Here is a 104,615-nt window from a genome sequence, read left to right as displayed (position 1 = left end):
CTTCCCATAAAAATTGCTCCCTCTATAGTAATGACAGTTTTATTATTTTAACTGTCTACTATAAAGGGAGCATATCAGTTTCACCTTTCTTGTTTTTTTATGATTTTTTATTAAATAAAATTTTATTTAAAGAACTCACCATATGGTTCTAATATGTCTAAAGCTTCTACATCATTAAAAATATTATCCACTCTATAATCATATATATTAAAATTTATTTGTGATGACATTAATTTAGATATAACTTCTTCTTTCTCTTCATCAAATACTAATTCTTCTTGAATTTTTTCAATTATATCTAAAGTATTGTATACTTTACATTCACCTTCACCTGCTCCGAGGTTTTGACAAATCGTATTAAAAAACTGATCACTACTATCTGTCAAATCATTTAATTCGAATATATATTTTGAATTATGAACTTTTTTATCATAATAAATATTTATATATCCTTTTGCTATTTCAACATCATCAAATCCCTTTACATCTCCATTAGGCATTACTAATAAATATTGAAAGCTCGGTATAATACTCATATCTTAGCCTCCTTTACTTTATCTTCAGTTTTATTTTCTCCTCTTTAATATAATGTTATACAAGCTTTCTCTTCCTTTACTATATTCCTTTTCCTTTATTATATAAATTTAAATGTATAAATAAATAATTTATATTATATTGCTTATACTTATTCTAATTTTCTTGTTGTTTACATAAATTTTTTTGTGTTTTAAGAAATATAGGCAGTCAAGCTTTCTTTCGCCTCTTCTTTAGTATCGAAACAATTTTTAAATTCTTTTATTCTCTTTAAATCCTCTTGATCTTGCAAAAAACTTATAGGTCTACTATTCTTATATATATCATCTTCACTTTCTATAGTTAATTTGCCTTCACTATCACTTTTATAAATTGCAAAATAACCATCTTTTTCACCAATATAGTATTTATTTGGTTCTACAACAACCATAGTATTTTCTTTTGAAAATACTAATTTTGAATCTAAAAGTTCTTCCAATTCATATCCTTCGGCTAAAAAGAAATTCACTATAAATTGTTCATTTATATCACTATCTATAGAATTTTCCGCTTTAAATTCTAATACGCTTTGCTCTTTTGTTACTATACCATCATCCATTAAAACTATTTGTATTTCATCACTTAAAGCTTGAGTATTATTATATACTGTCTTTTCTTCGCTTTCATATTCATTATTCATTAACTTATCTGTTACAAAATAAGTTCCAAAACCAACAATTAAGAAAATCACTAATATCAAGACTGAAAGTTTAGCTATTTTTTTATTATTATTTTTTAAATTATTGCTATTTTTATCGAAATAATTATTCATAAACATCACTCCTTACAAATAATCATTTCCACATTTAGCCTTTTTATTCAATTTTATAAAAAAAAGCTTAGATTTCTCTAAGCTTCACCATTCAATTGTTAATATACTATATTCTTCATTTTTTAAAGAAACTTTATACCCTTCCAATAACAGCCAATTAACAAGATTCATTATCATTTCACTCTCTTCTTCGTCAATAGCTAAAATTGCACTTATTTTACTTACCCCCATATCTTTTCCAATTTTAATATTTTCTAAAATTTTGTTTTTATTTTCTTCAAATCTATCTTTTATTTCATTATTTAAAAAATCCATTTCCTCCCCCTTTATTTAAAAATTATTTTCATAAAACTCTCTCATTAATATATATATAGTATAAATTTATGAAAATTATTATTTTTTTATAAAAAAACACCTATATAAGTGTTAGTTTTTAACTTTTCTTATATAGGTATAAATTTAAAATTTATGCAATATCTTCTTTTTTCTTAAACATTGTAACTCCAATACCAACCATTGCTAATGACATTACAACAACTTGTGCTGACGATATTGGTGCTCCAGTATTAGGAAGTGTATCCCCTTTACCTGCACTTACATTTTCATCTTTTGATGGTTGTTCTGGTTTAACTTCTGAATCGACTTCTGGCTTAGTTTCTGGTTTAACCTCTGGTTTTTCTTCCGGTTTTTCTTCTGGTTTAACTTCTTCTGATGGAGTATCTATTGTTGTATCTTCACCATCAATTAATAAGTTGTAATTTAACTCTTTAATACCATTTTCTTTCCAATTGTTTATTACTACGTCTCTCATTTCACCAATAATAACATCATCAATATATCCATCAAAATTATAACTATCTCCACCAGTCATTAAGAAGTCAATACTTGTTAATGTATAATATTCATCATCCTTAACTTTAGTTCCATCTGATAATCTCATAGAAGTTATTTCTTTTGTTGCTGAATCATACCATACTGTTAAACCTGAGTATTGTCCCCAACCAAATCCTTCTGGAGCTATTCCATGTTGAATTAACTCTTTTAACTTTGCCCCTGTTACCTTCATTGTAACTACATTATTGTCAAATGGTAGTATTGTATACATGTCACCTAAAGTAATTTCTCCTTTACTTAATGGTGCTCTAACTCCACCACCATTAACAATTGCAACTTGTGTTCCACCTGCTTCTCTTATAGCTTCTGCTATAGTTACTCCAAGTGGTGTAATTCCTTCATTTCTATCATGTGCTAAATCAAAATCTAAATCTACTATTTTTTCAGCTAAAATAGGTGATAATTTCTCATTATATTCATTTATTATAGTTTCTATATTAGCATCTACTGGAAGATTCTCTTCATTATATAATTCTCTTGTCTTAGCTTCTATATCTACTATATTTTTATCATCATCTAAAGTGAACTTTACAGAAGATAATCCTCTTCCATTATATCCAGCTTGAACAACTGGAACTTGTTTACCTGTTATATTATTTGTTACAAAACCATCAACAAATTTATGATTATGTGCTGCAATTACAGCATCAACATCTTTTGCATTTTCTCCAATTTCAGCTGCCTCTCCTGTAATTGTTCCATCTACATTTTCTGTAGCTGGTGAATGTGTTAATGCAACAACTATATCAGCACCTTCTGCTCTAACAATTTCAGAATATTTATCTAATGTTTCAACTATATCTAGGAATTTTAATCCAACAACATTTTCAGCTTTTGTACTTGTTAATGTTTCTGGAGTTGCTATACCTACAAGTGCTATTTTAACTCCATCAACTTCTGTCATTACATAGGCTTGTGCATAGTTTGGTAATTCTCCAGTAGCTTCATCTATTAAATTTGCTGCTACAAATTTAAATCCTGCATCATCAGCCCATGGTTTAATTTTATCTGCACCCCAGTCATATTCATGATTTCCAATAGCTGATGCAACTATACCAATTTCTTTAATCATTTCATTAACTGGCTCACCCATTAATATGTTTGAAATAGCCGTACCTTGATACATATCTCCACCTGATACTGTTACTACTCCATACTTATCATCTTCTACATCTTTAGCTTGATACTCTTTTATAACTCCTGTTAATGTTGCAGCTCCAACATTTTTCCCACTAGCTAAAACATTTCCGTGGAAATCATTAAAGCTTAAAACCTCTATTATTTGTGTAGTTAATTCATTTAACTCTTCTTGATTTTCTGTTGCATTTACTAATTTTGTAGGAGTTATTAACCCTACAGATAACGTAAGTGCTGTTAAAAGTGAAATTATACTTCTTTTGTTTTTTATCATTATTATCCCCCTCATTTTTAGATGAATATTTTTGCCATCTTTTTCTTGCTCTATTGCCATTTTATACTACACGAATATTTTTTGCAATACTTTTATAATAATTCGTATATTTTTTATTTCTTTTTGTCGTTTTTTATCAAATTTCACCCTAATAACACACTCACTAAAACTTTATCATTAAAGTGTTTTACTATCAATTTTATTGCCTTATCGTATATTTTAATGTATAATTTATCATTGAAATATAGACAGTTCGGGAACCTCCTGTCTCTAAACAAAACTAGGTAAAATATTTATGCCTTAGGTTCCTAATAATAATTATTAGGAGGTTTTTCAGATGAAAAACAATTTAACAAAAAGACTTACTAGAACTGCAATAATTGCAGCAATCTATGCAGTAGTTACTCTGGTAATTGCACCATTTGCTTATGGGAATATTCAATTTAGAGTTTCTGAAGTGTTAGTATTACTTGCATTATTTGATCCACTATATATAGGAGGATTAACACTTGGATGCTTAATTGCAAATCTCTTAGGCCCAAATGGTCCAATGGATGTAATTTTTGGTACATTAGCTACTTTTATAAGCGTTTATGCAATTTATTTAACAGGTAAAATCATAAAAAATTACAAAGTTAAATTATTAATAGCTTCTATTTGGCCAACAATATTTAATGGTATTATTATAGGACTAATGTTAAATAAATTATATGCATTACCACTTTGGCTTACTATAGGTGAAGTTGCAGTTGGAGAATTCGTAGTAATTACAATTATAGGAGTGCCATTATTCTTAGCAGCTGGTTCAAGATTTAAAAAGGCAATAACGATGAAATAAATTTAAGGACAATCCCTTTTAAAGGATTGTCCTTTCTTAAATTATATGTTCTATTCCTATTTTCTCTAAATTACTAATACAAAATTCATAATCAAACTATTTTTTCAAATACATTATAAAAAAAAATAAAACATCTATTAGTTATGTTCTTTTTGTAACATATTACAAAATTATGTTATAACTAATAGACATCTTATTTAATGATTTATATTAAAATTTTATTAAATATTATTCATCCCAACCTTCAGGGAATTCTGCATTGTGGTAGACTTCTTGAACATCACAGTTCTTTAAAGTTATAATCTATATTTTACTAGGTTTATGCCTACTTTTAATTTCAAAGCATATTAACAGTTACCTTAACTAAAAACATAAGTAAAAACATAATTATTATATTATAATATAGGCAATATTTAGAGACTTATTTCTTTTTTTATTATTTCAACTATTAAATTTGAAGTGCTTCTAATAATTGTTGGTCTGGTTGTTGATGCATTAGTCTTTTCAAAATCCCCTTTAGTAAATCCTGTTTTTATAGCATTGAATATTATATTTGAATATTTATCTATTCTATAATCAATTCCACTACTCTGAATATACTTATATACTATTGTTAAAATCATTAAAATACTTACTTGACACTTATAGTTCTTTTTATCAACATTTTTATATATTTCCTTGGATAATGGATATTGAATCCCCCTCTTACAGTAAACACAATCTAGCATATTTAAAAAATCTTCAAATGTTGTTTTAGCTAAGTTAATTGCTGATTGAGAAGTTGAATAATCTAACATAGATACTTCTTCCATAAATTTATCTGCATAATTAGATGAGGAATAAAAGTCATCATTAACTCCATATTCATATAAACCTAAAAACACATAGAACTCCTCATGTATTGTTTTATTTTGGAATCTACTATTAGAAATATTCATTACATTCTTTACTAAAGATTCATTTCTAATTTCCTCTAAATACTTTTGAACCCATGAATCAAATTCTGATGCAAATACTATTCCTCTCATTTCTTGTCCAGTTAATGGGTTTCCACCTCTATTATATCTTTTAAATATTTCCCATTCTAGCTCTGGATTATTTTGTACATGTATATTCTCAATAACTAATGTCTTCTGAAAATTAAGCTCATTTTTTATTTCTGTTGGTAAATCTTCAAACTTCATATTATTATATTCTTGTAAATGTTCTAATCCCTTAAGTCTATACTTACCACATAAGAATCTATAAACAGCTCTCAGTCTGTGTTGTCCATCAATTACATTAAAATAATGTATATTACTTCTAGAATTAGAAGCAGTATATATTGTTGGAATTGGAATTCCTAATAATATTGATTCCATTAATAAACTTTCATCTTCTTCATTGAATTTATAATCCCTTTGATAGAAAGGTTTTAATTTTATACCTCCAGCTTCCCCTTTTTCTCCCTTTTCTATTAATTCTTTTATTGATGATAAATTGTAAGTGGATGTATTAGATTTTACACTCCAATCTGCATTACTCATCTTTTTACTTTTAACTTGCTTAACAGCATCCTCTGGTATTATAAGTGCCATATTTCACCCTCCATTATTATGTAACTCAGTTATATTATAACACATTAATATATCACTACACTACAAATCTTTATATTGCAACATCTATATTTCAATACTCTTATTAAAATCTTATAATATCACAATTCACATATTATTTTGTTTTATATTATGTTTCATTATGTCTTATAAACTAATAAAAAAATATATACTTTGTTGCCATTAATGAAATTAATGCAAATACTTCTTCCTTAATTATTTCTTTATTTATGTTCTTTGTATTATAGTTCTTTATAGAGTACATGTAGTGACTATTTAAATTACACTAAATCTTAGTAATTATAATTTATACCATTCTTAATATACTTATATATCATTGTTCAATTTATTTAAATATCAACAAAACAACCAATTTCACCATTATTAGTATTTACTAATAGTGGCAATGATTTTCTATGTGAATATTTTTCTTCATCTTCATAGTAATAAATACTCCCTTTTCCTTTAATTAATAATTCATTAAATTCTTCCTCTGATAAATTCTTTTCTGCTTCACTTAATGAAATTTTCAAACCTTGTATATATGTTGGTTGTAAGTTCATAACTTTATAAGAATTTGCTTGTTTTATTAAGTTATTTCCTGTTCTTATTTTTTTGATATATCCATGTTCCTGTAATCTTTTTAATACTTTCTTTGCTTTTCCTAATGAAAAATTCCCCCTCTTTGCTAACTGCTCTGCTGATAAAAAGAAAATATCACCCATACCTTGACTATTATCTTTTTTATTAACACACCTAATAATATATATCAGTGCCATTCTTTCATAAACATCTAATTCAATATGTTCACCTTCATCAAATAACCAATTAGGAACCATAAAATACCCTTCTTGTCTATCACTATATTTTTCACCTTGTTCTAAATACAACACCTTTTCCATTTATAAACCCTCCACTATACTTATTGTTTAATACTTTTTAAAAATTCCTCAACACTATAATCAATTCTTATACCTGTTTGTTCATCAACAAAATAAACATCTAATATTATTTCATTTTCTATATCAATTACATGAACTAACTTCATATCTTTCATCCCCCTACATAGATTTAGGTTCAAAGACCTTAAATAACTGTGACTACCTTTTACATAAAGATAAGTTACTTGATGCTATAAATTTGTGACATAAAAAAGACAATGAAACTTAATTCATTGCCTAAATACTATTTTATTTAATTCTTAAATTCATTAATGGACTTGTTTTAACACTTATTTCAACAATATTTCTATCTTCTAATCCCTGTAAATATCTTTTTGTTATACTTATATTTTCATGTCCTAATAATCTGCTTAATGAATAAACATCTAATCCATTTCTTAATTGTGCTTGTGCAAAATAATGTCTGCAAGTATGTGGTGAACATCTTATTTCACTTCTTATTTTAGCTTCCTTGCCACAAATCTTTACTATTCTTTCAACTGCTTCACCTGTCATTCTTTTACCCCTATATGATAAGAAATAGGCATCATCCTTTATAATACTATCTTTAATGTATTCTTCTCTTGCTCTTTCATATCTTATCATTATCTTTTTAAGCATTGGACTTATTGGAACTACCCTTTCCTTTCTTCCTTTACCTTTAATATAAATAACAGTATCCTTTATATCTAACATACCTAATGTACAAAGTTCAAGGTTTCTAATTCCTGTATCAAATAAAACTGCCATTATACATTTATTCCTTGTTTCAAGATAATTCTTATAGGTGTACACCCCTAGCATCCCCTGTACTTCATCATCATTAAAAGTTTTAATTACTGTTCTTTTTTCCCTTTGCCATTCTACTTTTAAAGCTATATTTCTGTTTATATATTCTTCCTTATAGCAATACTTAAAAAATGCCCTTATATTCTTTAATATATTATTTACATAAACAGAACTTCTTCCTTTACTTAATAAATACTGAAAATACTTTTTAATATGGATATGGTTTATTTCCTCTAATTCAAAAATTTCAAATTCTTGTTTACAGTATTCCATAAACTTTAAAATATTGTTCTTATACCCCTTTATTGTTCTAGGTGTATAATTCTGCACCTGTAATTCAAAAATAAATTCTTTTACAATATCATCTACTAACATAAATAAAAAAGCCACCTTTCAAAAACAAATTATCTGTTAATCTGCTTTGAAAAGTAGCTTATAAATGAACATCATAGTGAAAACTATGCTTTTTGTTAACATTTATCATAATGAATAGGATTTTTACCTACTTCATATTACTTTTACCTTCTGTAAAACATATTGTAAAAACACTGCTAACACTGAATATTACTGCATTTAACAGGATTATTCATCCCATCCTTCTGGGAATTCAGCATTGTGGTAAACTTCCTGAACATCATCATCATCCTCAAGTAAATCTAACATTTTTTGGAATTTCTTTGCTGCATCTTCATCAATTTCAGTATATGTATCTGGAATCATTTTAACTGCTGCTTCTAAGAATTCTAATCCTTCTGCTTCTAAAGCTTCTCTTACTGTTCCAAAATCATCTGGTTCAGTTGTAATTATGAATACTTCTTCTTCATCACTATTGAAATCTTCAGCTCCTGCATCTAAAGCCATCATCATTAATTCTTCTTCATCAAGGTCTCCCTTTTCTATAACAATTTCACCTTTTTCTTGGAACATGAATCCTACACATCCTGTAGTTCCCATATTTCCACCGCCTTTAGTGAAAGCACTTCTTACATTACCTGCTGATCTATTTTTATTATCAGTTAAAGTATCAACTATAACAGCAACACCTGATGGTCCATATCCTTCATATACTATTCTTTCATAATCTACTGCACCAAGCTCTCCTGAAGCTTTCTTTATAGATCTTTGAACTGTATCATTTGGCATGTTAGCTGCTTTTGCTTTTGCTATTGCATCTCTTAATTTAGGGTTGTTATCAGGATCTGGTCCTCCATTTTTAACAGCTATCATTAACTCTCTACCTATTTTAGTAAAGATCTTCCCTCTTTTTGCATCAGCTTTACCTTTTTTGTTTTGTATATTATGCCATTTTGAATGTCCTGACATTATTTCATCCTCCTAAATTTATAAATTATATTAAATAAAATCGATTATATTATACCATAAGAATTATTATTTAACAATTTTCCTACTTTATTGTCATATATTATTCTATTATTTTATATAATCTATTTTCTTCCTTAAAGTATATTTCTGGTTTAGTTTTTTCTATAATTATTTTACCATTACTAGCTTCTGTTGCAACTTTTTCAATTTCTTCTGCAACATATTCCTCTGCTAATATCTTAACTACTACCTTATCTGTATATTCAGTATCTTCTATATGCCAATTATTTTGAGCACAGAAATATTGAACCTTACCTATCATATCATACTCTAAATAAAGTGATACACAAACGCCTTGCACCTTTTCTACCACACCTGCTGCCTTTAAAGCTATAGATGCTCCTTTTGTATATGCTCTTGTAAGTCCACCAGTTCCTAATAGTATTCCACCAAAATATCTAGTAACTACTACAGCACAATCTGTTATATCTGATTTTTTCATAACTTCTAAAATCGGAATACCTGCAGTTCCCTGTGGCTCACCATCATCACTATACCTTTGAATCCCCATATTTTCACCTATAACATATGCCCAACAATTGTGTCTTGCTTGTTTATGCTTAGATTTTATTTCTGCAACAAAGGCTTTTGCTTCTTCTTCATTTTCAACTCTTTTAGCATATCCTATAAATTCTGATTTTTTTTCTATAAAACTATCTTCCCCATATTCTCTTATTGTTATATATGCCACTTCTCTAGTTCCTCCTTAATTAACTGTATTCCTCTTTTTATTTCCTCTTCATTAACCTGTGAAAATCCTATTTTAAAATACTCTTCTCCAACAGTAGATCCTCTATAAAAAATAACACCTGGTGTAATATAAACATTTCTTTTCTTTAACTTATAAAACAATTCTTTAGATTTAATATTCTTATTCTTTAAATGTAAATAAAAACTTAATCCTCCTTTAGGTGGAGTGAAGGTTATATATTCATAAAGTTCTTCATTTATTATATTTTTCATAATATTGTATCTTTTTATATATTCACTTTTTAAATCTTCTATATAATTAATCCAATATCCCTCTTTAATATACATTTCTAATGCTCTTTGCATTAATGTAGATGTTGCTATATCTGTATTAATTTTAGAATTTTGAATACTCTCTCTAAACTTTTCTGGAGTAATTATATATCCAAGTCTGATTCCAGGCAAAAATATTTTAGAAAAACTTTTTATATATATTACTCTATCATCATTATCTAATGCTTTAAATGGTTGATGCTTTAAATCATCACTAAAAATTAATTCTGATAAATAATCATCTTCTATAATATAAAAATCATACTTTTTCGCAAGTTCTAAAATTTTAACTTTCTTTTCTAAACTATAGCTTATTCCTGTAGGATTTTGAAAATAACTCATTACATAAAAACATTTTATTTTGTTCTTTTTTAATATCTCTTCAAATTTCTTTATATTTATTCCATCCTCTTCTATTGGAATCTCAAAAACATTAGCTCTTCTAAACTTAAATACAGATAATGCACCTGCATAAGTTGGTCTTTCAACTGCCACATTATCATTAATATTTAAAATTGCTTTTGATGCTATATCTATCCCTTGTTGAGCGCCTGAAACTATAAGTAAATTATCAATATTTAATTGATTTTCCCAGAAAATCTTATTAATAGTATCTCTTAAATTTGTATATCCAAAAGGCTCTTCTTTGATTAATGCTTCTGCACCATCTCTATCTAAAACTGCGTTTATAACATTCTTAAATTTTTCTATTGGGAAATTAACTTCTTTACTTCCCTCTCCTGTAAAGTCAATTATCTCATTATTTACATTACTTTTTATAAATTTAATTTCTTTTGAGTATTCTTTTTTAAAGTTATCTACCAGCTCTCTCTTTTTTGCAAATGTGCCTGAACCCATTTTTTGATAGGCATATCCTTCGCTTTTCAACTTATTGTAACAGTTTACTATAGTGACGTTATTAACACTTAATTCTTTTGATAATTCCCTTATAGGAGGAAGTTTATCTCCATCCTTAATTACATTAGAATTAATAAGTTTTTTTATATTTTCTGCAATTTGAACATATTTTGGTTCATAATCATTAAATTCAATATGATATCTCTTCATAAATTTCTTTTTATCCCCACAAACAAATTTAAATTGTATTATTACAATTTATTATAAAAAATAATACTTCTTTGGTCAATTGAAAAAGAGTTAAGACACACATAAAAGCACATCTTAACTCTGATACTTAAGTATATTTTATACTAATCTACATGATTTCTTTTGAAGTGATACTTGAAATTAAATTTTGTATAAATACTCCTAATGATAATAATACACAAGCAAACAATACAACTCCACCAACATATGGTATAAACATAATAACTTTTATAAAAATAGTGCCTATTAATGCTGATAAATATAAATTCATGTTTTTAAAAATAATTTCACCTAAAACTATACCTGATACTACCGGTGCTAAATAAATTAAAACACCATAAATAATTAAAGCTATAAAAGCTATAGGTATTCCAATAATGGTTATACATACCAGCAATGCTAATATAGGTAATATAATCAAAGTAGCAAACCCAATTAAAAACGGTAACCATGGCCTATCTATTGTATATTCTTTAGCTTTAAATAAATATCTTTTACACATCAATACTAGTAACAGTGATAATATTAACGCTGTAATTAAACTTAAAATTTTTTCAATAAAAAATGCTCTATTATAAGTATCACTTTTATTCTCATATTCTTTACTTAAAGTAAATTCTATTTTATCACTGTCAAACTCACCTAATATAGTTGGCTCTGTACTTGCTTTAACTTTAATTTCGCCATCGACTTTTGTATTTTCACCTATTATCAACTCATTACATTCAATATTGACATTTCCATATATAATCCCATTTAAATTCACTTTATCAGCACTTATAAATACATCCTCTGCTTCACCTAAAAATTCTACTTCACCTGCTGATACATATACTCCATTAGCACTAGTACCTTCTTTAATATTTATAGTTGCACCTATAGCAGTAATATTTCTATTAATATTACCTCCTATATTCACAGTTGAACCTGCAAGCCTTACACTTCCTCCCACATTTTCTACATAAATATCTAATGTATTTCCTGCAACAATAACATCACCAGCAACATTACCACTTAATTTAATTCCATTTCCAGCAATATAGGCATCCCCTTCAATATCTAACCTTTTATCAACTTCTCCATCTGCCACAAATAAATTTTTCGCACTATTAGTAGATTCTGCAAATGCTTTGATTGAAAAACAGCTTACAAAAGTTAATATCAATACCCCCACTAAACACCTTTTTAACCTCATAACTTCCCCCCATTTTATTATTTTACATTATATGGTAATATTATATTATATTATTTTTCTTGGAGGTATTATTTAAAATGAAAGAAAAAATAAAAAATATTTTTACAGTTATACTCTATATTTTATTTATATTTTTAATTCAAATATTAACAGTTATTTTATATGAAATTATATATACACTGTATTTATTAATCTACAATAAATCTTCCATTTTAAATTTACCAAACATTCTCAATAATGTTGCTATAGAAAATATTCTTTATATAAATTTAATTGCATATGTTATATTTTTTATCACCATTGCTATTATTTATTATATTCATGGTAAAAAAATCACTGTAGATATTTCACTAATAAATACCAATAAAAACACTTTATTACTGACTGTTTTTTAGGAGTATCTATATTATGTATTAACATAGGCTTCTTAGGAATTTTGAATTCATCTACTTTCTTTTCTAATATTTTGGAAAATTTCAATAGTATAATCAATATTTTAACAATAAGAGGTTTACCTGAAACTATATTAATTATTGGTATAATAACACCTATTGCTGAAGAGCTTTTGTTTAGAGGTTTAGTATATAATACACTTCTAAAAAGTTTTCCTATATTACCCACAATTTTTATACAAGCATTTTTATTTGGCATATGTCATGGTAATATTATTCAATGTATTTATACTACATTTTTAGGAATTGTTTTTGGTTATTTAATTTATAAAACAAAATCACTTTATTCATCTATTATTGCTCATATCTCTAACAATTTAACAGCTATAATAGTATTCAATTTTTTACCTAAAAATATAAATTCAATATTAACTTATGTGCTTTTTATAATTTTAGGTATAAGTTTTACTCTACTATTTCTTATTATATTAAATAAAAATAATAAGAGCCGATTTAAAATGGATTCTATTCCATTTAGTAATTTATAAATAAAATTAATCTAAATATCTCACCACTAATTTATTTAACTGAAATTACCTCCAAACTAATGCAAGTACTAAATATAACTTAAATAAATTTTAAGTATAAACAAAAAGTGATGATATATTATTTTTGAAATATTATATCATCACACTTATTATAATTTAGTTATTATTTATATAAGTTATCTTCTATTATTTTATTTGCAATTAACCCTATATTAACTTCTCTAGTATCCATATATACATCAATTATTCTATCAACCAAAGTAACTTCTACATATTCTATAAACTTCCCATCTTCATCTGTATAAGTTATAATATCATAAGTTATAATATCATCTTTTAATTGTTTTTTACTAATCATTTCTTCCTCCTAGTACACTCTATATTAAAATTTTTAATCTCCTTATATCCTATCATATAAATAAAAATGACTCCATACAAATTGCATAGAGTCATTTACATCACACTTTAAGTTTTATTTCTAATTATTAATAACTATATTTTCTTTCATATATAGTTATTAATATAAATGCAATTATTCCAAATACTATAGGTCCAGCTAATTGGAAACCAGTTGAAATATAATCCTTACTTTCAATTGCTGGTTGTATTATTGTAAATATGTTTGCAAATCCAACTGTAACTATTACAACTACGGCCCAGAATGTAGCCATTGTCTTACTCTTAAAGAATATGAATGGTTTTTTAATATTATCATTTTTCTTAAAATATATAAATGCTATAGCTAAGAAAACTGTAGGTATAGTCATAGAAACATTACCCATAAGTATTAAATAATCTAAGAACATTGTAGATTTACCACTTGTTAACACTGCAATCATTATAATAGCAACAACTGTTATACATTGAACCCACATAGCTCTTACAGGCATGTTATTTTCATTTAATTCAGTCCATTTCTTTGGCCAAATTTCTTTTGGTGTTCCTTCAATTAATTGCTTAAGTGGTGAGTAAATTAATGTAAAGAATGCTCCAAGTAATGCTAAAAACATAGCTAAACCTATATATCTAGCAAACCAAGTTCCCATTATTTCTATTCCTGCTTGTGAAAGTCCAAATACTTTTCCAAGTTCAACTCCAAGATTTTTAATTACTACATAAGAAACGTTAGCCATTCTAACATCTGGTGATGAAAGTACTGCATCCCAATTTGTAAATAATCCTACCATTAATATCGCTAAAGAATATCCAACACCAATAACTATTGCTGATATTTTAATTCCTCTAGGGAATGTTACATTAGCATTTTCAGTTTGGTCAACAAGACCTCCAACTGCCTCTAATCCACCATATGCAAATATAGCAAAAACTAAAAATCCTAATACTGCTAAAACTGATCCATAAGCTGGATTTGGTGAATGTGTAAATTGTGCTAAGTTTAATGGTTGTGCTGCTTTAAATCCATTGGCAAAAAATACTATTAATGATCCTACTATTAATAATACATTGGCACTAGTTACAAAAATTCCACCAACAGATGCAACCTTTGATATACTACTCATTCCCTTTGATGATAAGAATGTTATTAATATAACAAAAATTGCACCTAAAATACCTAATGTTTGCGTAGAGCTCAATCCAAACATTTCCCATGTTGATGTTTTATCAACACCAAAAATTAAATTTGAAAGTGGAACCCATATTGATGAAGAAACACTTACCATCCATACAATATAAGATGTAAACCACATGAAAGTTCCTATGAATGCAAACTTTCTTCCAACTGAGTTCTCCATCCAAGAATAAATTCCACCTTTTTCTTCCTTATATGCAGCTCCAAATTCTGCCATCATAAATGCATATGGTATAAAGAATGCTATTGCACCAAATATATACCATGGAATAGCTGAATATCCCATAAGAAAGAATGCTCTTGGAATATTATTAAACCCAAATACAGACGTAAAAATCATAAGTATTAAGGCTATCAAAGTCATTTTTCCTTTGTTTTGTTTACTCATTTGTTTTTCTCCTTTGTTTTATTTATTTCGACAAATTACGTCATACTATATAATATCAGATTTATTTTATATAGTACAATATATTATTTTGTTATTTAAATAAAAATACAATTAAATTAACCTTAATATAAATCTATTTTTAATATTCGGATAAGATTATTTTTTTCAATTATAAATATTTTATCCTTTATTTTATAAAAATGTCCTATCTTTTTCTTCATGATATTCAATTGAAATTAAATATATAAAATTACTTTAATTAAATCTTATATATATTAATAAAAATACTCCTTAAAACAATTTATTTTAAGGAGTATTTTTATTATGCTATTATATTTACAATATAATCTTTAGTTTTATTATAACTTTCATCATCTACTTCAACAATCATAAAAGTTCCATTTTCCCTATAATCTTCTTCTAATACTCTTCCATTTCTATGCAAGAATGATGATATATCACTTTTATCATATGGTATTAAGAATTCACATTTTTTCATATTATAAGGTAAGTTTTCTTCAATTAAATTTAGAAGTTCATTTAAATTTATTCCTTCTCTAGCTGAAATTTCAATAGTATTATACTCAGCTGTTGCTTCTTTAACAGTTGCTATTTGTTCTTCTGTAGCTTTATCAATTTTATTTAATACTAAAATAGTATCCTTATCTTTTGCTCCTAATTCAAACAACACTTCCTCTACTGCTTTTATTTGTTCTAATGCAGTATCACTTGAAGTATCAACGACATGACATAAAAGATCAGAGTATATTACTTCCTCTAGTGTTGATTTAAATGCTTCAACTAAATCATGAGGTAATTTTCTAACAAATCCTACTGTATCTGTTAATGTTATTACACCTTTGTTTTTAAGCACTATAGCTCTAGTTGTTATATCTAAGGTAGCAAAAAGCATATCTGCTTCAAATACTTTTTCCTTACCTATAACTTCCTTTTGTGCAGCAACATCACAAAGGGCATTTCTTAAAGTAGATTTTCCCGCATTAGTATATCCAACTAATGATACTTTTGGAATACTTTCTTTATTTCTCTTTTCTCTTTGAGTTTCTCTTATCTTTTTAATTTTTTTAAGTTCATCATTTAAATCATAGATTTCTTCTTTTATATGTCTTCTATCTGTTTCTAACTTCTTTTCACCTGGGCCTCTAGTACCAATACCACCACCAGTTCTAGACATAATAGTTCCAAGCCCTTGAAGTCTACTCATTCTATATTTAAGTTGAGCAAGTTCTACTTGTATTTTAGCTTCTCTACTCTTCGCTCTTCTTGCAAATATTTCAAGTATAAGCGTTGTTCTATCAATTACTTTAGCTCCTATTGCTGCTTCAAGATTTCTAACTTGTGATCCCGAAAGTTCATCATCAAATATAATTACATTTGCTCTTAATTTTTGTCTAAGTTGAGCAATTTCAAGAACCTTTCCTCTTCCTATATAAAATGCTGCATCAATTTTACTTCTGCTTTGATAAACACTTTCAAGTACTGGTATATCACAAGCTTTAGTTAATTCCTTTAATTCTTCTAGGCTTTCTCTTGTATCTGAACCTACCAAAATAGCTTTTTCGCCCTCATCTTCAATTATATCTTTCTCCTTTATTAGAGAATCAATATAATTTATTTTATTTAATATATGAATCTTACTTAAATCTTCTAAAGCTATATTTTGTATTTCTTCATAATCTAACTTATCATCTAATACAGTTAAAAGACCTAATGAACAATCTAAAATTTTTCCTTCATAAATTCCAATTGCTACAATAGCATCTAATTTTAGCTTTAATAATGCACTTATATCAAGGGCAGATAGGTTACTCATTCCATTAGGATGAGTATGAATTATCCTAACACCTGCTAATTTTTTTTCTCTTATATCTAATGTTTCAATTTCAACTGATGTTGAGTCACCTATTGCAATACTTCTTATATTTCCTCTTCTATCTATAGCCACACTTACTTCTCTTTCAATAAATGCTGAAACTCTAGATATTGTTTCTATTATATTTAAAGAGCATACTTCATCTTTAGGACATTTTGCCTTATAAAGAGCTTCTAACTCTTCTAAAGCTGACTTTTTAACTCCATCTATATTTCCATATATCATCTTTTCACCTCATTTTAAGACTTTAAATATATTATTTAAATTTATTATAATTATATACAAATAACTATATATTAAGTAATTTTTCATTTTATTTTATCCTATTCCAAAGTAAATGTAAACATAAGTGAAACTCCAAATTTTAATTTGGTAAGTTGAACTTACTCATTCGACGATTAGGAGAAGGAGTTTCCTATTTGTATTTAATTTTATATTTGGTTACTGGAACTTACTCCTTTGACGTTTAGGAAAAGGAGTTTTCTATCTCTATTTAGTTTTAACTTTTAAATTTCATAGTTCAATATTAAAATTCACATATAATATATTTATTAGCGATAAAAACCTTCTTTAATTTATACTAAATTTTCAAGTTAACAATTTTCGCTAAATAAATGTAATATTTGACTATATCTTAAATTTTAAGTTGCAAATTTTGAAAATTATTGTTAATATTTAAAATAATATTATTAATAATTTTTCTTTCATATATTATAAAAATTGTATTGTATTAACGGAGGTTTTGACATGGAAGATAAGAAGCGTAATATTCTTTTTTCTCAAGAACAAATTCAAGAAAGAGTTAAAGAATTAGGTAAGCAAATAACTAATGATTATGAAGGTAAAGAAATTTATGTATTACCACTTTTAAGAGGAAGCTTTGTTTTTGGTGCTGATATATTTAAAGCTCTAGATTTAAAAGCAAAAGTAGGATTTATGACTACTTCAAGCTATGGTCATAGCGAAGTTAGTTCTGGTACTGTAACTGTTGTTAACGACATTCCTGACAACATAGAAGGCTTAGATGTTTTAATAGTTGACGATATAATCGATACTGGTTACACAATGGAATTTGTTATAGATCACGTTAAAAAACTTGGTGCAAAATCAGTTAAAACTTGTGTTTTATTAGATAAACCTTCTAGAAGAAAAGTTGATTTAAAACCTGATTATTGTTGCTTTGAAATTGACGATTTATTCGTAGTTGGATATGGATTAGACTACGAAGGTTTCTATAGAAATGTTCCTTACGTATTTAATTGGGAATCATAAAAAATAACAATACGTTAAAAGCTAGTTATATCAATAGTTTAACTAGCTTTTATTTTATATGTTTTTATGCCTTTGTGTACATTTTGTATCCAATGGAATTATTTTTATGCTGCTAATCAACCAACTCTCCAACTTCCCTTATGCTCTCATTTAAAACTTGATAATTTTCAATATCAGTTCTAAATATTCTATTATATCAGCAGAAAAATTTCTATATCATCAATACTTATTCCATCTTCATCAGTTGCTTCTAATGTTTCTTGTATCTCAATATCTCTGATTTCACCTTCTGTATTACCTTTGCTGTTACACCCATTAAATAAAACTACTCTTCCTATAAGAGAAGCAATTAAAATCCTCTTCATCATATTTCCCTTTTAATTAATAGATTATATGAACATAATCCCTTATTATTCAATCTTTCCTATATGCTCCCGACTAACAATATCTTTTTAATTAACGACGCCTCCTTTTAATTTATTTTAGTCGTCAAACTTAAAATACTTTTCCAAAGGAGGCCTTTTTTATTCACTCATAGCTAGAAACTTTCTGGAACTACAGGTCGAACCTGTGGTATTATAAACACAAAAGAACCTTTTAAAAAGAGTTCTTTCTATATTTTTTTAATAACCAACACTACTTAAACCATATTGAATTTGTTCATCTGTAAATCCTTCATATTGTAATTGTTGATATAATCCATCTCTACTAAATGCCATATAATCCATGTAGTTTTTAGCTGTTTTAGCGCATTGTTGATTCCAATCTACATCAATATTATCTACTGCGTAAGTCGCTGCTTCTGTAGAATATCCTTCATATTCCAATTGATGGATTAAACCTGACCTGCTAAATGATGTAAAGCTTAAATAGTTTTTAGCTGTTGCTATAGCATTAGTCTTTTCTATTAAATTAGCTTTTTCTTGTTTTTCTTTCTCCTCTTGTTCTTTCTTGGCTTGTTCTTCTTGTGCTTTTCTCTCTTCTTCTGCTTTCTTTTCAGCTGCAGCTTTTTCTTCAGCTTCCTTTTTAGCAATTTCTTCTTCTTCCTTCTTAGCTTTTTCAGCAGCTTCTTTTTCAGCTTTTTCTTTAGCTATACGTTCTTCTGTAGCTTTATTTACTTCAACTATTTTCTCATCTACTAATTTCTTTTCTTCCTGATCTAAATCTAAATAGTCTTTAGCTTTATCTACTTGTGATTGTAAATTCTTAATAGTCTTATCATCTTCTACATCTTGTTTTTTTAATTCCCCATATTCAGTTTCTAATTCCTCATATTCAGTTTCTAATTCACTATATTTAGATTCCAATTCTTGATATTCAACACTTTCAGTAACGGATTCACCGCATCCTACAAAACCAACTACGCTTAACACTAATAAACTAACAAATAATTTTTTCATAAACAATCCCCCATTCATTTATAAAATTTAATTTTTGCTAGCTTTTGTTTATTAGTTTATGTTCTTGTTGTTTAGGTTCTTTAAAATTTAATTTCCTAACATTTCATTATATGCTTCTTCCTAAACATTTGACGATACCTTTTTTAACAAAATAATGTTCATTTTCAATAATTGTAATCCTCAAATTCACATCTAATTAACATACATTATTATCTGCTCAAAAGATAAATCAAATATTCTACATCTGTAGCTTCTGTTAATAATTAAGGATTATTCAAAGTACGCAAATCTTTGCTTAATACCATCTTTAATCTATAGTGCTTTTGTATTTATGCTGACAGCATTTTAAATTATATTTCCATTTTTCAAAGTTATAATCTGTTAATTTACCAATTCCCAAAAATCCTTTTCCACTTTTAACACCTACTCGTGCAATACTGTTTTATTAATATCTTTGTCATACCTATTCCCCTTAAATTATTAAACTTGAATTTTATAATAACTCTTTAGCAGTTAGCCCAAATGCTTTTGCAATAGCTTATATTTTTTTAACTTGGACTGTTTCTATCTTATAAATAAAACTCTCATTGAACTATATTCAGTTTTCGAAGAACATCCATTTGTTAAATTAATTATCTCAACATTTAGAAGCTTTGCATATGAACTAAAGCTGACATGTTTTAATTAAATTGTAAGTTATTATTTTAATTTCACTAATAACTTTGTAACTTGCTTCTTAAGTTAATTATCATACTTTTTTATTGTTTGCTTGGAATAATTTACGAGTAGATAATATTACCAACAGACAGTTCAGATGAAAGCATTGAAAATACTAGCTTTGATCATTATGTTGCCCAGCAGAACATCCATCAGATGACCTACTCCAAATAAATGAAATGCTTATCCTAAATTCATAAAATGGCTCTATTGCTAGCTTTTTAACATATTAATGAAAACATCACATACGATAGAAAAAAAGTCCAAACTCTTAATTTGAATCTTATTTAAGTTCCAGCCTCTCCTTCAAAACTACTTATATCAATGTTTTTCAGACTTTTAATCTTTAGTACTTATATAAGTACTAAAGATTAAAAGAACTAATATAAGTACTTCAACTATGGTTGAAGGATATTGTTGTTTTTTATCTTTTATAAGAATTAAAAGAAGAATCTTCTCAAGTCTTAAATGATATTTTAGAGTGGTTTCTACTGCTCTATTTTTGTGTGCATTTTGTATCGAAACAAATAATTTGATACAAATTTATTCAATGATAAATAACATTAAATAATATGTTAAGTAACTTTACATAAAAGCTAATAACATTAGTTAATTTTTAACAACATTAAAATTCTCTAAGTATTTAATTGAGAATCATAAAAAAGTGGCAAAAGCCACTTTTTTATTTTAATTATTACTATTCATATTTATAGCTGTATCCGGAATCTTACCAACAATTATAGTATCTGAAACTGGAATTTGACATGTAACATCAATATCCTTACTTTTAAATGGTACTACAATTCTCATAGTAGTTTTTACATCTAAATATATCTTATGTCTAGTTTGATTTATTCCTGCACTTTCAAATACAGATTCATATGATGTATTTATGGCTCCAACCTGCTGAATCTTAACTGTTATTTTAGGTCCTAAGTTGTAAAAAAGAACGTTATTAGTTATATACCCCAATGGAATTTTCACACTTAAATCATCTGAACTTTTTAATCTTTCATTACATTTTAAAACAACTTGAGATGCTAAAGAATTTTGCTTTACTGTATCTGATCTAACCATTGTAATATTTCCTTCTAAGTCTTTATCAATATGTATAATATCATCATAATTAAAGTTTTCAGAATAGACCTTTACACTTTCTTCATTAATTATTTTTGAAACTTCTGCCTTCATTTCAATTTCTCCAACACTTAATACCATAGGTAATATTCTTTTATTGATTAAATATAGAATAAAATTCATTAATATTATTAACATTATTAGTAGAATTAACTTAAATGGAAATGGTCTCTTTTTAGGTTTAAACTTTGGAATACTTTTTTGTCTTTGAGTATAATATTTCATCTAACCACCTAGCATAGTTATTATTTTACTATTACAATTAATATGCTATAATATAAAAGAATATTATATTTTTTTATTTATTAAAAGGAGGAAGAGATGGCTAATAATTCAAATGAACAGCAAAAAAAATCAAGCACTTCTAAAAAGTTAAAGAAAAAACCATCTAGAGTTAAACGTTTTTTAAAATACTTTTTTTTAACGATTTTAATAATAGTATTATTAACAGGAGTAGTAGGTGTTGGATATATTTATGCAGTAATTAAAACTGCACCACCATTAGATATAAATGCTATTTATAATTTAGATGAAACTTCTATGCTATACGATGATAAAGGTGAATTTATAGACAATTTACCATCTATTCAAGAAAGATACGTAGTCGAAGATTATGACACACTTCCAAAAAATTTAGTTAATGCATATATCGCAATTGAGGATGAACGTTTTATGACTCATGGCGGTATAGATGTAAAAAGAATATTAGGTGCAGCTACAAGAGATGCTTTAATTATCTTAGGTTTAAAAGATGGTGGTATTCATGGTGCTTCAACTATAACTCAACAATTAGTTAAAAATTCTATATTATTAGAAGAATCATCTGCAGAATCAACACCACTTGATTCTATTAATAGAAAAATTAAAGAAATTGCTCTTTCAGTACAACTTGATAAAGAATTAAGTAAAGAAGAAATTATGAGAGCTTATTTAAATACTATTCCATTAGGTGGATATCTTTATGGAGTTGAAGCTGCTTCTAAATACTATTTCGGCAAATCAGTAGATGAGCTTAACTTACTTCAATGTGCTTATTTAGCAGGTATTACTCAAGCACCTTCATATTATAGTGCTTATAATACTGAAGAAGAAGATTATCCCAATACTTATATAAATAGAACTAAAACAGTTCTTGATAAAATGTTAGAACTTGGTTATATATCTCAAGAAGAACATGATAGCACTGTTGCTGAAGCAGATGCAAATAATTTTGCTTTTTCAACTACTGATACAGATTATAAATTAAATCAAGAATGGTTTGTATACCCTGCTCTTGATCAAGTTAGAACAGATTTAAAAGAAAAATATAAATATACAGATGATGAAGTTGATAAACTTTTTGTAACTGGTGGACTTAAAATATATACTACTATGAACACCGAGCTTCAAAATAAAGTTCAAGCTGTATTAGATGAAAGAAGTAATTTACATGTAGAACAATATAATGGTGAATATATTGAAGAATACTCTGAAGAAGGTGTTCCATTATTACAAGCTGCTGCAACTGTAATTGATTATAGAACTGGTCAAGTTAAGGTTTTAATTGGAGGTCGTGGAGATACTCCACCGGGTTCAATTAACAATGCTTACTTTGATCATAAATCAATAGCTTCTACTACTAAACCGCTTACTGTTTATGGTCCTGCTATAGATACTAAAGTTATGACAGCTGCAACTCCTATAGATGATACACCTATATCAACAGAATTAATTAACAAGTATGGATTTAATACCAATAATCCTCCACAAAATTATAATGGTGTTATGGATGGTTATATAACTCCTAGAGATGCTATAACTTATTCTAAAAACTTAACTTCTATAAAAACTGTTGATAAAATTGGTTTAAATACAGCTATAGAATATGGTGAAAGAGCTGGTCTTAAATATAGTGATGATTCTCATACTATGTCTGCTGCATCAATGGGGCAATTTGAGCAACCTATAGGTGATAGAGATGGTGGTAATACAACTATATTAGCATCTGCATTTGGTGCATTTGGAAATAATGGTGTTAGAATAGAGCCTATACTTTATACTAAAGTTGTAGATGCTAGTGGAAAAGTTATTTTAGAAAAAGAAGCTACACCAGTTGTATTATTCTCACCACAAACAGCTTATATAATGTATAACATATTAAAAGATCCGTTAGTTTATTTTGATGCCAATGGTGCTAAGTTTAGTGATATGCCTGTATCTGGTAAAACAGGAACAACTAATAATGTTGACTCTTTCTGGTTTGCAGGTTTAACTCCTTATTACTCTGGATCAGTTTGGATTGGATATCAAGATCAAACACCTATGGGTAATGGATATAGTTCATCTGCAGCTGATTTATTTGGTAGCGTTATGAGCGTTGTTCACGAAGGACTTGAGTACAAAGAAATTGATGAACCATCAGGAATAGTTAAAGCTGTAGTTTGTAAAGACTCTGGAAAACTTGCTACTAATCTTTGTAGTCAAGATCAAAGAGGTAATAGAGTTAAAACCGAATTATTTATCGAAGGAACTGAACCAAAATCTTATTGTGATGTGCATGTAGCAGTACAAGTTAATAAAGAAAATAATAAACTAGTATCTGATAATACTCCTAAGAGTTTAATAGAAACTAGAGTATTTATAAAGAAACCAAATGCATATTATGGTGCAAAGGATTATGCTTATGTTGTCCCTACAGAACTGGATGATACAAAAGCTCAAACAACTATAAATCTATCTCAAATTGGCTTAAAAGCTAATATGGATTTATATGATGCTATAGTTTTATTAAATGATAGAAAAATTAAATATACATTTAATGGCCAATCAGTATCTGGTAGCTTATCACCTGGACAATATATTTTAACAGGATTTACAAGCGAAATTCTTGAAGACGGCACTGTAACCCTTACTATTTCAAAATCTTCTTCAAATGATACTTCAATAGGAAATAATCCTTCTGAAGATAACAATAATTCTTATGAAAATAATAATGGTAATGATGATAGTAATGATAACAATGATTCAAACTCTTCAGATAATATTGATTAATATTTAAATATTATAAAAATCATATATTCTATTCAAAATAAAAAGCATCAAGTAAGAAATTAAATCTTACTTGATGCTTTTATTATATTTAATTGTATTATTTTAAATTTCCGAAATATAAAGTATATATTCTTTATAACTAGCTTTGTAAATATTTACCACAAAAAAACTATAACTTTTTTAATAAATTATCCTGTTAAATTTGATATTTGAATTGTTTTCTTTCACATTATTCATTTTTTTATCGTTTTCTTGCATATTTGATACTAAAAATATTTTTTATGAATTTTTTAATTATATTTCTTGCATTTTTTATTTTTTTCCTATATACTATAAAATATAGAATATTACTTAAGATAAAAAAGGGGGAACATTCCAATGGAAAAATTTAATACTTTTATTCTTTCAATCAATGATTTTCTATGGACATATATCCTAATAGCAATGTTAATTTCTATAGGCGTATACTTCACATGGAAAACAAAATTTGTGCAATTTACAAACATTAAATCTATGTTCAAATTACTGGGGGAAGGCACATCTTCAAAAGAAAAAGGTGAAATTTCATCATTCCAAGCATTTTGTATTGGTACAGCTTCTAGAGTTGGTACAGGAAACTTAGCTGGTGTAGCATCTGCAATTGCAATTGGTGGGCCTGGTGCTGTATTTTGGATGTGGCTTATTGCATTAATAGGTTCTGCTTCTGCTTTTATAGAATCAACTTTAGCTCAAATATATAAGGTTAAAGATGGAGATAGCTTTAGAGGTGGTCCTGCTTACTATATGGAAAAAGGCCTAAAGAAAAAATGGATGGGTGTTACTTTTTCAATATTAATAATAATTTGTTTTGGTTTTGCTTTTAACTCAGTTCAATCAAACACAATTACAGCTGCTTTCGATTCAGCTTTTGGTATAAATAGAGTTTTCCTTGGTGTTATAATCACTATTGCTTCAGCAATTATAATTTTTGGTGGCGTTAAAAGTATAGCTAAAATTTCAAGTATAATAGTTCCTATTATGGCTGTAGCATATATCTTAGTAGCTTTATTTATTATAATAACTAACATAACTCAAATTCCAGCAGTATTGAAAATGATTTTTGCTAATGCTTTTGGTGTAAAACAAATTATTGGTGGTGGAATTGGTGCTGCTTTATTAAATGGTATTAAAAGAGGATTATTCTCTAACGAAGCTGGTATGGGATCAGCTCCTAATGCTGCTGCTACTGCTACTGTTTCACACCCAGCAAAGCAAGGATTAATTCAAACTCTTGGAGTATTTACTGATACACTAATAATATGTACTTCTACAGCATTTATAATACTTTTATCATCTGATACATTAGTACAACATGCTTCTTCAAATAATATTCCATTAGGTGATATAGCTGGTATAGAGCTTACTCAAATAGCTGTAGGTTCTCAAGTTGGAGCATGGGGGCAATACTTTATTGCATTTTGTATTTTCTTCTTTGCTTTTAGTTCAATCATTGGAAACTATTATTACGGAGAAACAAATATTCAATTCATATCAAACAAAAAAATATATCTTTACATATACAGAATATTAGTTGTTGGTATGGTTTTATTTGGTTCTGTAGCTTCAATGAAATTAGTATGGAATATAGCTGATGTATTTATGGGTCTTATGGCAATCCTTAACTTAATAGCTATAGTATTACTTAGCAAAATTGCTATAAAAGCATTAAAAGATTATAACGAACAAAAGAAAGCTGGTAAAGATCCAGTATTCTACGCTTCTTCAATAGAAGAACTTGGACCTGAAGTTGAAGAATGGAGAGAAAATGAAAAAAGCTCTAATATAGCTTAAAGAAATACCACTATGCTTTTTAGCATAGTGGTATTTTAAATTTTTATATAATACTAATTATACATACTTATCTACAGTACTTAATGTTTTTAATACTATCTATTTTTTTATTATTTTAACCTTTTCTTTTTAATACACATTCCACTAATCATAATAATATTAGCTGATATAATGATATAAATCGAATTTACACCACCTGTAATAGGCAATTTTTCATTTATACCTTTTGACTCTTCTATACTTCCTTTTGAATAATACTTTTTTTCATCTTTATTTATATAATTATAGCACTGACTTTCCTCTACTACTAGCAAATTTTCAACCTCAAAATTAATACCTTCATTTTTCCATAATTCCATTATTGAATTCCTAATATTTATATTATTTTCCATAACCTCTTCATTATTTGCAACGCTATTCTCTGTTTTGCTAGATAGCATAAAATCGCTTATCAAAACTTTATAGCTTCTATTCATATCTAAGCTTGTTCCATTAGTTAGTTTTATAGACGTTACTCCTTTTCCTATTTCTCTACTTTCATCATAATATACATTTATTCCTGCAAATTGAACACACTCATTATCATTTAGTTTTATTTTATCTTCTATTATATTTTTAATTTCTTCACCCGTAAGATTTATAGTAACTAATTCATTATCATAAGGTACTATTGTATATAAATCCTCTACTGTAACCTCACCTTGCTCTAACCCACCTGTTATTTCTCTACCATCAATAAGAACTATATCTGTATTTGCTATTCTCCTTAGTGACTCTGCAATAACCATTCCAATGTAAGTTAATCCATTATCTTTGTCATAGTCTAAATCTCTATCTAAATAAGCTATTTTTTCTAATAATATATCACTTAATTCTTCTTCATAAGACTTTATTATCCTTTCCATATTGTCATTAGATATAATTTTTTCATCTGTTTTACATATTTTTTCACTAATACCTTCTACATTAAGCAATTTTCCTTCTACATTAAAAGTAAATTTGAGATTAGATAATCCTTCTCCATTACCTCCTGCTTCAACTATAGGTATATTATTAACACTCCCCGATATATACTTACCATTACTTCCTGTAATTATAGCATCAACATTATAAATACTCTTTGCCAGTTCAGTGACTTCTCCTTCTACCTTATCTGTTATTTTATTTTGTATTGCTTCTAAATATCCTAAAACAACAACAGCATTTACCTTTTCTTCTTCTTTTAACTTTTTAGCATATTTATTTATAACACTTTCCGGAGATATAAACTCTAAATTTTCAATATTTTCATCTTTTATTCTAGAAACTATTTCTGGAGTAGTTACTCCTATAACTCCTATTTTTAAACCATTGCTTTCAATAACTGAATATGGCTCTATCCAACTTATTGGATTTCTACTTTCTTTATCTACTATATTAGCTGCTAAAAAAGAAAATTCCCCTTCTCTCTGCCACGCCTTTATTTTATCAATTCCTAAATCAAACTCATGTATCCCAATTGAGGATACTGTCAAATCCATTTCTTTTAAAAATTCTGAAACTGCTTTGCCATATGTAAGTGTAGATATAGGTGCTCCTCCATAAACATCTCCAGTTGAAACAATAAATGAATCATAATCATCACTTTTTAAACTTTGCTTTTCTTTAATTAAAGTTAGAAGTTTTGCAGCTCCAATACTTTTATCACCTTCTTGTAAACTTCCATGAAAATCATTAAAGGCTATTATATCTATAGTTTTATCTGAAACCTCTATTACATCATCCCAAGTTATACTTTTAATAATTGGATTTTTCTCATCACTTGATTTCATAATCTTTAACTTTTCTTCATTAATTAATCGCATTGCTACTTCTCTTTTTTCGTTATCATATTTTACCCCAGTTAATTTCCAATTTTCATCTACATTTCTCTTTATTTCTCCATTATTTACATTAATAATATAGTCAAAAATCAAATCTCTTATAGCTGAAATTCTATAATTGCTAGTATCACATATTTTTTCATAGCTTTCTCCATGAAAAACACTATTTATTTCAGAATCAATTATAGATTTAGAGCTTAAATTATTTATTGCTAAATAAACTGTATCATCATCTTTAACTTCTTTTTTATCTTTTTCAAAAATTAAATTCTCAATTCTATCATTTATATCATTAGAAATATTTATTTCATAACTTATTCCATCAAACATATAATATTGATATATTTTTCTTTTTTCATTTAAGGATATTGTTAAATCCCCTTCTTGAAATTTATTGTAAATTGCAACTGACCATTCCATCAATTTTTTAAGCTGTTTTCCTGTAATTTTTATTGTAGAAAGATTATTATCATTTCCATATATATTATAAATATCTGCTTTAGTAATATTACCTTCCTCAATATTAGAAGTACTTTCAAATATATTTGCTGCAGATACATGATATATATTATCAACATCAATATCTAATTCTTCTAATTGTTTTCTACTATAATATAATTGTACTTCATTTATAAAATCAGTTAACCCTTGATCACTAACTATAGATTGCGGTATACCTTTTATATTATCCTTTTCTACTAAATCTTTATCTAATACTCCAATCTTTTTTGTAGCATCTATTACTAATCTCTCATGATAACTCTTAACTTCTTCTGTTAATTCTTCATCCTCTATAACACTTGCTGTTGGTATTATTTCACTTTCCTCATTAACTATTTTATATTCATTATCTATTTTTTCTAAGGTTATTTCTATTTTTCCAATACTTTCACCATTACTATTGGGTTTAATTACTATAGCATTATTAATTTTTTCTACTTCTTCTATTTCACACTCATCACCTATTACTATAGCAGATATATTATCATATCTCTCCGCAATTTTTCTTATCAAATTCTCATCTGAATTTTTCTCTTCTCTTACACTTATATTAGCCGATAAAATATATAAATCAGCTCCACCTTTTGACTTTATTTCATCAATTACTATTCCAACCTCATCAATAGGATTTTTTAACGTACATCCATTTAACTTATTATCATATTTCTTTTCAATCTCCGGCAAAACAATACCTATTATTGCAACTTTAATATTATTATCTAATTCCTTTATAGCATATCCATCAAAGACTCTCTCCCCATTTTTATATAAATTAGAACAAATTATATTTACTTTATTTTGTGATTGATTTTTAAAACTATTTACTTTATCTATACCTAAATTTAATTCACCTTCACCTAAATTTAATACATCATATCCAATTTTATTCATAGCTAAAATCATTGGATTTTCTTTATCTTCTGAGAATAAATTACTATAATTTCCTCGAATACTATCACCATTATCAATTATCACAGTATTTTTATTATTGTCCATTTCTTCTTTAATTAAAGTTGAAATCTGTGTAAGCCCACCATCTACATTCATATTTTTAGAATATTCATAAGCTGTAAATTTTCCATTTAAATTACTAGTTGCAATAATTTGAATCTTTAAGTTTTTATCTAATTTAACCAACGCATTTATTTCATTTAACGATAATATATAAATTATCATAGTTAATAACGTAGTTATGAAAATTTTCCTTTTACTCTTCCTCTTTATATTCATTTTATACCCCATCATATATACTAAAAGGTTATAATACATCAAATAAATTATGTAATTTAAAGTTATTACATACTTATTATACCATAAATATTATCTGTAATCATTTACAGCTATGTATAAAAGCAAGATTTTATATTAAATATAAACAAAAAAAAAAAAATTACGAAACAATTTTTGAAATCTAGAAATTAAATATTTATGCTTTCATAAAAGCAAATCTTAATTTCTAAACTAATTTTGTTTCGTAATTTAATTAAATTATTTTTATAATTATTTAATGTAATTTCTTAATTTATATTATTCCAACTATCTCATTAATATCTTTAATACCTTGTTCAATGCAAAATGCTTCCATTTGTTCAATAATTTCTTTTCCAGCCATTGGATTAAAGAAATTAACTGTTCCTATTTGAACTGCCGAAGCTCCAGCCATCATAAACTCTATCGCATCTATTCCTGTTGTAATTCCACCAAGCCCTATAACTGGTATTTCTACAGATTTAGCTACTTCATGAACCATTCTTAAAGCTACCGGTTTAACAGCAGGACCTGATAATCCTGCATATACATTATTAAATATTGGCTTTCTCTTATATGGATCTATTGCTAATCCTTTTAATGTATTTATAAGTGATATAGAGTCAGCTCCTGCTTCTTGACACTTTATAGCCATATCTACTATATCTTCAGCATTAGGTGATAATTTTACCATAAGAGGTTTATCTACTATTGATTTAGCTTTTTTAACAACCTCATAAGCTACTTCAGATTTAATTCCAAAAGCCATTCCCCCTGACTTTACGTTAGGACATGAAATGTTAAGCTCTATCATGTCTATCTCTGTTCCTCTAAGCTTTTCTAATGCAATTTCATAATCTTCCATGCATCCACCACCAACATTAGCAATTATGTTAGTACCAAGCTCTTTCATCTTTGGAAGTTCTTCTCTTATAAATCTATCTATTCCTGGATTTTGAAGACCAACTGAATTCATCATTCCAGATGGAGTTTCAAAGACTCTAATGCCATCATTTCCAGCCTTTTCATTTAAAGTTAATCCCTTTGATGATATACCCCCTAAAATTCCTACATTATAGAAATTATTATACTCCACTCCAAAACCAAAGGTTCCTGATGCTGCTATTACTGGATTTTTAAAGTCTACTCCATTTATATTAACTTTTAACATTTTATCTTCTCCTTTGGCTTATTATAATTCTACATAGTATCCATCAAATACTGGACCATCTTTACATGTTCTTTTATTTCCATCTTTAGTCTTACAAGTACACACAAGGCATGCTCCTACTCCGCAAGCCATATGCTTTTCCATTGAAACATATACTTTAACTTGCTTTTCTTTGCATATTTCAATTACTCTTTTCATCATAACTTCTGGACCACAACAAAGTACTGTATCATAATTTGTTACATCTAAAATTTCTGTTACAAAACCTTTATGACCATGCTTACCAGTATTTGTTGAAACAAATGCATCATCAACATATTCTTTTATTTCATCTATTAAATATATATCATCTCTAAATCCAGCATAAAGTTCCATCTTAATATCACTTTTCTTTTCTCTTAACTTTTTAGCAACTTCAAGCATTGGTGCTGTACCAATACCACCACTTACTAATGCTACTTTACCTAATTCTTCTTCTAAGTTAAATCCATTTCCAAGTGGGCCATTTAAACTTATTGAATCACCTTCTTTTAATTTAGCATATTCTTTTGTCCCATCTCCTACTACTGCATATACAAAAGTTAATGTATCTCCATTAGTTTCACAAACACTAATTGGTCTTGGAAGTAAAGTTGCTCCATTATGCTTTAACATATAGAATTGTCCAGCTTTAGCTTCATTTTTATCTTCTACTACCATTTTATATATTCCATTTTGAATTTCTTCATTTACTAATATTTTGCCTTGTGTATACTTCATAAATTCTTTTCCTCCTAAAGGTTATTAACTGCAGTTCTTATTTCATCTCTCATTCTAATTGCTTCTCTTCTTGCACATGCAGCAAACTCTTCTGGTTTATTTTCTTTCTTATATGCTAAAAGAATTGCTCTTGATGAATTTACAACTCCACCATTTCCATCTCTTAAATATAAAGCTACATCTTCAGCCTTCCCTCCTTGTGCTCCGTATCCTGGAATTAAGAAGAACATATCCTTATATCTTTCTCTTATTTCTTTTCCTTCTTCAACATGAGTACATCCAATTACTCCACCTATTGCTGAATATCCGCATTCACCCTTAACATTTTCTCCCATCTTAGTAAGCTTATCACCTACAACTTTATAGACCTTACTACCATCTTTAGTATCAATATTTTCTATATCTTCTGCTCCTGGATTTGAAGTTCTAACTAATACAAATACACCTTTATTTCCACTTTCCATATATGGCATATATGGTTCTATACTATCCATCCCCATATATGGACTTAATGTTATGAAATCTGCTTCAAAATCACCACTAAAATGACCCTTAGCATATTGAGTTGCAGTTGCCATTATATCCCCTCTTTTTATATCTGAAATTATAATAGCATCTTTTTCTCTTAAATATTCTAAAGTTCTCTTATATGCTAAAAGCCCTGCAAGTCCTAATGCTTCATAATATGCAATTTGAACCTTATAACATGATACAACATCTAAAGTTGCATCTATAATTTCTTTATTATATTGAAATATTGCTTCTTCAATTGATTTTCCCTCTAAAACATGTTCTGGTATATATTCAACAGCAGTATCAAGACCTAAACAAACTACTCCTCTTTCTTCAACTCTTTTATATAATTTATCTATTATTAAACTTTTCATAAAACTTACTCACCTTTCGCTTTTTATACTATACTAAACTTAAACATTTGTACTATATATTACTTTTCCTGCTTTTATAGTTGCTATAACTTCTCCATAATACTTTCTTCCGTGGAATGGAGTATTTTTCCCTTTTGATACAAAAGTCTCTCTATCTATAACTACTTCTTTATTTAAATCAACTAATACTAAATCTCCATCTTTTCCAACTGTTATTGTTCCTTTATTCATTCCAAGAATATTAGCTGGATTTTTTGACATTAATTCACTTAATTTATTTATGGAAATACCATATTTTTTTACAAGCTCTGTATAACAAATACTAAATGATGTCTCAAGCCCTACCATTCCTGGTGCACCATTTTGTTTATCTTCTTCAGTATGTGGTGCATGATCTGTTCCTATACAATCAACAGTTCCATCCTTAATACCAGCTATTATAGCATCAATATCCTCTTGTTTTCTTATAGGAGGATTTACTCTATAATTACTAATTTCTGTTGTTAGTCCAATATGATGTGGTGTTACTTCACAAGTAACATTCGCACCCTCACTTTTACTTCTTCTTATAGCATTAATAGATTCTACGGTACTAACATGAGCCATATGAAGTCTAGCACCAGTAACTTTTGCTAAGTATAAATCTCTTATTGTCATTAAATCTTCTGCTATTCTCATGTCTATTTTAGAAAATGTTTTATCTTCTGCATGAGACATAACTATCCAATTATTTTCTTTAGCCTTCTCCATAGCTTTCATCATTATGCTAGAATCCATTACTCCAACACCATCATCAGTTATTGCAACTAATTCCTTATCATTATCAAAAGCATTTAAGTGTTCTATAGACTTTCCGGCAAAATTTTCTGTTATTGAAACACATTGATGAACATCTATTAATCCAACCTCTTTGGATCTATTTCTTACATACTCAACAACTTCTTTGCTTGAGCATATTGGATTAGTATTGCCCATTAAGCAAACCCCCGTATATCCACCTTTAGCTGCAGCCTTAGAACCACTTTCTATATCTTCCTTATTTGTTAATCCCGGTTCTCTAAAATGTGCATGAGTATCTATAAAAGACGGCATTAATGTTAATCCATTTGCATCTATAATCTCTACATCCTTTTTATTTAACTCAATACCTATTTCAGCTATTTTCCCATCTATTATTAATACATCAGCACAAAATTCTTCATGTGCATCTACGATATTAGCATTTTTAATTAGTAAGTTCATAAATCTACACCTCACTTGGATTTATTATTTGTTCACAATATTCACATTTATAGCTTCCCTGTGTTCTATCCACTAATGTAAAACTATGAGGTATATATTTTTCATCTGAAGTTATGCAATTTGGATTTTTACACTCAATAATATTCTCTACTCTTTCTGGAAGCTCTGGTTTAATTTTATTAACTATAACTTCATTTCTAACTTCATTAATTGTTATTCCTGGTGAAAGCAAGCCCAATACTGTATAATTAATTTTTTCTATATTCTCTATCTTTATTATATCTTTTTTACCCATTTTTTTGCTATCTGCATTTATTATTAGCGCAACTTGATGACCTAATTTATCTAAATTAAGATACCTAAATATTTTAACTCCCATTCCAGCTTTTATATGATCAAGCATAAATCCATTTTTTATACTAGTTATTTGTAACATTACATTACCCCCAATAATTTAGCTATTAAAGCCATTCTTACATACATTCCATATTCAGCTTGTTTAAAATAGACAGCTCTTTTATCACTATCTACTTCCGTAGCTATTTCATTTACTCTTGGAAGTGGATGCATTACAATCATATCTTTTTTTGCTTTATTCATTTTTTCCATATCTAATATGTAACTATCCTTTAATCTTAAATATTCTTCTTCATTAAAGAAACGTTCTTTTTGAATTCTTGTCATATATAAAATATCTAATTCACTTATTACATCTTCTATTCTTTCAACTTCTTTAAATGTTATTTTATTTCTCTTTAAAATTTCTTCTCTTATATACTCTGGAATGACTAATTCCTTAGGTGATATTAAAATAAATTCTATTTCTTCATATCTTGACATTGCTGATATTAATGACTGAACAGTTCTTCCATTTTTCAAGTCACCACATATCCCTATCTTATGTCCATTTAATTTTCCTTTTTGAGATTTTATTGTTAATAGATCTGTTAGTGTTTGAGTTGGATGTTGATGTCCTCCATCACCAGCATTTATTACTGGTACATTTGAATACATACTTGCAACCTTTGCTGATCCTTCCTTTGGATGCCTCATTGCAATAATATCCGAATATATGGATACCATTTTTATAGTATCTGCTAGTGTTTCTCCCTTTGCACTTGAAGTAGAATTTGGTTCAGAAAAGCCTAGTACATTACCACCTAATTTCATCATTGCTGATTCAAAACTAAATCTTGTTCTTGTACTTGGTTCATAAAAAAGTGTAGCTAATATTTTGCCATCACAGATATGTGAAAATTCCTTTGGATTTGAAATAATTTTTTCTGCTAGTTCAAAGATTTCGTTTAATTCTTCTTTTGAAAAGTCCATAGGACTTATTAAGTTTCTATTATTCATTTTACGTCACTCCTTTTTAACATCACAGTGTTAAATTTAAAGAACAAAAAACCTTCCTTTAATTTAAAGGAAGGTATAGTAATCCTATAATATTGGTATCATTACAACTTCCTTATGAATCTCTCAGGATTCCTTTAAAGGTTCTTTTTTCATAGAATATCACTTCTAGAAATAGTTGTCAATACATTTTTATTTCCAATTATTCATAACTTCATCCCACATCATTTTACCACATTTAGCTAAAGATACTGTTCCATATACACTATTTGGTACATCTTGTGATAATACTGTAAAAGCAAATCTTCCCTTAGGTAATTCTAATAGTGCTGTATCATTTTCAACACCTTTTTTATCTCCAGTTTTACTTGATATTTCTACCTTTAAATCATCTGGTATATATAACGCAATTTTATTTTTTATTTGTTGTCTTCTTAATATATCTATTAGCATCTGTCCATTTTCCTTATTTAAAAATGTTCCATTAGCTAAATGTTTCCATATTCTTGATAAATCATATGCTGATGTAAAATTTTCTACCCCTTCAACGTTTATTCTTTCATCATTAGTCTTTCTATTTAATTTAGTATTTTTTAATCCAATAGCTAATATATCTTCATTTATTTGCTCCATACCAACAATATCAATAATCTTATTTGCAGCTGTATTGTCACTTTGTATTAACATTATTACTAAAAGTTCAAATACAGTATATTCTCTTTCATTAAACTCATGGATTATTCCAGTACCAAAAACTTTATCTGAACTTTGAATTTTGATCTTATCCATAAAATCAACTTTCTTATCTTCTACAGCTTTTATCAATGAAACAGCTATAGGCAATTTCATACATCCAGCAGCAACCATAGAAACGTTTTCATTGTACCCATACACATATCCACTCTTTAGATCCTCAAAAAAGAAACTATATTTTCCGATTCTTGATTCTAAATATTTCTTTATTTCTTTCATAATACCCTCCTAAATCCACTTATTCTAAAAATTTCTTTACTCTATATTTATTATAACATATTGTCAGAATATTTTGAAGTATTTCATTATTTTTTTACTATATTTTTTAATTGCCATATACACTTTTATTTTTTACTTTATATAAATAACTATACTATATATTCTTAAAACAACTGTTTTATTACTTAAATAAGACTGTACCAAAACAATCATTTTGGTACAGTCTTATTATTATTCTGCAAATGTTATTCCTATTTTCTTAGCAACTTGTACTAATTCTCCTTCTGGATTAACCTTCTTAGTATTTTGGCCTATTACATTTTCTAAAGTATCACTAGATATTTTATCTCCTTTTAAGCATACCATTTCCCCAAAATTACCATTCATCATTAATTCAACGGCAGCAACTCCATATCTAGTTGAAAGGATTCTATCATAAGTAGATGTATTACCACCTCTTTGTATATGTCCTAAAACTGTACATCTTACTTCATGATCTTTTATTAATTTTTCTAAGTCTTCTGCAAGCTTATTACCAATTCCTCCAAGTCTTATAGGATCTGGACTATCTGCTACTATTTTAGATACTACAACCTCGCCATCCTTTGGCTTAGCCCCTTCTGCAACTACAATTATTGTAAAATTCTTTCCTTGCTCTTCTCTTTCCTTTACTTTTAATGCAATTTTGTTTATATCATATGGCATTTCTGGTAAAAGAATTATATCAGCAGAACCTGCAATTCCTGATTCTAATGCTATCCATCCAGCATTTCTTCCCATAACTTCACAAAGCATAATTCTATGATGTGATTCAGCTGTAGTATGAAGTCTATCTAAAGCTTCTGTTACAACATCAATAGCTGTATTAAATCCAAAAGTTACATCTGTTGAGGATAAATCATTATCAATAGTCTTAGGAACACCTATAACCTTAACTCCTTTTCTAGCAAAATCTCTAGCTGAAGTTAATGTTCCATCTCCACCAATAACTATTAATACATCTACGCCTTCTTTTCTCATATTTTCAACAGCAACATCTGAAACGTCCTTTTTTACCATTACACCATTTTCTTCAACTGTATAATCAAATAAATTATCTTTATTAGAACTATACAATATAGTACCACCTCTATGTAGTATTCCTGATACACTATCTAGAGTTAAATTTACAAAATCATTATTGTATAAACCTCTATATCCAAATTTATATCCTATCACTTCTATTCCGTAGTTTAATATTGCTGTTCTTGTAACTGCTCTAATTACTGCGTTTAGCCCTGGACAATCTCCTCCACCTGTTAATAAAGCTATTTTTTTAATTCCTTGTTCCATATAAATATCCTCCCATTAAAATAATTCCCCATTTACTTTTCAACAAAATGTACTTTAAGATCCTTTTACTTTGCATACATTTACAAAATTTCAATCTTTTTCCTTATTTAATAATATCATAAATTTTTAAAAGTGAAAAGTATATTTTTTTATCATTTCAGAATTTTCTATAAATTTAATAGTTTTTTTATATTTTTAATATTAAACAATAAAAAAATAAAGAACACTAATAAAACTTTCTATTAGTGTTCTTTATTTAAAATATATTAATTTATGCTTTTAATATTCCTATCTTTTTTAACTTATTTAATATACTAATTCTAATGTTGGTACAGTAATTACTGCCCCAGAATCATTTGCTACAACATCATAAACCTTCTTTATTTTATTATAATTATCAATTATTGTAGCTTTAGTTTTTTCATCTAATTCTTTAGGCATATCATCATACGCAGATTCAATATTTGCATACGCTCTCCATACATCTTCCTCTACTATCATATAATAACAAGCTGCATTATTTAATGTTAAAACATCATTCTCATTAACCATAAATGCCTTTCTTATAAATTCTAATGCTTTTTCATTATCATTTTCATTAAAGTAAATAGTTCCTAATGCTCTATAATAGTTTTCATTTTCTGAGTTTACATTTATTGCTTCTTCTAAATCTACTATTGCATCTTCAAACTTTTCTTGATGTACATCTAACATAGCTAATTTATAATATATCTCATCTGTTTTAGATACAAATGGCTTTGCTAAATTGTAATACTCTTCTGCTTTAGTATAATTTGCAACAACATCAGCATAATAATCACCTGATTTTAACATGATATAATAATTAAAAGGTTCTTTCTCTAAAGCTGTTCTAATATATGCATCTACATTATCTAAAGTCCCCAATGCATTCATTATGTTAGGAATTAATATTCCATAACTATTTGGATAGTTTCTATTTTCAACTATACTTTCGTTAGCTTTTTCAAAAGCCTTATTATAATCACCATCATTATAGTAATCTATCGCTGTTAAATATGAAGCTATATATGAATCATCTTCTGTTTCACTTAATTCTTTAACTAACTTCTTTAACTTACTTTTATTATTCTCACTTATATCTATTGATATTTTTATCAAATCACAATTTATGTTGTTTACTTTGTTTAATGAATCATTTAATATTTCATTAGCGATTTCTTTTGTTTCTTCATCCATTGAATATATTTTAGCAATAAACATATTTAATGCTTCTTCTGGATTTTTTTCATTTAAAAATTCTAATTCTGATAATAAATCATTCTTATCAAAAATAACCGCTTGCTCTATTACATCAGATACTTTAATTTCATTTGCATCATTATAATAGGCTTCTTTTAAAGTGTTTATTCCCTCATTAACATTTCCTAAAATAAATTGCATTTCTGCTAATATGGATAAATCATATGCTGAATCTCTATCTACCGGATATGCTTCTACTATTTCTTTTGCATATGTATTTTTATTATTTGCCATATATACAGTAAACATAGTTTTTAATAGTGGTTTATAATCATTGTATACCTCTAAATAATATTCACCTAAACTTAAAGCCTGATCATTTTCACCATTCATAAAGAATGTAAATATAACTTCATTTACTAATTCCTTATCTTTCTCTAAATACTTTTCCTCATCTTCTGCTACTAATTTATCTTTTAATATCATGGCTTCTTTTAATAAATTGTTAGATTCATTAAACTTTCCATTTAATGAATATATCTCTGCAGCTTTTACTTTATAAATTGGCCAATCTTCTTTTTCCTGCATCTTAATATACTCTGCTATTGCATTATCATATTTACCAGCATAATAATATTGCTCCGCTGTATTTGTGGTGATACTAAATGTTTCTTTTCCCATAACACTCTGTATGCTCACCATAACAGCAAAAACAAAAAATAGTGATAATCCTATTATTACTATAGCTTGAATATAGTCTTTTTTATTATCTTTCTTTTTTAAAACACTTTCTTCATTACCAAATTCACTAGTAATTTTATTTTTATTATCCATAACTCCTCCATACTTATTTTCTCATTTCTACAATATTCTTTATTTTATCAGATAATTCACTTTTTTTCAAATATATTCTCTTATCTTGGAAATTCCACGTTAAATCTTACTATTTTCTCTATGACTTGTTCTTAAATTTACTCTTCCGTTTTAACTTTTATATTATATAATTTAAAATAATCATATAATCACATATAATAACAAACAAGAAATGCTATTATATAAATATTCATTTAAATTATTTATTTGTAAATATCTACTCATATTAAACGTAACACTAAAATTGTAAAGTAAAAGAATATGGAGCCTTATTAAAAGTTATATATTAATTAACTTAAATTTATTAAGTATATCAATATATATTTTTAATAACTCTCCTTTACTTTATCAAAATCTTAATTTATAAGCTAATCTTTTTTTATAAATTTATTTTCAAGTATGGCTACTGCTTCATACATTAAAAATGCAATTACTGATAAAATAACTATACTCATCATAACCATATCTAATTGAGCAATTTGTCCACCATATATTATTAAGAATCCTAATCCTTCTCTTGCAACTAGAAATTCTCCCATAATAACACCAACCCATGATAAACCAACATTTATCTTTAATGCTGATATTATAACTGGTATTGATGCTGGAAATACTAGATATCTCAATGTTTGAAGTTTATTCGCTTGAAATGTCCGCATTAATAATAACTTTCCTTTGTCAACTTCATTAAATCCAGATAATACACTTATTATAGTTGTTACTAAAGATATTAATAATGCTATAACAATTATAGCTGGCGTTCCATTTCCAACCCAAAAAATTATAATAGGAGCTAGCGCTACTTTTGGAAGAGCATTTAATACTACCAAATACGGTTCTAATACTTTAGATGCTGTTTTTGATGCCCATAATAATATTGCAATTATTACACCAATTACAGTTCCTAATGTAAAACCTAATATAGTTTCATAGCAAGTAACCAAAATATGTCTTCCTAATGTTCCTTCATTTATAAAATTCATTAAAGATTTAACTATTCTACTAGGGCTTGATGTTAAAAATGGATCTATCCAACCAACTCTCGCTGCAATTTCCCATAGTGCAATTAAAGCAATTAAAATAAATATTCTTGTTAAAGTAATTTTTATTTTTTCTTTTTTTACTCCTTTTAAATAAAGTTCATGTTCATTGTTTTTTTCCATCATCAAGTTCCCCCCATAACCTTCTAAAATAAACATTAAATTCAGGCTCTTTTCTCTTATCAAAAGGAGTTGCATCTTTATTTTTAAACTCAATTAAAACATCATCTTTTATAGTCGCTGGTCTACTAGTTAGTATTATAACCCTTTTCGACATTACAATAGCTTCTCCTAAATCATGTGTTACCATTATTGCTGTCTTTCTCTCTTTCTTTATAATTTCATAAACATCATCTGTAACATTTAATCTACTTTGATAATCTAAAGCTGAAAATGGCTCATCTAAAAGTAATACCTCTGGTTTTAAAACAAGGGTTCTAATAAGTGCTACTCTTTGTCTCATTCCTCCTGAAAGTTGAGTTGGCTTATGTGATTTAAATTTTAATAATCCATAGCACTCCAACATTTTATCCGCAAATTCTATATTTTCTTTTGTATATATATTCTTTATTTTTAGTCCAAGTAACACATTTTCTCTTACTGTAAGCCATGGAAATAAATAATCTTTTTGAAACATATATCCCATTTTATCTAGATTAGTTTTTATTTGAGGATCATTATATTTCACTTCACCTGATGATGGAGTTAAAATTCCACTAATTATATTTAATAATGTTGATTTTCCACATCCGGATGGTCCTATAATACTTATAAATTCACCTTCATCAACTGAAAAATTTATATTTCTTAAAGCCTCTGTTACTCCTTCAATAGTATGATAATTCATATTTATATCTTTTATTTCTAATAGACTCACTTTACCACCACCCCTTTACCTTAATTAAAAGTTAATACTAATTATTTAAAAATCTCACCACTACTTTAGTTGGTAGGGTCAAATTCAATTTTCCAAATTGTCTATACTCATTTTGAGTTAAATCTACAATTTCACTTATCTTAACATTTAGTAAAATAGAGGTTGTGCAAGCTATTTTGCTACAACCCCTTTAAAATTTACTTTATTGCTTCATTTGCAAAAGTGTTATTTACAATAATGTTAAAATCCGGTCTCTCTTTTATTAAACTGTCGTCATAACCTTGTATAATGTCCATAAGTCTATTTAAACCATCTTCAGAAACAACAGGGTTTTCAGCATAAGCCTCAATATCTTTATAGTTTTTTATAACTTGTACTATAACATCCTTATCAGTACCTGGGAAAAATGAAATAATTGAATCTGCAACTTCTTCATCTGTATGTTCTTTTACCCATTGTTGACCTTTATAAATAGCATTTGTAAACTTTTGTATTACTTCTGGATTTTCATCCATATATGACTTTGTTGTATAAAAACAGGTATATGCGATATTTCCCGCTGATTCTCCAATAGATGCTACTATTTTTCCACCACCATCTTTTTCAAGCATAGTTGCTGTAGGTTCAAATAATGCTACATATTCTCCTGTTCCTGACTTAAAAGCACCTGCTGTGGCTGTAAAATCTATATTTGTAACCATACTTACATCTTTTTTAGGGTCTAATCCATTTTGTTTCAAAACATATTCTAATGCCATCTCTGGAATTCCACCTGGTCTTCCACCTATAAGTTCTTTACCTTCTAATGACTTCCAATCAAAATCTTCCTCTTCACTTCTACCTACTAAGAATGAACCATCTCTTTGAGTAAGTTGTCCAAATACAACTGGATAGTCCTCCCTACCTTGATTATAAATATAAACAACTTGTTCTGGACCTGAAAATCCTATATCAACATTTCCACTTAACAATTGTTGCATTGTTTTATCTGCACCTTGTCCAGTTGATAAATCTATTTCTAGCCCTTCCTCTTCAAAAAAACCTTCATTTATAGCTACATACATAGGTGCATAAAAAACTGATCTTACAACTTCATTTAACCGTACTGTTTGTAATTCAGCCTTTTTTTCTTCATTTGAAGTATTAGTATTTTTATCAGTTTTTCCACACCCCATAAAAGCTACTCCAATAAATGCAACTACACCTACAATAGCTAAAAACTTTTTAAAAACTTTACTCATAAACCACCCTTCAGCAAAACTTCTATAAATTACTATGCTTTATAATATGACTTACAATTGTATTTTGTTAATTAATGGAGCATTTTATATTAATAATTGTCTAAGTATCTTATTTAGTAGATTTACTTAATTATTATTTAATGTTAAAATATTTTTATATCAATTTATGGAGGTATTTGCTGTGAAATTTTTTAGAGAGTCTATATTAATTTTATCTATTTATTTTGCTGGAGAAATAATTTCAAAATTATTTAATCTACCTATTCCCGGTAATATAGTAGGAATGATATTATTATTTTTACTTTTAATAAGCAATATAGTTAAATTAGAAAAAGTTGAAAACTTATCTAACTTTTTTTTAGATCACTTAGCTTTCTTCTTTATACCAGCAACAGTTGGACTTATGGTTTCATTTGAAGCATTAAAAGGTAGTCTATTAAAAATACTACTTTTATGTGTACTAACTACAGTTATAGTAATTGTCGTTACTAGTTTAACTGTTCAATTTATCTGCAATAAAAAATCTAGTAATAATGTACATAATAAAAAACCTAAAAATAGTACTAAGAAAGGAGCCTAATATAATGAGTATTTTTACTGACAATATGTTTTTTGGAATCTTTATTTCTCTAATTGCCTTTGAAATTGGATTATTAATATACAAAAAAACAAAATTTCCTCTTTTTAATCCACTTTTAATTGCTTCTCTATTAATAATTTGTTTTCTAAAAATATTTAATATTGATTTTGATACATATAATAAAGGCGGTCAATTTATAAATATATTTCTTGGGCCTGCAACAGTTATATTAGCTGTACCTTTATACAAACAATTTAATTTACTTAAAGAAAATTTTATTCCTATAATGAGTGGTATTTTAATAGGTAGTTTAGTTAGTATACTATCTGTAATCTCCATTGCATTATTTTTAAATTTAGATAACACTTTAATAGTTTCCTTATTGTCTAAAAGTGTTACTACTCCAATTGGAATCGAAATAACAAATAGCCTTGGTGGAATTTCTTCTATTACTGTACTGGCTATTGTTGTTTCAGGAATCGCTGGTTCTGTATTAGGACCTATAACATTAAAGCTTTTAAGAATAAAAAATCCAATTGCTATAGGTGTATCATTAGGTACCGCTTCACATGCTGTTGGTACAACTAAAGCGTTAGAAATCGGTGAAACTGAAGGTGCTATGAGTTCTTTATCTATTGGAATTGCAGGAATTATAACTGTCTTTTTAGCACCACTATTCTATACCTTATTAACTAAATTTATTTAAAATTAAAAAGCTATCTATATAAACTTAAATTAGTCTATATAGATAGCTTTCTTAATTAATAAATTCCATTTTCCAATTATAATATCCCGTATTCTCATCCTTTTCATATCTTAAATAAGCTGAAAATAACGTTCCCTTTTTACTTCTAAGATTTCTAAAACCTACTTTTCCATTTTTCAAAAGTAATTCAACCATTTCCTTAGTAACTTTTTTCCCCATAGATTCGATAAACTTATCATTTTTCCAAATAGTATATTTGCAACCATTTTTCCAATTTACACAACCAAATCCCTTTTCACCTTCAATAATTGAATTTCCACACACAGGACATTTTCCTACTTCTTCAGCTCCATTTGGTATTTCAACCTTAAATTTATGTAACATTGAGCTGTCGTTTTTTATTTTTTCAACGGAGTTCTTAGTAAATTCAAATATTAAATTTAGGAAATCTTCTTTTTTAAATTTTCCTTTTTCTATATCAGCTAAGGTTTTTTCAAGTCTCCCTGTATATTCTAAATCTAGAAGCTCTTTTGCTGGAAATATCTCAACTATTGTTCTTCCAAGTTCTGTTGTAGTTAAACTCTTTCCCTTAGTCTTAATATATCCTATATCTTTTAACTTCTTTATAGTTTCAGCTCTAGTTGCTGGTGTTCCTATACTAAATCCACTTAAAATAGCTTGCATCATTTCTTCTGAGTTTGTTTCATCATCAGAATTTTCTTCTTTAAAACCTTTACCACAAGTTTCCATAACTCTTAAAAGCGTTTTTTCTGTATGATATTTAGGTGGCTTTTTAGTAACTTTATTAACTTTACTATCTACTATATCTAAATTTTCACCTTTTTCTACTAAAGGTAAAATTGTATCCTTAGTTTCAATTTTTTCTACTATTCTCCACCCTTTAATAATTTCAACTTTCCCCTTAGAAATAAATTCACCTATACAAGCTTCTTCATTTACTTTAAATGTAATTTTAGTTTCTTCAAATTCAGCTACAGGCATAAACTGCATTATAAATCTATTTTTAATAGCATTATAAACATACTGTTCTTCAGTACTTAATCCCTTTGGAATAACATATGTTGGTGTTATTGCACTATGGCTTTCAACCTTTGATGTATCAAAAACCCTTTTTGATTTAACAAACTTAATTTCTTCCTCGTATGGTAATCCTTTTTTATGTGTTTCTAGTACTTTTTTGGCTTTGTCTACTAAACTTTCCTCAAGAACACTACTTGCTGTTCTTGGATATGTTATAAGCTTCTTTTCATAAAGTCCTTGTGCAACCTTTAAAACTTTATCTGACGTCCATCCTTTATATTTACTTGTAATATATCCTTGTAGATTTGACAAGTTAAATAGCGGCTGCGGATATTCTCGTTTCTTTTCAATTTCTTTATCTACAACTACTGCTTGTTTTTCCTTTAATATTTTACTTATACTATCTAGGTACTCTTTCTTTTCAAATTTTTCTGTTCCCTTTTCATAATAAAGGCTTTCAAATTCTATATTATCCTTAGATTTTAAATTTATTAATAACTTATAATATGACGATTCCTTAAAATTTTCTATTTCCTTATCTCTATCATAAATTATTTTTAATGTTGGTAATAATACACGTCCTATATTTATAGTTTTTCTTTCACTAGCACCATATCGTAGCGTTGCCACCGATGTTAAGTTAATACCTATAGTCCAGTCTGCTAACTGTCTCCCTATTCCCGCATCTTGAAGAGGCTTCATTTCACTATTAAGCTTTAAATTAGCCATTCCTTTTTTAACTTCATCTTCTGTCCATTCATTAAGAAGAAGTCTATATATAGGCTTTTTTATATCATAATGTATAAATAATTCATCTGATATAACTTGCCCTTCTCTATCAAAGTCAGTTGCAGATATTATTCCGTCCACATCTTCTCTATCTATTAATCCCTTAATTATATTAATTTGCTTTTCTGCACCTTTATCTACAACTTCCCTGTTGCTACTATCACATTTTATCTTATACTTAAAATTATTTGGTATAAAGGGGAACTTCTCCATTCTCCATCCCTTCATATTTTCATCATAATCTTTTGCATCATATAATTGAAGCAAATGTCCAAATGCCCAAGTAACTAAATAGTCTTCCCCCTCAAAGAAACCATCTCTTCTTGTCTTTATCTTAAATGCATCTGCTATATTTTTAGCGACAGATGGTTTTTCCGCTATAATTACTTTCTTCAAAATACTCTTCTCCTTAAATATAAAATATACATTTCTAAGTGTATATTTTATATCATTTAAATTTATAATTCAAATGATTATTAAAATAACAAAATAATTAAAAAGTTAAAAATGGCAAATAAAATTAATTTACCCCTTTTAACTTTTACCAAATTTGTTTAAATATATTCCTTAATTAAAATTACATTTCATTAAATATCCATATATATAAGCTTAAATATGATGCAAATGATACCCATAATATATATGGAATCATTAATATACCAGCTATTTTATCAACCTTAAAGAACTTTACTATAGTAATAACTATTAATATAAGTAGTAATATTATTAAAATAAAAGAAATTCCATATAGTCTTAAATTAAAGAATACTATAGACCAAAGAAAATTAATTAATAACTTAATAATATAATAAAAATATCCATCATAATCTTTTTTCCCAGCTTTATTATTCATATAAATTCTATAAGAAGCTATTCCCATCAAAGTATATAATATAGTCCAAACTATTGTAAAAACTATTGCTGGTGGAGTTACTATACTTTTCTTTAATGTATCATATGTATTCATTGAATTTTTAGTAAATAAAGTAATTATAATAGCTCCAGCTAATGGAAGTAATATATTTTTCATCAATGCCATAATATCAAATTTATTATTATAGCAAAATATATTTCTTAATATACCTTTTTGTTTTTTATTTTTTTTCTTTACCTTCTTCTTTTCTTTCAATACTAAACACCCCTCATTATTATTACTACAAATATATGTTTCATAACATTAAATAATGTTCAGTAAATTATAAATGATAAAATATTATATAATATTATTTATCCAATTTAATATATCCTCAATAACTTCATCCTTATTATTTTCATTTAACATTTCATGTCTGCCATTTTTATAAAGCTTATATTTTAAATCTTTTATCCCTAAAGCTTTATAACACTCATATAAATTAATTATTCCTTTTCCAAAATCTCCTACAGGATCTTTATCTCCAGCAAAAATATAAACTGGTAAGTCCTTAGGAATCTTATTTAAATTTTCTTTCTCATTTATTTTCCATAATCCTCTTATTAAATCATAATAATATGAGGTTGTACAAATAAATCCACAATATTCACTATCAATATATTTATCAACCTCTTCATCAACAGAACATAACCAATCATAATTTGTTCTAGTTGGTTTAAATTTATTATTAAAGCTTCCAAATGATAATTTATCCATAAGCTCACTCTTTGCTTCTCTTCCTCTTATCTTCATTTCAACCTTTGAAATTACTATTCCTAGTCTTGTTATGTAATCTGGCCTTCCATTTGTTCCTGATAAAATAACACCATCTAACTCATCTCCATATAATTCAATATATCTTTGACTTACAAAAGAACCCATACTGTGTCCAAATAATATTAAAGGCAAGCCATTATTTTCTTTCTTTATTATATCAGTTAGTTCTTTAACATTTTCAACAAGTATATCAAATCCTTCATTATCAGCTATATATCCTCTTTCTTCTTCACTTTTAGCTGTTTCTCCATGCCCTCTATGGTCATGTGCATATACAATAAATCCCTGTTCCGAAAGCTTATTGGCAAAATAATCATATCTACATGCATATTCTGTCATTCCATGGGATATTTGTATTATCCCTTTAGCTTCACTATTCGCATCCCATTTATAACATTTTATTTCTTTTCCTTCTTTATCAACAAACGAAAATTTTTTCAAAACTTCCATCTCCTCATTAGTTTTTCTTATTATTATCTTCCTATATATAAACATCGTCAATATTAACTAATGTAATGTTAAATAATTATTCATTTTTTTAAAATTTATTTTTATTTTTTTTAATTTAATTTAAATATCCTATCAAGATACATTTGTTAAACCGTAAGTTTGTGTTATACTATTTTAGTATTGATGTAACATTTAAAACAATATTATAATTTTGTTTATAATATTACTTTTATATGATTATAGTTCAATATTATTGTTAATAATGTAAATAAATTATTGTAGGTGGTGAAGGAAATTAGTATTAAGTCAATCGTAAGTATATTAGCAACAAAATTCACATTATTTCTAACTAAAACCATTTTAAAAGGTGGGACTACTTTTCCTGGGAGAGTAGCTCTAAAGCTAGATAATAACATTTTATCTAAAGTCTCTAAAGGCTATAAGGTTATTTTGGTAACAGGAACTAATGGTAAAACTACTACTACAAGCATGATTTATAACATCCTAAAAGAAAAAGGTCTAAACGTAATAACAAATAACACAGGTGCTAATCTTTTCCCTGGAATTGTTACTACTTTTGTAGGACACTATAAGTTCTTTAACAATAAAGGTGAAGATAAATATGCAGTAATTGAAGTAGATGAGGCCAATTTAAAGTATATAACAAAATATCTTACTCCTGAAATAATAACTGTAACAAATCTTTTTAGAGATCAGTTAGATAGATATGGTGAGGTATATACTACTTTAACTAAAATTTTAGAAGGAATAACTCTTGTTCCTGAAACAAAGCTAGTTTTAAATGGTGATGAATCTCTTTTAGGTAAACTAGATGTAAAAAACCCTTGTATTTTTTATGGATTCAAAACTGCAATTAATGAGAATAAAACAATAGATGTTAATGCAGATTCTAAATTCTGCAAATTCTGTAAAACGCCTTACAGTTACAACTTTGTTACATATAACCATTTAGGTGATTACTACTGTACAGGCTGTGGCTATACTCATCCACAGATAAAATATGGTGTTGATAAGATTATAGAACTAACAGCTGAAAGTTCTACTGTTAAATTTGGTGATACTGAAATATTCTTAGGACAATCTGGAGTTTATAATATTTACAATGCTCTTTGTGCCTATGCTATTACTAAAGAACTTAATGTAGATGATGCTACTATAAAAAAATCTTTAGAAAGTCAAAGTTCTAGCTTTGGTAGACAAGAAATTATAAACATTGATGATAAAGAAGTAAAAATAATCCTAGTAAAAAATCCAGCTGGATATAATCAAGCACTCGATACATTGTGCCTAAATAAAGATGCTTTTTCATGTGCATTCTTACTTAACGATAATTATGCAGATGGTAGAGATGTTTCTTGGATTTGGGATGTTAACTTTGAAAATTTAGCCAACGTAAAATTAGATGAAGTTTATGTTTCTGGTATGAGAAGCTTTGATATGGCTGTAAGACTTAAAACAGCTGGGCTATCCCCTTCAAGCTTTGTTATAGAAGAGGAATATGAAGGCTTAACTGAAAAAATCAAAAATGGTAAAAATAAAAAATTATATATCCTTGCAACTTATACTGCAATGATAAATTATAGAAAGTACTTACACTCTAAAGGTTATATAAAAAATCTTTGGTAGAATAGGAGGATATTATGGAATTAAATATATGTCATCTTTATCCTGATCTTTTAAATGTTTATGGTGATGTTGGTAATATATTAATATTAAAGCATAGAGCTGAAGAACGTGGTATTAAAGTTAATGTATCTAATATTTCATTAAATGATGAATTTAATGCAGATGATTATGATATTGTATTCTTTGGTGGTGGCCAAGACTATGAACAAACAATAGTATCTGATGACTTAATGGATAATAAAAAAGATGAATTATCTAGGTATATTAATAACGGTAAAGTTCTAATTGCAATTTGTGGTGGATATCAATTACTTGGTAAGTATTACACTGCTCCTAACGGAGAAAAAATCAAAGGATTAGGTATACTAGACATTTATACTGAAGCTGGTGACACTAGATTTATAGGTAATACTGTTATCTATAATGAAGAATTTGATGAAACTTATGTAGGTTTTGAAAATCACTCAGGAAGAACTTATCTAAATGGACTTAAGCCTCTTGGTAAATGTGTTCATGGGTATGGTAATAACGGTTCTGATGGATATGAAGGATGTATTTATAAAAATACTTATTGTACTTATTTCCATGGTGCACTTTTAGCTAAAAACCCTGAGCTTGCAGATAGATTTATAAAAACTGCACTTGAAATAAAATATTCTGAAGTAGCTCTTGAAAAATTAGATGATACTTTAGAATTAAAAGCTAAAGAAGTAATGATTACTAGATTAAATAAATAATTAAATATTATAAATACGGAGAGATTATAATGAGAAAGAATTTTTTCAAAACAATTGTTTTATTTATTTGCTTAACATTAATAGTACCATTTATATCTACTGTTAATGTATTTGCAGCTACAAATGATGCTCCTCAAATAATTGGAGAATCGGCAATTACTATGGATTTAGATACTGGTGAAATTATTTACTCAAAAAATGCTGATGTAAAACGCTCACCAGCAAGTACTACTAAACTTTTAACTTCTTTAATCTTTGCTGAAAATAAGAGTAAAAGCGATTTAATTCCTTATACAGATACTTCAGCTTCTCTTACTGAAACTACTTTAAGTGGTTATTTATCTGGCGGAGCAAAGCCTGGAGATACTATGACTGCTGATGATGTTATGAAAGCTGTTATGATTTTTTCTGCAAACGACGCTTCAATTATGATGGCTGAATCAGTAGCTGGTTCTGTAGATGCTTTTGCAGCTATGATGAATGAAAAAGCTAAAGAACTTGGTGCTGTAAATTCAAACTTCATTAATCCTAATGGGTTAGAAGTTAACAATACTACTCACAATGTAACTACAGCTTATGATTTAGCTCTTATAGGTAAAGCAGCCTATCAAAATGATTGGATAAGAGAAACTATGGAATTACCTTCAACTTCTGTATCAATTAACGATGCTAAAATAATAATAGATACAAGAAATAAAAATCTTGGTAAAGATGGTAATGTTGGTGGTAAAACAGGAACTGAAACTATGGCTGGTCATTGTTTCGTAGGTTACTACACTAGAGATGGCAGAAACTTAATTACTGTTGTTTTAGGTTCTGAATATGGCGCAGAAGGTATTAACGTATTTAATGATACTAAATCAATAGCAGATTATAGTTATAACGCCGAAAAAGTTCCTTTTAAAACTGCAGGAACTGAAATTGGTACTACAGAATTAGAATATAAATTATTTAGATTCTTCGGTCCAACAAAAACAATAACTGCACCAGTTGTACTGGATTCAGACATAATGTATTATGATAATGACTATAATTCAGCAAATGCTAAAATTGAATTATCTAATACAGACTTAGATGCTTGGAAAGTTGCTTCAAACAATACTGTTGATTTAACCTTCTCTATAGCAGGATATAATGAAACAGTTCAAGGTAGTGTTCAATTATCTACTGGTCAATTATTAAAAGCTAATTTCCCTATATATGCAGCAGCTGTGCTTGCTATAATAATTGCAATAGTTTTAATAGTTGTAATTGTTAAATTGATTTCAAAATCAAATAGAAGAAATAGAAGAAGTAGATATTACAGATAATCAAAAATGGCAAATGAAGGATTAAACTATTATAACAGTTCCTTTAATTGCCATTTTTAATTTTTAATTAGTTAATTTTTTAATTTAATTATTTAGATAGTTACCCTTACTCTATAACCCCAATTTTAAATCTCTAAGTCTTACTTTACCTAATAACTCTTATTTCTTGATGGTTTACCTTATCTTCATTGATCTTCTTGTAACTTTATTATTCTTTATGTTATAATCGTAAAGATAATTTTGAAAAGGTGTGAAAAATATGAATGAAAAGGTAGACTTTAAAGGTAGCGTTATTTTAAACCCAGTACCTGTTGTCTTAATAACTTCAAAAAATAAGGAAGGTAAAGAAAATGTTTTTACTGTAGCATGGACAGGAACCGTTTGTACTAAGCCACCTATGCTATCAATCTCAGTAAGACCAGAACGTCTTTCCTATGAATATATAAAAGAAACTATGGAGTTTACAGTAAATCTTCCTACTTCTAACATGACTAAAGCCGTTGATTACTGTGGAGTTCGTCCTGGTAGAAAATTTGATAAAATTAAAGAAATGAACTTTACAATGAAACCTGGTACTAATATCAATGTACCATATATTGATGAATGTCCTGTTTCAATTGAATGTAAAGTTAAAAGCATAATACCATTAGGTACTCATGATTTATTTATCGCAGAAGTTGTTGGTTCTCATGTAAATAAAAATTTAATGGACGAAAAAGGTAAAATACATTTTGAAAATGCAGATTTAATAACATATTGTCATGGAGAGTATTTTAAAATGGATACCGAAGCTTTAGGTAAATTTGGTTACTCAGTTGCAAAAAAACCTTTAGCCATAAAAAATTCTCAATCAAAAGATGCTGAAACTAGTGTTAAAGTTAAAAATTCATCTCCATCAAAAGAAAAAAATAATAAAAAATCTAACTATAAAAAAAGTTCAAAAAAGAAGAATTCTTCTAAAGCAAACTTAAAGAGTAAATCTAAAAAAACATATATTTCAAAGAAAAAGAATAATTCTACTAAATAATGAAAGGATGATTTTATGTTTATAATTTCATATAAGCTTCCATATGCAAAATTAGACTCTACAATTGAAACTTTAGCAATAAACGATATATATAACGTATTCTATGAAAATCCTTTAGAAATAACTACAGACGATTACGGATATGGTTATTTAGAAAAAGAAGATGAAGATATAATATTAAAAGTTGCTTTTGAAGATAAAAAAGAATATTTAGATGATTTTATTAAAACTTTAACTTCACTTTTAAATATGGATTACATAAATATAGAAGAAAATAATTATGATTATACTACATATGATTTCCCAGCTATACATTTAGATGATACTTGGGTAATTGCAAATCCAGAAGAAGATTTTGAAGATAAAAAGAAAATTAACTTTATATCTCAAGGAGCATTTGGTACAGGACTTCATGAAACTACACAAGACATATTAAAATTAATATTAAATGATTTAGATTTAAAGAATAAATCTGTATTAGATATAGGAACTGGTTCTGGAATATTATCAATTGCTGCTTCTATCGCAGGTGCTTCTATAGTAGATGCTGTTGATATTAGAGATATAACAGATGAGGTATTATTAAATTCTTCTTTAAACAATCTAGAAAATATTACTCCTATTGTTGGAAATATCCTAGATGATTCCTCTCTAATTACTAATAATTATGACTGGATATTCATAAATATCGGTGGTGAAGAAACTAAAATGTTTATGAATTTTATTAAAACTCATTTAAACACTAATGGTACTATTTTAGTTTCAGGACTTGTTGAATGGAGTTTTGATGAAATAAAGGAAAATGTAGAATCATACGGATTTAAATTACAAAGTAAACATCAAACAAATGAATGGGTTACGGCTATTTTTAAATAACAAAAAGGCAAAGGTTAAATCTAACCTTTGCCTTTAATTTTATCTATAAAAAAACTTATAGATGTTATAATTTAAAGTCACTTTATCTACATATTTTTTAGTTTCCTTAAATGGAATATAAGTTAAACTTTTACCATCTATAGAATATTCAGGATTTTTAAGCCATTTTGTAACATTTCCACTTCCACCATTATATGCAGCTAATGCTAAGCTTAAATCATCAAATTCACTAATTAAATTATTTAAGTACCAACAACCAAACTCAACATTCACTTCTGGATTTAAAAGCTTCTCTGAAGAAAAATCTTCAATACCTAATGTCTCTGAAATCCATTCTCCTGTACTATCCATAATCTGCATTAGTCCTTTTGCACCTTTATTTGAAATTGCATTTTTATTAAAATTGCTTTCAGCCTTAATTACAGACAGAACTAACAGGGGATCAACTTCATATTTCTCACTATACTCATTAACTATATCACTATACTTATACGGGAAAATATATTGCTTTACACCATATACTGAAGCTAAAGCAAGTGAGACAATAATAATAAGACTAATTATTATTTTTTTAAAATTCATTTACTCTCCCTACTTTAAATAGATTTCAAAAATTCAATAAGTAAGTCTACTTGTGCTTTAGTCTTAGGTAACGTATCATTATTTTCAATTATTATATTAGCAAAATCTCTTTTTCTTTCTAAAGGCATTTGAGAATTTATTCTATTAATTGCTTCATCCCTTGCTAATGCATCTCTAGCTCTTACCCTTTGAATTTGAGTGTTACTATCCACCCACACTAAAATAACATAATCCATATCTTTATGCAACTCATTTTCTATTAAAGTAGGTGCATCAAGAATTATTATATCAGCGTTTTTTTTCTCATAGTAATCTATTTTTTCGTAAATTTCTCTTTTTATATAAGGTAATATTATACCTTCATATTTCTTTCTTTCCTTTGGAAATCTAAAAATATGATTTCCAAATTCTTTTCTACGAAATTCTCCTCGCCAATCAAAAAATCCTGAGCCAAAATTTATCTTAACCATTTCTAATATTTCAGGATACTTAACTAATACCTCCTTAGCTATAGTATCTGCATCTATTACATTAAATCCAGCTTCTTTTAGCATAAAAGATACTGTACTTTTACCAGAACCTATTCCTCCTGTTAATCCAATTTTAATCATACTTACCCCCTATTTAGCATCATACCAAGTATTTCCTATATTAGTATCAACCTCTAAAGCAACAGACATCTTAAGTACATTTTCCATTTCTTCTTTTACTAAAGCTTTAACTACTTCAAGTTCTTTTTCCTTAACATTTAAAATAAGTTCATCGTGCACTTGCAATATTATTTCACTTTCTAGCTTTTCTTTGTTTAATCTATCATAAACTTTAACCATAGCAAGCTTAATAATATCTGCGGCACTTCCTTGAATTGGCGCATTCATCGCTAATCTTTCACCAAGAGCCTTTACTATTTTATTAGAAGATTTTATTTCTGGTATAAATCTTCTTCTATTTAAAATAGTTAATACATAGCCCTTTTCCTTTGCTTCCTCTTTTGCACTTTCTAAATACCCTTTAATCTTTGGATATCTATCAAAATAAATTTCCATGTACTCTGATGCTTCCTTCTTAGTTATCTTTAAATCTTGTGAAAGACTAAAATCACTTATTCCGTAAACTATACCAAAATTTACAGCCTTAGCTCTACTTCTCATAATAGATGTAACCTCTTCTACAGGTACCTTAAATACTTCTGAGGCAGTCTTTGTATGAATATCACTATGATGATTGAATGCATCTATCATATTTTTATCATCTGCCATATGTGCAAGTACTCTAAGCTCAATTTGTGAATAGTCACAAGATAATAGAACATCTGTATCCTCTTTAGGTATAAATACCTTTCTAATTTCTCTACCCATTTCATACTTCACAGGTATATTTTGAAGATTTGGCTCTGTACTTGAAAGTCTTCCTGTTGTTGTAACAGTTTGATTAAAACTAGAATGTATAGCACCGTCTTCATCTATAACATTCTTAAGGCCTTCTACATAAGTAGAATTAAGCTTAGTTATTTGTCTATAATAAATTATTTTTTCTATTACAGGATGTTTATCCATTAATTTCTCTAATACTTCTGCATTAGTTGAATAACCTGTCTTAGTCTTCTTAATTACAGGTAAATCTAACTTTTCAAAAAGAATTTTTCCTAGTTGCTTTGGTGAACTTATATTAAACTCTTCTTCACAAAGTTCATAAATTTCTTTTTCTGTTCTAGCTATTTCCTCTTTAAATTTAACTGCAAGTTCATTTAATTTTTCTTCATTAACCTTAAACCCAACAGCCTCCATACTAGATAAAATACTTATTAATGGATGTTCACAATTATAATATAATTCATCCATTCCTTCCTTGCTAATCCTATCTTTTAAATAAGAATATAATTCATCCATATTTGCTACAGCATTACAAATTAAAGTATCTCCTTCACCTTTAACTTCTTTAGTTAAGTATTCATTAATTAATATTTCTAAAGGATAGTTACTTCTTGCTGAATCTATAAGATATGCTGCAACAGCAGTATCAAATATAAAATTCTTTATTTGTATATTAAACTTATTTAAAATAGTTATAATATTTTTCCCATCATGTATAACCTTAGATATAGATTCATCTTCCATAAAGCTTTTAAGTATTTTTATAGCTTCTTCTGAATTTTCCATAGATATAAGTTTAAAGTCTATTAAGATAACTTCATTTTCAATCTTTAAGTAAAGTTTATCTAATTCTATTTTGGAATAAAGATTAGCATTTGTAGTGCTATAGCCTATATATGTTATGTTACTCTTTTTACTTAATTCATTTTTAAATGCTTCTATAGTACTAATTTCCTTTATTTCTAACCTTTCTTCTTCATTAGATTCTTCATCTTCACCTGGTAGTTTAGCTAGTAGTGATTTCATTTGCAACTTAAAGAACATCTTTTTAATTTCTTCCCTATTATAAGAATCCTGACTTTTTATATCTTCTAAGTCAAAATCTATAGGAACTTCTGTCATTATAGTAGCTAACTTTTTACTAAAAATTGCTTGCTCACTATAAGTTTCTAAATTTTCCTTAAGTTTTTTACCACTTATTTCATCTATATTAGAAAGTACACCTTCCATAGAACCATAAGTTTGAATAAGCTTAAAGGCTGTCTTCTCTCCTACCCCTGGAACTCCCGGAATATTATCTGACTTATCTCCCATAAGACCTTTAACATCTATATATTGTGTTGGAGTAACTCCAAATTCAGCTTCAAAAGCTTCTTTATTATACACAGCAGTTTCAGTAACACCCTTTTTAGTTATAACAACTTTAATGTTATCACTTGCAAGTTGAAGAGCATCTCTATCTCCTGTTACTATGAAAACTTCAATTCCATGACTCTCAGCAAACTTTGCTAAAGTTCCTATTATGTCATCTGCTTCAAAGCCGTCTATTTCATAAATATTAACTGCTAATAAGTTAAGTAATTCTTTAATTATAGGGAATTGTTCGCCAAGCTCTGGAGGCATCTTTTTTCTACCAGCTTTATAATCTTCATATTCTTTATGTCTAAAAGTCGGCGCTTTTCTATCAAAGGCTGCAACTATATAATCTGGTTTTATTTCTTCCTTCATTTTAAAAAGCATATTTGTAAAACCATAAACTGCATTAGTATGTATTCCTTCACTATTTGTAAGTGGTGGTATTGCATAAAATGCTCTATTCATTAGACTATTTGAGTCTAAAATAAGTAATCTCTCCATTTATTCCTCCAGTATTTTGACATTTTAAATCATTAGTTTTACAGTATATAACTTATAAACAAGAAATTTAAAATTATATAAAAACATTAATTTAAATAGTCCTATATTTTTATAGTATTATTTAGTAATTATATCATATTTATCTTAAAATATACTAAGTTCTAATTCTTCTGATAAATCTTTTAATATGTGGATTCCACCAATACTATTTCCTTTAGAATCTAAAGCTGGACCATAAATTCCTATGCCATATCTTTTAGGTACAGTAGCTATTATTCCACCACCAACTCCAGATTTTGCTGGTACGCCCACATGAACTGCAAATTCTCCTGATGCATCATACATTCCACAAGTAACCATTATAGTTTTTACTATTCTACATACTTCTCTTGAAATTAAAATTTCATCACTCCATGGTGCAATACCATCATTTGCAATAACAGCTGCAAATCTCGCCATATCTTTTGCTGTAGCTTCAATAGAACATTGTTTAAAATAAAGATCTAATACTTCTTCAACATTTCCTTCTAATATATTAGAGCTTTTCATAAAGTAAGCCAAAGATCTATTTCTATCTCCTGTAGCCTTTTCACTTTCATATATTTCTTTATTTATATCTATGCTAGGATTATTTGTTGCTCTTCTTAAAAAATTTAATATCCTTTGTAATTTATGATCTTCATTTTCTCCAAAAATAAGAGATGTAGTTACTATTGCTCCAGCATTTATCATTGGATTATATGGTCTATCTTGATTTCTAATCTCAAGATTAACTATACTATTAAAACCCATTCCTGTTGGTTCAACATTTACCTTTTTAAATACATTTTCTCTACCGTTATCATTAAGAGCTATAATTAAACTAACAACCTTTGAGATACTTTGAATAGTAAATTTAACATCACTATCTCCAGCCCAATACTCTTCATTATTTTTAATGTCTACAACACAAAGTCCTAGTGCTTCCTTATCTGCCTTTAATAGCGCAGGTATATATGATGCAAGCTTCCCTTCTTCTGTATATTTTTTATTTTTTTCTACTAAGTTAATTAATAAATTTTTCATTAGTTTCTTCCTTTTCATTTATTCTTGTAATACTAATTATAGTTATTTTTTTTATGGCTTACAAGATGTTGCAAGCCATAAAAATTCCAAATATAAAAGTCAAATAATATTATATCACTATAAAACTTAATAATATTATTTTTATTTCTATAATTTAACTTATTAAATATGTTATAATATTAGCGATTACTAATATTTAGGAGGGCTATATAAAATGAATAATAATTTATTAAGAAAATACGCATCCCTTGCAGTAAGTACTGGGGTAAACATTCAAAAAGATAATATATTAGTTATTAATTCACCAATAGAAACAGCTGAGTTTGCTAGGCTTATTGCTGAAGAAGCTTACATAAGAGGTGCTAAAGACGTTGTTGTACATTATGCTGATCAAAAGCTTAGTAAAATAAGACTTTCTAACAGTTCAATTGAAACTCTATCTGATGTTCCTGAATGGGTTGGAGAAAGCTATAATTATTATGCAAGACAAGGAGCTTGTTTTATTGGAATTTCTGCAAGTGATCCAGATGGTCTTAAAGGAGTTCCAATGGAAAATATAGCAGCTTCTCAAAAAGCAAGAAATGAAGCTGTTAAAGAATATCGTGAAAGTACAATGTCTAATAAGTGTCGTTGGTGTGTATTATCTGTTCCAACTCTTTCTTGGGCTAAAAAGGTATTCCCAAATGCTACTAATGATGAAGCTATGGAAAAATTATGGGATGTTATTTTTAAAACAGTAAGAGTAGATAATGAAGACCCTACTTTAGCGTGGGAAAAACATAATTCTTCTTTAGCTGAAAAAATTAAATTTATGAATGATAATAATTTTAAAAGTGTACATTTAACTAGTTCTAATGGAACAGACTTAAATATAGAACTTCCTGAAGGTCATCTTTGGGCTGGTGGAAGTGAAGATGATGTTAATAATATTCCTTTCAATGCAAATATGCCAACTGAAGAAGTATTCACACTTCCTAAAAAAACTGGTGTTAATGGTATAGTTTATTCAACTAAACCTCTTAGCTATGGTGGAAATTTAATAGATAATTTTTCTATCACTTTTAAAGATGGTAAGGCTATAAATTTTACTGCTGAAACTGGATATGATGTATTAAAGCAAATGCTTGATAGCGATGAAGGATCTAAATATTTAGGCGAAGTAGCTTTTGTTCCTTATGATTCTCCAATTTCAAATTCTGGACTTATTTTCTTCAATACTCTATTTGATGAAAATGCTGCTTGTCATTTAGCCTTTGGTAGAGCTTATTCTTCTTGTGTTAAGGATGCTGAAAAATACTCAGAAAAAGAATTAGAAGAAATCGGAGTTAATGATTCTATAATTCATGTTGATTTTATGATAGGAAATAATGACCTTAATATTACTGGAATTAATAAAAATAATGAAACTATTCAAATTTTCTCTAATGGAAATTGGGCATTTTAAGTAAAGTTCTAAATTTTAAATTCAAATAATTAAATCTTTAATTTAGTTATTTGAACTTACCTACTTGATTATTTAGCAACTTACTCTGCTGATAAGCTGAATTTTCTTTTAAAAATATTGATAAAAAAGAGTGTTTACAAATAAACACTCTTTTTTTACTATTCATCTTAACACTTTCCTATTATCAACATGTATATAACTTTTATTATGGTTCTATCTTTTGAGCTGAATCTGGTCTTGGATTATCTTTACCTAACTTTCTTGACTCCTTTGAATATCCAACCTCATTAGCTGTTTCCTCTCTCATTTTTCTCATTTCACTTCTTGTCTTTTGACCTGACTTTTTATTATCTTTAGAATTCTTATTATTTTTATGAGACATAATTTTTCCTCCTTTGCTTTTATAATTATTTTATGTTGACTAAAATAATTTATGCCTCTAAATCCAAACCAATATTTGGACCTTAGAGGCATCCTTTTACATTGTTTCTAATGTCTTTCTTATTTCTTTAATAAAGTCATATGTGTTTACAGTTTTAACTTCTTTTAAGTCTGTAAGAAGTGCTAAATCTTTAGTCATAACTCCCTCTTCAATAGTTTTAATAGCAGCATTTTCTAGCTTGTCTGCAAAACTAACTAACTCTAAATTAGAGTCTAATTCTCCTCTTTTTCTTAAAGCTCCACTCCATGCAAAAATAGTTGCTATGGAATTAGTTGATGTTTCCTCTCCTTTTAAATGTTTATAGTAATGTCTTTGAACTGTTCCATGAGCAGCTTCATATTCATAATATCCTTCTGGGGATACTAAAACTGAAGTCATCATTGCTAAAGAACCAAAAGCAGTTGCAACCATATCACTCATTACATCACCATCATAATTTTTACAAGCCCAGATAAATCCACCTTTAGATTTTATTACTCTAGCTACTGCATCATCTATTAGCGTATAAAAATACTCAATATTTGCTTCTTTAAAACGTTCTTTATACTCATTTTCAAATATTTCATAAAAAATATTCTTAAAAGTATGATCGTATTTTTTAGAAATAGTATCTTTACTAGCAAACCATAAATCTTGTTTTGTATCTAAAGCAAAGTTAAAGCAACTTCTTGCAAAGCTTTCTATTGATTTATTAGTGTTATGCATTCCCATAACCACTCCACTATCATTAAATTTATGAATTAATTTTCTTTTCTCCTCTCCATTTTCATCTGTAAAAACTAATTCTGCTTTTCCTTTTCCTTCAATTTTCATTTCAACATTCTTGTAAATATCACCATAAGCATGCCTTGCAATAGTAATTGGTTCTTTCCATGTTCTAACAAATGGTTTAATTGAACTTACTGTTATTGGTGCTCTAAAAACTGTTCCATCTAAGATTGATCTAATAGTTCCATTAGGACTTTTCCACATTTCTTTTAAATTATACTCTTTAATTCTATCTGCATTTGGAGTTATTGTTGCACACTTAACTCCTACCCCATATCTTTTTATAGCTTCAGCAGCCTGTACTGTTACTTCATCATTAGTTTCATTTCTATACTCTATCCCCAAATCATAATATTCTGTTTTTAATTCAATAAAAGGTTTTAATAATTCATCTTTTATCATTCCCCAAATAACCCTAGTCATTTCATCTCCATCCATTTCAACTAACGGAGTTGTCATTTTTATTTTTTTCATAAATATAGCCCCTTTTTATTTATTTTATTTTTTAATATCAATATCCTAATTATACCATATTTTCAAGGTAAATCAACTAACATTTGATAGTATATATCCTTTTACTTGCATTTATATTATATATATATATTTTTTTATAGGCATTATATATTATTTATGAATTATTTTTATTTTTTCTTGCAATTTTTTTAATTTATTTTTTACAAACTTTAAATTAAACATATAAAAAACACTATATATAGCTAAACTAAATAAACATTTTGTTATAGCCTTATATAGTGTTATAAACTAATTAAATTTTAAAAATTATTCTCTACTAATCTACATCTTCATAGTCAACATCTATAACTTTACCTGTGTAATCTTCATTTGAAGAACTTGGTTCATAAATATCATTATTTTGCTTATATGAAGAAGTATATGTTTCATTGTTTTCTTTTTTATTTTTCAATCCTAAGCTTTTTCTAACTTTATATACTATGTACGCTACCAATGCAGCAACTAAAACATATGGCAATATAAAGCCTACAAATCTAATAATAGCTATGAAAACCACAATTCCAAATATTGTCCATATAATCGATTTGAAACTACTCATTATAACCAACCTCATTTTTTAATAATATTTTATCCATAGCCCCATTATACTATGAAGATATATTTTTTGCAATATAAGTTATTTATTATTTTTTTATAAGGTTATAAATAACTTATATTTCTAAAAAAACTGCATATTAAAAGTCATGTAACTTATTAATATGCATAAATTTAATTTTAATACTATGCACTAATATTAGAAGCTTCTTCTAAATTAGACATATCATTTTTTCTTTTCGCAATTACAGGTAATATAAATCCTAAACCTATTAATATAAATGGAGTTGCCACATTTAATGAAACTTGGAACCACCATTCACCAGTAAATGCTTCAACACTATTTGGGAACATCCCCATTATACAAGCAAATGCAGTAAATGCAAAACACCAAATTCCTATTGTCATTGCAATCTTATCATTTTTAACAAATTTATAATCTGATTTATATTTATCTGCTGCCTTTTTAAGACCTATAAAGGCTAAGAATACCCAAAGATATCTCATTGGCATAACTACAGAATTTAATTGTAATAACCAATCAAATAATGAATTCATATCTCCAATACCAAGTGCAGGTACTATTATAAGTATTCCAACTAATATAGCTGTCATCATATAACCATTAATCGGTGCACCATACTTATTAGTTTTAGTTAAAGCTTTTGGTATAAACTTTCTATCTCCATCTGCTAAAAGCACCTTAAGTGGAGCATCAATTGAGAATACTAATGCAGATATTTGTGCTAGAAGATTAGCTAATGCGTAAATAATTATGAATAACTTACCAACGCCATAGTATTCACCTAGCATTTGGAATGCATAATACTGTCCATTCATTTTTAAATCAGCTGGAATATTATTTGCATCAAACATCATTGCCATTGCTACTGAACCAAGTAATGCAGAAACTGCAACCATCATTGCTAATGCAATCATCCCTTTTGGGAAGCTTTTACTTGGATTTTTCATATTATTTACATATGGTGATATCTTTTCAGCTCCTCCAACTGCAAATACTAACATTGAAAGTGTTGTAAAATATGAGAAATTAAATTCTGGCATCATATTTTTAAATTCAAAGCTAGTTGTTGCTGGTTGTATTCCTCTTATTGCAGGTGCAGCTAACATTAAAACTACATATAATAAAGACATAACAAATACAGAGGTACCTGCTATTGTTCCTATTAATTTAAGTGAAGTTATACCTCTTGATGCAACCCATAAGAAAAATAAAAATACTGCTAAAGTTAAAAGTTGAGCAATTAATGGATCCATACCTTTAATAAAATTACCATCTTGCTTTACAGTCCACCCTAAAGCTATTAAAGCAGCTTGTGGCTTTTGAGCTAAATATGGAATATGTACAACCCAGTATGTCCACCCTGCAAAATAAGCTAAAGTAGGTCCGAATGTACCCTTTATCCAAGAACTTACTCCCCCTTTACTTTCTCTAAATACAGAACCTAGTTCACCTACCATTAAGGCATATGGTACAAAGTATAAAGCTATCATAAGTACCCATGAAACTACTACTGTTAATCCTTGATTGGCAAAGTTATTTACAACATTACCAAAACCCCATACAGATACAAATGCCATCATAGCTAAGTTGTACCATCTTAGATTTCTCTCTTGTTCATTCATTTTATTTCCTCCTAAGTAAAATATACTCTTTAATAATACAAAGTAAGTGCCTTTTTGTCTATAATATATTACTCCAATTTACTAAAACTTTTTATTATTTTTTGAATAAAAACTATACTTTCTATAGGTCTTTTCCCAACAGAAGTCTCTGAGGCTAACAAAAATCCATTTACTCCATATTTTATAAAATTGCAAATACTTTCTACTTCTGTAATATTAGGAGTATCCTTTTTCATCATACTATCCAATAAATGTGTTGCTACTATTATTTCCTTTTTTAATTCTTCTTTTTTCAAACTATTCAATAATTTCATTTCTCCAATTACAGAGTTAATCAATCCACACTCTGGTATTAAATCTCCTCTTGCAATAACTATTCCATCACTTACATTTAATATATTTTTATAATTCTCTAAGCCAGTAGTTGTTTCTATTTTAGAAAATATTTTCACTTTATCATTATCATAATTACTGTTTTTTATAAACTTTCTTATTTCTAAAATTTCTTTATCATTTTCTACAAATGATTGTGCAATAATATTAATATCCTTATTCAATGCCCATTTTAAACATTCTTTATCTCTCTTAGATAATATTACTTCTCCATTATTTATACCCGAAATATTACATCCCTTTCCACCTCTAATAATTCCATCATTAATAGCCTTTGCCTTCAAAAAAACTTTATCTTTATCTACAATCTCAAACTTTATAGTGCCATCCTTCATAGATATATATTTTATATCATTATTTTTTATAATATCTGACTTTAATGTTAATGGTATAATCTTTTCATAAATATTCATACAAATGGATTCATAAATATCTTCACTACAAAATAGAATATTTTCGCCCTTATTAACCTTAAAAACTTTATTTATTTTTTCAGACACTCTTATCTTTTTGCCACATAAATCAGCCATAATAGAAATATCCGACTTTATATTCCTTGCTTCTTCTATTACAAACTTAAACTGTTCTTCATAAAAGTGAGAAAAATTCAATCTTAAAGTATCTGCCCCATTATAGATAGCTTGCCTTATTATTTCCTCATTAGCTGAATTTGGTCCTATGGTTGCAATTATTCTCATTAATACTCTATCCTAAAATATTGATTACAAAATATAATATTATTATTGTTTATCAATTATTACTATGTTTCAACACTTTATTATCTAAAAAATACATTATTTTCGAAAAAGTTATTTGTTCTAAAAATTTAATTAACAGAATATTTATATGTATAACCTATTTTAGGAGGATTAAAATGAAATACATAAAATTCATTATTTTAATTTTATTAATTTCTCTATTACCTAGTTGCACTTTTAATGACCCTAAATATTTAAATTTAAAAGAAAAGCCTAATATTTATTATTATTCAAATGAAGTATATAAAAACCTTAAAAAGGATAAAAAATTTACTTTAAAAGTCTTTGATGTTAATTATTATCAAGAATATATAGTTTCTCCTGAGGACTATGATATTTTATTATCTTTTTTAGAATCATTAAATATGGATAATTATAATAATGATATTGATATATCTGAAAAAACAATCACTTATAAACTAATTGTTGAATTTGAAGATTCTAAATATCTTTTCAATGCTTATGATAATAATACAGTTACTCTTTTCCCTTGGGATGGAAATTTTGCAGAAGATATAATTACTATGGATGGTGTTTCTGAGCATAATAATATTTATTCATTTTGTCTTTATGTAATTAATAAATCTCATAAAAATAGCCAGTAATATTAATCCTCTTGATTAATATTACTGGCTATTTATACACAATTAAAATTTATTTATATAATTTATTTTATTTCTTCTAATAATTCAAATACTCTTTTATTTTTAAGTGGATGAAGTGCATATGGTGCAATTTCATTTAATGGCTTTAATACAAAATCTCTTAAATGCATTAATGGATGAGGAGTTATTACAAATTCATCATTACTAACTATATCATCAAATAAAACTATATCTAAATCTATTATTCTTGGTCCCCACTTAACTTCTCTAACTCTTCCAAGCTCAAGTTCTATTCTAAGAAGCTCTCTCATAAGCTCTTGTGGTGTTAAATAAGTTTTAATCTCTAAAGCACCATTTAAAAATTCATCTTGATCCTCATTTCCCCACGGTTCTGTAGTTATAAATGAAGATACCTTAGATATTTTTATACCTTCAATTTCTTCTATCTTTTTCATAGCATTAATAAAGTTTTGTTCTTTATCTCCCATATTACTTCCTATAGTAATATATGCCTTATGTCTACTTCTAGTAGTCTCAACAGCAGCATAATCTAAATGTCTTCCTATAGGTGCCCATGGCTTCTTTAATAATACTTTTACTTCATTAACTATAGAATAATTATCTAATACAAATTTAGCGATTTTATCTACTACCGTTTCAATCAAATCTATACTTTCACTTTGAAATAAATCTATTACCTTATGACATAAGTCACCATAATGAACTGACTTTGTTAAATCATGAGTTTTAGCACATTCTTTAATATCTAAAGAAAGTTCTAATGATAATATAAATTTTTGACCTAAAACTTTTTCTTCTTGAAATAAACCATGATTTGCAAAAATTTCAATATCTTTTAAATATATTTTATCCATTACTTTTACCTACTTTACTCTTAATATTGCATCAGTCATTAAAGCTGCTCTTTTATTTTCTAATACATCATGTACTCTTACAAACTCTAAACCTTTCATTATTCCCATAACTGTAGTAGCTACAGTGCCTTCCACTCTTTCTAATGGCGGTAAATTTAAAGTTAGTCCTATCATTGATTTTCTTGAAGTTCCTAAGAGTACAGGATATCCCATTTCTTTTACCTTTTCACAATTGTTCATAACTTTTAAATTTTCCTCATAAGTTTTTGTAAAACCTATACCTGGGTCTAAAATTATATTTTCCCTTTTAACACCATTTCTTAATGCTATATCTATACTTTCTTGTAAATCATTAATTACATCATCTATTAAATTTACATATGGTATATCTTTTCTATTGTGCATTAATATAATTGGTACATCATACTTAGCTGCAACCTTAGCTATATTTTCATCATATTTAGCCCCCCAAATATCATTTATAATATCAGCTCCAGCTTTAACTGCCTCTTCTGCTGTTTTACTTTTATATGTATCAATTGATATAGTTATATCCATTTCTTTCTTTATGGCTTTTATTATCGGGACAACCCTTCTTATTTCCTCATCTTCACTAACAAAGTCTGCTCCAGGTCTCGTAGATTCTCCCCCTATATCTATTATATCTGCTCCATCTTCCACTAACTTTTTAGCTTGAGCTACAGCAGCCTCTATCTCATTAAACTTCCCACCATCCGAAAAAGAATCTGGTGTAACATTTAATATTCCCATTATGTAAGTTCTTTCACCTAATTTGAACTCCTTATTCCCAATTCTCAAAATAAAACCTCCCTCTAACTATATAATTAATCTTAACTTTTCAACATCACAACTGTTAATATGTAATTCTAAAGTTTTTCTTTTCTTTGCTCCAATAACATTCGTTTTCTGCTTCACATCTAAAGCATTGTCTAGATAATTTATCTGCTTTATAAATTATCTCTTCAAGTTTGTTATCACTTTCTTTTCTATGATTGGCTATTCCATTTAAAATTACATCAATTTCATCTTTTGTAAAATCTGTTCCCTTTAATATTTCAACACTCATTTCTACACTTGCAATATCATGATTAGTTCCATCTTCATATTGCTTTACTCTTCCTATATCATGTAAAAGCCCTATTGCATAAATTACGTCTTTAGAGTAATTTAATCCTTCCTCTAAAGTCATAATATAAGCAATTCTTGAAACATTCATAAAATGCTCCATATCATGTTTACAAAACTCTCTCTTTTCTTCATATTCTTCAAGTTTTACTATTGCTTCTTTATAAGTATTATTATTAATAATACTATTTACTCTATTATTACTCATTTTATAATTCCTCTCATCTTTAAAGGCCTACCATATAAAATTATTTAATAAAATTCATAACTTCTCTTCTAAGTTCTAAATTTTCTTTAAAGACACCTCTATACGTAGTTGTTACAGTCTTGGCTCCAAGCTTTTTAATTCCCCTCATAGTCATACAAGTATGTTCTGCTTCAATAACTACCATTGCACCTTCTGCATCTAAATATTTCATTAATGCATCTGCTATTTCTGTAGTTAATCTTTCTTGTAATTGAGGCTTTTTTGCATATAAATCAACAGTTCTTGCAAGCTTAGAAAGCCCAACTACCTTCCCTTTTGGAATATACGCTACATGAGCTTTTCCAAAGAAAGGTACTAAGTGATGTTCACACATAGAAAAAAAGTTAATATCCTTTTCTATAACTAAATCATTATCTTCAACGCTAAATGTTTTAGATAAAATTTCACTAGCATCTTTACCCAACCCTTCAAATATCTCCATATACATTCTAGCAATTCTATCTGGAGTCTCTATTAAACCTTCTCTAGTTACATCTTCCCCAACACCTTCTAAAATTAACTTAACACCTTCCATTATTTTTTCTTTATCCATTACTTGTCCCCTCCATTTATTACATCTTCATACTTTTCTCTTATTTCTCTTGAATATGAAATATCAAACTTAATATCATCTAGCTTTGATACTCCTATTATTCCTACCAATGAATTTGTTAAAAATATTTCATCACTATTTAAAAGTTCTTCTTTTGTTATTTCTTTTTCAACAACTTCAAAATTACTTATTACCCATCCCCTAATAATTCCTGGTAATAATCCACAAGAGATTTTTGGCGTAAATATTTTATTATCTTTTATAATAAATACATTAGTTGTACACCCTTCAGCTACAAAACCTTTTTCATTTAAAAATATTGTTTCATTAAAACCTTCTTTTTGACATATTTCATATTCTATAATATTTTCAAGATAATTTAAAGTTTTAAAATTGACAATTCTTGATGTAGAATTTCTTAAAACCTCTGAAAATCTAATATTAAAGCCATTTTCATAATCTTCATTTTTATATTTAATTTCTCTTAAAGTATATATTATATTTTTTTCTGTAACAGTTATTTTTAATGCCTTATTTTTTATATCATTATTTTTTATAAAATTATAAACTTCTTCATAACTTATTTCTTCACCTAAATTTAAAGCAAGTATACTTTTATTCAACCTATCTATATGTTCTTTCAAAAATATAGCATTAGCATTTACTAAAATAGTTTCAAAAACTCCTCTTCCGAAAAACAATCCGCTATCTATTATAGCTAAATCCTCTTTATATATAACTTTTCTCATTATAATACCCTCATTAAAGCCTTAGCCTTATCTAGTGTTTCGTTATACTCATCATCTTCAATAGAATCATATGTTATTCCACCACCAACACCAAAATAAGCTTTATTATCTTTTTTAACTATAGTTCTTATTGCTATATTAAAATCCGAATTTCCTCTAAAATCAAAATATCCTATAGCTCCTGTATAAATATTTCTCTTAAGCCCTTCTAGCTCTTCTATTATTTCCATTGTTCTTATCTTCGGCGTTCCTGTAATTGAACCTCCCGGAAAACATTCCTTAATAAACTTAACGGCTGAAACTGTATCTTTTAGTTCACCTTCTATAGTTGAAACTAAATGAAATACAGTTGCATATTCTTCTAGCTTAAATAATTCAGTAACTTTTACAGTATGTGGTTTACATACCTTACTAAAATCATTTCTTTCTAAATCTACCACCATTAAAAGCTCTGCCTTATCTTTTTCACTATTTATAAGCTCTAATCTATTTTTTTCATCCTCATCCTTATTAGTTCCTCTTGGTCTTGTCCCCTTAATCGGTCTTGTATGTGCTTTATTATCCCTAATTTGAATAAATCTTTCTGGAGATGAGCTTATTATTTGAAAATCATTAAAATTTAAATAGGCTGAAAATGGTGCTTTATTTATACTTCTTAATTTTTCATATATATAAAATGAATCTTCATAATTATTGCAATAAAATCTTTGTGTCATATTTGCTATGTACATATCACCAGTAGAGATATAGTTCTTCATTTTTGTTATTGCATCTTTATACTCTTCTTTTTCAAAGTTAGAGTAAAATACAGTATCACTTTCTTCTTTAACCTTTATCTCTTCCTTTTCACTTCCGCTATGTATTTTTTTAATTAAATTATGTATTCTTTTATCATCCCCATCGATATCAGTTATATATTTTTTATTATTTTTCAAATCAAATGCTATAATGTTTTTATAAAATATAAATCTAAGATCTGGTATATTAAAATCTTCTTTTGAAGTATTAGGTATTTCTTCTATTATTCTTCCTGCATCATAAGAAATATATCCTATTGCTCCTGAAATTAATGGAATATCTTCATTTTGTAAATCTACTTTATACTCATTAATTAAATTTTCTAGAATTTTAAAAGGATCCCCTATTGTGTAACTACCATTAATATATGCCTTTTCTTTATAGCACTCAAAAATCAAAAATGGATTTACTCCAATAAAAGAATATTTAGAAAGATTTTCATCTTCTTTTGAACTATCAAGAAGTATAGTATTTTCTTCTCCTTTAAATAAATCATATATTTCAAATGCATTTAAATTGCTGTCTAACTCTACCTTTATAACCCCCACTTAACTTCCTCCTAATGTCTAATTTATTCAAAATTTAAAACTATTTATCTCATATCCTACTTACTATAAAAACTCTATTCATTAAGAATTCATCTTATTTTTAGTTATATCTATAAAGTTTTTTAATATTTTATGTCCTTCTTCTGTCATTTCAGCTTCTGGATGAAATTGAACTCCATGTATTTCATATTCTCTATGTTTTACTCCCATAATAATACCGTCATCTGTTTCACTAGTTATAACTAATTCTTTTGGTATAGATTCTTTATCTATTATTAACGAATGATATCTTGTTACTCTTAATGGATTTTTAACTTCTTTAAATAACTCTTTATTATCATGCTCTATATAAAATATTTTCCCATGAACTGGTTCCTTACCTTTGATTACTTCTGCACCAAAATAATGGCCTATACATTGATGACCAAGGCAAATTCCTAATATAGGTAACTTCCCCTTAAAATTATCTATTATCTCAAGACTAAGTCCAGCTTCCTTTGGACTTTTAGGCCCTGGTGATATAATTATTCCATCTATATTCATTTTTTTTATATCTTCAATTTCTATTTTATCATTTCTATAAACTATTACCTCTTCACCTAATTCTTCAAAGTATCTAACTAAGTTATAAACAAAAGAATCATAATTATCAATCATTAAAAGCATTTTTCCCTCCATTTTTTATGTTGCATTATTGTTGAATAAATTATATCATAGCTTTATATAGTTCAAAACTATTAGTTGAAAGGAGTTAAAATTAATTATGGTAATATGCGATTTACATACACATTCTACAGCATCTGATGGTAAATTTTCTCCAAGCGAAGTTGTAAAAAAAGCTTATGATAGAGGTGTTAAATACTTAGCTCTTACTGACCATGATACATTATCTGGAATACAAGAAGCAAAAGAAACTGCTGAAAAACTAGATATTCACTTTATCCCTGGTGTAGAACTTTCTACTACTTATAAAGGTGAAACTATTCATATACTAGGTTATTTTAGAGGTGATGATTATAAAAATGTAGAGTTAAATAATTTTCTTGAAGATTTAAAAACAAAGAGAATTGCTCGTGCTCATGAAATCGTTAGACGACTAAAGAAATTCAATGATATTGAAATAGATGTTAACGAAGTTTTAAAAAATGGTAAAGATACCATTGCAAGACCTCATATAGCCAAAGCTATAATGGATGCAGGGTATAATTATACTAAGGAATATATTTTTGATAACTTTATAGGTGATCATTGCCCAGCATATATACCTGCAAATAAATTAGCTACCGAAGAAGGAATTGCTTTACTTAGAAAATATAATGCACTTGTAATATTAGCTCATCCTGTATTACTAAAAAAATTACATGTACTTGACGTTCTTCATCTTGATTTTGATGGTATTGAAGGAATTTATGGTCTTAATACAAAAGAAGATACTGAAAGATTCTTAAAGATAGTTGATCAAAAAAATATATTAACTTCTTGTGGTTCTGATTCTCATGGATATGAAGAAGATGATAAAAAACATGGTTTCTTAGGATCTCAATCAATTGAAGAAAATAGACTTAATAAATTTATAGATGCACTAAATAATTAAAAATAAATGGCAAATGATAAATTAAAAATTATCATTTGCCATTTACTTAATTATTCTTCTATTAAGAATGCTTTATAGCCTCTCATTGTTTCATAAATATCAACCTTACTTGAAACTTCCCATGGAGCATGCATATTTTGTAGTGCAACACCACAATCTATAACTTCCATATTATACTGTGCTAAAATATAAGCTATAGTACCTCCACCTCCTTGGTCAACTTTACCAAGCTCTGCTGTTTGATATGAAACATTATTTTTATCCATTACCTTTCTAAGCCATGCAATAAATTCTGGATTTGCATCATTACAGCCACCTTTTCCTCTTGAACCAGTATATTTACTAAATACTAATCCTTTTCCAAAGTATGCTGTATTTTTCTTTTCACATGCAGCTGGATAATTTGGATCATATGCAGCTGTAACATCTGCTGATAACATTAAAGAATTTGCAAGAGCTCTTTTTAATTTTAATTCTGAATATTCACCTTTTCTATCCATAACTTCAGCTAATGAATTTTCAAAAAATCTTGAATGCATTCCGGTTGCCCCAATACTTCCAACTTCCTCTTTATCTACTAATAAAATAACTGATGTCTTACTTACAGTCTCAACATCTAATAAAGCCATTAATGAAGTATATGCACAAATTCTATCATCTTGCCCATATCCCATAACCATGCTCTTATCAAGACCTAAATCTCTTGCTTTTCCAGCTGGAACTATTTCAAATTCAGCTGAAATAAAATCTTCTTCTTCAAAATCATACTTTTCTTTTAAGATAGCTAAGATATTAGCTTTAACAGCTTCCTTTTCTTCTCCTTTTAATGGAATATTTCCAACTAAAACATTTAAATCTTCACCAGCAATAACTTCACTTGCTTTCTTTTGCATTTGATCTGCTGATAAATGAATTAAAAGATCTGATATACCTAATACTGGATCTGTATCATCTTCTCCTACAACTACATTAATTTTAGTACCATCTTTTTTAACTACTACTCCATGTAATGCTAAAGGTAGAGCAATCCATTGATATTTTTTAATTCCCCCATAATAATGAGTATCCATTAAAGCTAAATCACTATCTTCGTATAATGGATTTTGTTTTATATCTATTCTTGGTGCATCTACGTGAGATCCTATTATTCTCATACCACTTTCTATTGGTTCATTTCCTATTAGATATAAGACTAAAGACTTATCTTTATTATTACTATAAACCTTATCTCCAGCCTTTAATACCTCATTATTTTTAATTATATCTTCTAAATTCCTATATCCTTTAGCTTCTGCAAGTCTTATAGCTTCAAATACGCATTCTCTTTCTGTTTTTCCTACTGAAAGATAATTTTTATATCCCTCACAAAAATCAAAAAGTTCTTTTTTTCCCTCTTCTTCGTATTTTAGCCATGCATTTTTTTTATTTTCTTTAGTCATAAAGTACCCCTCCTAAAATTATTACTTATTCGCTTATTTCACTCATCCTTTGTTCTATAATATCCACTGGGGTAACATCTGACATTAATGAATGTCTATAATTACCTGCAGCGGCTTCTATTATCACTGCAATATTTCTACCTGGTCTTACAGGTACTCTTAATCTTTTAACCTTAACACCTAATATTTCTTGTGTTTCGTTATCTATGCCTAATCTATCATAATCTCCATCATCCTTCCAATGCTCAAAATGCATAACAAGATTTATATCCTTTGATGGAAGTATTGAACTTAAACCATAAAGAGAAGATATATCTATTATACCTATACCTCTAACTTCAAGCATTCCTATAGTTATCTTTGGAGATGTTCCAATTAGTGCCCCATCTATTTCTTTTATATCTACTGCATCATCTGTTACTAGTCTATGACCTCTTTTTATAAGCTCTAATGCAGTTTCACTTTTACCTATACCACTTTCTCCTGTAATTAATATACCTATACCATATACATCAACAAGTACTCCATGTAATCTTGTTTCAGGAGCAAGTTTGCCTGCTAAATACATAGTTAATTTACTTATAAACTTGGTTGTAACAACATCTGTTCTTAAAAGCCAAGTTTTAGTCTTTTTAGCAGCTTTCAAAAATTCACTATGTGGTTCTAAACCTCTTGTCATTATTACACATTTTGAATTAAAGCTAAAATATTTATTTACTCTTTTTCTCATAAGTTCAACTTGCATATCTTGCAGGAAGCTCCATTCAGCTTTGCCTATAACTTGAATTCTTTCAGGTGCAAAATAATTGTAAAAACCAGCTAACTGTAACCCTGGTCTGTTTATATCGTTAACAGATATTTTTATATCCTTTTCACCTTCAACTAATACTTCTAAATCAAAATCTGCAATTAATTTTTCTACAGTAACTGACAATATTAATCACCCTCTAATTTTTTCTATTCTTAAGTTCAACACCCGCTAATTGTACTTTAAAGTTTGCTTTTACATTATCTATGTATCTTCTTCTTAGAATTTGTTGTTCTTCTTTTTCTTGCTCATTTAAGCCTTCTTCTTTACTCTTTTTATATAATTCATTTATTCTTTTTATTACATCATCTATTGGTGCATTTGTATAATCCATAATTTTCATCCTTTCGTAAACAATAATTGAATTTATAATGAAACACTTTTTCTTAGTTTCAAATTGTACACTGTATAAATTTCCACTAACTAAAGTTAAAGTTTAGTTAAATTCTATATTAGTAAATTAAAATTTAGAATCTCACTATGAAACAACTTCAACTATCCAAATTACCAAATAGGTAAGTTTCACTAGCTAATTCATCGATTTATAGTATCAGTTAAAACTCGGAGTTTTAGTTAAGTTCGATTTGCTAAATTACACTTTAGAATCTCACTTATGATTATTTTACATTTATTTCTTATTAATATCAACTTTATTATTTATTATTTCACAAATTTATTTTTTTCGTCATGTTTTTTTATTTTTATAAGCTTACGGAATTTATTTTTTACTTTTAAAAATTATATTTATCTATCGACATACTATAACATTTTATACTGTCATCACTTGTATTTTTTGTTTACCGATTAATATTTTACCTTTATTCCAAATAAGGTATAATATTCTATATAATTCTAATTTTTCTACAAAGGAGGTCATTTTGTGAATAAAAGCAGTCTTAAAAGAAAGATAATTTTACAAAAAATTACTTTAAATCTATTACTTAAATTTTTATCACCCAGAAATTCCATAGTTATTTCATTATCTCAAATTTTAGACAAGCATATTAGTAATTATCAAAAACTAATATATAAACGTTATAAGAAAAGACATAAGAAAAAAGTACATCTTTCAAAATCAAAAGCTGCATAAGAAAAAACACCTCAATATTGAGGTGTTTATTTCTAATTAATATCCCAACATGCCGGTGCTTAAATATTCACACCTGCAGCTCGCAGGTGGGTTCTGCGCAACTTGCTTCTGCCATCTTCTGCATATTGGAAGCCCGACATCCACAAATATGTTGCAAATCCCGTAATTATAATGTAGGTTGAACATTATAAGCTTAACGCACATCTCAGGATTTCTATAATTTAATTATATCAAATTTATCTATAAATTCAATGGTAATTTTAATCTTTTTTCTGTTTTTTATATAAATAATCTTCTTATATTTTCAAGTCAATAAATTTTATATATTAATATTAATTTTAATCTTATGAAAGGAATTCTCTAACTACATCCTCTATAACAACATCACTATTTTCTTCTGAAAATAATGCCATAAACTGAACATAATCTTTTGTTTTTTCAGTCATTTGAATTGCCATTATTTCTCCTTCTAATTCAGTTTCATCTATTATTTCTTCTATAATATCTAAAACTTCATCATTAGCAAAATCATAAAGATAAGTAAAGTAATATTCATTAAGCCATTTACTTGAAAATTCCTCTTCATTACTTTCTTCATTTGCAAATGCTTTTGCTGCATCTAAAACATCTTTATCAAAATCAAAGTAAAAGTTAACTAAAGTAAAATCTTTACCTTTTTTTAATACTTCAACATCCCCTAAATCATTATTATTTAATATATTTACTATTTTGCTCTCTTGCACTCTTATTTATCTCCTTAATATTTTAATTTATTATACTCTTTCTTTACAGCAATAAACTCTTTATCATCTTCAACTAAATTTAATTCTTGCTTACCATCTACTTCATCAACTCTAAATACATATATATCTTCTGATTCTTCATCATGAGCAGGTGCTAATAATAGATATTCTTGTTTTTCTAAATAAATTCTAGCAATAGCTTCAAATTCTACCTTATTCCCTTCTTCATCTAAGAAAGTCATTATTTCAACTTCATCTTTTTCAATTAATTCTTCTCTTTCATTAGTCATATTTCTATTCTCCTTTGTTTTTAATGATATTATACTATAATAAAATTTGTTAATCTATAGGTGTGTATAAATATATAAATAACTAAAAATAGCTATAAAACATTAATCTAACCAATTTAATCTACCAAATAAAGTCTTTCTTTGCAACAGCTTGATATATATTTTTTTATTTTATTTTCAGCTGCATCTCTTCTTGCATGTACACAAACTAACCTATTACATTTGCTACAAAATATTTTATATCTATACTTTTTTAAAGCATTTTCTTTATTATTATAATATTTAAATTTTGTACTATCTGATATATTACTTTTTATACAACACTCCTTAAAAAATTTATTATGCCCATTGCTTTTATTAGTTGTTGTATCACAATAATAATGTAAATATTCATGTATTATTACTTCTTTAACTATACTTTCTTCATAAGCTCCACTCACCAAATCCTGGGCAAATACAAATTTAATAGGCTCTATTTTTCCATTATTGTTTTTAAAGAAAAATGCTCCCATTCTTTTTTTTGCTCGTTTCGATATTTCAACCTTTATATTACATGGATAATTCCACTTACTACCAATTTCATCGATAACTAATTTTATATCTTCTACTAACCAAATTTTATTCATTACACTCTCCTTGAATTATATTTATTAATTATATACAATATAATATAATTAACAAACATTAACAGAATAAATTTAAAAATTCTTAATATATTATTTTAGGTGATTTTATGATTGATAATATAAATTCTATTTTTAAAAACTATACTTCTTATATCAATGGTTGGGAAAACTACAAGCGTGCTTCTGTTACTATACCTTTAGTACAAAAAGACAATAATATTTTTATACTCTTTGAGGTTAGATCTAAAACTTTAAGATATCAACCAAATGAAATTTGTTTTCCCGGCGGAAAAATTGAAAACGATGAAACCCCTATAGTTACAGCCATTAGAGAAACTTCTGAAGAATTAGGTATAAATGAAAGTAATATAAATGTTATATCTTCACTTGATATTTTCATTTCACCTTTTAATATTTTAATCCATCCATTTTTAATTGAATTAAATAACATTGCCAGTATTAATACCAATGCTGAAGAGGTAGAAAAAATATTTTTAGTTCCTTTAGATTATCTTTTAAAAACAGAACCCTTAGCCTTTACTAATAGCATAAATATGATACCACATAATGATTTTCCTTATGACTTAATTCCTAATAAGAAACAATATAAATTTAATACAGGCTCTTATGAAGTTCTTTTTTATAATTATGACGGATATGTTATTTGGGGATTAACAGCAAGAATTTTATATAATTTTATATCAGTTTTAAAAGCAAAAAACTATCAGATTCCCTGATAGTTTTTTTATTTATATATATGCAATATCTTTTTCTTGTGTCAAAGATGTACACGTTGTGTAACTTAAATTTCTCAAATTTTAATTTTGAATTCCACTTATTGTTGTGGATTTACTTCATTACTATTGTCAGTTGTGTTATCTGTGTTTTCATTTGTTGCATTTGCATCATTAGTATTATTTTTTATACCTTCGTTTAAAGTTAAATTTTCAAAAGAATTAGTTATAATATAATTTCCATCTCCAACTCTTATAAACTTAAGTGAAACTTTATCTCCCATTCTAGTTAAAGCTACTTCTCTTGATGTTTCAGTTGAAACTGAAAATAAACTATCTTCTCCCTTAAGTTTTATATCATAAATACTAGATCCTTCTTTAACAACAAGTCCAATTCTTTCAACTTCACCTTCTAATGCTTCTTCACTATTACTTCCCTCTAAAGAAATATTAGTATTAGTTAATGCTTCTAAATATCTATTTAGTGTTGCTTGAAGCGTATCACCAACAGCTACTGTATTATAATTTTTAACATTAACCATTGCATATTGCTTAACAAGTCCATTAGAATCCTTTAATGTCATAAAGTATGTTGGCTCTGATTGAATATTTATTAAATATGGGAAAGTAGCAGTATATCCATATTGTTGGACTTTACCTTGTGCAGATTGCATACTTGCAATTTCTGTAGCCCCTGAAGTCTTATACATAGTAGTTTCTCCAGTTCTAGTGTTAGTTATCATAAATCCAACTAGCCCTTCATCATTACCTACAGATGTTATTCCTGTATAATAATAACATGTATCATCATTAAATATTATATTCATTCCTTGAGTTGGCTTTAATTTATCTTTATCACTGAAATTTAGTATACCATGTACTAATTCACCCCATTTATTTAAATAATTATTTATATAATTTGATGGTTGAATTCTATCGACCCATTCTGGAGTATTTTCTATATCATAAATATTAGTTTCACCAGTTTGAGCATTTATTATTTCTGTTCCTATAGCTTTACTTTCTACTATTCCAATGGCATTATCATATCTTGTAATTACCCAATAAGGATTTCCCTCATCATCTAATTCAAAAGTATAATCTGTATGTCCAGCTTTCATATCCTTTAAATATGCATGTCTGTCTAAATCACTAAAAAGATACGCTGATGGAATATATTTTAAATGTATTTCTTGTCCATTTAATTCAGTAACTAATTGTACATCATTTTGATTTGTAGCACTTACTTTAATGTATCCCTTTGTACCTTCTCTATTAGTAAACCATTTAAAGAATGATGAATGTTCTAATGGACCTACATAATAAAGTTGTCCATTAACACTTTGTAACGATAAATCACCTATAGTAACCTGACTTCCTAGGCTAGGTATTTCCCCTAACTTCTTATCTGCAAGTTTATATGCTAAATCTTTATCTATTATTGGAAGCTGTTTCAAATCCATATGTTCTACTTGATTTGAAAATTCTACCTCTTTTACATCTCCAATTAAATCTCTATGAGTTTTTGCCATAAATATAGGACTTAATGCTATACTTGCAACTACATATAATGCTCCAACTCCTATACCTACTCCTATATATTTTTTATTTAGCTTTATTGCACCATATGCAACTGTACATAAAACAAAAGGTGCTACTAATACTAATGCACTTAAAGAAAAATCTAATATTAATTTACTATTAAATGCAAGTAATATAAAGACTAATAAATAACTTCCTATTAACCATTTAAAATATTGCTTAAAACTACTTTGTAAATTCATTTTCATCCCTCCATGGTGATATTATATTCCTTATTAAATATTATTTCAATACATTTTATAAATTGTTAAAAACTTTTTTATAAGTTTTTGTATACTTCTTATCTTTTTTCATAACTGTTTTTATATCTCTATAATTTTTATTGATATACAAAATATAAAATACAAAAAAAATGCCAAAAGCGAATTTTATTCAATTCGCTTTTAGCACTTTAATTTCTAAATATTATGTACATTATATAAGAAGCATATAATAAAACAAATATTATTCCATGAATTCTACCTAATCTTTTTTCCTCATCTTTATTAAAGAATACTACAATTCCTATAAATAAAGTTACTACAATTAAGAAAACAAAATCAACTATTAATGTTGATGATACTAATATAGGACTAATTACCGAAGAAATACCTATTATTAATAATATATTAAATATATTTGAACCTAAAATATTCCCAAGTGCCATATCTTCTTCACCCTTTAATGCAGCAACAGCTGAAGTTACTAATTCAGGTAAAGACGTTCCCATAGCTACTATAGTAAGACCTACTAACTTCTCACTCATTCCCCATGCTGTAGCTATTGTTGATGCTGAATCAACAACAATATTTCCCCCAATAACAATACCAGCTATACCAATAATAATTTTTAATATACTCTTCCCTATATTTATATCTTCACTAAGTACTACCTCAACTGAAATTTCCTCATCTAATTTATCTACTTTAATAACATTACCTTTTTTAACACTCCATACTAAAAATCCTATATATGTTACACATATAATTAAAAGTATTATTCCATCTAGCCTTGATATATAGTTTTGTCCACCAAAAAGAATTCCATTAAAGGTTAAAATTAAAAATAAAATAGTTATTAAAATATTAATAATAAAATCTTTTTTTATTGTCTCTTTTTTAATAATTAACGGCATAATTATTATTGTAACACCTAGCACCATAAGAGTATTAAATATATTAGATCCTAATACATTCCCTACTGCAATATCATTGCTTCCTTGAATAGACGATATTACACTTACAGCTAATTCTGGTGCACTTGTTCCTAAAGATACTATAGTTAATCCAACTATAACAGATGGAATACCAAGTTTTTTAGAAATAGCTGCTGCTCCTGATACAAAAATATCTGCCCCTTTAATTAATAGAAAAAATCCTATGATTAAAAATATATAGTCCATTGATTTCCTCCTATTTAGTTGTTATTACGAAATTAATCCTCCAGTCATTACTATGATATTTTAGCCTATATAGTATAATCTTACAAATTAATTTTTTGTATATTTTTATTTACATATTCCTTAAATTTCCTCTCAATTTACACTCTATATAGATTATATTAAATAATTTTCACCCATTATAATTACAACTTAATATTTTATTTAAAAATATATTTTTATAATCATTATGTACAGTATTGAAATAAAAATACAAGTAAATTAGTTAAAATTCACACAAAAATACTAGTAAAACTTAAAGTTTACTAGTATTTTTCTATTAAAAATTATTTTATTTTCAATTAAATATATCTATAATATACGATTTATAATATTCTTTGAAAGTTCCTCTTCTGCAACTATATACTCATTATGAAGTGCTCTAGTAAGTGCAACATAAAGTAACCTTTGATTCAAAAGGTTATCTGGATAATTTTTTTCTGTAGGGTTGTAAATTATTGTTCCATCAAACTCTAATCCCTTTGTTAAGTATGAAGGTATTATAATAACATCTGTTAAAGGTCCATGCTTTTCATTTCCTTTTATTAAGGTAAATTCTATATTAGTATGCTTTTTAAATTCTCTTTCTAACACCTTACCTTCAGCATAAGTTTTTGTTATGATTGCGATACTATGCTTTCCTTGATCCTTTAATTTATCTATTATTTCTTCCATAATTCTAATAGATTCTCTTCTTGATGCTGTTTTTTTAATTTTAGGTTTATCACCATGTCTTAAAACTGGTTTTGCAGTCTTTAATCCTAATCCTTGTGCCTCTAACGCACCTTTTGCAAAATCTATTATTTCTACAGTTGATCTATAGCTTTGACTTAAAGATATAAAGGTAGCTTTTCCATCAAAAACGCCTTCAGTTATATCTTCCCATGTTCTAATCCCTTTATAATGATAAATACCTTGTGCTAAATCTCCAACTAAAGTTAAAGAATTTCCTTTTGATAGTTTATTTATTAAATATATTTGGAAAGGACTATAATCTTGAGCTTCATCTACTACAATATGTTTATATTTAGATTTCTCATCTATTCCTTCTAATATCATATGAATATAAAACAATACCGGTAAATCATCTTCATCAATTATACCTTTTTCATTATTTGATATTGCTTCAGCCTTTATATATTCTGCTAAAGATTTTGGTATTCTATTACCTGTTGCAATTTCAAAAACTTGTTCGTCCTTAAACAAATTCATATATATATCATTACAGGTTATTCCTCTCCAATTTTTAAAGTATTCATTCATTACCTTTTTAGCATCATGTCTTATATATTCCTTAAGATTATCTCTTTCATTATAAACTTCTATTAATTTATGTCTTCTTTCTTCTCCATCTTCTAAATTCTTTTTTATCTCTTTAATTTTTAACTCCCATTCTCTATCTATTTGGATAACTAAACTTTCAACTTTTTCTTTTACTTTTAAACTTAAATATCTCTTTATTTCGTCTTTACGTTTATTTATTGGATAACTTTGTAAGTCTTTTAAATATAACCTCATTATTTCTCTTTTGGAAAATAGTATATAGTTTGCAATTTCTATATCATTTATTTCTAAAGAACTTCCTTCAAGCAAGGTTATATATCTATCTATTATAGTTTTAAATATTAAATTACCTTTTACCCTAGATGCATTAACTATATTTTTTTTATCTTTATTATCTTCAAGTTCTATTAGTTCCTTTAACTTATCATCCTTACTTCTTATTTTTCCTTTTAATTTTAGTTCTTTTATTACTAATTCTTGAAAAGTAGTCTGCTTAACATCATTAGAACCTAATGTCGGTAGTATTTCTGAAATATAATCTAAAAATAACTTATTTGGTGCTAATACAAGTATATCTTTTCCATCCATTGATTCTCTATATCTATATAATAAATACGCCAATCTATGCAATGCAATGGTTGTTTTCCCTGATCCAGCAGAACCTTGAACTATAATTGGTAAATTTTTAGGCCACCTTATAATATCATTTTGCTCTTTTTGAATAGTTGCAACAACTTCTTTAAGCTTTTTACCTCTACTTTCCTCAAGGTTTATTTTTAAAAATTCATCAAATAATTCTGAACCTTCTGCATCATTAATAATAATTTTATTTGTGCTTTCATCAAATATTTTTTCTAAGTCATTATTATTATAAAGAAATTTTCTTTTTAAGTTTAATTCTCCTTCTATAACGCCCATAGGTGCCCTATAATATGCTTCTCCACCAGTTCCACTATAATAAAGATCTGCAACTGGAGCTCTCCAATCAACAACTATTTCTTCCCCATCTACACTAGATGATATTCCTTTTTTGCCTATGTATATATTTTCTTCATTTCCAAACTTTTCACTAAAATCAACCCTTCCAAAATAAGGTTCCCTTAATGCTTCTTCATAATTTTCTATTTCCTTTTTTAATAAATTATATATTTTTTCTGTATTTTCTTTTTCTTGATTATAATTTCCCTTAGATTCTTTAGTAAGCATTTTAAGCTTCATTTCTATTTCATCTTGATATTTTCTTTTTTCTTCTACTTCTCTTAATATATCCTTACGCTTTTGGTTAAGAATTTCTCTTTCTAAAGCTATTCTATCATTCATATGTTTTCTCACGACCAATCCTATTTTTATTATATTATTTTATGCAACATTTAATAATAATCCACTATACCACTTTTGTATAGTCATAATTATTTATAGTATTGCCTATTTTACACTTTTTTATTTCATTCTTCCTATACTAAAACTATTTAACTTAAATACCTAATATAAATATATTCACTAACTTATTGCAAAAACAAATTACGAAGTAAATCATTTGCAAATTTTCACCTTACTATTTGCCACTAATTTTACTTCGCAATTTTTTGTATATTAAATATAATATTTTAAATGCAATTGAACTTTATTTAATTATAAATATAATAAAATAATTACTGCATGATTTTATCATTATATATAATACCTAATTTTTAAAGGAGTGTATAGGTGCTGGAATTCTCCCTCCCCTATTAATAAACTCCATAGAAGAATATTTATTTATATTCATAACAGGAGCTGTTCCAAGTAGCCCACCAAATTCAACTAAATCTCCAACTTTGCATCCTGGTGCTGGAATAATTCTAACAGCAGTTGTTTTATTATTTATAACACCTATGGCACTTTCATCTGCAATCATAGCTGAAATTGTTTCTGCAGGTGTATCTCCCGGTACTGCAATCATATCTAATCCAACTGAGCAAATTGCTGTCATAGCTTCAAGCTTTTCTAAATTTAGTGAACCATTTAATACTGCATTTATCATTCCTACATCTTCCGATACCGGTATAAATGCACCACTTAATCCACCAACATGACTACATGCCATTACTCCACCTTTTTTTACAGCATCATTTAAAAGAGCAAGTGCTGCCGTAGTACCATGCGTTCCTACTACTTCAAGTCCCATAGCCTCTAATACATGAGCTACAGAGTCTCCAATTGCTGGTGTTGGTGCTAATGATAAATCTACTATACCAAAAGGTGTTTTCAACCTTTTGGCAGCCTCATGTGCTACTAATTGTCCAATTCTAGTTATTTTAAAAGCAGTCTTTTTAATAGTTTCTGCAACTACATCAAAACTCTCACCTTTAACTTTTTCTATAGCTCTTTGAACTACACCTGGTCCACTTACACCTACATTTATTATTCTATCAGCTTCTCCTACGCCATGAAATGCTCCTGCCATAAATGGATTGTCTTCTACTGCATTTGCAAATACAACTAACTTAGCACATCCAAAACCTTTCGACTCTGAAGTTAACTCTGCAGTTCTTTTTATTATTTGTCCTATTTCCTTTACCGCATCCATATTTATTCCGCATCTTGTAGAACCAACATTTACAGATGCACATACTTTACTTGTCTTAGCTAATGCTTCTGGAATTGAATCTATAAGTATTTTATCACCTTTAGTGTATCCCTTATGTACAAGTGCTGAAAAACCACCAATAAAATCTATACCAAGTGTATGCGCAGCTTTATCTAAAGTTTCTGCGAATTTAACATAATTCGTTTCATTTGTTGCTCCTGCAATTATTGAAATAGGAGTAACAGATACTCTTTTGTTTACAATAGGAACACCAAACTCATTTTCAATTTCATCTCCCACTTTCACTAAATCTTTTGCACAATTAACAATCTTATTATATATTTTTTCTCTAGCTTTATCTCCGTCAGAATCTATACAATCTAAAAGAGAAATTCCCATAGTTATAGTTCTTATATCTAACTTTTCTTCTTCTATCATCTTAATGGTTTCTAATATATTATTTGTATTCATTGCTTTCCCCCCTTTACTGTTTTATAAAGTATGCATTGATTTGAAAATTTCTTCTCTTTGTATTTTTACTTCAACACCAAGATCTTTTCCTCTTAGTTCTAACGACTTTTTAATTTCATCAAAACTATTACTACTTAATTTCAAATCTAGCATCATAATCATGGTAAAAAATTCACCCATAATCGTTTGATTAACATCTAATATGTTAACATTTAATTTTTCGAGTTCTGCACTGATTCCTGCTATAATCCCTACTTTATCTTTCCCTATTACAGTTAATATAGCTTTCATTATAAAATCGCCCCCAATTTATTTCATCAAAAGGTTATATATAATATAAATGTAAAATTTATACAACCTCTATTTTATTCTATCCTATTTGAAAGTTAGATGTCAATTTCTAACATTATACTTATAATAATAATTATTTATTTTTTAGTAATACTATATTTATAAGGTAGGTGTTCACTATGTCAAAATCATCAAATACTAATAATACATATTCAATGTCTAAAATAGGTAATTTTACTAAGAATGCAGTTCAATCCTTTGAAACTGGAATTGTAAAAGAACATAATTATCTAGAAAAAGTTAAAAATAATCTAGATAATAAATAAAAAAAGGAGTCCATATAAATGGCCTCCTTAAAGAAATTATATACTTATGGTTATTTCTAACATATCATCATTTAATCTTATATCTAAATTTCCCTTATACTTTTCAACTATATTTTTAATATTATGTAATCCAAAACCTCTACCTTTACCCTTAGTTGAAAATTTAGCTTTTGTTAAAGAAGGTATAGTTTTCTCATCAAAATTATTTACACTGTTGGCAACTTTAATTATATGTTTATTATTTTCTAATACTGTATGTATATTTATTTTAGCATTTTCACATTTGTTAGCTGCTTCTATTGCATTATTTAATAAATTACTTAATATAATAGTTAATTCACTATCATCTAATGGTATGTTCTCTAAATCATTTTCTATTTTATGTTTGCAATTAATATTATTTTTTTCAGCTTGATTAATTTTACTTAATAATACTGCCTTTAATATAGTATTATTTATATCTGAAAGTGTATTTAATAAATTTTTATTTTCAAATATATCACCTATGTAATTTTTAGCTCTATCTTTTAACTCCTCTTGCTTACATACCTGTATCATACAATATAATATATTCAAATGATTTTTATATTCATGCTCACTTGATTTCATCTCATCAATAAGTTCTTGTATAAGTGGATTTATACTTTCTTTTATTTCTGACTTTTTATTTTTAAGATTAGTTCTATACTTATTTATAAAGTAAAAAATATTTAAAAATATTGCTGTAAAGCTTAAAAATCCTAACTCTATTAAATATTCATTTAAAATAGCATTAACTTCTATATATTCATTTAAAATAGTATTAACTTCTACTGCTAATCTAATAATTAAAAAAGCTATTAATGTATTTATACATATAATAATAATATCATTATATTTCTTTATAAATTTATCTATTTGTAGATCTTTATCCTTTGTATAAAGGTGAAAAATACTTAATAGTATTACTAACACTACTATAAACCATATAAAACTAATACTATCTGAAAATTTCCCATCAAAAAAGGCATAGGAAATCCCTATAAATGTACCAAGAGAAATTAATTGAACTAATAACGCTAAAGCTGTAGATAATATAATTTCTACAAAATTAACTATAATATCCCTATTTACTCCTATATTTGTAATTATAGCTAGTATTAAAATAAAGGCTAATAACATTGAAATACTAACTCTATCAACCATTATTACAGGTATACTTGCTATTAATGTAATAATACTACTTCTTGATATATTATATCTAATACTATTTTTATTAAGAAAAACTAAGTGATAAATTAATACTATACTCATCGCTTCTACTATTTTATAAACACTTTCCATTTAATTCCCCTATCATTTTTAAAATTTTGGTAATATCATGAATATTTTACCATACCATGTCGAAGTTTTAAATAATTTTATATACTTTTTTGTCATAAAACATATATTTTTCTGTATGATTATACTTTTAATCTATCATTTCTTCTTTAAATGTACATTTTAATGAAATTTAAATTTTTTATTAGTTTTTGTTGAATTTTTGTATTATAATAGTATTGAATAGTAAAGGAGGAATAATTTGGCCAATATTTTTATAAAAAAACAATTAGATTTTATTATTAATAATACTGGAAAAACTGATATTTATGAAATAGATAAAATAAGATACGGTTTAGAAGTTTTTTATGGAGAAATTTCAAAGTTAATTGTAATGATACTTATAGCTTTAATTTTAGACAAACTTCCTTCTTTTTTTATAATGATTACTTTATTAACATTGATTAGACCTCATGTAGGTGGAAGTCATGCTAAAAGTTTTATTAGCTGTATGATTCAAAGCAACTTATTGTTTTTAATAATATATTATTTAGCTTCTATTATTCCAAGCATAAATATATTTTTACAATTTTTCATTATAGTATTTTCTATAATAATTATTAGAAAGTTTAAACCTGTAAGTCCATTGAGAAAAACTGTAAATACTCAGTATAAAAACTTAAAATTTAAAAACATTGTCACTTTAACACTTATAACTTGGTTCATTGTGTCAAATTTAATACTTAACAATTATTATATTAATTGTGGAATATTAATTATATTATATATAATTTTTGATTTTTTAAGGGAGGTATATAGAAATGAAAAAAAAATTAATGGTTAATTTAGCTGCTTTAATGTTAGTTGTAACGCAAGGTGTTTCTGAACTTGCAAGATTACCACAAAGCTTTTTACTATGGGGTGAACCAACTCCACCAATGGAAAAGCCTGAAAAATAAGTATAGTTCTTGTTATAAAAAAATAAGCTTTAAATTATACTATATATTTTAAAGCTTATTTTTTATTCTAATTTAAACTATTAGTTTTTATTTCATAAATATTACTCTTATATTTATAATATCATCATCTAATGATATTTGAATTTTTCCTTTATGCTTTTCAACTATTTGCTTTACATTATATAGACCATAGCCTCTACCTTCCCCTTTTGTGCTATAACCCATTTTAAATATATTAGATAAGCTTTCGGCTTTTAATCCTTCAGTGTAATTTCTTACATTTATAATATAAGATTTGTTATCCTCTGAAATATCAACTTCTATTTCTTTTTTATCAATAATACTAGTAGCTTCAATTGCATTATTTAATAAGTTGCTTAATACTACAGTTAACTCTGAATTATCAAGTGAAATATCCTTTAAATTACTATTTACTCTATAATTATATTTTACATCTAATTTTTCTGCCCTTTGTCCCTTATTATAAAGAACAGCCTTAACTATAGTATTTTCAACATCTACTAGCATTGAAAACTCTTCGCTATCATCTACAATACTAGATATATATTCTTTTATTTTACTTTTTACCTCTTCTGGGCTAGAAATTTGAGCAATACTCCAAATTGTATTTAAATGATTTTTATATTCATGTTCATTAGCCTTAACTTTTCCCATTAAATCATTAATAAGTGGATTAAATGATTTTTTTATCTCACTTTTCTTTTTTTCATTTAAAACTTTATATAAATATATATAAAAATAACAATTTATTCCTAGTAATATTAACCCTAATACCGTTACCTGAATAACAATTTCAGTATCCATTAAATCATTTGATGCTAAAAGTTTTATAAATAAAAAGAATACAAAAAGATTTAAAATTATTATATTAATACTTTTATATCCTGAAAGAAATTCAGACAATCTTATTTTCTTTCCTAAAGTTGTAAACCTAAGTAATAAAACTAAAGAAATCATTATTGTCGTTATTAAAATATAATATGTAGTTAAACTTACATCATCATTGCCTAATATTAAATGCATTATAAAAGTAGCTATCAGTTCTAAAACTAATACTACTATAAAGCAAACTAACAATTCTATAAAAGTAATTATAGTATCTTTATCTTCAAGTTTACTTATCATAATTGCAATTAAAAATAACAACCCTACCAGAGTAATTAACTGATCTGACTTATAGACATTTACTGAAAAAGTATATATAACAGATGTTATTATAGCAATTAAAGTTTTAATTTTTATTCTACTAAATAATTCATTGTTTATTAATATATTATATATGAATATTCCTGTTAATATTTCAACTAATGATATTATAAACATTCCAGTATCCACTATTCTATTCCCCCCATAAATGCTTGTCTAAATGTGTAACTAAGTAGAATTTTATCTTCTATCCCCCTTAAAGATATATTCCAAGTTTTTTCATAAGTTTTTTCAATTTCTAAAACATAATCTGTATTTACCGCAAAAGATCTATGAGTTTGTAATATTTTTCTATCATCTAAAATTTTAATAAGTTTACTTAAAGAAGTTCTTTTAAATTTATAAACTCCATGAACAGTATGTATGTCACAAACCCTTCCTTCATACTCAATATAAATAATATCATTATGATATAATTTTACAGAAAGATTAGAATCTATATCTATAAAGGTATATTTTCCTTCTCTACTATTACTTAAAAGTGATGCATTTAAAAATACATTAATAATTTCTATTATCTCCTTTTCCTTAAACGGCTTTACTATAAAATCATAACAATGAACTTTTTTAAATGCTTCAATAATATGTACAACCTCTCCAGTTAGAAAAACCATCCCCGTTAATTTATACTTTTCATATTCTCTTATTTGTTTTGCAAGCTCTAATCCTGATGAATTATTTAAATTAATATCTATAAAAAATAAATTTATATCCTTTTCATTTATTAATTTAATTGCTTCATCTATAGAACCTGCCTCGTATATTCTTACATCTATAAAATTCTCCTTTATAATTGATGCTAAGGCTTGACGTTGTATCTTTTCATCCTCAACTAATAATATATTCATCTGTAGTCCTCCAACATATACCTATATGACTATATTATAATATAACTATACATAATTTGCTATATTTCGAGTAAATATTTAAATTATTATAAAATAAAAAAAACTACTTATCGTAGTCTTTTTTATTTATGATTTAAAATTTAACTCATCTATTATCTTTATTAAAATTTATAATTTAATATCATATACAATTACAATTTGCAAAATATTCTTTAGCAATTTTAACACTTTCCATTGCATCTTTTGCATAATAATCTGCATTTATCTCTTTTGCATATTCTTCTGTAAGCACAGCTCCACCAACCATAATTTTAGCATTTAAATCATTAATTTTTAATAACTGAATAGTTTCTTCCATACTTTTTACAGTGGTTGTCATAAGAGCACTTAAACCTATTAATTTTACATTTTGCTCTTTAGCACAATTTAATACTTCTTCTTTATCAACATTTTTACCCAAATCTATCACTTGAAATCCATAGCTTTCAAGCATTACTTTAACAATATTTTTACCAATATCATGTATATCTCCCTTTACTGTTGCAAGTATTATCTTTTCACTATTTATATTATCACTAATTTTTATATTATTTTTTAATATTTCAAAAGAACTTTGTACCGTTTCTGCTGAGGATATTAATTGCGGTAAAAATATTTGTCCTTTTTCAAATCTTTCTCCTACAATATTTAATGCTGGAATAATATGCTTATTTATAACATCTATAGGTTCATTTTCTTTTAAAAGTTCTTTTGTTACTGTTTGTGCTTCTTTTTTTAATCCCTTTATTATTAATTCGCTTAAGCCACTATTATTTTTATTTTCTGCTACAACTTCTTTTTTAATTTTATTTCCATATTTCTCTATGAATTTACTACCTTTTTTATCATAATTATATAGCAATTTAAAAGAATCTATCACTTCCATCATTGCTTCTGAATTTGGATTCATTATAGGTAAATTTAATCCTTCTTCTAATGCTAAAGATAGAAAAGTCTTATTTATTATTTCTCTACTAGGCAATCCAAATGATATATTAGAGACTCCTAATACAGTTTTTAAACCTAATTTTTCTCTAATTAATCTTAATGCTTTTAAAGTTTCCTTTGCACTTTGTCCATCAGCAGAAACTGGCATTACTAATGTATCTATAAATATATCTTCCTTTTTAATTCCATAGCTAATTGCTCTATTAAATATCTTTTCTGCTATCTTGAATCTTTCTTCTGCTAACGCTGGTATTCCTTCTTTATCCAAAGTTAAACCAACTACAGCTGCACCATATTTCTTCACTATAGGCAGTAATTTATCTAATATCTCATCATCTCCATTAACAGAATTAACTATAGCTTTTCCATTATAATATCTAAGTCCAGCTTCTACAGCATCTACATTAGTTGAATCTATTTGAAGAGGTGTATCTAAAATTCCTTGTAGGGATTTTACCGAATCTCTAATCCATTTTACTTCATCTATTTCTGGTAATCCAACATTAACATCTAATATAGAGGCTCCAGCTTCTACTTGCTCTATTCCTTGCTTAAGTATATAATTCATATCATTATTCTTTAGAGCTTCTTTAAATAATTTTTTACCTGTTGGATTTATTCTTTCACCTATTACTTCTACACCATTTATTTCTATAAATTTTGAAGGACTACATACAGCTGTAAAACTCACTTTAGGTCTAGAAATTATTTCTTTACTATTTATTAAAAGTCTAATTGAAGATATAAACTCTGGAGTTGTACCACAACATCCCCCTATAATAGATACACCTTCATTAATTAACTCTTCTATTCCTTCTGTAAAATCTTCTATTGAAATATCATATATTGCTTCTCCAAAAATTATACTTGGAAGACCTGCATTTGGTTGTACCATTAAAGGTAAGTTAGTATACTTTTTAATTTCTTTTATTACTTTTAAAATTTTATCTGGTCCTAATGAGCAGTTTACCCCTAAAGCATCTACACCTAATCCCTCTAAAGTAATTGCCATACTACTTGGTAGACACCCTGTAAATGTTCTACCATCCTCTTCAAAACTCATAGTACAAAATACAGGTAAATTACAATTTTCTTTTGCTGCTAAAATAGCTGCTTTTGCTTCATACAAATCTGTCATGGTTTCTATAAGGATTAAATCCGCTCCAGCCTTATGCCCTATAATTATTTGCTCTTTAAAGATTTCATATGCTTCATCAAATGATAGAGTCCCCATTGGCTCTAATAACTCTCCTATAGGTCCAATGTCTAATGCTATAAATGCATTGGTATCTTTTGTTGCTTCTTTTGCTAATGATACTGCTTTACTTATTGTCTCTTCTACAGAATAGCCACTTTCTTTAAGCTTTAATCTATTAGCTCCAAAGGTATTAGTAGTAATAATATTTGCTCCTGAATCTATGTAAGATTTATGTATCTTTATAATCATATCTTCATGACTAAAATTTAATTTTTCAGGATTTTCTCCTAACTTTAGACCATTTTTTTGAAGCATTGTTCCCATTGCCCCATCAAATAAAATTAATTCTTTATTAATTAATTCCTTAACTCCCACAATTACTTCCTCCCTTTCTAAAAACACAATCATTATATTTATTACATTTAGTACAGTCTCTCTTTGTCTTTTGTATTTTCCCCTTACTTAATCCAATAATCGCAGTTACTGATTTTCTTGGAAACAATATATTATGCTCTGTAGTTGTAACCCCTATTCTTTTGCTTGCATCAGTTACGCTTAATATTTTTTCCTGTGAATCTAATGATAAATCCCCATATCCAGGACTATATCTTGAGGTAATATTTAAATTGTTTTTCTTTGCAAATTGCTCTATATCATTTTGAATATTATCACAAACTTCTTCAATATAAGTAGTAGCACATGAATCTAAAACTATTGACTTTGTTAAACTAATCTTCTCATTGAGTATAATTTCTCTTTCGATATTTAATCCTAAAGTTACTACCATTAAGGCACATTTATCACAATGCTTTAAATGATTTTTTATATCTTCACCCTTTAAAACCAATGTAGTATCCTTTATTAAAATACCTTCATCATTATTTTCTATATTAAAATATCCATAAACATATTTAGGATCACTTTTTACAACTACTGTTTCCCTACATTCATCTATAAGTTCTTCAAGCTTTTCATCAATTATCTGTCCCCTAAAACCTAAGTATCTTAAAACTTCATCCCTATTTACCATTTAACTACCCCACTTTCAATAAAAATATACCTAACTTATAAAGAGCTTATCTGTCTAAAAAATTCATAACTTTATCTTTAGGAACTGCTATAATTTCGCTAAGCTATACATTCTTTATGAAATCATATCAGTTCCTAAAATATTATAATAGTATTTTTCGATTTAGTTATTCACCATAAATATTTAGGGAAAAACCTTTATTTAGTGCCTCTTTTGCATATTCTTTAGCTCCAAATAATGAAAGATCTCTATAATTTCCACATTGTATTTCATTTGCTGCTGGAATTTCTTTTGCTTCTAATATTTCTTTTAAAGCATTTTCTACCGCTACTTTTATTTCTTCACTATCTCTATTCCCAAATATACTTAAATAAAATCCTGTTCTACATCCCATTGGTGATAAATCAATTATTCCATCTAAATTTTTTCTAAGCTCAAATGCTAATAAATGCTCTAATCCATGCATTGCTGCTGTTCCAAAAGCCTCCTTATTAGGCTGTAAAAACCTAATATCAAATTTAGTTACCTCATCACCTTTAGGGCCATTTAATAAACAACATTTTCTTATATATGGCGCTTTTACCTTTCTATGATCTAATTCAAAGCTTTCTACTTTTTCCATAATTCATTCCTCCTAAAATTATCTATTTATTAATAGAATTAATAATTGAACTGATACTATTATTAATTTTCCTAGCAACATATGCATTATTCATACTATATAAATGTATTCCATCTACTCCACTAGAAATTAAATCTACTATTTGTTCAACAGCATATGCAATTCCTGCATCTCTTAATGCTTCTTTATCATACTCATATCTTTCCATTATTTTAATAAACTTCTTTGGCATATTTACACCACATAAAGATGTTATTCTTTCTATTTGCTTTTTATTTACTACAGGCATTATTCCTGCTTGTATAGGAGATTTTATACCTAATTTCTCTTTCTCTTCTAATAAATTGTAGAAATGATTATTATCAAAAAATAATTGTGATATAAATTGTGATGCTCCACTTTCTTCTTTAATCTTTAAATGAAGCATGTCCTCTTTTAAATCTCTCCCCTTTACATGCCCTTCAGGATAACATGCACCAAGTATGTTAAAATCTCCTCTTTTCTTTATATGAGAAATTAATTCATATGCATATTTAAAATCCCCTTTATGATTCCCCCCCTCTGGAACATCTCCTCTTAAAGCTAATATATTTTCAATACCATTAAATTTTAAATCATCCAATATAATATTTATTTCTTCTTTTGTTGAATTAATACAAGTTAAATGTGCAACTGACTCTACACCATACTTATTTTTTACTATTGATGATAACTCTGTTGTTTTATTTTTAGTTAAACTACCTCCTGCCCCATAAGTAACGCTGATGTAATCCGGTTTCAAATCTTTTAGTTCTTCTAAAGTTGAGTATATAGTATCAATAGATGATGTTGCTTTAGGTGGAAAAATCTCAAAAGAAAATACTACCTTTTTACTTTCAAATAACTCATTAATTTTCATATAAATAGCCCCCAATCTCATAAATAAATTACTAATTTCTTAACTAAAAATTATTTTTTAAGCACAAAAAAACCTAAAGGATATTTCCCTTAGGTTAATATAATTCATGCCTATAAAATATCCTTATCTATCAGCCATAAGCTGTTGGAATTAGCACCACATTAATATAGTTAATAGGTTGCCGGGTTTCAACGGGCCAGTCCCTCCACCACTCTTGATAAGTTTTAATATATTATACTATTTCTTTACATTCTTGTAAATAGCTTTATTATTTTATTAGTAGTAATATAATTGATACTATGCTACAAGTTAAACTTATTATACTTATATATGTAACAACTTGGTTTGTATTAAATCCTTTTGCTTGAAGTCTGTAATGTATCTGACTTCTATCTGCTTGATATACTGGTTTTCCTTCTGAAAATCTCTTAAATACAACAAATAAGTTATCAAATATAGGTACTGCAAGTGCTAATATAGGTATCATCAAACTCAATATTGTTGCTCCTTTAAAAGCACCATCTAAAGCAATTATACTTAAAATAAATCCTAAAAAGTTTGCACCTGAATCTCCCATAAATATCTTTGCTGGATACTTATTATAAAATAAGAAAGCTAATACTACAGCCCCTAATATAAGGGAAAATAATAATGATGTAGGTTGAACTAATATTATAGCAGTTGTTGCAAAAGTCATTGCTGATATAAATGATAATCCTCCTGCTAATCCATCCATTCCATCAGACCAATTTATAACTGTTGTTACTCCAAAAATCCAAGTTATAGTTAAAATAAACTGAACTATTTCCGGTAAATGCAAGTATACCCCAGTTAGTGGATTGGTAAAGCCTTCAAAAGATACTCCTGATTTATATACTATAACTGCTGCTAATAATTGTATTATTAATCTTGGAGTTATAGCAAATTCTTTTCCAACGCTCTTATAATAGTCATCTACTATTCCTATTAATAAAATTAATAATGCTCCTACAAAAATTCCATACTTTTCATCAAAATTATTATTACGAAGTATTATAAAATATGCTGTGAAAAATCCAATAAACATAGATATTCCACCACAAAGAGGAATTTCACCCCTATGCTTTTTTCTACTAGTAGGTTTATCTGTAAAATTATATTTAAATGATAACTTCATTAGTAATGGAGTTATCAAAAATACTATAGAAAAAGCAATAATTATAGCTATGAAATAATTCATTAAAACTCTCCTTGTTATATCAACTTATATTCTTCTTACGTATTCTATAAGCATTATACTATTAAATCTTCTTTTTATCAAATATATAATTTATATCCATAATATGAAAATAACAGGTATAAATATAGCTTTATACCTGTTATCCCTAGTGATAATGTGTTTAAGTAAAACTAATTATTTTTACTTATACCGTAGACTTCATAAGAAGATACTTATTAATACTATTCTGCAGCTCTTGCTTGAATCATATCTTTAACTTTCATAAGTCTAGTTAAAGCTCCTCTTTCATTTTCATCAAGTTTCATTCTTATAAACTTAATAGTTTCTTGTAATTGAGGAATTGTCATATATTCAAGAGCATTAACTCTTCTTCTTGTCTTTTCAATTTCATCAGCCATAAGCTGTGTTGATTTTTCAACTTCAGCTAATTCAAGTAACTTTGGAAGTATTGACTCTAGCTTACCTATAGCATCATCTAATTCAGAAGATGTATTTGCAAAACCATATGGGTAAATGCTTCCTTCACTATCTTGTAATTGTCTGTGGAATTTCATTTGTGGAACATTAACACTCATTATGTTTTTTGTTCCTACTTCAACAGATACGCTATCTTTTGGATAAGCAACTGCTTCTTCTAAGAATTCTGAACTCATTACAGCACTTGCCATAACGAAATCTTTAAAAGACCCTTCAAGTTCAGCTTCTACCGATTTTCTAAGTTCATTGTTATATTTAACAAGGTTAATGAATTGTCTCATTAATTCATCTTGTTTATCTTTAAGAAGCTTATGCCCTCTTGAAGCTGTAGATAGTCTTTTCTTCAGCTTAGATAGCTCCATTCTAGTAGGATTGACATTTAACTTTGCCATATTCTACTCTTCATCTCCCTTTGGCATATACTTTTCAAGATATTCATCTCTGATTCTCTTAAGTTCTGTCTTAGGAAGAATCTTAAGTAATTTCCAACCTAAATTTAAAGTTTCTTCTATTGATCTATTTGTTTCAAACCCTTGAGAAACATATTGTTCTTCAAAAGCTTCTGCAAACTTAGCAAATTTCTTATCTGTATCTGATAATGCAGATTCACCTAAGATTGCTGATAATTCCTTAGCTTGCTTACCTTGTGCATAAGCTGAGAATAATTGGTTCATTGTATCAGCATGGTCTTCTCTAGTTTTTCCTTTACCGATACCCTTATCTTTAAGTCTTGAAAGTGATGGTAGAACATCTATTGGAGGCATAATTCCCTTTTTGTATAATTCTCTTGAAAGGATTATTTGCCCCTCTGTAATATATCCAGTTAAATCTGGAATTGGATGTGTTTTATCATCTTCAGGCATTGTTAATATTGGAATTTGAGTGATTGATCCACCTCTTCCATTAATTCTACCTGCTCTTTCATATAATGTAGAAAGGTCAGTATATAGGTAACCTGGGTAACCTCTTCTACCAGGAACTTCCTTTCTAGCAGCTGATACTTCTCTTAAAGCTTCAGCATAGTTAGTTATATCAGTCATGATAACAAGAACATGCATATCTTTTTCGTATGCTAAGAATTCAGCAGCAGTTAATGCCATTCTTGGAGTAGCTATTCTTTCGATAGCTGGGTCAGAAGCAAGGTTCATAAATAATACAGCATTATCTATAGCACCAGTCTTCTTAAATTCATCAACGAAGAATTGAGATTCTTCGAATGTTATACCTATAGCTGCAAATACAACGGCAAAGTTAGCATCTGAATTTAAAACAGTCGCTTGTCTTGCTATTTGAGCAGCTAATTGTGCGTGTGGAAGACCTGAACCAGAGAAAACTGGTAACTTTTGTCCTCTAACAAGTGTATTTAATCCATCAATAGCAGATATACCTGTTTGTATAAACTCTGATGGGAAATTTCTTGATACTGGGTTAATTGCTTCCCCATTTATATCTAATTGCTTTTCTGGTATTATCTTTGGTCCATTATCAATTGGATGACCCATACCATCAAATACTCTACCTAACATATCTTCTGATACACCAAGTTGAAGTGGCTTACCTAAGAATTTAGCCTTAGTTCCTTTTAAGTTAATTCCTGAAGAACCTTCAAATAACTGAACCATTGCTTTAGATCCATTAACTTCAAGAACTTTACCTCTTCTTAATTCACCAGTTTGTATTTCAACTTCAACTAGTTCATCATACTTAACGCCGCTAACACCTTCAACAACCATTAAAGGTCCAACAACTTCTGTTACTGTTCTATATTCCTTAAGCATTAAGAACTCCTCCTTCGCTAATTAAAGTATCGATGTCAGCTCTTAATTCAGCAGCAATATCATCCATCTTAGCAATGTCATCTTCATGGATATACTTACTTCTTGCAATTTTATCTCTTACTTCTAAGTTTAATACCTTATCTAAGTAAATCCCTGCATCTAAAGCTCTTTCAGCTTCTTTTCTGAATAATAATACAAGCTTTAACATTCTATATTGTTTATCAAGTGAAGTGTAAGTATCTATTTCGTGGAAACCATTTTGTTGTAAATAGTCCTCTCTTATAGACTTAGCAACTTCTAATTTTAATCTATCTTTTTCTGATAATGCATCAATACCAACTAAACTTACTATTTCTTGAAGTCCTGATTCTTCTTGAAGTAAAGTCATAGCTTCTTGTCTAAGACTTGACCAATCATCAGCAACTGTCTTGTTTAAGTAACTATCTATAGTATCAGCATATAATGAATAAGAATTAATCCAGTTTATAGCTGGGAAGTGTCTCTTATATGCAAGTTGAGCATCTAATCCCCAGAAAACTTTAACTATTCTAAGTGTTGATTGAGTAACAGGCTCAGAAAGGTCTCCTCCTGGAGGCGAAACCGCACCGATTGCAGTAACAGCACCTTGTCTTCCATCCTTACCTAAACAAACAACTTTACCAGCTCTTTCATAGTAATCAGCTAGTCTTGAACCTAAGTATGCTGGATATCCTTCATCCCCTGGCATTTCTTCAAGTCTACCAGACATTTCTCTTAATGCTTCTGCCCATCTTGAAGTAGAGTCAGCCATGATTGATACTGAGTATCCCATATCTCTGAAGTATTCAGCTATTGTGATACCTGTATATATACAAGCTTCTCTGGCAGCAACTGGCATGTTTGAAGTATTTGCTATAAGAACTGTTCTCTTCATTAGAGATTCACCAGTTTTAGGGTCTTTTAATTCTGGGAATTCATTAAGAACATCTGTCATTTCGTTACCACGTTCACCACATCCAACGTAAACAACTATTTCAGCATCTCCCCATTTTGCAATTTGGTGTTGAACAACTGTCTTACCTGCTCCGAAAGGACCTGGTACTGCAGCCGCCCCACCCTTAGCTACTGGGAAGAAAGTATCTATAACTCTTTGTCCTGTAGTCATTGGTGCTTCTGGTTTTAATTTTTGTGCAAATGGTCTACCTTTTCTTGCTGGCCATTTTTGCATCATTTGAACTTCTTTGTCTCCCTTTGCAGTTTCAATAACGCAAACTGTATCAACAACTGTGAAGTCTCCTGATTTTATTTCTTTAATAGTACCTTCTATTCCGTAAGGTACCATTATTTTGTGAAGAACAACTGCAGTTTCTTGAACTGTACCAATAACATCTCCAGCTTCAACCTTATCTCCAACCTTAGCAACTGGCGTAAAGTTCCATACTCTTTCTCTATTTAATGAAGTAACTGAAATACCTTTTGTTAAGAATGGTGATTGAGCTACTTTTTCAAATGCGTCTAGTGGTCTTTGTATACCATCAAACATTGACTCTATAAGTCCTGGCCCAAGTTCTATACTTAATGGTTCACCAGTTGTAACAACTGGGTCCCCTGGCCCTATTCCTGTAGTTTCTTCGTAAACTTGGATAGATGCCTTATCGCCTCTCATTTCAATGATTTCTCCGATAAGACCCTTTTCTCCAACCTTAACCATGTCGTATATATTTGCTTCGTCCATTCCTTCAGCAACAACTAAAGGACCTGCAACCTTGATTATCTTTCCGGTCTTCAAATCTCTAACCTGCCTTCCTATAAAATATTTACACCAACAGCTTTTTCCACACTATCACTAATTCTCTTTGAACCTATATTTAAAGTTCCTTGATTGCTTGGAATTAATATTACAGCAGGAAGTATTTGCTTATTGTAACGTTCAATTGTTTCTTCAATTGTAACTGCAACTTGTTCTGTTACAAAGATAACTGCATATCCATTCATAGCCATTCTATCGACTGCAATTCTTGCTTCATCAGCTTCTACTACTGGAAATACATCAATTCCTAGAGCTTTAAAAGCTAAAACTGAGTCTTTATCGCCAACTACTCCGATTTTCTTATACATATATATCACGCAGCCTTTCTCTTATTACTCCTTCAGCAATATTATTAAGCTTTCCTACCATAATAATTCTTATTATTTTAATTTCTGTTTCTTTAGCATAAATGTATGATAATATTCTTTCTGGTCCAAATGATACAAGCTTACCACTCTTCATTATATCCATTATATAGTTATCACTTAATTTTTCTAAAAGATTTGCTGAATTGCTAGCTATGTAACCTTCAACACCTTCTTTTATTAAATCTGAATATATGCTAGAGCTTAATTTAGAAATAATATTTTCAGGTGTCTCATTTATTATAGATACTAAAGTATCCTTACTTATTGATCCACCCTTTACTAGCACTTCATTTGCAAATTCTCTTCCCTTACCTTGCTTTTTAATTCTTAGTAAAGTCTTAATATTTGTAGAATCAATAATTGCATTTACAAGCTTATCTGTAAACTTATAGTTTAAAGATTTTTTAATTTGAACCAACTCGTCAAACATATATTTATCTACTATAATATCAATATTTTGAGGATCTTTGTTTGTTTCAAAATCAGCTATTACTTCTAAAACTGCTTTTTCTACATTTCCCTTTAATTCTCTAAAGTTATCTGTATCAATTTTTCTCTTTAGCTCATTTAAATCTTCTCTTCCTAAGTCTATTAACATATTAGAAAAGTCTTTATTTAAGAATTTTCCTTTTAATAATACCTTTATATTGTGGTACTTATACTTAGTACTCATAAGATCTACGATTTCTTTTACTGGACAAAGTTCATAAACTAATTTATATACTCTTTTAAGTTCATTACTTAAAATTTCTTCATAATCACTAGCTCTTTTAACATTGCCCATTAAATTTGCATACTCAGTTTCCCCAAGTATTTTTAAAACCTCATCAGCAGAATTTGCTTCTAGCATTCTTTCTACTTTGGCTTTATCAAGGAGTCTTGTTTCCAATACCCAAATTCTTGAAAGAGCTTGAGTAAATTGCATTACATCCATACTACCCCTCCTTAATTAAATAACACCTTTGCTACTTCAAACTCTAACTCATCTCTTAATGAGCTTACTAAAGCTTCATAAGTGCTATTTATTTCTATGCCGTTATTTTCTAAAATGAAACCACCTTTAAAGTTTCCAACTGTTTCACTTAAAGTAATCTCTGCATTTACTTTTGAATTTAATTCTTCTATAAATGATGCATTTACAAATTCTAATCCTTGCTTATTTAGGATTAAGTTTTGTTTACCACTTAAATTCATTGAAGAAATTGTATTTCTTACAAAATTTAAGAATTCTTCTTTAGAAAGCTTAGTTAATTTATCTATGCTTTTTTCAAATACTTCATCTATAATTTCTTGCTTAACAGCTAATTTATTATTTCTAACCTTTAATTTAGCTCCTGAAATTACTCTTTCCTTTTTAGATTTAGCTTCTATTTCAGCTTTTTCTAAAATTTCTTTTGCAATTTCATTTGCACTACTTTCTTTTTTAGAAACAATTTTGTTTCTTTCTTCTTGTGCTGTAGCTAAGATATTTTCCTTTCTAGCTTCTGCATCCTTAAGGATCTTAGAAGTCATATTCTTTACATTTGACATATTTATATCTCCAATCTTATATTGTCAGACTTATTACATTGCCATACTTACTAGCATGAATGATATAACGAATCCTAATAATGCATAAGTTTCAACCATTGCTGATAAGATGATTCCTTTTGTATTGTGTTCTGGTCTCTTAGCTAATATTTGAATACCTGAAGCAGCAACTCTACCTTGAGCTATACCTGAGAATAAACCTGCTAAAGCTATTGGTAAACAAGCACCAATTAAGTATAAACCTTGTTCTAAAGACATTCCTGAAGACATCTTAGTGTAAGCAACGAAACCAACAACGAAACCGTATAAACCTTGAGTACCTGGTAATAATTCAAGAACTAATGCTTTACCGAACTTTTCTGGTTCTTCTGTAACTAATCCTGAAGCTGCTTCCCCAACTAGTCCAACACCTTTAGCTGAACCTATACCTGATAATCCAACTGCTAATGCAACACCTATAGCTGCAAATATTAACCCACCGTTATTTTCCATAAAAAATTGTATCCATGTCATATTCATTTTAAAATCCTCCTAGTTTTCTTTTAAATTCATATATTTTTCTGATGCTTTAAATGGAGTAAATGCTTTTCCTCCACCTTCATAGAATTTTGAGAAATATTCTACGTATTGTAATCTTGCTGTGTGAACATATGCTCCAAGTAATCCAAGTAATAGATTAAATACGTGAGCTGCTACGAACACGAAAGGTAATAATATAATTGCTGGACCAGTTAATGATTTCATTAATAAGTTTAATGCTCCTGCAATACATCCACCTGATAATCCAAGTGCCATAAGTCTTGTATATGATACTAAGTCACCTATATAACTTGTTATTCCATATAAAGCATATAGCCCTTGCCCAATTTGAGCTCCTTTTGTTTTTTCTGCTCTACCACCAGTTAATACTATAACAAGCATACCAAATATCATAGCAGCTATTGCAATATATTTAACTACTGATGGCCAACCTAACATTATACAACCAGCTAATACACCAATTGATATTAAAGTTATAAGCCATGAACCAACATCATAAAATGCATCTTTAGGCTTTCCTGATTTAATAAGTGTATATGCTTTTATACATAAACCAAAGAATATTTGAATAACACCAAATACTATTGAAGCAACTAAAAGAGTATTAACATCTTCAGTTGGATTTATAAGTCCTGGTATTTTCACAGCATCACCAAAGAATGATCCATAAATTAACCCTATAACTATAGTTGGTATACTTAAGAATAAGAAGAATCTTGCGAAATCTTCATTTTTCTTATTTAGCTTTAAGAATTTCATTGCACAAAATGCAGCTATTAACATTACTAATCCATATCCAACATCAGCAACCATCATACCAAAGAATATTAAGTAGAATGGTACTAATAATGGTGTAGGATCTACTTCATTATATTTAGGCAGGCTGTACATTTCTGTAACAGATTCAAAGGTCTTATTCAGTAATCCATTTTTAAGTTTTACAGGAACTTCTTCAACCTCATCTTCCTTAACCTCTTCAAATGCAATGTAATATTCATCTTTTAAGACTTCGTTACATATATTTTGAAGTTCTTCATTTTTCTCTACTTCACACCATCCTTGAATAGTAACAGTATTAGTAGTTCTTAAAAAATTATTTGAAGCTTTATATCTTAAAACTTGATTTGAAAGATAGTCATAAACTAACTTCATTTTCTTAAAATCTTCTTCAAAAGAAGCTATTTCTTCTTTAATAAAGAATATTTTTGATTTTAACTCTTCTATTTGATGAGCATTGTTAGTAATTACCACTTGCGGCACTTTATCAAATTCAGATTTAAATGAGCTAAATCCAAATCCTCTTAAAAGTGATAATGTTTCATCATATTTTTCTTTTTCCACTATAACTAAAACATTAGTATCACTATTGCCTCTTGAGATAATTTCAACATATCCTGCATCTAAAGCTTTTGTAAGTTCTTCTTCACATTGCTTGGAAATACTTCCCACAAAGCTACTTACCATTTTCAACTCATTTAGAGCTTCAAAAGAA

At 27.5% G+C, this 104,615-nt stretch carries 98 protein-coding genes, 1 other RNA gene and 1 riboswitch (1 of these 100 only partly in view); of the genes, 21 read left to right on the top strand and 78 right to left on the bottom strand.

Annotated elements, in window-relative coordinates; all coding sequences use genetic code 11:
* Positions 1–122: 122 nt before the first annotated feature.
* From LPC13_RS03465 to LPC13_RS03450, 4 genes are all read right to left on the bottom strand, one after another.
* Entirely contained in the window at positions 123–536 is a 414-nt protein-coding gene (locus tag LPC13_RS03465; RefSeq protein ID WP_005213998.1) for a hypothetical protein, read from the bottom strand.
* Between the two features lie 191 nt (positions 537–727).
* Positions 728–1,345 (bottom strand): hypothetical protein, encoded by a 618-nt coding sequence (locus LPC13_RS03460; protein WP_005213997.1) that lies wholly within the window; start codon positions 1,343–1,345, stop codon positions 728–730.
* Positions 1,346–1,429: 84 nt separating this feature from the next.
* Entirely contained in the window at positions 1,430–1,660 is a 231-nt protein-coding gene (locus LPC13_RS03455; protein ID WP_195245217.1) for a hypothetical protein, read from the bottom strand.
* Positions 1,661–1,811: 151 nt separating this feature from the next.
* Positions 1,812–3,650 carry a 5'-nucleotidase C-terminal domain-containing protein gene (locus LPC13_RS03450; protein WP_195245218.1) on the bottom strand — a complete coding sequence of 613 codons (1,839 nt, stop codon included), beginning with the start codon at positions 3,648–3,650 and terminating at the stop codon, positions 1,812–1,814.
* A gap of 337 nt (positions 3,651–3,987) precedes the next feature.
* Here LPC13_RS03450 and LPC13_RS03445 point away from each other — a divergent pair, with 337 nt between their 5' ends.
* Complete coding sequence (locus tag LPC13_RS03445; protein WP_005213992.1) at positions 3,988–4,488, top strand: QueT transporter family protein; 501 nt, start codon at positions 3,988–3,990, stop codon at positions 4,486–4,488.
* Positions 4,489–4,901: 413 nt separating this feature from the next.
* Here the strand turns inward: LPC13_RS03445 and LPC13_RS03440 are convergent, their stop codons facing one another.
* The 8 genes from LPC13_RS03440 to LPC13_RS03410 form a co-directional block, all read right to left on the bottom strand.
* Positions 4,902–6,065, bottom strand: coding sequence for a DUF262 domain-containing protein (locus tag LPC13_RS03440; RefSeq protein WP_005213990.1), 1,164 nt, complete (start codon positions 6,063–6,065; stop codon positions 4,902–4,904).
* Positions 6,066–6,433: 368 nt separating this feature from the next.
* Positions 6,434–6,985, bottom strand: coding sequence for a hypothetical protein (locus LPC13_RS03435; RefSeq protein ID WP_195264130.1), 552 nt, complete (start codon positions 6,983–6,985; stop codon positions 6,434–6,436).
* Positions 6,986–7,005: 20 nt separating this feature from the next.
* A complete protein-coding gene (locus LPC13_RS16935; protein WP_267955918.1) occupies positions 7,006–7,131 on the bottom strand; it encodes a hypothetical protein in 126 nt (41 codons plus the stop codon).
* Between the two features lie 142 nt (positions 7,132–7,273).
* Positions 7,274–8,188 (bottom strand): tyrosine-type recombinase/integrase, encoded by a 915-nt coding sequence (locus LPC13_RS03430; protein WP_005213984.1) that lies wholly within the window; start codon positions 8,186–8,188, stop codon positions 7,274–7,276.
* A 207-nt stretch (positions 8,189–8,395) separates the two neighbouring features.
* Positions 8,396–9,136: a YebC/PmpR family DNA-binding transcriptional regulator gene (locus tag LPC13_RS03425; RefSeq protein WP_005213983.1), complete on the bottom strand. Its 741-nt coding sequence runs from the start codon at positions 9,134–9,136 to the stop codon at positions 8,396–8,398.
* Positions 9,137–9,236: 100 nt separating this feature from the next.
* Complete coding sequence (locus LPC13_RS03420) at positions 9,237–9,887, bottom strand: YigZ family protein (RefSeq protein ID WP_005213981.1); 651 nt, start codon at positions 9,885–9,887, stop codon at positions 9,237–9,239.
* Entirely contained in the window at positions 9,875–11,287 is a 1,413-nt protein-coding gene (gene pdxR, locus LPC13_RS03415; RefSeq protein ID WP_005213979.1) for a MocR-like pyridoxine biosynthesis transcription factor PdxR, read from the bottom strand. Before pdxR ends, LPC13_RS03420 begins: the two co-directional genes overlap by 13 nt.
* A gap of 148 nt (positions 11,288–11,435) precedes the next feature.
* A complete protein-coding gene (locus LPC13_RS03410) occupies positions 11,436–12,521 on the bottom strand; it encodes a hypothetical protein (RefSeq protein WP_040419639.1) in 1,086 nt (361 codons plus the stop codon).
* Between the two features lie 77 nt (positions 12,522–12,598).
* On the opposite strand from LPC13_RS03410, the gene LPC13_RS03405 reads away from it, so the two are divergent.
* Positions 12,599–12,916, top strand: a complete 318-nt coding sequence (locus LPC13_RS03405; RefSeq protein ID WP_040419637.1) for a hypothetical protein — start codon at positions 12,599–12,601, stop codon at positions 12,914–12,916.
* 41 nt (positions 12,917–12,957) lie between these two features.
* A complete protein-coding gene (locus LPC13_RS17150; RefSeq protein ID WP_005213976.1) occupies positions 12,958–13,461 on the top strand; it encodes a CPBP family intramembrane glutamic endopeptidase in 504 nt (167 codons plus the stop codon).
* Positions 13,462–13,624: 163 nt separating this feature from the next.
* On the opposite strand, the gene LPC13_RS03400 is transcribed toward LPC13_RS17150, so the two are convergent.
* The 3 genes from LPC13_RS03400 to hflX all read right to left on the bottom strand — a co-directional run bounded on the left by LPC13_RS03400 (position 13,625) and on the right by hflX (position 17,559).
* Positions 13,625–13,819: a hypothetical protein gene (locus tag LPC13_RS03400; RefSeq protein ID WP_005213975.1), complete on the bottom strand. Its 195-nt coding sequence runs from the start codon at positions 13,817–13,819 to the stop codon at positions 13,625–13,627.
* Positions 13,820–13,946: 127 nt separating this feature from the next.
* Positions 13,947–15,440: a glutamate/gamma-aminobutyrate family transporter YjeM gene (gene yjeM / locus LPC13_RS03395; protein ID WP_005213973.1), complete on the bottom strand. Its 1,494-nt coding sequence runs from the start codon at positions 15,438–15,440 to the stop codon at positions 13,947–13,949.
* A gap of 322 nt (positions 15,441–15,762) precedes the next feature.
* Positions 15,763–17,559, bottom strand: coding sequence for a GTPase HflX (hflX, locus tag LPC13_RS03390; protein ID WP_005213972.1), 1,797 nt, complete (start codon positions 17,557–17,559; stop codon positions 15,763–15,765).
* Positions 17,560–18,081: 522 nt separating this feature from the next.
* Between hflX and hpt the strand changes: the two genes are divergently transcribed.
* Positions 18,082–18,606, top strand: coding sequence for a hypoxanthine phosphoribosyltransferase (hpt, locus tag LPC13_RS03385; RefSeq protein WP_005213971.1), 525 nt, complete (start codon positions 18,082–18,084; stop codon positions 18,604–18,606).
* Positions 18,607–18,797: 191 nt separating this feature from the next.
* Here the strand turns inward: hpt and LPC13_RS03380 are convergent, their stop codons facing one another.
* The 3 genes from LPC13_RS03380 to yunB form a co-directional block, all read right to left on the bottom strand.
* Complete coding sequence (locus tag LPC13_RS03380) at positions 18,798–18,974, bottom strand: hypothetical protein (RefSeq protein WP_005213970.1); 177 nt, start codon at positions 18,972–18,974, stop codon at positions 18,798–18,800.
* Between the two features lie 255 nt (positions 18,975–19,229).
* The gene (locus LPC13_RS03375) at positions 19,230–20,006 is read right to left on the bottom strand and encodes an Ltp family lipoprotein (protein WP_051040697.1); all 777 of its coding nucleotides are present in this window, start codon (positions 20,004–20,006) and stop codon (positions 19,230–19,232) included.
* Positions 20,007–21,410: 1,404 nt separating this feature from the next.
* Positions 21,411–22,085 (bottom strand): sporulation protein YunB, encoded by a 675-nt coding sequence (gene yunB, locus LPC13_RS03370; RefSeq protein ID WP_195245233.1) that lies wholly within the window; start codon positions 22,083–22,085, stop codon positions 21,411–21,413.
* Between the two features lie 96 nt (positions 22,086–22,181).
* Between yunB and LPC13_RS03365 the strand changes: the two genes are divergently transcribed.
* The gene (locus LPC13_RS03365; protein WP_005213967.1) at positions 22,182–24,890 is read left to right on the top strand and encodes a transglycosylase domain-containing protein; all 2,709 of its coding nucleotides are present in this window, start codon (positions 22,182–22,184) and stop codon (positions 24,888–24,890) included.
* A gap of 378 nt (positions 24,891–25,268) precedes the next feature.
* Positions 25,269–26,720, top strand: coding sequence for an alanine/glycine:cation symporter family protein (locus LPC13_RS03360; RefSeq protein ID WP_005213966.1), 1,452 nt, complete (start codon positions 25,269–25,271; stop codon positions 26,718–26,720).
* A gap of 110 nt (positions 26,721–26,830) precedes the next feature.
* Here LPC13_RS03360 and LPC13_RS03355 read toward each other — a convergent pair whose 3' ends face one another.
* The 13 genes from LPC13_RS03355 to LPC13_RS03295 form a co-directional block, all read right to left on the bottom strand.
* The gene (locus LPC13_RS03355; protein WP_234088592.1) at positions 26,831–30,313 is read right to left on the bottom strand and encodes a 5'-nucleotidase C-terminal domain-containing protein; all 3,483 of its coding nucleotides are present in this window, start codon (positions 30,311–30,313) and stop codon (positions 26,831–26,833) included.
* Positions 30,314–30,605: 292 nt separating this feature from the next.
* A complete protein-coding gene (locus LPC13_RS03350; RefSeq protein WP_005213964.1) occupies positions 30,606–31,502 on the bottom strand; it encodes a dihydroorotate dehydrogenase in 897 nt (298 codons plus the stop codon).
* A 21-nt stretch (positions 31,503–31,523) separates the two neighbouring features.
* Complete coding sequence (locus tag LPC13_RS03345) at positions 31,524–32,261, bottom strand: dihydroorotate dehydrogenase electron transfer subunit (RefSeq protein WP_234088591.1); 738 nt, start codon at positions 32,259–32,261, stop codon at positions 31,524–31,526.
* Positions 32,262–32,275: 14 nt separating this feature from the next.
* Positions 32,276–33,148 carry an orotidine-5'-phosphate decarboxylase gene (gene pyrF / locus LPC13_RS03340; protein ID WP_005213962.1) on the bottom strand — a complete coding sequence of 291 codons (873 nt, stop codon included), beginning with the start codon at positions 33,146–33,148 and terminating at the stop codon, positions 32,276–32,278.
* 39 nt (positions 33,149–33,187) lie between these two features.
* On the bottom strand, positions 33,188–34,390 hold the full coding sequence (locus LPC13_RS03335) for a dihydroorotase (RefSeq protein WP_005213961.1): 1,203 nt from the start codon (positions 34,388–34,390) through the stop codon (positions 33,188–33,190).
* 4 nt (positions 34,391–34,394) lie between these two features.
* Positions 34,395–34,826: an aspartate carbamoyltransferase regulatory subunit gene (locus LPC13_RS03330; protein WP_195245420.1), complete on the bottom strand. Its 432-nt coding sequence runs from the start codon at positions 34,824–34,826 to the stop codon at positions 34,395–34,397.
* Positions 34,826–35,746: an aspartate carbamoyltransferase gene (gene pyrB / locus LPC13_RS03325; protein ID WP_005213959.1), complete on the bottom strand. Its 921-nt coding sequence runs from the start codon at positions 35,744–35,746 to the stop codon at positions 34,826–34,828. The genes LPC13_RS03330 and pyrB overlap by 1 nt, the downstream gene beginning before the upstream one ends.
* A 189-nt stretch (positions 35,747–35,935) precedes the next feature.
* Positions 35,936–36,715, bottom strand: coding sequence for a serine hydrolase (locus tag LPC13_RS03320; protein ID WP_234088590.1), 780 nt, complete (start codon positions 36,713–36,715; stop codon positions 35,936–35,938).
* A gap of 231 nt (positions 36,716–36,946) precedes the next feature.
* Entirely contained in the window at positions 36,947–38,047 is a 1,101-nt protein-coding gene (locus LPC13_RS03315; protein WP_005213957.1) for a 6-phosphofructokinase, read from the bottom strand.
* A 306-nt stretch (positions 38,048–38,353) separates the two neighbouring features.
* Positions 38,354–40,102 carry a tetratricopeptide repeat protein gene (locus tag LPC13_RS03310; RefSeq protein ID WP_234088589.1) on the bottom strand — a complete coding sequence of 583 codons (1,749 nt, stop codon included), beginning with the start codon at positions 40,100–40,102 and terminating at the stop codon, positions 38,354–38,356.
* A 407-nt stretch (positions 40,103–40,509) separates the two neighbouring features.
* Positions 40,510–41,307, bottom strand: coding sequence for an ABC transporter permease (locus LPC13_RS03305; protein WP_005213954.1), 798 nt, complete (start codon positions 41,305–41,307; stop codon positions 40,510–40,512).
* Complete coding sequence (locus LPC13_RS03300) at positions 41,288–42,058, bottom strand: ABC transporter ATP-binding protein (protein ID WP_005213953.1); 771 nt, start codon at positions 42,056–42,058, stop codon at positions 41,288–41,290. The genes LPC13_RS03305 and LPC13_RS03300 overlap by 20 nt, the downstream gene beginning before the upstream one ends.
* A 197-nt stretch (positions 42,059–42,255) precedes the next feature.
* A complete protein-coding gene (locus LPC13_RS03295) occupies positions 42,256–43,299 on the bottom strand; it encodes an ABC transporter substrate-binding protein (RefSeq protein ID WP_005213952.1) in 1,044 nt (347 codons plus the stop codon).
* A 181-nt stretch (positions 43,300–43,480) separates the two neighbouring features.
* On the opposite strand from LPC13_RS03295, the gene LPC13_RS03290 reads away from it, so the two are divergent.
* The gene (locus LPC13_RS03290) at positions 43,481–43,879 is read left to right on the top strand and encodes a CidA/LrgA family protein (RefSeq protein ID WP_051040695.1); all 399 of its coding nucleotides are present in this window, start codon (positions 43,481–43,483) and stop codon (positions 43,877–43,879) included.
* A 4-nt stretch (positions 43,880–43,883) separates the two neighbouring features.
* Positions 43,884–44,585, top strand: coding sequence for an LrgB family protein (locus LPC13_RS03285; RefSeq protein WP_040419632.1), 702 nt, complete (start codon positions 43,884–43,886; stop codon positions 44,583–44,585).
* Positions 44,586–44,636: 51 nt separating this feature from the next.
* On the opposite strand, the gene LPC13_RS03280 is transcribed toward LPC13_RS03285, so the two are convergent.
* From LPC13_RS03280 to LPC13_RS03270, 3 genes are all read right to left on the bottom strand, one after another.
* Positions 44,637–46,811 (bottom strand): type IA DNA topoisomerase, encoded by a 2,175-nt coding sequence (locus LPC13_RS03280; protein WP_005213949.1) that lies wholly within the window; start codon positions 46,809–46,811, stop codon positions 44,637–44,639.
* 181 nt (positions 46,812–46,992) lie between these two features.
* On the bottom strand, positions 46,993–47,544 hold the full coding sequence (locus tag LPC13_RS03275) for a TspO/MBR family protein (protein ID WP_005213948.1): 552 nt from the start codon (positions 47,542–47,544) through the stop codon (positions 46,993–46,995).
* Positions 47,545–47,628: 84 nt separating this feature from the next.
* Positions 47,629–48,555: an alpha/beta hydrolase gene (locus LPC13_RS03270; protein ID WP_040419630.1), complete on the bottom strand. Its 927-nt coding sequence runs from the start codon at positions 48,553–48,555 to the stop codon at positions 47,629–47,631.
* Between the two features lie 285 nt (positions 48,556–48,840).
* On the opposite strand from LPC13_RS03270, the gene LPC13_RS03265 reads away from it, so the two are divergent.
* The 5 genes from LPC13_RS03265 to LPC13_RS03245 all read left to right on the top strand — a co-directional run bounded on the left by LPC13_RS03265 (position 48,841) and on the right by LPC13_RS03245 (position 54,152).
* On the top strand, positions 48,841–50,202 hold the full coding sequence (locus tag LPC13_RS03265; RefSeq protein ID WP_040419629.1) for a Mur ligase family protein: 1,362 nt from the start codon (positions 48,841–48,843) through the stop codon (positions 50,200–50,202).
* Positions 50,203–50,216: 14 nt separating this feature from the next.
* On the top strand, positions 50,217–50,939 hold the full coding sequence (locus LPC13_RS03260) for a type 1 glutamine amidotransferase (RefSeq protein WP_005213945.1): 723 nt from the start codon (positions 50,217–50,219) through the stop codon (positions 50,937–50,939).
* A 29-nt stretch (positions 50,940–50,968) separates the two neighbouring features.
* Positions 50,969–52,249, top strand: a complete 1,281-nt coding sequence (locus LPC13_RS03255; protein ID WP_005213944.1) for a D-alanyl-D-alanine carboxypeptidase family protein — start codon at positions 50,969–50,971, stop codon at positions 52,247–52,249.
* Between the two features lie 259 nt (positions 52,250–52,508).
* The gene (locus LPC13_RS03250; RefSeq protein WP_005213943.1) at positions 52,509–53,276 is read left to right on the top strand and encodes a flavin reductase family protein; all 768 of its coding nucleotides are present in this window, start codon (positions 52,509–52,511) and stop codon (positions 53,274–53,276) included.
* A 15-nt stretch (positions 53,277–53,291) separates the two neighbouring features.
* Positions 53,292–54,152, top strand: a complete 861-nt coding sequence (locus LPC13_RS03245; protein ID WP_005213942.1) for a 50S ribosomal protein L11 methyltransferase — start codon at positions 53,292–53,294, stop codon at positions 54,150–54,152.
* 39 nt (positions 54,153–54,191) lie between these two features.
* Here the strand turns inward: LPC13_RS03245 and LPC13_RS03240 are convergent, their stop codons facing one another.
* From LPC13_RS03240 to glsA, 4 genes are all read right to left on the bottom strand, one after another.
* The gene (locus tag LPC13_RS03240; protein WP_005213941.1) at positions 54,192–54,734 is read right to left on the bottom strand and encodes a lytic transglycosylase domain-containing protein; all 543 of its coding nucleotides are present in this window, start codon (positions 54,732–54,734) and stop codon (positions 54,192–54,194) included.
* Positions 54,735–54,748: 14 nt separating this feature from the next.
* Positions 54,749–55,345: a dephospho-CoA kinase gene (gene coaE / locus LPC13_RS03235; protein ID WP_005213940.1), complete on the bottom strand. Its 597-nt coding sequence runs from the start codon at positions 55,343–55,345 to the stop codon at positions 54,749–54,751.
* Between the two features lie 9 nt (positions 55,346–55,354).
* Complete coding sequence (gene polA, locus LPC13_RS03230) at positions 55,355–57,964, bottom strand: DNA polymerase I (protein WP_005213939.1); 2,610 nt, start codon at positions 57,962–57,964, stop codon at positions 55,355–55,357.
* 144 nt (positions 57,965–58,108) lie between these two features.
* Complete coding sequence (gene glsA, locus LPC13_RS03225; RefSeq protein WP_040419627.1) at positions 58,109–59,029, bottom strand: glutaminase A; 921 nt, start codon at positions 59,027–59,029, stop codon at positions 58,109–58,111.
* 214 nt (positions 59,030–59,243) lie between these two features.
* Between glsA and LPC13_RS03220 the strand changes: the two genes are divergently transcribed.
* Positions 59,244–60,473, top strand: a complete 1,230-nt coding sequence (locus LPC13_RS03220) for an aminopeptidase (RefSeq protein ID WP_005213937.1) — start codon at positions 59,244–59,246, stop codon at positions 60,471–60,473.
* A gap of 205 nt (positions 60,474–60,678) precedes the next feature.
* On the opposite strand, the gene LPC13_RS03215 is transcribed toward LPC13_RS03220, so the two are convergent.
* From LPC13_RS03215 to LPC13_RS03195, 5 genes are all read right to left on the bottom strand, one after another.
* On the bottom strand, positions 60,679–60,855 hold the full coding sequence (locus LPC13_RS03215) for a hypothetical protein (protein WP_005213936.1): 177 nt from the start codon (positions 60,853–60,855) through the stop codon (positions 60,679–60,681).
* Between the two features lie 96 nt (positions 60,856–60,951).
* A complete protein-coding gene (locus LPC13_RS03210; RefSeq protein WP_005213935.1) occupies positions 60,952–62,157 on the bottom strand; it encodes an NADP-dependent isocitrate dehydrogenase in 1,206 nt (401 codons plus the stop codon).
* Between the two features lie 316 nt (positions 62,158–62,473).
* Positions 62,474–62,755, bottom strand: a complete 282-nt coding sequence (locus LPC13_RS03205; protein WP_005213934.1) for a tripartite tricarboxylate transporter TctB family protein — start codon at positions 62,753–62,755, stop codon at positions 62,474–62,476.
* 182 nt (positions 62,756–62,937) lie between these two features.
* A complete protein-coding gene (locus LPC13_RS03200) occupies positions 62,938–64,398 on the bottom strand; it encodes an amino acid permease (RefSeq protein WP_005213933.1) in 1,461 nt (486 codons plus the stop codon).
* A 68-nt stretch (positions 64,399–64,466) separates the two neighbouring features.
* Positions 64,467–65,489, bottom strand: a complete 1,023-nt coding sequence (locus LPC13_RS03195) for a pyruvate kinase (protein ID WP_195245340.1) — start codon at positions 65,487–65,489, stop codon at positions 64,467–64,469.
* Positions 65,490–65,665: 176 nt separating this feature from the next.
* On the opposite strand from LPC13_RS03195, the gene LPC13_RS03190 reads away from it, so the two are divergent.
* The gene (locus LPC13_RS03190) at positions 65,666–66,154 is read left to right on the top strand and encodes a DUF4883 family protein (protein ID WP_005213931.1); all 489 of its coding nucleotides are present in this window, start codon (positions 65,666–65,668) and stop codon (positions 66,152–66,154) included.
* 62 nt (positions 66,155–66,216) lie between these two features.
* On the opposite strand, the gene folK is transcribed toward LPC13_RS03190, so the two are convergent.
* From folK to LPC13_RS03155, 7 genes are all read right to left on the bottom strand, one after another.
* Positions 66,217–67,029 (bottom strand): 2-amino-4-hydroxy-6-hydroxymethyldihydropteridine diphosphokinase, encoded by an 813-nt coding sequence (gene folK / locus LPC13_RS03185; RefSeq protein WP_005213930.1) that lies wholly within the window; start codon positions 67,027–67,029, stop codon positions 66,217–66,219.
* A 9-nt stretch (positions 67,030–67,038) separates the two neighbouring features.
* Entirely contained in the window at positions 67,039–67,848 is an 810-nt protein-coding gene (gene folP, locus LPC13_RS03180; protein WP_040419626.1) for a dihydropteroate synthase, read from the bottom strand.
* 55 nt (positions 67,849–67,903) lie between these two features.
* Positions 67,904–68,383, bottom strand: coding sequence for an HD domain-containing protein (locus LPC13_RS03175; protein WP_005213928.1), 480 nt, complete (start codon positions 68,381–68,383; stop codon positions 67,904–67,906).
* A 40-nt stretch (positions 68,384–68,423) separates the two neighbouring features.
* On the bottom strand, positions 68,424–68,975 hold the full coding sequence (folE, locus tag LPC13_RS03170; RefSeq protein ID WP_005213927.1) for a GTP cyclohydrolase I FolE: 552 nt from the start codon (positions 68,973–68,975) through the stop codon (positions 68,424–68,426).
* Positions 68,975–69,724, bottom strand: a complete 750-nt coding sequence (locus LPC13_RS03165; RefSeq protein WP_005213926.1) for an aminotransferase class IV — start codon at positions 69,722–69,724, stop codon at positions 68,975–68,977. Before LPC13_RS03165 ends, folE begins: the two co-directional genes overlap by 1 nt.
* Complete coding sequence (gene pabB / locus LPC13_RS03160; protein WP_005213925.1) at positions 69,724–71,070, bottom strand: aminodeoxychorismate synthase component I; 1,347 nt, start codon at positions 71,068–71,070, stop codon at positions 69,724–69,726. The genes LPC13_RS03165 and pabB overlap by 1 nt, the downstream gene beginning before the upstream one ends.
* Before the next feature lie 81 nt (positions 71,071–71,151).
* On the bottom strand, positions 71,152–71,736 hold the full coding sequence (locus LPC13_RS03155) for an anthranilate synthase component II (RefSeq protein ID WP_040419625.1): 585 nt from the start codon (positions 71,734–71,736) through the stop codon (positions 71,152–71,154).
* A gap of 97 nt (positions 71,737–71,833) precedes the next feature.
* Here LPC13_RS03155 and LPC13_RS03150 point away from each other — a divergent pair, with 97 nt between their 5' ends.
* Positions 71,834–72,664, top strand: a complete 831-nt coding sequence (locus LPC13_RS03150; protein ID WP_005213923.1) for a PHP domain-containing protein — start codon at positions 71,834–71,836, stop codon at positions 72,662–72,664.
* Between the two features lie 50 nt (positions 72,665–72,714).
* Here LPC13_RS03150 and LPC13_RS03145 read toward each other — a convergent pair whose 3' ends face one another.
* Genes LPC13_RS03145 through LPC13_RS03135 form a run of 3 tightly spaced genes read right to left on the bottom strand, consistent with a single transcriptional unit; the run spans position 72,715 to position 75,245 of the window.
* Positions 72,715–74,103: an aminopeptidase gene (locus LPC13_RS03145; protein ID WP_005213922.1), complete on the bottom strand. Its 1,389-nt coding sequence runs from the start codon at positions 74,101–74,103 to the stop codon at positions 72,715–72,717.
* Between the two features lie 25 nt (positions 74,104–74,128).
* Positions 74,129–75,037: an HPr(Ser) kinase/phosphatase gene (gene hprK / locus LPC13_RS03140; RefSeq protein ID WP_005213921.1), complete on the bottom strand. Its 909-nt coding sequence runs from the start codon at positions 75,035–75,037 to the stop codon at positions 74,129–74,131.
* A gap of 13 nt (positions 75,038–75,050) precedes the next feature.
* Entirely contained in the window at positions 75,051–75,245 is a 195-nt protein-coding gene (locus LPC13_RS03135) for a DUF896 domain-containing protein (RefSeq protein WP_040419624.1), read from the bottom strand.
* A gap of 546 nt (positions 75,246–75,791) precedes the next feature.
* On the opposite strand from LPC13_RS03135, the gene LPC13_RS03130 reads away from it, so the two are divergent.
* The gene (locus LPC13_RS03130; RefSeq protein ID WP_005213919.1) at positions 75,792–76,001 is read left to right on the top strand and encodes a hypothetical protein; all 210 of its coding nucleotides are present in this window, start codon (positions 75,792–75,794) and stop codon (positions 75,999–76,001) included.
* Between the two features lie 37 nt (positions 76,002–76,038).
* Here LPC13_RS03130 and ssrS read toward each other — a convergent pair.
* The 4 genes from ssrS to LPC13_RS03110 form a co-directional block, all read right to left on the bottom strand.
* A non-coding RNA gene (ssrS, locus tag LPC13_RS03125) (6S RNA) lies at positions 76,039–76,216 on the bottom strand.
* Between the two features lie 129 nt (positions 76,217–76,345).
* Positions 76,346–76,744 carry a hypothetical protein gene (locus LPC13_RS03120; RefSeq protein WP_005213918.1) on the bottom strand — a complete coding sequence of 133 codons (399 nt, stop codon included), beginning with the start codon at positions 76,742–76,744 and terminating at the stop codon, positions 76,346–76,348.
* A 14-nt stretch (positions 76,745–76,758) separates the two neighbouring features.
* On the bottom strand, positions 76,759–77,034 hold the full coding sequence (locus LPC13_RS03115) for a DUF1292 domain-containing protein (protein WP_005213917.1): 276 nt from the start codon (positions 77,032–77,034) through the stop codon (positions 76,759–76,761).
* Positions 77,035–77,150: 116 nt separating this feature from the next.
* Positions 77,151–77,660, bottom strand: a complete 510-nt coding sequence (locus LPC13_RS03110) for a SprT-like domain-containing protein (protein ID WP_005213916.1) — start codon at positions 77,658–77,660, stop codon at positions 77,151–77,153.
* Positions 77,661–77,767: 107 nt separating this feature from the next.
* On the opposite strand from LPC13_RS03110, the gene LPC13_RS03105 reads away from it, so the two are divergent.
* Positions 77,768–78,397 (top strand): NUDIX hydrolase, encoded by a 630-nt coding sequence (locus LPC13_RS03105; protein WP_005213915.1) that lies wholly within the window; start codon positions 77,768–77,770, stop codon positions 78,395–78,397.
* A 98-nt stretch (positions 78,398–78,495) separates the two neighbouring features.
* Here LPC13_RS03105 and LPC13_RS03100 read toward each other — a convergent pair whose 3' ends face one another.
* The 5 genes from LPC13_RS03100 to LPC13_RS03080 form a co-directional block, all read right to left on the bottom strand.
* A complete protein-coding gene (locus tag LPC13_RS03100; RefSeq protein ID WP_234088588.1) occupies positions 78,496–80,178 on the bottom strand; it encodes a cell shape-determining protein in 1,683 nt (560 codons plus the stop codon).
* Positions 80,179–80,387: 209 nt separating this feature from the next.
* Positions 80,388–81,377 (bottom strand): calcium/sodium antiporter, encoded by a 990-nt coding sequence (locus LPC13_RS03095; RefSeq protein WP_005213913.1) that lies wholly within the window; start codon positions 81,375–81,377, stop codon positions 80,388–80,390.
* A gap of 348 nt (positions 81,378–81,725) precedes the next feature.
* A complete protein-coding gene (gene helD, locus LPC13_RS03090; RefSeq protein WP_234088587.1) occupies positions 81,726–84,017 on the bottom strand; it encodes an RNA polymerase recycling motor HelD in 2,292 nt (763 codons plus the stop codon).
* A 364-nt stretch (positions 84,018–84,381) separates the two neighbouring features.
* On the bottom strand, positions 84,382–85,737 hold the full coding sequence (locus LPC13_RS03085) for a PFL family protein (protein WP_005213911.1): 1,356 nt from the start codon (positions 85,735–85,737) through the stop codon (positions 84,382–84,384).
* A 21-nt stretch (positions 85,738–85,758) separates the two neighbouring features.
* Positions 85,759–86,028, bottom strand: coding sequence for an ACT domain-containing protein (locus LPC13_RS03080; protein ID WP_005213910.1), 270 nt, complete (start codon positions 86,026–86,028; stop codon positions 85,759–85,761).
* A 179-nt stretch (positions 86,029–86,207) separates the two neighbouring features.
* Between LPC13_RS03080 and LPC13_RS03075 the strand changes: the two genes are divergently transcribed.
* On the top strand, positions 86,208–86,354 hold the full coding sequence (locus LPC13_RS03075; RefSeq protein ID WP_005213909.1) for a hypothetical protein: 147 nt from the start codon (positions 86,208–86,210) through the stop codon (positions 86,352–86,354).
* A 36-nt stretch (positions 86,355–86,390) separates the two neighbouring features.
* Here LPC13_RS03075 and LPC13_RS03070 read toward each other — a convergent pair whose 3' ends face one another.
* Positions 86,391–87,677, bottom strand: coding sequence for a sensor histidine kinase (locus LPC13_RS03070; protein WP_005213908.1), 1,287 nt, complete (start codon positions 87,675–87,677; stop codon positions 86,391–86,393).
* Between the two features lie 238 nt (positions 87,678–87,915).
* Here LPC13_RS03070 and LPC13_RS03065 point away from each other — a divergent pair, with 238 nt between their 5' ends.
* Together LPC13_RS03065 and LPC13_RS03060 are read left to right on the top strand one after the other, a co-directional pair.
* On the top strand, positions 87,916–88,497 hold the full coding sequence (locus tag LPC13_RS03065; protein ID WP_005213907.1) for an accessory gene regulator B family protein: 582 nt from the start codon (positions 87,916–87,918) through the stop codon (positions 88,495–88,497).
* Complete coding sequence (locus LPC13_RS03060) at positions 88,475–88,612, top strand: hypothetical protein (protein ID WP_195245125.1); 138 nt, start codon at positions 88,475–88,477, stop codon at positions 88,610–88,612. The genes LPC13_RS03065 and LPC13_RS03060 overlap by 23 nt, the downstream gene beginning before the upstream one ends.
* Positions 88,613–88,699: 87 nt before the next feature.
* On the opposite strand, the gene LPC13_RS17065 is transcribed toward LPC13_RS03060, so the two are convergent.
* From LPC13_RS17065 to LPC13_RS02985, 15 genes are all read right to left on the bottom strand, one after another.
* Positions 88,700–89,968 (bottom strand): sensor histidine kinase, encoded by a 1,269-nt coding sequence (locus LPC13_RS17065; protein ID WP_005213905.1) that lies wholly within the window; start codon positions 89,966–89,968, stop codon positions 88,700–88,702.
* Positions 89,968–90,687: a LytR/AlgR family response regulator transcription factor gene (locus LPC13_RS03050; protein WP_005213904.1), complete on the bottom strand. Its 720-nt coding sequence runs from the start codon at positions 90,685–90,687 to the stop codon at positions 89,968–89,970. Before LPC13_RS03050 ends, LPC13_RS17065 begins: the two co-directional genes overlap by 1 nt.
* Before the next feature lie 181 nt (positions 90,688–90,868).
* Positions 90,869–93,247, bottom strand: a complete 2,379-nt coding sequence (locus tag LPC13_RS03045; RefSeq protein ID WP_234088586.1) for a homocysteine S-methyltransferase family protein — start codon at positions 93,245–93,247, stop codon at positions 90,869–90,871.
* A complete protein-coding gene (locus LPC13_RS03040) occupies positions 93,237–93,902 on the bottom strand; it encodes a methionine synthase (protein WP_234088585.1) in 666 nt (221 codons plus the stop codon). Before LPC13_RS03040 ends, LPC13_RS03045 begins: the two co-directional genes overlap by 11 nt.
* Positions 93,903–94,068: 166 nt before the next feature.
* Complete coding sequence (locus tag LPC13_RS03035; RefSeq protein ID WP_005213901.1) at positions 94,069–94,524, bottom strand: S-ribosylhomocysteine lyase; 456 nt, start codon at positions 94,522–94,524, stop codon at positions 94,069–94,071.
* Positions 94,525–94,546: 22 nt separating this feature from the next.
* Positions 94,547–95,422, bottom strand: coding sequence for a methylenetetrahydrofolate reductase [NAD(P)H] (gene metF / locus LPC13_RS03030; RefSeq protein ID WP_040419621.1), 876 nt, complete (start codon positions 95,420–95,422; stop codon positions 94,547–94,549).
* A 120-nt stretch (positions 95,423–95,542) separates the two neighbouring features.
* Positions 95,543–95,646: riboswitch (SAM riboswitch) on the bottom strand.
* 44 nt (positions 95,647–95,690) lie between these two features.
* Positions 95,691–96,641 (bottom strand): MraY family glycosyltransferase, encoded by a 951-nt coding sequence (locus tag LPC13_RS03025; protein WP_005213899.1) that lies wholly within the window; start codon positions 96,639–96,641, stop codon positions 95,691–95,693.
* Positions 96,642–96,862: 221 nt separating this feature from the next.
* Positions 96,863–97,510, bottom strand: a complete 648-nt coding sequence (locus LPC13_RS03020) for a V-type ATP synthase subunit D (protein WP_005213898.1) — start codon at positions 97,508–97,510, stop codon at positions 96,863–96,865.
* A gap of 3 nt (positions 97,511–97,513) precedes the next feature.
* Entirely contained in the window at positions 97,514–98,896 is a 1,383-nt protein-coding gene (locus tag LPC13_RS03015; RefSeq protein WP_005213897.1) for a V-type ATP synthase subunit B, read from the bottom strand.
* Positions 98,889–100,664, bottom strand: a complete 1,776-nt coding sequence (locus LPC13_RS03010) for a V-type ATP synthase subunit A (RefSeq protein WP_005213896.1) — start codon at positions 100,662–100,664, stop codon at positions 98,889–98,891. Before LPC13_RS03010 ends, LPC13_RS03015 begins: the two co-directional genes overlap by 8 nt.
* A 17-nt stretch (positions 100,665–100,681) precedes the next feature.
* Positions 100,682–100,993 carry a V-type ATP synthase subunit F gene (locus LPC13_RS03005; protein WP_005213895.1) on the bottom strand — a complete coding sequence of 104 codons (312 nt, stop codon included), beginning with the start codon at positions 100,991–100,993 and terminating at the stop codon, positions 100,682–100,684.
* A complete protein-coding gene (locus LPC13_RS03000; RefSeq protein WP_005213894.1) occupies positions 100,986–101,987 on the bottom strand; it encodes a V-type ATP synthase subunit C in 1,002 nt (333 codons plus the stop codon). Before LPC13_RS03000 ends, LPC13_RS03005 begins: the two co-directional genes overlap by 8 nt.
* An 11-nt stretch (positions 101,988–101,998) precedes the next feature.
* Positions 101,999–102,583 carry a V-type ATP synthase subunit E gene (locus LPC13_RS02995; RefSeq protein ID WP_005213893.1) on the bottom strand — a complete coding sequence of 195 codons (585 nt, stop codon included), beginning with the start codon at positions 102,581–102,583 and terminating at the stop codon, positions 101,999–102,001.
* Positions 102,584–102,616: 33 nt separating this feature from the next.
* The gene (locus LPC13_RS02990) at positions 102,617–103,102 is read right to left on the bottom strand and encodes a V-type ATP synthase subunit K (protein WP_005213892.1); all 486 of its coding nucleotides are present in this window, start codon (positions 103,100–103,102) and stop codon (positions 102,617–102,619) included.
* A gap of 12 nt (positions 103,103–103,114) precedes the next feature.
* Positions 103,115–104,615: the 3' portion of a V-type ATP synthase subunit I gene (locus LPC13_RS02985; protein ID WP_005213891.1), read on the bottom strand. 449 nt of this gene lie beyond the right edge of the window; 1,501 of the gene's 1,950 nt are visible here — the last part of the coding sequence; the start codon falls outside the window, past its right edge; the stop codon is at positions 103,115–103,117.

The sequence above is a fragment of the Clostridium celatum genome, from assembly GCF_021412605.1.
GTDB classification, from domain to species: domain Bacteria; phylum Bacillota; class Clostridia; order Clostridiales; family Clostridiaceae; genus Clostridium; species Clostridium celatum.
The sequence above is the reverse complement of the archived record's forward strand: the minus strand, read 5'-3'. Positions and strand labels throughout refer to the sequence as shown.

What these genes read in the sequence shown, in the direction of transcription:
- LPC13_RS03250 (WP_005213943.1), top strand. Translation starts at nt 52,509, where the DNA reads ATGAATGAAAAGGTAGACTTTAAAGGTAGCGTTATTTTAAACCCAGTA.
- LPC13_RS03135 (WP_040419624.1), bottom strand. Translation starts at nt 75,245, where the DNA reads ATGGATTATACAAATGCACCAATAGATGATGTAATAAAAAGAATAAAT.
- LPC13_RS03430 (WP_005213984.1), bottom strand. Translation starts at nt 8,188, where the DNA reads ATGTTAGTAGATGATATTGTAAAAGAATTTATTTTTGAATTACAGGTG.
- yjeM (WP_005213973.1), bottom strand. Translation starts at nt 15,440, where the DNA reads ATGAGTAAACAAAACAAAGGAAAAATGACTTTGATAGCCTTAATACTT.
- LPC13_RS03315 (WP_005213957.1), bottom strand. Translation starts at nt 38,047, where the DNA reads ATGGAACAAGGAATTAAAAAAATAGCTTTATTAACAGGTGGAGGAGAT.
- LPC13_RS03070 (WP_005213908.1), bottom strand. Translation starts at nt 87,677, where the DNA reads ATGGAAAGTGTTTATAAAATAGTAGAAGCGATGAGTATAGTATTAATT.
- LPC13_RS03150 (WP_005213923.1), top strand. Translation starts at nt 71,834, where the DNA reads ATGGTAATATGCGATTTACATACACATTCTACAGCATCTGATGGTAAA.
- LPC13_RS03195 (WP_195245340.1), bottom strand. Translation starts at nt 65,489, where the DNA reads ATGAGAATAATTGCAACCATAGGACCAAATTCAGCTAATGAGGAAATA.
- LPC13_RS02990 (WP_005213892.1), bottom strand. Translation starts at nt 103,102, where the DNA reads ATGAATATGACATGGATACAATTTTTTATGGAAAATAACGGTGGGTTA.
- LPC13_RS03295 (WP_005213952.1), bottom strand. Translation starts at nt 43,299, where the DNA reads ATGAGTAAAGTTTTTAAAAAGTTTTTAGCTATTGTAGGTGTAGTTGCA.
- LPC13_RS03400 (WP_005213975.1), bottom strand. Translation starts at nt 13,819, where the DNA reads ATGATTAGTAAAAAACAATTAAAAGATGATATTATAACTTATGATATT.
- LPC13_RS03450 (WP_195245218.1), bottom strand. Translation starts at nt 3,650, where the DNA reads ATGATAAAAAACAAAAGAAGTATAATTTCACTTTTAACAGCACTTACG.
- metF (WP_040419621.1), bottom strand. Translation starts at nt 95,422, where the DNA reads ATGAAAATTAATGAGTTATTTGAAAGTAAAAAGGTAGTATTTTCTTTT.
- LPC13_RS16935 (WP_267955918.1), bottom strand. Translation starts at nt 7,131, where the DNA reads ATGAAGTTAGTTCATGTAATTGATATAGAAAATGAAATAATATTAGAT.
- pyrF (WP_005213962.1), bottom strand. Translation starts at nt 33,148, where the DNA reads ATGAAAAGTTTAATAATAGATAAATTATATAAAAGAGTTGAAGAAAGA.
- LPC13_RS03100 (WP_234088588.1), bottom strand. Translation starts at nt 80,178, where the DNA reads ATGAATTTACAAAGTAGTTTTAAGCAATATTTTAAATGGTTAATAGGA.
- LPC13_RS03095 (WP_005213913.1), bottom strand. Translation starts at nt 81,377, where the DNA reads ATGGACTATATATTTTTAATCATAGGATTTTTTCTATTAATTAAAGGG.
- LPC13_RS03335 (WP_005213961.1), bottom strand. Translation starts at nt 34,390, where the DNA reads ATGAACTTACTAATTAAAAATGCTAATATCGTAGATGCACATGAAGAA.
- LPC13_RS03110 (WP_005213916.1), bottom strand. Translation starts at nt 77,660, where the DNA reads ATGAATAAAATTTGGTTAGTAGAAGATATAAAATTAGTTATCGATGAA.
- LPC13_RS03310 (WP_234088589.1), bottom strand. Translation starts at nt 40,102, where the DNA reads ATGGATAATAAAAATAAAATTACTAGTGAATTTGGTAATGAAGAAAGT.
- LPC13_RS03025 (WP_005213899.1), bottom strand. Translation starts at nt 96,641, where the DNA reads ATGAATTATTTCATAGCTATAATTATTGCTTTTTCTATAGTATTTTTG.
- LPC13_RS03210 (WP_005213935.1), bottom strand. Translation starts at nt 62,157, where the DNA reads ATGAAAAAAATAAAAATGACAACTCCGTTAGTTGAAATGGATGGAGAT.
- LPC13_RS03000 (WP_005213894.1), bottom strand. Translation starts at nt 101,987, where the DNA reads ATGGATGTAATGCAATTTACTCAAGCTCTTTCAAGAATTTGGGTATTG.
- LPC13_RS03015 (WP_005213897.1), bottom strand. Translation starts at nt 98,896, where the DNA reads ATGCTTAAGGAATATAGAACAGTAACAGAAGTTGTTGGACCTTTAATG.
- LPC13_RS03350 (WP_005213964.1), bottom strand. Translation starts at nt 31,502, where the DNA reads ATGTTAAAAGTTAATATAAATGGAGTAGACTTTAAAAATCCAGTAATA.
- LPC13_RS03155 (WP_040419625.1), bottom strand. Translation starts at nt 71,736, where the DNA reads ATGCTTTTAATGATTGATAATTATGATTCTTTTGTTTATAACTTAGTT.
- yunB (WP_195245233.1), bottom strand. Translation starts at nt 22,085, where the DNA reads ATGAAATATTATACTCAAAGACAAAAAAGTATTCCAAAGTTTAAACCT.
- LPC13_RS03245 (WP_005213942.1), top strand. Translation starts at nt 53,292, where the DNA reads ATGTTTATAATTTCATATAAGCTTCCATATGCAAAATTAGACTCTACA.
- LPC13_RS03145 (WP_005213922.1), bottom strand. Translation starts at nt 74,103, where the DNA reads ATGACTAAAGAAAATAAAAAAAATGCATGGCTAAAATACGAAGAAGAG.
- LPC13_RS03005 (WP_005213895.1), bottom strand. Translation starts at nt 100,993, where the DNA reads ATGTATAAGAAAATCGGAGTAGTTGGCGATAAAGACTCAGTTTTAGCT.
- LPC13_RS03040 (WP_234088585.1), bottom strand. Translation starts at nt 93,902, where the DNA reads ATGGTAAATAGGGATGAAGTTTTAAGATACTTAGGTTTTAGGGGACAG.
- LPC13_RS03260 (WP_005213945.1), top strand. Translation starts at nt 50,217, where the DNA reads ATGGAATTAAATATATGTCATCTTTATCCTGATCTTTTAAATGTTTAT.
- LPC13_RS03080 (WP_005213910.1), bottom strand. Translation starts at nt 86,028, where the DNA reads ATGAAAGCTATATTAACTGTAATAGGGAAAGATAAAGTAGGGATTATA.
- LPC13_RS02995 (WP_005213893.1), bottom strand. Translation starts at nt 102,583, where the DNA reads ATGTCAAATGTAAAGAATATGACTTCTAAGATCCTTAAGGATGCAGAA.
- pdxR (WP_005213979.1), bottom strand. Translation starts at nt 11,287, where the DNA reads ATGAAGAGATATCATATTGAATTTAATGATTATGAACCAAAATATGTT.
- LPC13_RS03465 (WP_005213998.1), bottom strand. Translation starts at nt 536, where the DNA reads ATGAGTATTATACCGAGCTTTCAATATTTATTAGTAATGCCTAATGGA.
- LPC13_RS03380 (WP_005213970.1), bottom strand. Translation starts at nt 18,974, where the DNA reads ATGATGAAGAGGATTTTAATTGCTTCTCTTATAGGAAGAGTAGTTTTA.
- LPC13_RS03455 (WP_195245217.1), bottom strand. Translation starts at nt 1,660, where the DNA reads ATGGATTTTTTAAATAATGAAATAAAAGATAGATTTGAAGAAAATAAA.
- LPC13_RS03105 (WP_005213915.1), top strand. Translation starts at nt 77,768, where the DNA reads ATGATTGATAATATAAATTCTATTTTTAAAAACTATACTTCTTATATC.
- coaE (WP_005213940.1), bottom strand. Translation starts at nt 55,345, where the DNA reads ATGATTAAAATTGGATTAACAGGAGGAATAGGTTCTGGTAAAAGTACA.
- LPC13_RS03320 (WP_234088590.1), bottom strand. Translation starts at nt 36,715, where the DNA reads ATGAAAGAAATAAAGAAATATTTAGAATCAAGAATCGGAAAATATAGT.
- LPC13_RS03330 (WP_195245420.1), bottom strand. Translation starts at nt 34,826, where the DNA reads ATGTTACAAATAACTAGTATAAAAAATGGATTTATGCTTGATCATATA.
- LPC13_RS03115 (WP_005213917.1), bottom strand. Translation starts at nt 77,034, where the DNA reads ATGACTAATGAAAGAGAAGAATTAATTGAAAAAGATGAAGTTGAAATA.
- LPC13_RS03345 (WP_234088591.1), bottom strand. Translation starts at nt 32,261, where the DNA reads ATGAAGTATACACAAGGCAAAATATTAGTAAATGAAGAAATTCAAAAT.
- LPC13_RS03075 (WP_005213909.1), top strand. Translation starts at nt 86,208, where the DNA reads ATGTCAAAATCATCAAATACTAATAATACATATTCAATGTCTAAAATA.
- LPC13_RS03435 (WP_195264130.1), bottom strand. Translation starts at nt 6,985, where the DNA reads ATGGAAAAGGTGTTGTATTTAGAACAAGGTGAAAAATATAGTGATAGA.
- hpt (WP_005213971.1), top strand. Translation starts at nt 18,082, where the DNA reads ATGGAAGATAAGAAGCGTAATATTCTTTTTTCTCAAGAACAAATTCAA.
- pyrB (WP_005213959.1), bottom strand. Translation starts at nt 35,746, where the DNA reads ATGAATAATAGAAACTTAATAAGTCCTATGGACTTTTCAAAAGAAGAA.
- folK (WP_005213930.1), bottom strand. Translation starts at nt 67,029, where the DNA reads ATGGATAAAATATATTTAAAAGATATTGAAATTTTTGCAAATCATGGT.
- LPC13_RS03200 (WP_005213933.1), bottom strand. Translation starts at nt 64,398, where the DNA reads ATGAATGAACAAGAGAGAAATCTAAGATGGTACAACTTAGCTATGATG.
- LPC13_RS03190 (WP_005213931.1), top strand. Translation starts at nt 65,666, where the DNA reads ATGAAATACATAAAATTCATTATTTTAATTTTATTAATTTCTCTATTA.
- LPC13_RS03460 (WP_005213997.1), bottom strand. Translation starts at nt 1,345, where the DNA reads ATGAATAATTATTTCGATAAAAATAGCAATAATTTAAAAAATAATAAT.
- LPC13_RS03255 (WP_005213944.1), top strand. Translation starts at nt 50,969, where the DNA reads ATGAGAAAGAATTTTTTCAAAACAATTGTTTTATTTATTTGCTTAACA.
- LPC13_RS03355 (WP_234088592.1), bottom strand. Translation starts at nt 30,313, where the DNA reads ATGAATATAAAGAGGAAGAGTAAAAGGAAAATTTTCATAACTACGTTA.
- LPC13_RS03165 (WP_005213926.1), bottom strand. Translation starts at nt 69,724, where the DNA reads ATGAGAAAAGTTATATATAAAGAGGATTTAGCTATAATAGATAGCGGA.
- folE (WP_005213927.1), bottom strand. Translation starts at nt 68,975, where the DNA reads ATGGATAAAGAAAAAATAATGGAAGGTGTTAAGTTAATTTTAGAAGGT.
- LPC13_RS03205 (WP_005213934.1), bottom strand. Translation starts at nt 62,755, where the DNA reads ATGAGTAGTTTCAAATCGATTATATGGACAATATTTGGAATTGTGGTT.
- LPC13_RS03445 (WP_005213992.1), top strand. Translation starts at nt 3,988, where the DNA reads ATGAAAAACAATTTAACAAAAAGACTTACTAGAACTGCAATAATTGCA.
- LPC13_RS03020 (WP_005213898.1), bottom strand. Translation starts at nt 97,510, where the DNA reads ATGGCAAAGTTAAATGTCAATCCTACTAGAATGGAGCTATCTAAGCTG.
- LPC13_RS03440 (WP_005213990.1), bottom strand. Translation starts at nt 6,065, where the DNA reads ATGGCACTTATAATACCAGAGGATGCTGTTAAGCAAGTTAAAAGTAAA.
- LPC13_RS03240 (WP_005213941.1), bottom strand. Translation starts at nt 54,734, where the DNA reads ATGAATTTTAAAAAAATAATAATTAGTCTTATTATTATTGTCTCACTT.
- LPC13_RS03270 (WP_040419630.1), bottom strand. Translation starts at nt 48,555, where the DNA reads ATGGAAGTTTTGAAAAAATTTTCGTTTGTTGATAAAGAAGGAAAAGAA.
- LPC13_RS03405 (WP_040419637.1), top strand. Translation starts at nt 12,599, where the DNA reads ATGAAAGAAAAAATAAAAAATATTTTTACAGTTATACTCTATATTTTA.
- LPC13_RS03360 (WP_005213966.1), top strand. Translation starts at nt 25,269, where the DNA reads ATGGAAAAATTTAATACTTTTATTCTTTCAATCAATGATTTTCTATGG.
- hflX (WP_005213972.1), bottom strand. Translation starts at nt 17,559, where the DNA reads ATGATATATGGAAATATAGATGGAGTTAAAAAGTCAGCTTTAGAAGAG.
- polA (WP_005213939.1), bottom strand. Translation starts at nt 57,964, where the DNA reads ATGGAGAGATTACTTATTTTAGACTCAAATAGTCTAATGAATAGAGCA.
- helD (WP_234088587.1), bottom strand. Translation starts at nt 84,017, where the DNA reads ATGAATGATAGAATAGCTTTAGAAAGAGAAATTCTTAACCAAAAGCGT.
- LPC13_RS03305 (WP_005213954.1), bottom strand. Translation starts at nt 41,307, where the DNA reads ATGATGGAAAAAAACAATGAACATGAACTTTATTTAAAAGGAGTAAAA.
- LPC13_RS03085 (WP_005213911.1), bottom strand. Translation starts at nt 85,737, where the DNA reads ATGAATACAAATAATATATTAGAAACCATTAAGATGATAGAAGAAGAA.
- LPC13_RS03050 (WP_005213904.1), bottom strand. Translation starts at nt 90,687, where the DNA reads ATGAATATATTATTAGTTGAGGATGAAAAGATACAACGTCAAGCCTTA.
- LPC13_RS03035 (WP_005213901.1), bottom strand. Translation starts at nt 94,524, where the DNA reads ATGGAAAAAGTAGAAAGCTTTGAATTAGATCATAGAAAGGTAAAAGCG.
- LPC13_RS03285 (WP_040419632.1), top strand. Translation starts at nt 43,884, where the DNA reads ATGAGTATTTTTACTGACAATATGTTTTTTGGAATCTTTATTTCTCTA.
- LPC13_RS03410 (WP_040419639.1), bottom strand. Translation starts at nt 12,521, where the DNA reads ATGAGGTTAAAAAGGTGTTTAGTGGGGGTATTGATATTAACTTTTGTA.
- LPC13_RS03060 (WP_195245125.1), top strand. Translation starts at nt 88,475, where the DNA reads ATGAAAAAAAAATTAATGGTTAATTTAGCTGCTTTAATGTTAGTTGTA.
- LPC13_RS03175 (WP_005213928.1), bottom strand. Translation starts at nt 68,383, where the DNA reads ATGAGTAATAATAGAGTAAATAGTATTATTAATAATAATACTTATAAA.
- LPC13_RS03375 (WP_051040697.1), bottom strand. Translation starts at nt 20,006, where the DNA reads ATGAAAAAATTATTTGTTAGTTTATTAGTGTTAAGCGTAGTTGGTTTT.
- LPC13_RS03425 (WP_005213983.1), bottom strand. Translation starts at nt 9,136, where the DNA reads ATGTCAGGACATTCAAAATGGCATAATATACAAAACAAAAAAGGTAAA.
- LPC13_RS03365 (WP_005213967.1), top strand. Translation starts at nt 22,182, where the DNA reads ATGGCTAATAATTCAAATGAACAGCAAAAAAAATCAAGCACTTCTAAA.
- LPC13_RS03215 (WP_005213936.1), bottom strand. Translation starts at nt 60,855, where the DNA reads ATGTCTCATAAAAATAATAAGAATTCTAAAGATAATAAAAAGTCAGGT.
- glsA (WP_040419627.1), bottom strand. Translation starts at nt 59,029, where the DNA reads ATGAAAAATTTATTAATTAACTTAGTAGAAAAAAATAAAAAATATACA.
- LPC13_RS03220 (WP_005213937.1), top strand. Translation starts at nt 59,244, where the DNA reads ATGAATAATAATTTATTAAGAAAATACGCATCCCTTGCAGTAAGTACT.